Genomic DNA, 115343 nt, shown 5'->3' with positions numbered 1-115343 from the left:
AGGCGTGTCGTCGACGACGATCGTCAGGCGCGGCAGGGCCGACGGCGGGAAGGCGTGCCGGAGCAGGCCGGTGAACTCGGTGACCATCAGGCGGGCCAGCGGGATGAGCTCGCCGGGGTCGGAGGTCACGACGATCAGCGTGACGTCGGCTCCGGCCCGCAGCGCCTCTTCCACGGCGGACAACCGGTGCAGGCCCAGCACCGCGACCACGCCGTCGCGGGTGAGCGTCGAGGGTTCGTCGACGGTCTGCACGTCCGGGGTGGTCTGTGGGGTGAGCCATGCGTCATCGAAGTCGGTGTCCGCGAGCCGCTCGCATGCCGTGACCACGGTGAACGGTTCGCCGAAGCCGGGTGCGGCGGCCGCGAGCTGACTGGCGCCCTGCAGCGTGGTCAGCGCGGTCTGGGCGAGGCGCACCTGGCGGTTGCCGGGCCGGAGGTTCTCCAGCGCGAGGCCGAGTTGGATCGCGCCGAGCCACATCAGCTGGGCGAAGGGCTTGCGGGTGCGTTCGTCGGCGACGATCTCGGGGATCAGGTCGACGGCCAGGCGTGCCTGCCCGTCGGCTCCGTCCGTGGCCAGCGGCAGACGGGTGACCCAGGCGCGGGCGAACCTGCCGAGTGCTTCGCGGGGCGTGGTCGGCGTGCCCGGATGACGCGGGTCGGTCTGGTGGGCGGCGGCCTCGGCCAGGACGGCGAAGTAGAGGGCGCGTTTGCCGGGGAAGTTGGAGTACACCGCGCCGCGGGTCAGCTCCGCCCGGTGGGCGATCTCGTCGATCTTGGCGTCCCGGAAACCGCGTTCGGCGAACTCGTCGCGGGCCGCGGCGAGCACCTTGGCGCGGGTCCGTTCCTGCGCCTCCGCACGCGTCAGCCTCATACGGTCACGATATCGAGTCACGTGAGCTCGGCAGGCGGGTCGTCACCGGTCACGAGGGGCCGCTGGGCCCAGGCGACGTCGTGCCAGGCGCCGTGTTTCCAGCCGATCCGCCGGTACGTGCCGACAGGCTCGAACCCCATCGCGCGGTGCAGGCCGACGCTCGCGTCGTTGGGCAGCGTCATGCCCGCCGCGGCCATCCGGTAGCCGCGTTGCGCGAGCCGCTCGAGCAACGCGGTGTACAACGCGCGTCCGCCGCCGGTGCGCCGCCGGCCTCGTTCGAGATATACGCTGACCTCGCACGAGAACCGGTACGCCTCGCGTGCCTTGAACGGTCCGCCGTAGGCGTAGCCCACGACACGGCCGTCGTCGTCTTCCAAGACGAGCCACGCGTGCGTTCTGTTCGCCGTGGCGATGCGGGTCGCCATGTCCGCGGCGGTCGGCGGCTCGGTTTCGAACGTGATCACGGTGTCGGTGACGTACGGCGCGTAGATCGCCGCGCAGGCGTCGGCGTCCAGTTCGGAGGCGTCCCGGATCTTCATGGATCACATAGTATCTATTCCTGACGCTATAGTGACACCCATGGAGGATCTGGCCGTGTCGCTGGCCGAAACCCTGCGCGCCGCCCGGGAAGCCCAGGAACTGTCCACGAACGCCCTGGCCGGCCGGTCCGGCGTGTCCCGGGCGATGATCGCCAAGATCGAACGCGGGGACGCCCAGCCGACCGCGGTGCTGCTGGGCAAGCTGGCCGCGGCCTTGGGCATGACGTTGTCGTCGCTGATCGCGCGGGCGGAGGCGAACACGCAGCGGGTGCGGAGGTTCGCCGACCAGCCCGTGTGGACCGACCCGGAGACCGGCTATCGCCGCCGCGCGGTCTCTCCCGGCAGCGGCGGCCCGCTCGAACTGGTCGAGGTCGACCTGCCCGCCGGGGCCGTGGTGTCGTATGGCGCGGAGTCGTACACCTTTCTCCATCATCAGATCTGGGTGCTGTCCGGGCATCTGCGGTTCCGCGAGGGCGACGTCGACCACGAACTCGACCCCGGCGACTGTCTGCAGCTGGGGCCGCCGGCGCCGTGCTCGTACATCAACCCGACCACCGAGAACTGCCGCTACCTCGTGGTGATCAGCAAACGCCTCGGCGGCTAGACCTCCCAGGATCAGGTTCAGACCTGGGTCACACCGCCGTCGACGGGCAGCTCGGCCCCGGTGACGAAGCCGGCGTCCTCGGACGCGAGGAACAGCGCCGCCGTCGCGACTTCGACCTCCGCGCCGAGACGGCCCGCCGGCACCAGCGAGACGGTCTCGTCCTTGAACTCCTGCGGCAGGGCGTCGAACGCGGGGGTGTGGATCGCACCCGGGTTGAGCACGTTGACCCTGATGCGCCGGTCCTTGAGGTCGGTGGTCCAGGTGCGGGCGAACGAGCGCAGCGCGGCCTTGCTCGCGGCGTAGACGGTGGTGCCGGGACTGCCCTGCACCGCGGCCGCCGAGCCGTTGAGGATGATCGACGCGCCGTCGCTCATGAGCGGCAGCAACTTCTGCACGGTGAAGAGCGGGCCGCGGACGTTGACACCGAAGACGGCGTCGAAGGACTCTTCGGTCACGCTGCCAACCGGTTCGTTCAGCGTCCACGTGCCGGCACTGGCGAACAGCACGTCGACCCGGCCCTGCTGCGTGCTGACGACATCGACCAGGCGGTCGATGTCGGCCAGGTTGCCCGCGTCGCCCTGCACGCCGGTGACGTTGCGGCCGATGTCGGCGACAGCGTCGTCCAGCTTGTCCTTGCGTCGCCCGGTGATGAAGACGTGCGCTCCCTCGGCGACGAACAGCTTGGCGGTCGCCAGAGCCATCCCTGACGTGCCACCGGTGATGACCGCGACCTTGCCGTCGAGCTTCAACACCCACTCCTTCCGTTCGATGAATATGAGGCATGCCTCATGTACGTCCGGAACGTTAGCAGGAGGACTTGACCGGCGACCTCGGTAACCTGAGGTATATCTCACCTTGGTACGGTGGTGGCATGCCGCCCGACCCATCCCTGCCCAACCGGCGGGACGCCCGCCGCAACCGCGACCTGTTCATCGAGCACGCCAAGGCCACCTTCGCCGAGCATGGTGTGGACGCGTCGCTCGAACGGATCGCACGCGAGGCCGGTCTGGCGATCGGGACCCTTTACCGGCACTTCCCCACTCGCGTCGACCTGCTGCTCGCGGTGTTCGAACCGAAGCTGCGCGATTTCCTCGCCACGGCCGAGGCCGCGCTGAAGATGGCCGATCCGTGGGAGGGGTTCCTCGTCTTCCTCGAGGCACTGTGCGGTGCCCAGGCGTACGACCGCGGCTTCAACGACTTCATCGCACGGCGTTTCCCACGCGACGAACGCACCGAGGTGATGCATGACCGCGTCTGCCAGCTCGCGCGAAGCATCCTCAGCCGGGCCCAGGCGGCGGGCGTCGTGCGTCCGGACATCGCCGAGGCCGACCTCATCGCGCTGCTCTGGGCGAACAGCCGGATCGCCGAAGCCACCCGTCAGGTCGCGCCCGGGGTATGGCGGCGCCACATGCACTTGGTGATCGACGGGTTCCGTGCCGGCGACCGGCACGAACTGCCGGAGCCCTCCCTGAGTCCGGAGCAGCTGTACCGGGTCATGGCCCGCCTGGGCGAATAGCGCGACCGCCTCCGGTTCCTTTTCAGGTCAGGAACTGGCCGCAATCCACGAGAAGGTTCCGGCATGACCACACAGATTCAGCTGGCCCCGTACTTCGGCTACCGCGACGCCCCGGCCGCCATCGACTGGCTGAGCAAGGCCTTCGGGTTCGAGGCGACCATGCAGTTCCCCGACGAGCAGGGCGGTGTCGCCCACGCCGAACTGCGCCTCGGCGACGCGGTGATCATAGTGTTCAGTGATCACGACGGGTACGAACGGGCACCGCGTCAGGGCGACACCTCGGGGCAGGGCGTGTACCTGGCCGTCGACAGCGAGGCGACCGTCGACCGGATTCACCGGCAGGCCACGGCCGAAGGCGCGACCACCATCTGGGAGCCCGCCCACTCGGAATGGAACTACCGCTGCCGGGTAGCCGATCCGGAGGGCTTCGAGTGGTCGTTCGGCATCCACCTTCCCGGCGCGCCCCAGCAGGACTGGAGCTAACCTGGTGGACGCGAAGTCCCGGATGTGAGGAGACCAGTGCCCGAAGGCCTGCGCGCCGACTGTTCCCGCTGCTTCGGGCTGTGCTGTGTGGCGCTGCCGTTCGCGGCCTCGGCCGATTTCGCGATCAGCAAGGACGCCGGCAAGCCCTGCCCCAACCTGCTGGCGGACTACCGGTGCGGCATCCACGCCGGCCTGCGGGAGCGAGGCTTTCCCGGCTGCACGGTGTTCGACTGTTTCGGCGCGGGCCAGCAGGTCTCCCAGGTCACGTTCGCCGGCCGGGACTGGCGCGGCGACCCGGGCCGCGCGAAACGGATGTTCCAGGTCTTCCCGGTGATGCGGCAGCTGCACGAGCTGCTGTGGTACCTGACCGAGGCGATGAGCCTCGACGCCGCGCGCGGGCTGCGTGACCAGCTCGCCGCGGCGCTGGAGGAGACCGAGAAACTCACGCACGCCAGCGCCGAGACGATGATCGAGCTGGACCTGCCCGCCCACCGTTCGAAGATCAACGAGCTGCTGCTGCGGGCCAGTGAGCTGGCCAGGGCGGGCACCGGCGGCCCGAACCGGCGGGGCGCGGACCTGATCGGCGCGAAGCTGCGCGGCGCCGACCTGCGGGGCGCGAGTCTGCGGGGTGCGCTGTTGATCGGTGCCGACCTGCGGGGCGCGGACCTGCGGCTGGCCGATCTGATCGGCGCCGACCTGCGGGACACCGACCTGACAGGTGCGGATCTGACCGGCAGCATCTTCCTGACACAGTCGCAGGTCAACGCCGCGCGGGGGGACGCGACGACCAAGCTGCCGCCGTCGCTGACCCGCCCGGCGCACTGGAAACGGGCCCCCACCGGTAAACGGCGGCCCGCCCGGCGGCGATGACCGTGTTGACCGCTGTTTCACCCCGCAGGCAGGATGTGGTCTAGACAACACACCATCCCTGCACCCTGCACGCAAGGACTACTGGTGATCACACGACTCGCGGCGAGCCTCGCCGCCCTGCTGCTGGTAGCCGGTTGCGGAAGCGACTCGTCATCCACTCCGCCGCCCCCGTCGTCGCCCGAGGCGCGGTCCAACACGGTCCAGATAGCCACCGATCCGTGCTCACTGCTGACCAACGACGAGGCCACCGCGCACGTCGGCGCCCCGGTCACCGGCGCACCCGACGACCTGCCGAACGTCGGCCGTGGGTGCCGGTGGGAGGCGCCGGGTGGCGCGGCGTACCTCAGCGTCATCCTCAACACACCCACGTTCCCCGATATCAGCACCTCGTCACAGCGGACCGTGGACATCGGCGGCAAGCAGGGCGCGGTGCTGGCCGACGACGGCCTGTACTGCCTGGTCTACGTCAACGGCGGCACACCCTGGCTGCAGTTCAGCAGCCAGAGCGCGGACACCGGCAAAGCGGTGGCCAGGACCGCCGAGTGCGACCGGTCCGTGCCGGTGATCCAGAAAGTCGTCGCCAACCTCAAGTGGTAGACCGGCCGGCCGGATCTCAGGCCAGCCGGAACGCCAGTTCAGTCTCCCACTTGCCCATGTCGGGCTCGACGGCCGGGTCGGTCTTGAGGATCTCCAGCCGGCACCCCCACCGCTCGCCCCGGTCGGTGTCCGTCATGTCCCAGGTCAGGCCCTCGTCGGCGGCCCACTCCCGCAACTGGCGGGTGACCTCGAGCAGTTCGTCCGGGTGCCCGACGTGGGTGAGGCTGACGTACCGGCCGGCAGGCAGCACGTCGCCGACGATGTCGCCCTCACCTGGGACAACGGCCGCGACCGGCACGCCAGCCTCAACCTCTAGTTGAGCTTGCATGTCGATCAGGGTGTAGCGGAAGAAGGGCGCGCCGGCCAGCTCCACGCCGCGGTGCGTCAGCGTGCCGATCAACTCGGGCAACCTGTCGGCGATCTCACCGAAGGTCTCAAGGGTCACGGTCCCGCGCACCGCCGCGTACGGCTGCTCGGCGCGCTCAACGATCTCGGGTTTGATGCTCACGAGTCCTAGGACGGATCATCGTCCCGAAACTCATCGCCCGAAACTCACCGCTCTGGGGCGACACCGCGCGCACATGCTTCCGCGCGTTCGGTCAGCAGCGCTCGTTCCCGCTCGTTGCCCGTCAGCGACGCGGCCCGCTCGAACTCCGCGTGCGCCTCCGCGAAGCGGCCCAGTTTGGCCAGCATGTCGCCCCGCACCGTGGGCAGCAGGTGGTAGGACTTCAGGCTCGGTTCGTCGGCGATCATGTCGATCAGTTGCAGGCCGACCTCGGGGCCGAACGCCATGGACAGCGCGACCGCGCGGTTGAGCTCGACGATCGGCGAGCGCATGAGGTCGGACAGTTCCGCGTACAGCGCCGCGATCTGGGCCCAGTTGGTGTCCTCGGCGACGCGGGCACGGGCGTGGCAGGCGGCGATCGCGGCCTGCACCGTGTACGGGCCGCGTTTGTCGCTGAGGCTTTCGGCCTTCTCCAGCGCGGCCAGGCCGCGGCGGATGAGCATCTGGTCCCACCTGGACCGGTTCTGCTCCAGCAGCAGGATCGGTTCGCCGTTGGCGTCGGTGCGGGCCTTGGACCGCGATGCCTGGATCTCCAGCAGCGCGACCAGGCCGTGCACTTCGGCGTCGCCCGGGGTCAGCCCGGCCAGCACCCGGCCGAGCCGCAGTGCCTCGTCGCAGAGGGTGGGCCGCAGCCAGTCGTCGCCCGCGGTGGCCGAGTAACCCTCGTTGAAGATCAGGTAGATCACTTCCAGCACGGACGCGAGCCGCTGCGCCCGTTCGCCCGCCGGTGGGATCTCGAACGGGACCTTGGCGTCGGCCAGTGTCCGTTTCGCGCGCACGATCCGCTGCTGGATGGTCGACTCGCCGACCAGGAACGCGCGGGCGATCTCCTTGGTGGTCAGCCCGCCGAGCATGCGCAGGGTCAGCGCGACCTGTGCCTCGGTGGACAGCACCGGGTGGCACGCGGTGAACACCAGGCGCAGCACGTCGTCGCCGATGTCGTCGTCGAGCGCCGCGTCGATGTCCGGTTCGGGGTTGACCCCGCCGGTCTCGATCTCGTGCCCGAGTTCCTGGACCTTGCGGGCGAACACCTGCTCACGCCGGACGTGGTCGATCGCGCGGTGCTTGGCCGTGGCCATCAGCCAGGCGCCGGGGTTCTTCGGCACACCCTGCTGCGGCCACTGCTCCAACGCGGCGACCAGCGCGTCCTGCGCGAGTTCCTCGGCGCGGCCGACGTCCCGGACGATTCGGGTGAGGCCGGCGATCACCCTGGCCGACTCGATCCGCCAGACCGCGTCAATCGCCCGATGTGTCTCGGTTACCGTCACGAGGACGCATCCCAGCAGCTACCGGGCATGCGCTGCAACCGGTCCGGGGAAATCACGGTTCGGCACCGGGGATCACCTGGCGGGCGGCGCCGTGACGACGCCCGCCAGTGCCCCGTCCGGTCAGCCGAGCACGGCGCCCTGCTTCGGCCAGCCCTGCGGTGAGTCCTCCCATGGTTCCTGACGGCCGTACGGGGTGAAATCGATGAAGTTGTACGGCGTGAACAGGTGGTCCAGCCCGCGGGCGTACGCCGAGTAGGTGTGGTAGACCGTGTCGCCGTCACGCAGGAAGACGCTGTTAGCGGCCCAGTCGCCGGTCAGCATGTCGTCGGTGAACCCGCGGCTGTTGAGCTCCTGCTTGGACAGGTAGTTGTATTCCACGGGCTGACGGGACTCGTCCAGCGACGCGTGCATGTCGTAGTTGAAGTCGCTGCCGTGTGAGGAGTAGAAGGGGAACGTCCACCCGTTCTTCTGCTTGTAGGCCAGCACTTTCTCGGCCGGTGCGCGGCTGATCGCGGCGAAGGTGATGTCGAGGCTGTGCAGGTGCGACAGCATCTGCGGGGTGAAGTTGAGGTGGGCCGCCGCCGTGCAGCTCGGGCAGCCCGAGTCGATCTCGTCGCGCCACATGAAGTGGTGCACGTAGAGCTGGCGGCGGCCCTCGAACAGCTCCGCGAAGCTGAGCTCGCCGTCCGGCCCGGTGAACACGTAGTCCTTCTCGACGCGCACCATCGGCAGCCTGCGCCGCTCGGCGTTGAGCCGGTCCCGGACCTTGGTCGCTTCCTTCTCCTTGGCCAGCAGCGCTTTGCGGGCGGCCAGCCATTCCTGCCGGGACACCACGGGCGGCAAGGCGGTTGTCATCTGCGTCTCCGTTCGGTCAGTGTGGACACCTACCAGGACAGATCCGCCCGCCGTCGCAAACTCATCGGACCGCTCGCGATGAGTTTTCCCGAGCAGATCCGTCAGTACCGGTGACGAGCTGTTTCACGGCGGGAGGGACGGGTGTGACCAGGCGGGACGAGGAGTTCCAGCACGCGGCGGATCCGTACCGGGGCGAGTTGCTCGCGCACTGCTACCGGATGCTGGGGTCGGTGCACGAGGCCGAGGACCTGGTGCAGGAGACGTACCTCAACGCGTGGCGCGGGTATTCGTCGTTCGAGGGCCGCTCGTCGATCCGGACCTGGCTCCACCGGATCGCCACCAACGCGTGCCTGAGCGCGCTGGAAGGCCGGGAGCGCCGCCCGCTGCCGATCGGATTGGGCCCGGCCAACGCCGATCCCGAGATGGCACCGGTCGAGCAGGCCGATGTGCCTTGGCTGGAGCCCATTCCCGACTCGTCGGTCGACCCGGCGTCGATCGTGACGTCCCGGGAGAGCATCCGGTTGGCGTTCATCGCCGCGCTGCAGCACCTGCCCGCCCGGCAGCGAGCGGTGCTCGTGCTGCGGGACGTGCTGAAACTGCGTGCCGCCGAGGTCGCCGACATGCTCGACACGACCACCGCCGCGGTCAACAGCGCCCTGCAGCGCGCGCACGCGCACCTGGCCACCGTCGCGCCGAGTCGTGACACGGTGGCCGAGCCGACCAGCGCACAACAGCGCGAACTGCTGGACCGGTTCGTGGTCGCGTTCGAAGCCAAGGACATCCCGGCGATCGTCGAGGTGTTCGCCGAGGACGCGGTCATGCAGATGCCGCCGTTCGCCGGCTGGTACCGCGGCGCCCGCGACATCGCCCGGCTGGTCGGCAAGTGGTGCCCGGGCGGCCCGGACGATCTGCGGCTGCTGCCGGTCAACGGCAACGGCCAGCCGGGGTTCGCCACCTATATCCGGGCCTCGGTGATCGGCCGGACCGGCTCGTTCGTGCCGTGGAAGCTGGAACTGCTGGAGCTGACCGGGGCGGGTGTCCGGCACTCGACGTCGTTCTTCGACACCCGCCTGTTCAGGGTGTTCGGGCTGCCCTGCTGCGTCAGGTGACCGGGTCGAGCCGGGCGAACGGGAACCGGCGTTCGGTCTGCTCCTCGTACTTGTGCAGGTCCGGCCAGTACTCGGCGAACTTGGTGTAGATGCGCAGCCACTCCGGTCCCTGGCGGAAGATCACCGGCTTGACCGTCAGGGTCTGCTCGCCGACCTCGATGGTGACCTCGTCGGCGGCCTCGATGTTGAGAAACCAGTCGGGGGTCTTCTGTGCGCCGCCCGCGCTGCCCATCAGCACGTAGCTGCCCTCGTAGGGCATGTAGAGCAGCGGCGTGATCATCTCCCGGCCGCTTCTGCGGCCCTTGTGGTGCAGCAGGGTGACGTTCGCGTCCTGGAAGAAGCCGCCGACGACGCCCTTGTTGGCGCGGAACTCCTCGATCACCTGAGCGTTGAAGTCGCTCACTCAATCCCCTAAACAGTGGTTAGTGTTTCCTGTACACCATTAAGGATGTATTCACCGTTGTTAAGCTGTCAAGGGTGAAGCTCACTGCGGACGTCATCGCGCGCACAGCGCTGGAGATGCTGGGCGAGACCGGTTTGGACGGCCTGTCCATGCGGTTGGTCGCCGCGCGCCTGGATGTCCAGCCGGCCGCGCTGTACTGGCACGTGAAGAACAAGGCGGAGTTGCTCGACGCGATGGCGTCGGCGATCTTCAACGACGCCGCCGACGGCCTGGAAGCGCCCCGCGCGGGCGTGACCTGGCAGCAGTGGCTGGCCGACTGGGCGCGCCAGCTGCGCACGGCGATGCTGCGCTACCGCGACGGCGGCCGGATCTTCGCCAGCAGCAGCGTCACCGAACCGGCCCTGTTCCGCGCGACCGAACTGGCGCTACGCACCCTCCAGGACGCGGGCTTCGACGTCCAGCCCGCCGCCCGCAGCCTCGCCGCGCTCGTGCACTACGCCGTCGGGTTCACCATCGAGGAGCAGAACCACACGTACAAGTCGGGAACCGCGCACGGCGTGCTCGACGCGGCCAGGTTCCCGTTGACGGCGCAGGCGTACGTGGACGACGAGCTGTTCGACCCGAACACCGACGAGTGCTTCGAGTACGGCATGAAGATCATCCTCGCCGGCATGCAAGCCACCCGCTAAGGCGTCCTCCCGGTAGGGCTCGGACCCGACCGGGGCCTGCGCAGGTGTTGGTTATGTTGTTTGCAGGCTCTTGCGGCCGGCATCAGGGTCACGGGACCGTTGGCCGGTCACCTTCGGTGAATGGGTTGTGACCGCATGGTGGGCCTTCTCTCGCAGTCCTACTGCCGCGGGCTCGTCGCGACAGCTCGCGATGGTCGCGATCGCTGTCGAGAGGAGGGTCGTTGTGAGGCAACCCGGGAACCGAACGGCTCGGCCGAGGACGCCGGCGGGCAGGACATCCCAGCCCAGGGGTTCAGGTCGGCTGTCAGGTGGCCTCCGCATGAGGGCACCTCATGCCTGGAGGGGGATGCGCGCGGTACTGCTGATTCTGGAGGCCGTCATCGCAGCCCTGAAGGAGGATGAGGCCCTCGCCATGACGGCGAGGGCACTCGTCGCGGTGGGTGACATGATCGTCGACGCTGGCGCGCACAAGCGGTCATGACACCAGGTCCGGCCGTCGCATGGCGGCCGGGCCGTCGCCTACACCAGGGAACAACACACGCCGGGAATCAGACAAGAGCCGCTGGCACCTCGGTACCGTGCGGGCGACACAAAATCGGTTTCGTGTCGAAGTTTCTTACGAGCCGGGAAGGAACCGTTCGGTGGAAGCCGCGACCGGGGGTATCTGCCAGGTGTGTGGCGAGCCGCTTCCGACGACGTCTGACGTGGGACGCCCGCGCAAGTTCTGTTCGGACAGGTGCCGGTCCTACGCGCACCGCGTGCGGGACCGTGCGAACCATCGAGCCGAGGCTCGCCGGTCTCGCCTGTGCCAGAACGAGATAGCCGGACATCAGTGCAACCGTGCGGCCGAGTTCGTGCTCACGGTGAACGGCCAGGACTTGAGAGTCTGCGCCGCCTGCCACGAGCTGACGCTGGCCTTCCTGGTCAATCAGGGCACGTCTGCCGAAATGGTGGACACGCGGAGGATCTCCGACGCGCCTGCGGACGCCGCGGGCGCATCGTCCGTTCCCAGGCTCTCGCAAGGGGGAGGCCGGGTCCTGGTGATCGAGGACGAGCCGGCCTTCCTCGAACCGCTGGTGTTCCTCCTGAAACACGAGGGGTACGACACCGTGGGAGTCACGGACGGGCCAAGCGGGCTGCAAGAGGCATACGCGCACCGGCCGGACGTCGTTCTGCTCGATCTCATGCTGCCCGGGATGAGCGGCCTGGAGGTGTTGCGCCGGCTACGCGAGGTCAGCGACGTCCAGGTGATCGTGGTGACGGCCAGAGACTCCCTCGACGACAGGATCCTCGGATTGAACAGCGGCGCGGACGACTACGTCGTCAAGCCGTACCACACGAAGGAACTCATCGCCCGCGTCCGCCGGGCGATGCAACGACGCCACCCTGGCAGTCCGGCGGGACACATCTATGACGACGGCGTGTTGTACCTGGACACCCGAACGAGAGAGGTGCAGGCGGCTGGTACCGGGCTGAAGGTGACTCCACACGAGTTCCGCCTGCTCGAACTCCTTGCCCGCTCGGCCGGCACAGCTCAGCCGGCCGGCACGATAGTCGCCGCCGTGTGGGGAGCATCCAGACCCGCGACCGTGTCCGACACGGACAGCAAAAGAAACCTTGCGGTCCTCGTCGCACGGCTGCGGCGCAAGCTGGACATGACCGATCTGGGCGGCGGGGTGATCGTCGCCGCGAGAGGCCAAGGCTACTTCTACCGGCCACCGAACAGCACGGCGGTTCCGATGACGCAGACAGCCGCTCCTGCTGATCCGCCCGGCGGTTACGGTCACGCGGGCCGACTCCTCGACACGCTCAACGCCAGGGATTCACAGCCCGGTGCCAGCGAGTGATCGCACGCGCAGCGGCGGCTCGCTGAAATGGCCTGGCCGAACAACTCCACGACCGCACGTCGGTCGCCGACTGCGCCGGCAGCGTGAGCAAGGCCGGATCACGCCGCGTGCGCCAGAACCCGGGGGTGATGCGGGTCAGACCTGCTCGGTCCACGGGCCAGGTGGATGCTCGTTGTGGGGCAGCCACAGTCGTGGTTGCAGATGCTCGTACCGTTCGGTGAACTTCTCGTCCCCGGGATACCGGCCGTTGCGGTCTGGCCAGAGAAGTTGAAGGAACGGCACGGTCGGGGTGGCGCGGTAGAATCCCATGGACGTACCGAAGAAGACCTTGCGCCAACCTTCGTCCACGGACCTGAGCGTGACCCGGTAGTCACCGCTGAGGATCTCGTCGAGCTCGTCGTCGGCGGCCGGCGTGCGGCCCGCGGCGATGTGATCACCGACTGCGTTGAGGCACCGCATCATCACGTCCGGCTCAAGACCGAACGTGGCGATCTCGGGCGAACGGTAGGTGTGCCACAGCCCGACGGTGAACGCCCAGCCCGCGCTGGTGTCGTCTTCCGGTATCGCCAGCACGCCCCAACCGGTTTCACCGATGTCGTCGACCAGTTTGGCGTCGATATCGTCGAGCCTGTCGCGATCGCCGTAGTCCTGGCAGACCAGGCATCGGCAGATCGCGGCTTCTTCGGCGAGCATGGCCCGGAACGGTAGCGCACGCGTGCCGAGGCTGTATCCACGGAACGGACGCCTGGCGCCGACGTTGGACCGGTTTCCGGTTCACCCGCAACCGGGCGCGACGCGGAGCGCCGGTGATCCGTCAAGCGGGCTGGCGCGGTGCCGCCCGGGTGAGGCGTTGTTCCAGCCCGTCGAGGAGGACCTCGATGCCCAGTTCGAACAGCTGCTCGCCGGACATCGCGACGTCGGCGACCTTGTGCAGGCTGGGGTAATCGGCCTCCGGCGGATCGATCGGACGGGCCGGTTGCTGGGCGGTACTCAGCACGTGCGCGGCCAGCAACTGGGCGATACCCGCTGCTTCGTCGTCCGGGAAGCCCGCCTCGAGCAGGATTCGGACGGTGGTATCGACGTGTCCCAGGCGGTGCGGGCCGGTGGGCGGCCGTTCGCGCAGCAGCGTTGCCGCGTCACGGTGGGCGGTCAGTAAAGTCCGGAACTGCCTCAGCCCGCTGGCGAGTTGGTCGCGCCATGACATCGTGGGGTCGATGTCGAACGCGTCCGCGCAGATCGCCTCGGCGACCAGGTCGAGCAGTTCGGCCTTGTTCTTGACGTGCCAGTAGAGCGTCGGTGACTGCACGCCGAGCTTGGCGGCCAGCCGCCGGGTGCTCAGATCGGCCAGTCCCACTTCGTCGAGCAGTTCGACAGCCACCTCGGTGATCTGCCGGATGTCCAAGCGAGCCACACGACAGACTTTATCAGTGGTAGAGTGTCTCTATCGGCGATAGAGACACTGCGTGTCGGGGGTGACTGAACATGTGGACGGGGATTCTGCGGGTCGTGGTGGTGCTGTGCTCGGTCGTGTTCACGATCGGCACGGCGCTGCACGGGTTTGTGATCATCGATGCGGGTGTGCTCGCCCGCACGATGGAGCTGGCCGGGAGCGGGGCCGATCCCGGCGGGTTCTTGACGGGGTTCCGGGTGGTCGGTGCGGTGTTCGTGGTGGCCAACGCGGTGGGGCTGCTGGCTTTACGCGCCGGGAACTGGCTGTTCTGGGTGGTGCTGGCGGTCAATGCCGGCCAGGCGGCGGGTGTGGTGATGGTGCCGCCCGAGATGTTCGACGCGGTGGTCGAGACGTACGGCTGGGCCGGTGTGCTGCCGTCGGTGGTGACTGATGGCGGTGCGCTGATCCTGGTGCTGGTCATGCTGGGCAGGGTGCTGGCCGTGGTGCGGCGACGGTCCGGGAGCGCTCAGCCCACCGCACAGCCGGGCCGATGACCAGGCCGGTGATCATGAAGACGGCGCCGAGCACGAGCCAGCCCGGGATTCCCCAGGTGACGATGAGGGTGGTGAGCATCAGCGGGGCGATCACTCTGGCGACGGCCAGGCCGTTGCCGAACAGGCCCTGGTACTGGCCCTGCTTGTCCGGCGGGGCGAGGGTGAAGCTGATCTCCCATGCGCCGGCGGACTGCGTCATCTCGCCGTAGGTCTGCACGAGTGCGGCCACGAGCAGGATGCCTGCGGCGAGCCAGGCCGAGGTGCCCAGTGCGGAGAGCGCGAACACGACACAGGAGACAAGCAGCATCGCTCCGGCCCGGCGCATGGAGCGGGCGGCGGACTGCAGGGAGGTGACCTGCCGGGCGATACGGACTTGGAACAGCACCACGGAGACGGTGTTGAGCAGCAGGATCGCGGAGACCATCCAGCGTGGCGCGTCGGTGTGCTGCACGATCCACAGGGGCGTGGCCAAGGTGATCAGGGGGACGTGCAGCAGCATGATCGTGTTGAGCAACGCGAGCAGGGCATAGGGCCGGTCGCGCAGGACGGCGAGTTTCGGTCCGGCGCTGGGCGTAGGCGCGACCTCCGGCAGCGGGCGCAGGATCGCCGCGCAGATCAGGAAGCTGACCGCGTCGACGCCGAAGACCGTCATGTAGGCGGCCGGGGTGTCGACGTAGAGGGCGAGGCCGCCGAGGCCTGCGCCGATGGCGATCCCGCCGTTGATGGCGGCCTGGATGACCGCGCGGGTTCTGGTGCGCAGCTCCGGTGGGACAAGGCCGGCCAGCAGAGCCTGCCGGGCGCCGGTCAGCCCGCATTGGCAGCTGGTGTAGAGGCAGACGGCCGCGAGGAACGGCAGGAAGGAGCGTACGAACAGGAACAGGCAGATCGCTGTCGCTGTGGCGATGGCCAGCAGGATCGCGGTGGTCCGCGGACCACGCCGGTCGGCGAGGTGTCCCAACGGCACGCCGGCCACGAACCCGACTGCCCAGCCGATTGTCAGCCCGAGCCCGACCTGCGTGGCCGACAGGCCGACAACGCGCGTGAAGTACAGCGCGGAGGTGACGTAGAAGGCGCCGTCACCGATCGAGTTGGTCAACTGAGCCGCTGCGAGTCTGCGCACGACAACGAACCTACGGAGTAGATTGGTCGGTCGTTATAGCCAATTTCCACACAACTGAATGGACCAATAGGCTACGTGTCCCGCGGTCCTGGGCACGAGGCGTCCGCCTGGAACGACCAGCGTCGTGAGTGCTGGCCGGTCATGCGACAGGCGCGGCGGCGAGCGACCTGCGGCGTGTGGGATAGCCAATTTGGTGCGCTGAGCTTGCCGCGTGGAGAGCCGGCCTGGGCCGTCGTGGCGCTGGGCCTGGGTGGAGGGATCGAGCGTCGTGGTGCGAAAGCAGGAGACCGCGTACACCTGGGATTTCCACGTCAGCCTGGAGGGCCGGGGCGATCTGTCCGCGCGGATCTACCGGGAGCTGCTGGCGGCGGTCGTGGAGGGGCGGTTGCGGCCGGGTGAGCGGTTGCCGCCGACGCGGGAGCTCGCGCAGCGGCTGCAGGTGTCGCGCACGACGGTGACCGACGTGTACGAGCGGCTGACCGCGGAGGGGTTTCTGGTCGGCCGGGTGGGTGCGGGCACGTTCGTCAGTGACCAGCCGGCGAAGCCTGTCCCCCGTGGGCGACGACGTGACCGTGGTGTGGTGCGGCCGCGGCGGGTGTGGGCGTCGGTGGCGGAGCCGCAGGTGGACCTGGTGCTGCCGTACGACTTCCAGCTGGGAGTGCCGGATGGGCGGTTGTTCCCGTTGGAGACGTGGCGGCGGTTGGTCAGCCGGGAGCTGCGGGGCCGGACCGTGCATCCCGCCCGGTATGCCGATCCGGCGGGGCATGGCGGGCTTCGGGCGGCGATCGCGCGGTACATCGCCCTGTCGCGTTCGGTGCTCGCGGATGCCGAGGACGTTCTGGTCACGCAGGGGGCTCAGCAGGCGCTGGATCTGGTCGGTCGGGTCCTGGTCGAGCCGGGCGACGTGGTGGCCGTCGAGGAGCCGGGCTACTCCCCTGCCCGGCGGTTGTTCCAGTCGTTGGGTGCGCGGGTGGCCGGGGTGCCGGTGGACGGCGAAGGTCTTGACGTCACGGCGATTCCGGCGAAGGCGCGGCTGGTGTACACGACGCCGTCGCATCAGTTCCCGTTGGGCACGCCGATGTCGTTGGCGCGGCGTACCGCGTTGCTGGCGTGGGCCGAGCGGCATGACGCGGTGATCGTGGAGGACGACTACGACAGTGAGTTCCGGTTCTCCGAGCGGCCGTTGCAGCCTTTGCAGAGCATCGATCGCAGCGGCCGTGTCGTGTACGTCGGGTCGTTCTCGAAGATCATGCTGCCGATGCTGCGGGTCGGGTTCCTGGTGGCGCCGCCGTCGTTGCGCTCCTCGCTGCGGACGGCCAAGCAGCTCGTGGACATGCAGGGTGATCTGGTCACGCAGGGCGCGCTCGCCCAGTTCATCGAGGAGGGCCTGCTCGCCCGCCATGTCCGTAAGGCGACGCGGGAGTACGCCGCACGGCACGAGTTGATCAGCGCGACGCTGCGGCGGGAGTTCGACTGGCTGACGGTGGTTCCCTCCAGCGCGGGTCTGCATCTGTGTGCGCGGACGGAGTTCGATCCGGTCGGTGTTGTCGCGCGGGCGCGTGAGGCCGGTGTGGGTGTGCAGGCGCTGGCGGACTTCTGTGCCGGGGCGCCGCAGCACGGGATCGTCCTCGGGTACGGCGGGATCCAGGTGCCGCAGATCCCGGACGGGCTGCGGCTGCTCGGTGCGGCCCGGCGCTGAGGACCAATTTCGCCGAATTGGCTATGGGTGTCGCTGGAGTGGCCTTTTAGCGTCGGGGGTATGCGAATCCGGATCATTGACGCGTTCACGGACCAGCCGTTGCGGGGTAACCCGGCCGCGGTGTGCCTGCTGGCGGATGGCTGGCCGGATGAGGACTGGATGCGGCAGGTGGCGGCCGAGATGAACCTGTCCGAGACCGCCTTCGCGCATCCGGTGGACAATGCCGACGCGGATTACGCGTTGCGGTGGTTCACGCCGGAAGTGGAGGTCGACCTGTGCGGGCACGCGACCCTCGCGACGGCACACGCGCTGCGCGCTGACCGGGACGCAGCGGCGACAGTCAGGTTCAGCACCCGCAGCGGAATCCTTGTCGCGCACAGCTTCGACGACGGCAGGATCACGTTGGACTTCCCCGCGGCCACGCTCGAGGAGGTCTCGGTGCCCGACGGGCTGGCCGAGGCGCTCGGTGCCGTGCCGCTGGCGGCGTACCGGACCGGCGCGTTGGGTGATCTGCTGGTGGTGCTGTCCGATGAGGACACTGTGCGGGGGTTGCGCCCGGACATGGCGGCGATCAAACGGTTCGAGGAGCACCACGAGATCCGTGGCGTGATCGTGACGGCTGAGGCGGCCGAGTACGACTTCGTGTCGCGGTTCTTCGCGCCGCGCGACGGCTTCCGGGAAGACCCGGTCACCGGCAGCGCGCACACCGCGTTGGCGCCGTACTGGTCCGCGCGGTTGGGCAGGCCGAGTCTGGTGGGGTTGCAGGCGTCGAAGCGGACGGGTGTGGTGCGCACCGAGGTGCACGGTGACCGGGTGCATTTGACGGGGCACGCGGTCACCGTGCTGGACGGTGTCCTTCAGATCGAGAGCAAGGCGGTGGCCGGGTCGGTCTCGGGTGGCCCGGCCGGGAGCCATTCGCCGTCCTGACGCCGATAGGGGTACCAGCGGCCGTCCTTGCCCAGCCGGAGCTGAGTGGTGCCCGCGGTCCAGTGGTTGCGGGACTGTTCGAGTGCCGGGATGTCCTCTCCGGACAGGGCCGCCGCGGCTTTGGCGAGGTCGGTTCTGCCGGGACGCCAGGTGGTTTCGAGTACCTCCAGGCCGGCTGGGCCGCCGTAGGACCAGGCGCGGATCGCGTGGGTGAGGTCGCGGCCGGTCGCTTCGGCCAGTTGCGTGGCCAGTGCCGGGTAGGTCGTGGCCCACCGCACGATGTCCTGCCATTCGGTGAGGTCCTGGATGTCATCGCCGTCCAGCAGGGCTTGTGCGCGGGCCGCGGCGTCGGTCACGAGGTAACGCAGCATGGACGACGGTGGTCCGCTGCGCAGGTGCAGTTCGTCGAGCAGGTGCTGTTCGCCCCGGCCGCGGATGAGCAGCAGCACGAACGGGTCCTCGTCGAGCAGCCACGCGACCTGGTAGGACAGTGCGGCGGCGTGCCGGCACGGCAGTTCCCAGCCTTCGCAGTCGCACTCCGGTTCCAGGTCGGTCATCTGCGGCAGGATCGGCACCTCGGCCGCGGTGAGGTCGTGTGGCATCTCCTTGTCCAGCAGCGCGGCGATGTAGCCGGACTTGACCGCCACCCAGTCCAGCAGCCGGGCCCACTCCGCGTCGGTGAGCTGTGCGATGTGGACGGTCGTGGTGTGCGGGGTGCGGTCGCTGCCGTAGACGGTCGCGGCGATGCGGCCGGGGCTGACGGTGATCGGCCCGACCTGGCCGCCGTAGGCGTACTTGCGGCCGATCTTCATCTGCGTGGAGTCCAGTGCGGCGTCCTCGATGGCGGTGATCCACGCGTTGCCCCACCAGGATCGGGCGAAGCGGGCGCGGCTGCGGGCACCCGCGGGGAAGGCCGGGAAGCCCCGGACGTCAGCGTTCACCATGTCCCCCGCAGTTCGATCAGGTCGGCCAGTTCGGCGTCGGTCAGTTCGGTCAGTGCCGCCTCGCCGGTTCCCAGCACGGCGTCGGCGAGTTTCCTCTTGTCCCGCAGCATCTGCGCGATCCGGTCCTCCAGGGTGCCTTCGGCGATGAGCCGGTGGACCTGGACCGGGCGGGTCTGGCCGATGCGGTACGCGCGGTCGGTGGCCTGGTCCTCCACGGCCGGGTTCCACCAGCGGTCGTAGTGCACGACGTGGTCGGCTCTGGTGAGGTTCAGCCCGGTGCCCGCGGCTTTGAGCGACAGCAGGAACACGGGTGCCTCCCCGTTCTGGAACCGCCGGACCATCCGCTCCCGGGCCGCTACTTGTGTGCCGCCGTGCAGCAGTTGCGTGGTGACGCCCTGGCTGTGCAGGTGGCGCTCCAGCAGGCGGGCCATGGTGACGTACTGGGTGAACACCAGCACGGACCCGTCTTCGGCGAGGATGGTGCCGATCAGTTCGTCGAGCAGTTCGAGCTTGCCGGACCGGCCCGCCAGGTCGGCTTGGGGTTGTTTGAGGAACTGGGCGGGGTGGTTGCAGATCTGTTTGAGCCCGGTGAGCAGTTTCATGATCAGGCCGCGGCGGGCGATGCCGGTGCTGGTCGTGATCCGGGCCATCACCTCGTCGACGAGTGCCTGGTAGAGCCCGGCTTGTTCGCGGGTGAGCGCGACCGGCCGGTCGGTCTCGGTCTTGGGCGGCAGTTCCGGTGCGATGCCGGGATCGGATTTGCGGCGCCGCAACAGAAACGGCCGGACCAGTGGGGCCAGTCCGGCGGGCCGGCCGTCCCAGCGGGCCCGGAACGCCGCCAGGGGCCCGAGCAGGCCGGGGGTGGTCCAGTCGAGGATCGCCCAGAGCTCGGAGAGGGTGTTCTCCACGGGGGTGCCGGTCAGCGCGACCCGTGCCGCGGACGGGATCGTGCGCAGCGCGGTGGCAGTGCCGGACCTGGGATTCTTGACGTGTTGTGCCTCGTCGGCGACCAGCAGGTCCCAGTCCTGCCGGGCCAGCAGGTCGGCGTCCAGGCGCATGGTGCCGTAGGTGGTGAGCACGAATCCGCCGTGCAGGTCGTCGAGGGATCGGGCGGTGCCGTGGAAGCGGCGGACCGGGGTACCGGGCGCGAACCTGGTGATCTCCCGTTCCCAGTTGCCCAGCAGCGACGCCGGGCACACCACGAGGGTGGGCCGCGAACCGCGCCGCAGGTGCAGCGCGATCAGTGTGATGGTCTTGCCCAGGCCCATGTCGTCGGCCAGGCAGCCGCCCAGTCCGAGCGAGGTCATCCGGTCGAGCCACCGCAGGCCGCGCAGCTGGTAGTCACGCAGCGTCGCGGCCAGGCCGGCGGGTTGCCCCGGGTCGTCCTCGAAGCCGCTGTCGGGGTCGGAGATGCGCTGACGCAACGATTCCAGCCAGCCGGTGGCCATCACGGGCACGTAGTCGCCGTCGATCTCGGTCGAGCCGGTCAGCGCCGCGCCCAGCGCTTCGATGGTGGGCAGCGGTTTCAGCGCGCGGTCACGGGCTTTGCGGGCCAGCACCGGGTCCACCAGCAGCCATTGGTCACGCAGGCGCACCAGCGGCCGGTGGGCGTCGGCGAGGATGTCCAGTTCGGCGTCCGACAAAGCCTGCCCGGCGAGGGTGACCTCCCAGTTCAGGTCGAACTCGCCTCCCGGGCCGCCGCTGATGACCGCGCGGGCGGCCAGCGAGCGGGCGACCTCGTCGGGCCACAGCACGTCGATGCCCGCGTCGGTCAGGCGCTGGATCGCGCCGCCGAGCAACTCGGCCATCTCCTGGTCGCCGAGGGGGATCTCGCCGGGTTCGGTGTCGTCGAGGAACCGTTCCAGCGGCGGCCAGACCGTGGCGGCGCGGCGGACGGCGAGCATCGTCGCGGCGTTCCAGTCGCCGGGGAACTCCAGGTGTGCCCGGAATTCGGTGTGGTCGAAGTCGACGGTCAGGCGCAGCGCGACGCGGACCGTGGCGTCGAGCGCGCCGCGGGGCATGTGCTGTGGTTCCCGTGCGGCGAACGCCTGGCCGCCGAGAACCAGGGGCGCCGCCGGGGTGCGCGGGAGTGTGTCGGCGATGGCGTTGTCGAACTCGTCGGCCTCGCCGTCGATCCGCCACGTGTCGTAGCCGCCGGGTGAGATGGCGGGCACGATCCTGCCGTCTGCGATCAGCCGCAGGGCGCGGCGGGTGCGGGGTCCCCAGTGGGGGTCGTGCAGGAGGGTGGGCAGCGCGGCGCCGACCGGGACCCGGACGGTGTCGTCCGAGTCCCGGAAGACGAACTGGCTCGCCCGTGGCGGGTCGGCCGGTTCGAACTCGATCAACGGCTCAGCCTCCGGTAGCGGCGCACGGCCAGCGGGAAGAAGATCGCGAGCAGGACCAGCGGCCACACCAGGGCCATCAGCACGGCGTTCTGGGTGATCCAGGAGTCCGCGGCGATGCCCGGGTTGCCGAACAGGTCCCGGATGGCGGTCACGGTGGAGGACAACGGGTTCCACTCGGCGATGGTTCCCAGCCAGCTGGGCATGGTGCTGGGCGGGATGAACGCGCTGGAGAGGAACCCGACCGGGAACTCCATGGTCTGCATGGCGGTGACCATGGCCTGGTTGCCCGCCATCAGCCCGCAGAAGATGCCGATCCAGATGAACGCGAACCGCAGCAACAGCAGCAGCGCGATCGCCAGCACGGTGTCGCCGGCGCTGCCGTTGCTCTGCCAGCCCATCGCCAGCCCGCACAGCATGAGCACGGTCAGCAGCATGACCGAGTCGATCATGTCGGCGATGCTGCGGCCGAGCAGCACGGCCGAGGGTGACATGGGGATGGACCGGAACCGGTCGGTCACGCCCTTGCTGATGTCATCGGCGATGGCGGTCATCGTGGAGCCGATGCCGAAGAGCATGTTCATCGCGAACATGCCGGGCATCAGGAACGCCTTGTAGTCCCCGCCGCCCGGCACGTTCATCGCACCACCGAGCAGGTAGCCGAAGATCAGCGCGATCAGGACGGTGAACGCCACCCCGAACAGCACCGACCCGGGTTCGCGGACCCAGTGGATCAGTTCGCGCCGGGTGATCGTCCAGCCGTCGACCAGTGCCCATTTCATGCCGCGGCCTCCTTCTCGGTCAGCGACAGGAAGACCTCGTCGAGGGTCGGCCTGCGCAGTGCGATGTCCTCGACGTCGATCCGGGCGGCCTTGAGCGTCTGCGCCACGTCGACCAGCGCGGTGACGCGGTCGGTGACCTGCACGCTGATCCGGCGGGTGTCCTGGTCGACCTCGGCGATGGCGCCCGCGGCCTTGCCGGTCAGTTCGGCCGCGCGGGGCAGGTCGGCGGTGGCGTGCAGCACGACGTCGATGCGGTCGCCACCGAGCTTGGACTTCAGCTGGTCCGGGGTGCCCTCGGCGATCACGACGCCGTGGTTGATCACCGAGATCCGGTCGGCCAGCTGGTCGGCCTCGTCGAGGTACTGGGTGGTCAGCAGGACCGACGTGCCCGCGGCGACCATGTCGCGCACGGCCTGCCAGACCTCGCTGCGGCTGCGGGGATCCAGGCCGGTGGTGGGTTCGTCGAGGAACAGCACCTGCGGCGCGAGGATCATGCCCGCGGCGATGTCCAGCCGTCTGCGCATCCCGCCGGAGTAGGTCTTGGCGGGCCGGTCCGCCGCGTCGGTCAGCCCGAACTGGTCGAGCAGTTCGTCCGCGCGCCGCCGGGCCTGCCTGGCGCCGAGGTGGAAGAGCCTGCCGAACAGCTCCAGGTTCTGCCGGCCGGACAGGATCTCGTCCACCGCGGCGTGCTGGCCGACCAGGCCGATCTTTCGTTTCACCGCCAGCGGGCGGGTGGCCACGTCCAGGCCGGCGACTTCGGCGCGGCCATCGGTCAGTTGCAGCAGCGTCGCCAGGATGCGCACGGCGGTGGTCTTGCCGGCGCCGTTGGGTCCGAGCAGACCGCAGACCGTGCCCTCCGGCACGGCCAGGTCGAACCCGTTGAGCGCGTAGTGGTCGCCGTACCGCTTGCGCAGCCCCTCAGCGACGACCGCGAGTCTTTCGGCCATTCGAGTACCCCACTCCATACTAAAACTTGAATGCCGGGCCGGGAGTATGCACCACCTCGTCCGAACTATGCAAATTTGAGCCCTCGGCACACAGGCGGGTGAACGTGTCGTATCAGGGCGTAACCCGCAGGTCAGAGCACCCTGAGGCGGCACCGGGAGGGCGCGCTCGAGTCAGAGTTGGTCGAGTTGCGCTTTGAGGTCGTGCCAGCTGCCGGGCTTGCCGGGCGAGCCCGGCTCGCCGGCCATCGCGTAGCTGCCCTGTTCCAGCCGGGTCAGCAGGCCCTGGGTCCAGTCGATGCTCGACTCCGCGGAGTGCCCCCACAGCGTGTAGAGCTCCCAGACGTGCTCCGGGCCTTGGGATTTGCGCAGCTGGACCTGGGCGTCGTCGCGCTGCGCCTCCAGCGCGGCCAGGCGTTCACGCAGCAGGGCGACCGCGTCCTGCCGGGTCAGCGCGGGCAGCAGCGCCAGTCCGGCGCCGAGCATGTCGGGACGATGCTCGGGCCGGCGGATGGCGTTGCGCAGCAGTTTCTGGAACTCCAGTTCACCGCGTTCGGTCAGCTCGTACTCGGTGCGGGTGGCCAGGAAGTCCTCGATCAGCGAGCCGCTCTTGGTCAGCTGCTTGAGCGCGTGGTAGATCGAGCCCCACTTGACGTTGGCCCACTGGTCGGCGCCCCAGGCCAGCAGGTCGTTGCCGATCAGGTACCCGTGGGCGCGCCCGTAGCCCCGCACCACTCCGAGCACCAGCAGCCGTGTCGCCGACATGACACGTCAGCCTAAATCAGAGCGTCAGAACGCTGAGCACGGGCAAGATCCCGATCGGCTGCCGCTCGCCGGGCGCGGTTTCCGACACGCCTATTTTCGAAGTTGACTTATATAAGTGACGCCTGTAGCTTTCGCGCCATGGTCGACGTAAACCACCAGATCAACGCCGTTCGCAGGACGATCGGCTCGCGCACGCTGGAGGCCGGTGAGGCCCGGGTGCTCACGATCAGCCAGGCCTACGACACCGATCTCGAGGACCTGTGGGACGCGTGCACGAGCATCGAGCGCATCCCCCGCTGGCTCATGCCGATCACCGGGGAACTCAGGCTCGGCGGGCGTTATCAGCTCGTGGGCAACGCCGGTGGTGTGGTCGAGCGCTGCGACCCGCCCAAGGGCTTCGCGGTGACGTGGGAGATGAACGGCGAGGTGTCCTGGGTCGAGGTGCGGCTGTCGGCCGATCCGGACGGCAGGTCGCGCATCGAGATCGAGCACGTCGCGCATGTGCAGGACGAGATGTGGGCCCAGTTCGGGCCGGGCGCGGTCGGCATCGGCTGGGACTCGATGCTGCTCGGGCTCTCGCTGTACCTGGCGTCCGACACGTCGGTTCCCCCGGAGAAGGGGCAGGAGTGGTCGGTTTCGCCGGAGGGCAAGCAGTTCATCGACGCGAGCAGCGCGCGGTGGGCCGAGGCGAGCATCGCCGCCGGGACGCCGGAGCAGGAAGCACGGACCGCCGCGGAGACGGTCGCGAAGCTGTACAAGGGCGAATGACGACGTGTGGGTGGGCCCGCGTCGCGGTGCCCACCCACAGTCCTCGCGTGTGTCAGCGACGCAGGCCGCTGTCGAGCGCCTTGATCAGTTCACCGTCGGTGGTGTCACCGTCGAGCGACCAGATCATCGCGCCGCCGAGCCTGCGGTCACGGATGAACCTGGCCTTGCGCTTGATCTCGGTCGGGTCGTCGAAGGTCCAGAACGTGGTGCCGTTGAACAGCCAGGCGTGCCCGGCCTTGTCGTCGCGGTGCAGCTGGTAGCCGTCCTTGCCGACCAGGTTCTTCAGCACGCGGTAGTCGTCGGCGCCCGGCTCGAACGTCGCCGGTGCCGGGCCGGTGGACTGCTGGAACAGTCCGTTGTTCTGGTTGGTCACGCCGGTCCAGCCGCGCCCGTAGAACGGAACGCCGAACACGATCTTGTTCTTCGGCGCGCCGCGCTCGAGGTAGGCGTCGACCACGATCTCACTGCTGTCCGGCGGCGAGGTCGGGTCGCCCTCGGGTGTCCGGATCGCGGACTGCTGGTTGGTGATCTGCTCCCACGTGCCGTGGTAGTCGTAGCCCTGCACGGTGGCGAAGGTCAGCAGCTTGAAGATCGTCTTGACCTCGTAGCCGCGGTCGAGCGCCCCGCGGTTGGCCGGCAGGAACGCGGTGAGGTCGTAGGTCCTGCGGTCGGTGAAGCCCAGCTTCAGCAGCTGGACACGGTATTCGAACAGCAGCTTGGTGAAGTTCCGCTTGTCCTCGGGGCGCACGATGTTGCCGGGCGCGCCGTCGGTGGACGGCCACTCCCAGTCCAGGTCGACGCCGTCGAACACGCCCTTCGCGGCGCCCGCGGGCAGGCCGGGCAGGTTGCCCTTGAGCCACATGTCGACGCAGGACTTCACGTGTGCCGCGCGTGACTCGGCGGTGAGCGCGGCGTTGGAGAAGTACTTCGAGCCGGTCCAGCCGCCGATGGAGATGTAGGCGCGCAGCTTGGGGAACTTCTGCTTGAGCTGCTTGATCTGGTTGAGGTTGCCCATCAGGGCCTGGCCGGCCTCGTCGGCCTTGCCGTTGACGGCCTGCTCGGCCGGGAACGGCCGCTGGTAGTCGGCCCATGCGTCCGAGCTGACGCACTTGCCCTGCTCGTCCAGGAAACTGAAGGCGTAGTTCAGGTGGGTGAGCCTGGCCGCGGTGCCGTTGTCCACCAGGTACTTGAGCGGGATGTTGCGGTCGTAGATGCTCCACTGCGTGTAGTACCCGACGGTGCGGGCACCACCACTGCCGTGATCGTGGGCCTGCGCCGGGGACACGGCGACCGACAACCCGATCGACAAGGCACCGGCCACGATGGCGGCGCCCCATCTCTTCCTCGACATGGTTCTCCTCGCGCTTGCAGCGGCGACGGTTGGTTTAGACCACGGTAGAGTGAGGTCTAGACCACAGCTACGTCCGAACGGCGCAACCGGGGCTTACGCCGCGCAAAGGATGACTCGCGCGATGACGGTATCGATCTGGCGATTCGTCACGGGCGGTTCTGGCGCGATCTCGCCGTGTCACCGCCGGGGTCAGGCGGGTACCTGTGGCCACGCTCCCGCGGTGCCGAAGACGGCGCCGGGTTCGCTCGCCATCCGGTATTTCCCGGATTCCAGGCGGCTGATGATCTGCCGGGTCCAGGCCACGTCGCCGTCGGTCGTCCGCTCCCACAGCCCGAACAGTTCGCGGGCGTGCGGCGGGATTCCGGTGGGGATCTCCTGGCGGGAGCTCTCCAGCGCACGCAGCCGGATGCGTAGCAGGTCGATCGCCTCGGACCGGGACAGGGCGGGCAGCAGCGCCAGGCCGGCGGCGAGCATGTCCGGCCGGGGCGCGGGTTCGCGCAGCGCCAGGCGCAACAGGCGGAAGAACTCCGCTTCGCCGCGTGCGGTGATCTCGTAGTCCACGCGCCCGGGCGGGGTGCCGGCCTCGGTGGCGATCAACAGGTCTTCCTCGGCGAGTTTGCGCAGCGCGTGGTAGAGCGAGCCCCATTTGATGTTGGCCCAGTTCTCCGCGCCCCAGCGGAGCAGTTCCGCGCGGACCAGATAGCCGTGGGCGCGGCCGAATCCGCGGACCACCCCGAGCACCAGCAGCCGGGTCGCGGACATGTCAGTCCCCCGTGGCCCGTGGCCGGGCCACTCGGCAGTGGCGGGAATCCGGGGGTCGTCCGGTGACGTCGCAGCCCTGCACTCGGCTGTTCACGATGCAGGTTCAGAGCGGGCGCGCCGCACTGTCGTGGTCAACAGGCCTTCCCGTTCGTAGAACCGCAACGTGTACACGCTCAGCCCGGTCCGCTCGGTCACCTGCCCGACGCTGAGTGTCTCGGTCATGGCATCAGCCTATTCGCGGGCTTGATCTCGAGATGGCTCCAGTTCGGGGGTTGCCTGCCCTGATGGCTGTCGCGGTGATCACGGTGGCTGCCGCGGATCGTCGTTCGGCACCAGTCACTTAGGCGCGCATCGCGGCGTCGAGTTGCTCGGGTGTCAGCGGTGGTTCGTCGACGGGATGCGCCGCGGTGGCGCGCAGGCCGTCGAGCAGGAACGCGAGGTGGCGGCGCCAGGCGGTGGGCGCGGTGTCCTGGGTCGCGGCGACGATGCGGGCGTTGGCCCAGGTGAGGGTGACCAGGTCGGCGAAGGTGAAGTCGGGTCGCAGCGCGCCGGCCCGCTGGGCGCGGTCGATCACCTGAGTGGCTTTGTCCAGTCCGTTGCCGCAGGCCTCGGCGACCGCGGTGGCGTCGGGGAACCGGCGGGTGATCAGGTCATTGAGGCTGCGGTCCCCCGCCTGCAGTTCGCACAGTCGCGTCACGAACAGCACGAATCCGTCCCACGGGTCCTCGCAGGCCAGTGCCTGGTCGCCGAACATGAGGCTGTTGGCCAGCCGGTCGGGGAACACCGCGTCGAACAGCGCCGCACGGGACGGGAACCGGTTGTAGAGCGTGCCGATGCTCACCCCGGCCTGCCGGGCGATCTCCTCCAGCGGTGCGTCGATGCCGCGTTCGGTGAAGACCGCGGCCGCGGCGGCGATCAGTTTGTCGCGGTTGTGCTGGGCGTCCCGGCGCAGCGGCTTGCTCACGTCTCCCATCCTACGAAGTTGAGGCCAATCTCAGGTTACTGATAAGTTGAGGTCATCCTCAAGTTTGGGAAGGGTTGATGATGACCAAGACGCTCGCGGTGTTCGGCGCAGGCAGCGGTCTGGGCCTGGCCACGGCCAAGCGGTTCGCACGGGAGGGGTTCCAGGTCGTCCTGGTAGGCCGCACACAGTCCAAACTGGACGCGCTGGCAGCTCGGATCGATGGTGGGGCAAGGACTTTCGTCGCCGACGTGACCGATCATGCCCGGCTGGCCGAAGTGGTCGCCGAGATCGGCGAGATCGACGTGGTGCAGTTCGGGGCGACCGGGATGGACGAGGTGATGGCCCGCCCGGCGGAGCTGGACGTCGAGGCGTTGCGGTTCCAGGTGGAGTTACGACTGGTCGCACCGGTCGCGGTGACCCGGTTGGTGTTGCCGTCGATGCTGGCGCGCGGTTCGGGTGCGCTGCTGTACGCGACGGGCACGTCGGCGATCGAGCCGGTGCCGATGATCAGCAACATCGGCGCGGCGGCGGCGGGTCTGCGCAATTACGTACACGCGTTGCACGGCGAGGTCGCCGAGCAGGGCGTGTACGCGGGGTTGCTGATCGTGGGCGGGATCGTGCGCGGTAGTGAGGCGCAGCAGCGGTTCGTGCCGGACGGCGGGTTCCCGATGCTGGAGCCCGACGACCTCGCCCGGCACTGGTGGGACCTGTACACAACCCGCGACCAGGTAGAACGCGTGGTCAGGCCCTAACCGAACCACCTCGTGAGTGTTTATCCGTGTTCTAACCCTGATAAACGCTCACGAGGGCAGGTGGGTGGTAGGACGGAGACATGCACATCGGAATCGGGCAACGGCGGGCCAGGCTCGCCTGGCGTCATCTGCTGGCCGCCAGAGGGACGACGGCCATCGACGCCGCCGAGGCGATGGTGGCCTTGCACGCGACCGATCCCGCGTCCGTGCATCTGGCGATCGTGGCTCGCCAGCGCGTCGCCGACGGCCCGGGCATCGAGCGCGCGCTGTACGAGGATCGCGTGCTGGTGCGGATGCTGGGGATGCGCCGCACGATGTTCGTGGTGCCCGCCGACTTGGTCCCGGTCGTGCAGGAGGCGTGCGGCCGGGATGTGGCCGCGCGGATGCGGCGCGGGTTGGTCCGTGACCTTGAGCAGGCGGGCAAGACCGGTGCCTGGCTGTCCGAGGTGGAGGACGGGGTGGCGGCCGCGCTGAGCGCGCGGGGTTCGGCGGCCGCGGCGCAGCTGGCGCAGGATGAGCCAAAGCTGCGTACTGCGCTGGATTACGCGCTGGACAAGAGTTACGGCGGGACGTCGTTCATCACCTCGCGGGTGCTCAACCTGATGTCGGTGGACGGGCGGATCGTGCGGGGCCGCCCGCGGGGCTCGTGGGTCAGCGGCCAGTACACGTGGTCGATGCTGGACGACTGGTTACCCGGCCGGGCACAGTGGTCGGCCGAGGCCGCGCGGGCGGAGCTGGCGCGGCGGTGGCTGGCGGCGTTCGGTCCGGCGCCGGTGTCGGACTTGAAGTGGTGGACCGGCTGGACGGTGGGGCAGACCAGGAAGGCGCTGGCGGAGGTCGGCCCGGTCGAGGTCGATCTGGACGGTGTCGCGGGGATCGCGTTGCCGCACGACCTGGAGCCGGTGGCGGTGCCGGATCCCTGGGTGGCGTTGCTGCCGGGGCTGGATTCCACGCCGATGGGCTGGCAGTCGCGGGAGTGGTTCCTGGGCGGGCACGGTCCGGCGTTGTTCGACCGGTGGGGCAACGTGGGCCCGACGGTGTGGTCGGACGGCCGGATCGTGGGCGGCTGGGGTCAGCGTCCGGACGGCGAGGTCGTCGTCGAGGTGTTGGAGGACGTGGGCAACGAGGTGATGGCGGCGATCGAGGCGGAGGCGGCGCGGTTGACCGGTTGGCTGGCCGGGGTGCGGGTCACTCCTCGGTTCCGCACGCCGTTGGAACGCAAGCTCGCCGAGTGAATCTGCGCCACCACACACCACCTGGCGGTCACCGCCTGCCGTGCCCGCGAGCGATGGCCGCACCGCGGGCCCCGTTCAACGTGCTGGATGGGGCGGGCTCAGTCGATCCGGACGGTGTCGATGGCGGGCTGCCGGGTGGCGCGGCGGGCGCCGGCCAGGCTGGTGGACAGCGTGAGCAGCGCGGCGATGCCGATGACGGCGAGGTAGATGCCGATCGTGGTGTCCGGCAGGAGCGAGTCGGCTTTCACCACGCTGTAGGGGATCACCGTGGCGGTGGCGGCGAGGGTGCCGAACAGGACACCGGCGCTGGCCAGGACGGCTGCTTCGGTGCCGACCATGCCGAGGACCTGCGGGCGGGTGGATCCGGCGAGGCGCAGCTGGCCGAACTCGCGGCGGCGGTGCAGGGTGGCGGCGACCACGGTGTTGATCAGCATCACGGCGGCGAACAGCGCGATCATGCCGACGACGACGTAGTTGAGGGTTTCGATGGTGCCGCCGATCTCGGCGGGCATCGGGGTGCCGAAGTCGTTCTCGATGCGCTGCATGTACAGCGTTCCGGTGGCGATCGAGGTGAACAGGATGATCGGCGCCAACGCGGTGGCCATGTGCGCGGTGTGGCCGCGCAGGTTCACCGCCGTCAGGTAGGTCGTGGCGCCGCGGTGGCGCAGTGGTGTGAGTGCGGCGGCGGCCGCGGTGATGATCGTGGGGCCCATCAGGGCCAGGCCGATCGCGCAGAGGATCGAGGCTTGTCCGGTGACGGCCATGATGGCCTGTTCGGTGCCGTCGAACACCGTCACGGTCACGATCGCGCAGCTGAGTCCGCCGCCGAGCGCGACAACGCCGCTGACCAGCCGTGCCCGGTGGCGTGGTGCTGACCGGGTGGTCGTGGTGCGGCGGGCGGCGAGCAGAGCCGCCAGGACGGCGGCGGTGAGGGTGACGCCCAGTCCGACGGCGACGGCGATCGGGCCGAAGTCGGCCGGCAGCCCGGCGGGGACACGGTGGGCGTCGCGCAGCAGGTCGACCAGCAGGCGCCCGGTGAACACCGACGGCACCGCCGCCAGCAGCACGGCGATGACCGCGAGGCTGATCGCTTCGGCCAGCAGCAGGCGACGCAGTTGCGCCGGGGTGGCGCCGATGGTCCGCAGCAGTGTCATTTCCGTGCCGCGTTGCCGTACCAGCAGCGCGAGGGTGGACGCGGTGGCGAAGGTGACGATGACCAGGCCCCAGCCACCGACGACACCCGCCATGATCGTCAGGGTTTCCGCGGTCGCCGGGTCGGCGGCGGCCGCGGTGTCCAGCAGCGAGGCGAACGTCATCAGGATCGTCGCGCCGAGTGTGAGCGTGAGCAGGCTGGCGGTGAAACCGCCTGTGCGGTAACGAAGTGAGCGTAATGCGAGCCGGATCATGGCACCCCCGTCAGTCGAGGAGTGACGCTACTGCTCCGCCCGGTCCTGCCGCGATGGGCGCAACTCCCCCATGTTCAGTGGGCCCAGCTCTACCCACAGCAGTCAGAATATGAGGGACACGCGGGTGAGGGGTGCTGGAGATGGTGGACACGATCGGGCCTGTCCGGCCGATGCGGGCCGACGCACGCCGCAACTACGAGCGGCTGCTGGAGGCCGCGATGGCGGCGTTCGCCGAGCACGGCACCGAGGCGCCGCTGGACGACATCGCCAAACGGGCGGGCGTCGGGTCCGGCACGTTGTACCGGCACTTCCCCACTCGCCTTGACCTGGTCGAGGCGGTGTTCCGGCTGCAGATGGAGCAGATGCTCGCCCGCACGACCGACCTGCTCGACGAACCGGACGCGGGCCGGGCGTTGCAGGTGTTCCTGCGGCGGGTGGTCACGCATTCCAACACCTACCGCGGGCTGGCCAGTGCGCTGATGAGCGCGTTGCGGTCCGGCGGGTCGGCGCTGGCGCAGAGTTGTCACACGATGGTGTACGACGCGGCCGGTCAGTTGCTGGCGCGGGCGAAGGCCGAGGGCGCGGTGCGCGCGGACGTCGACGTGCTGGATCTGTTGAAGCTGGTGAACGGGATCGCGTTGGCCAGCGAGCAGGATCCGGACGATCCGGGGTTGCCTGACCGGTTGCTGGTGCTGCTGACCCGGGGGTTGCGTCCCTGATCTTGGCCGGATGACGGCTTAGGATCTTGGTCGTGTCCGGCGAACTGATCCGTCCCGTGCCCAAGCTGGTGGAACCGGCCGCGTCCGCGGGGCCGGGTGCGTTGCGGGCGGTACTGGCCGAGGCGGTGGAGTTGTTGCCGGCGTTGCCGCCGGGTGGTCCGGGCGACCGGTACGGCATCAGGGCGCTGACGGTGTTGTGGTTGGAGGCGGACAAGACCGAGCACACCCGCCGGGCGTACTTCGCGGATCTGGCGGCGTGGCTGCAGTGGTGCGAGCGCACCGGGCTGGATCCGCTGGCCGCGCGCCGCGCCGATGTGGACGCGTGGAAGGCCACGATCACCGTGGCAGGCAAGGACGGGACGCCCAAGAAGGCGTCGTCGTCCACTGTGGCGCGTCGGCTGGCGGCGATTTCCAGCTGGTACCAGTACCTTCAGGACAACGACGTGGCGGACCGCAACCCGGTGGCAGCGGTGAAACGGCCCAAGGTGGAGCGGCAGTCGCCGTTCCCGGCGTTGGCCGAGGCGGAGACCGCGGCGCTGCTGGAGCATGTGACGCGGCGGGCGCAGCGGATCGGCAGTGAGGCCGCGCACCGCGACGCGGCGATGCTGTCGCTGATGTTCCACACCGGGTTGCGGGTCTCGGGCGTGACCACCGCGCGGATCGACGATCTCGCGGTCGACCGGGGGCACCGGATCCTCTGGTACACCAAGAAGGGCCAGACCCGCGACTACGTGCCGCTCGCGCCGCCGGTGCTGGCCGCGTTGGACGCCTACCTGGCCGTGCGGTCGCAGCGGGAAGGCGAGTTGTCGGGGCCGTTGCTGGTGACGACACCGCATCCGCGTGATCCGGGCAAGCCGGGCGGGCGGCCGTTGACGCAGCGGGACGTGTGGCTGGCGTTGCGCCGGTACGCCAAGCAGGCCGGGCTGGCCGCGGCCGACAGCATCACCCCGCACACCTCACGGCGGACCGTGGCCACGACCCTGCTGGCCAACGGCGTGCCGATCGAGAAGGTGCAGGACTTGTTGTCCCACAACGACATCCGCATCACCCGCGGGTACGACGCGGCGCGCCACAAGCTCGACTCGTCGCCGGTGTACACGCTGGCCTCGATGATCAGCCGCCACCAGCGGGAGGACTAGAGCGGCCGCCACACGGTGGTGGTCTTGATCTCGGCGTCCTCCAGGGCCCGGGGCACGGGCACCTCGTACTGCGCGACGCGGGTGAACTGCTCGCGGGGCAGGTGCTTGCGGCCGGGGTCGCCGACGAGCACGGTGACGCCGCGAGCTTGCAGGCGGCGGATGAACGGCATCATCCGGGACGTCACGGCCGTGTCGTAGAAGATGTCCCCGGCCAGCACGACGTCGAAGCCTTCGGCGTCGCCGTCGACCATGTCGCCGAACTGGGTCTGCACGGTCACGTCGTTGGCCTGGGCGTTGAGCACGATGGCGTCGATGGCGAACTGGTCGATCTCGTTGGCCACGACCCGCTGGGCGCCCGCCTTCGCCGCGGCCAGCGCCACGACCCCGCATCCGGCGGCCACGTCGAGCACGCTGCGGCCGGCCACGATCCCGGGGTTGTCCAGCACGTAACGGGCCAGGGCCTGGCCGCCTGCCCACGCGAACGCCCAGAACGGCGGCGCGAGGCCTTTCCGCCCGACTTCGCCCTCCACCCGCTCCCACAGGTCGAACGCGTCCTGGGCCAGGTGCAGCTGGATCTCCGGGACATGCGGGGCGACACCCAGGCGGGTGTGAGCGCGGACGAACGCGGCGGTTGACGGCCTGGTCATCGGCCTATCGTCCCAGGAGCGGGGCCCGCCGGTCGTCGTAGGCCAGGTGGCGCAGCGGCTGTCGAGATTGCGGACAGGTCCCCGGCTAATTCTTGACATCGATGTCAGCGCTGGGTTGTCCTGTGGCGCGGCCCATGGCGGGGCCGTAGTTTCCTCACCTGTCCTCGACGCGGAGGCAAGCTCATGGGGCACCGGCGGACCGGCTGGCCAGGATCACCGATCAGACCGACCAGACCGATCAGACGGCTGGCGGCCGCTGCCCTCGGCGTGGCACTGTCGGTCACCATGCTGGCCGAACCGGCGGCCGCCCAGCCGGGCGGCACCACGGAGTTCTTCTCGTCGTTCGAGTCCGGCGAGCCGCAGCCCACCTGGGACAGCACGGTCGAGACCGACCCGGCGGGCAACCCGAAGGTGTCGGGGGTCAACGAGGACGACCCGACCCGCATCGTCGGTGACATCACCAGCCAGGTCGTGGCGGTCACCGCCAGCGGTGAGAACCCCGGCGCCGGTGAGGTCAAGGAGAAACTCGTCGACGAGGACCCGGGCACCAAGTGGCTGACCCAAGGCCGGACCGCCTGGGTGGGCTTCGAGTTCGCCGGCCCGGTGCACGTGGTCCGCTACGCGCTGACCTCGGCCAACGACTTCCCCGGCCGCGACCCCCGCGACTGGAGGCTGCGGGGCTCGGCCGACGGCAACACCTGGACCACGCTGGACACCCAGGCGGGGCAGACGTTCCTCCAACGGTTCCAGACCAAGGAGTACCAGTTCACCGGCGGCGCCGAGTACCGCTACTACCGGCTGGAGATCACGGCCAACAACGGCGACCCGGCCGTGCAGCTCTCCGAGGTGCAGTTCTCGGCGACCACCCGGCAGGCTGAAGCGCGGATCGTGGTCGCCGAGAACATGGCCACTACCGTGGGCGACGGCCCGGCCAGCGCGTTCACCGCGAAACGCAAAGCCGGGTTCACCGGCCGTAAGGCGCTGCGTTACGTCGGTACCCACACCGCCAAGGGCCGGGCGTACTCGTACAACAAGGTGCTCGACGTCAACGTTGTCGTCACCCCGACGACGCAGCTGTCGTACCTGCTGTTTCCGGAGTTCGTGCTGGAGGACCTGAACTATCCGAGCACGTTCGCCGCGATCGACCTCGCGTTCACCGACGGCACCTACCTCAGTGACCTGGGCGCGACCGACCAGCGCGGCAACCCGCTCACGCCCCACGGGCAGGCCGCGGCTCGCACCCTCTACACCCAGCAGTGGAACAACGTCGTCTCCCGGATCGGCACGGTCGCCGCGGGCAAGACGATCGACCGGATCCTGCTCGCCTACGACAAGCCGGACGGCCCGACCGGGTTCAAGGGCTGGGTCGACGACATCCGCATCACCGGCGCCCCGGCCGAACGCACCTACGCCAAGCTGTCGGACTACGTGCTGACCACGCGCGGCACGAACGCCACGAACGCGTTCTCCCGCGGCAACAACTTCCCCGCCACGGCGGTCCCGCACGGCTTCAACTTCTGGACGCCGATGACCAACGCCGGGTCCACCGACTGGCTCTACGACTACGCCCGGTCCAACAACGCCGACAACCTGCCCACGCTGCAGGCGTTCTCGGCCAGTCACGAACCCAGCCCGTGGATGGGTGACCGGCAGACCTTCCAGGTGATGCCGTCCACGGCGGACGGCACACCGGACGCCTCCCGCACCGGGCGGGCGCTGCCGTTCCGGCACTCCAACGAGATCGCCAAGGCGCACTACTACAGCGTCACGTTCGACAACGGCGTGCGCACCGAGATCGCGCCGACCGACCACGCGGCGATCTTCCGGTTCGGGTTCCCCGGCTCGGCCAACCTGGTGTTCGACAACGTCTCCAACGCCGGTGGCCTGACTCTCGACCCGGCCGGCCGCACGCTCACCGGCTTCTCGGACGTGCGCAGCAACTCCTCCGCGGGCGCGACCCGGTTGTTCGTCCACGCCACGTTCGACGATCCGGTCACCGCGGGCGGGAAACTGCCGGACGTCACCGGTTACCTGAAGTTCGATCCGGGCGCGGACAAGACCGTGACCATGCGCATCGCGACCTCGCTGCTGAGCGTGGAGCAGGCACGCCGCAACCTGGAGCAGGAGATCGCCCCGGCCGACACCCTGGAGACCGTCCGTGACCGCGCCCAGCAGGCGTGGGAGGACAAACTGAAGATCATCACCGTCGAGGGCGCCAGCGAGGACCAGCTGATCACGCTGTACTCCAACCTGTACCGGCTGTTCCTCTACCCCAACTCCGGGTTCGAGAACACCGGCACCCCGCAGGCACCGGTGTACAAGTACGCCAGCCCGTTCGTGCCCCTGGCCGGCGAGAACACCCCGACGAAGACCGGCGCCAAGATCGTCGAAGGCAAGGTCTACGTCAACAACGGGTTCTGGGACACCTACCGCACCACCTGGCCCGCCTACACCCTGCTGACCCCCACCCAGGCCGGCGAGATGGTCGACGGGTTCGTCCAGCAGTACCGCGACGGCGGCTGGATCTCCCGCTGGTCCTCCCCCGGGTACGCCAACCTGATGACCGGCACCAGCTCGGACGTCTCCTTCGCCGACGCCTACCTCAAGGGCGTCACCAACTTCGACGTCCAGGGCGCCTACGACGCGGCGATCCGCAACGCCACCGTGACCCCGCCCAACCAGAGCGTGGGCCGCAAGGGCATCGACAAGTCGATCTTCCTCGGCTACACCCCGACGTCCACCGGCGAAGGCATGTCGTGGGCACTGGAGGGCTACGTCAACGACTTCGGCATCGCCACGATGGCCCAGGCCCTGGCCGACAAGGCGGCGCCGGACGACCCGCGCAGGCAGGAGTACCGGGAGAACGCCGAATACTTCCGCAACCGCGCCCAGAACTACGTCACCATGTTCGACCCGTCGATCGGGTTCTTCCAGGGCAAGACCGAGGACGGCACGTGGCGTACCACCCCGCAGACCTACGACCCGCGCGAATGGGGCCACGACTACACCGAGACCAACGGCTGGAACATGGCCTTCACCGTCCCGCACGACGGCCAGGGCCTGGCCAACCTCTACGGCGGCCGCGACAAACTCGCCGCCAAACTCGACCGGTTCTTCACCGAACCGGAGACCGCCCGGTTCCCCGGCTCCTACGGCGGCACCATCCACGAGATGCTCGAGGCGCGCGACGTGCGCATGGGCCAGTACGGCCACAGCAACCAGCCGTCGCACCACATCCCGTACATGTACAACTACACCGGCCAGCCGTCCAAAACCCAGGAGAAGGTCCGCGACGTCACCAGCCGCCTCTACATCGGCAGCGAGATCGGCCAGGGCTACCCCGGTGACGAGGACAACGGCGAGATGTCCGCGTGGTGGCTGTTCAGCGCGCTCGGGTTCTACCCGCTGCAGATGGGCGCGCCGACGTACGCCATCGGCTCGCCGCTGTTCACCAAGGCCACGGTGAACCTGGAGAACGGCCGCAAGCTGGTGATCAACGCGCCGAAGAACACCAAGCAGAACATCTACGTCCAGGGCCTGAAGGTCAACGGCAAGCCCCACGACAAGACCTTCCTGACCCACGACATGCTCGCCGGCGGCGCGACCCTGGACTTCGACATGGGCCCGAAGCCCTCGGCGTGGGGCACGGGCGCCGACGCGGCGCCGCCGTCGCTGACCACCGGCAACGAAGTGGCCAAGCCCCTGCGCGACACCTCGAACCTGACCGGGGCGTTGTTCGACAACACCTCGCAGACCGAGGCGCCGGTGACCACGGTCGACTTCACACCGCCACGACCGCACGACGTCGTCGAGTACTACACCGTCACCTCAGGCAAGACAGCGGGCGCGGACCCGCGTGACTGGGTGCTCAAAGGCTCCTTCGACGGCCGCCACTGGGCCGTGGTGGACTCCCGCGCCGACCAGAGCTTCACCTGGCGCCAGCAGACCAAGCCGTTCAAACTGGCCAAACCCAGCCGCTACACCCACTACCGGCTGGAGTTCAGCGGCCCGGCCACCGTGGCCGAACTGGAGTTCCTGGCCAAACCCACCCCGTTATGCGCGCAGACGATCACCGGCACGCACAACGGCCCGCTGCGCGTCACCGGTGTCGTCTGCTTGCAGGACGCGACAGTCAACGGACCGGTGCAGATCGACGCGGGCGGCTCGCTCTACGCCTTCGGCGGCACCGTCAACGGCCCACTCACCGCCACCCAGGCAGGCGCCGTCGCCCTGATCGGCACCAAGGTCAGCGGCCCGGCGACGATCACCCAGACCCGGGGCGAGGTCACCCTCGGCGCCGCCGCCGTCGGCGGCCCGGTGTCCCTGGCCGGCAACGCCGGACCGGTCGTCGGCTCCTCCACCGTCGCCGGACCACTGTCCTGCACCGGCAACAACCCGCCACCGGCCGACAACGGACTGGCCAACACCGTCACCGGCCCGCGCACGGGCCACTGCGGACAGATCTGACCAAGCCCCTGTGGGTGGGCCGGAACCCGGCCCACCCACAGGTAGGATCTTTCCGTGGATGTCTACCTGCTGATCCTCGGCGACCACCTGCCGGATCCACGCACCGGGCAGGCACCCTCCGAGCCGGACCGCATCCGCGCCATGGTCGACCAGGCCGTCGTCGCCGAGGAAGCCGGGTTCACCGGCGTGGCCATCGGCGAACACCACTTCACCCGCTACATCATCTCCGCACCGGAACTCCTGCTCGCCACGATCGCGGCCCGCACCAGCACACTGCGCCTGTCCACCGGCGTCACCCTGCTGGCCCACCACGACCCCGTGCGCGTCGCGGAAGAACTCGCCACCCTCGACGTGCTGTCCGACGGCCGGGCCGAACTGATCGTGGCCCGCGGCGTGTCCAAGGAAACCGACGACGCGTTCGGCATCTCCGCCGCCGACCTGCGGCCCCGCTTCCACGAGTACCTGCGGCTGCTGCTGAAACTGCTGCAGGAGCAGAACGTCACCTGGCGCGGCACGTTCCGCAGCCCGCTGGAGAACGTCACCACCACCCCGCGCCCGATCCAGAAACCCCACCCCACCCTGTGGGTCGGCAGCGGCTCGGCGGCGTCCGCGGACTTCGCCGCCGAACTGGAACTGCCCCTCATGCTGCCCAGCACCCTGCGCGACCCCAGCGTCTACGTGGACGTCGTGGCCGACTACCGCCGTGACATCCGCGGCCGCGTCGCCCTGCCCAGCCACGTGTTCGTCGCCGAAACCGGCGCACGGGAACGGTGGCGGCCGTACCTGGAGGCGTACGCGTCGTTCGCCAGCCCGTGGCGCGGAGACGGCAGCACCGTCGACATCGACCGGCTGATGGAAGGCGCCGCGATCTGCGGCGACCCCAGCGAGGTCGCCGACCGGCTCAACGCCCAGCAGAAGCTGCTCGGGCTGGACGCGCACCTGGTGCTGATCGACATCGGCGGGTTGCCCCGCGACGAGGTGCTCGCCGCCATCCGGTTGTTCGGCGAGAAGGTCATCCCCCAGCTCACCGCCTGATCAGCCGAGCAACGCAAATAGGTCGATGGTCATGGCGTTTGACCAGGTAGTCCAGTCGCCTGGTCCCGGTCGACACGATCTCGGCGACGACTCACGTCGGCCGCTGTGACGAGTTCGTCGCCGATCGCCGAGGCGGGCACCACGACCAGATCGGGACAACGACAGAACCCGGGAACCTGATGGCCACGCGCCACCCTGGCATGCCACCGTGAACCACGGTCGAGTGACACCGATCAGCTCATGGGGCGCGCCCGGGTCACGGTGACCAGCAGCGGGGAACGGACACCGAGCTGCGACGCGGAGTCGGCCACGACTTCGGCCAGCCAGCCGATCGCGTCACACGACCACTCGGCCAGCTCGCCGCGCAGCACCACGCCGTGCGCCGGTGGGCCGTTCCAGAAACCGTCGTCGAACGGCGGCGCCAACGCCTCACCGGCGACGCCGAAGGACTCGCACACGAACACGTCCTGCCGCCCAAGCAGGTCCATCAGGTGCTCCGCGACCGCGGGGACCGACGGGTCCTGACCGCTGTTCGCACTCACCTGGACCGGCACCGCGGATTCCGCGTCTCGTTCAGCGAACCACTGGGCCGTTGCCAACGACGGCACCCTCGCGTACGCCGGACGAGACGACGCGTCGAGGCCCTGAACCGGCAGCAGGACCTGCACCGCCGAGAGATTCACCGTGCCGGCACGGGCTGTCGCGTCCACGGCGCACCGCAGGAACGGCTGGACAGGCAGCGGCCGATCAGCGGCCACCGCGTTGGCCTCGACCTGGAACCACGAGACCAGCCCCGAATCCAGGCCCGCGAGGCGATGATGCCATCCGGCGTCGTTCATCCCCCACAACACATCCAGCCAGCCCATGGCCTGCGACCGCCGATGGAACAACGAATACGCGTCGTTCACCGGCTCAGCGCCCAGCCACGCGTGCGGCACCAACTCACCGTACAGCGCAGCGAACATGGTGCCCGCGGTCCGAACGACCCCGGGCACCATGCCTGGCTGTGCTGGCTCGCCGCGCTCCGGCATGTCGGGTCCTCCGTCGCCGCGACGATCCTTCCCGTCAGGACACTACGTTGTGCGGGCGACAGGTTCGGGCCTAAGCGGTCGGCGTGGTGTCGGCGGGTTCGAGCACGACCACAGGGATCGTGCGCTCGGTGTAGGTCGCGTAGCTCGCGTAGGGCTTGTAGATCGCCACCGCCCGCTCCCACAGGCGGGCCCGCTCCGCGCCCTCGGCGACGCGCGGACGGACTCGCCGGCGTTCCCCGCCGGGCAGCTCCACCTCGGTGGTCGCCATCGCCATCAAGTTGTGGAACCACGCCGGGTTCGCGTCCACGCCGCCCTTCGACGCGACGACGGCCAGCCGTGGCGAGTCGTCGAGATAGATCAGTGGGCTGATCCTGCGCTGGCCGGACTTGCGGCCGACATGGTGCAGCAGCAGCACGGGCGCGCCGCCGAAGAACGACCCGCCCACCTTGCCACCGGTTTTGCGGAACAGGAACGTGTTGAGCCGCGCGAGCTGTCGATGCAGCTTCCAGTAACGAGACGACGGCGGGGGTGGCTTCGGCATGCCCTCATTCTGTCATCTCATGACAAGTGTCGTCAACTGACAAAAGCCAGGCGGTGACGTGTTGCCGTACGCTGGCCGGCATGGACAAGCCCGGCCTGCGGGAACGCAAGAAGCAGCGGACACGGGAAGCGCTGATCGACGCGGCCCACGAGTTGTTCTGCACCAACGGCTACGAGGCCACGACCATCGACCAGATCGCCGAAGCCGTGGAAGTCTCGTCGCGAACGTTCTTCCGGTACTTCACCTCGAAGGAGGACGTCGCGCTGTCACTCGCCGACGAACAAGTCACCGCGATACTCGACGCGTTCGCCGCACAACCGGCCGACATGCCGGTGCTGACCGCGATGCGGACAGCCGCGGTTCAAGTCGTGCGATCGTCCGAGACGCAAGCGCGCTTCCACAGCCTGCAGAACCTGATCTCGGCCAGCCCGGCGCTGACGGCCGCGCGTATCGAGCGGGGAACCGCCCGCTTCGACACGTTGGCGCGTCTGGTCGGCGCCCGGATGGGGGTCGACCCAGCCCAGGACCCCCGGCCTTATCTGGTCGCCTCGGTAGCGCTGTGCGCGGTGCCGACGGCGATCGATGCCTGGCGAGCCGCCGGCCACCAAGCACCGGAATCCGAACTGATCAGGCAGGCGTTCGACCTGCTGTCCACCGGCCTTGACTACCCCGCGACGCCGACCGGTAGCCAGTAGAGGACCAACCGGACACGACAGTGGCCCGGGACCGGCCAAAGCCCCGGGCCACCACAGTCACAGTGCCTTACTGCACGACCAGCGCGTAGTCCGCGTCCGTCGCCGCCGTCTCCACGTGCCCGTCGGCGTTGACCTGGCTCGCGATCACGTCGATCTTCCACGTGCCCGGCGCCGCCGAATTCAGGATCACGTTCTCCACCGTGTCCACAGTGTTCGGCGAACCGCCCGAAGTGGACACCGTACCCGCCGACAAACCGTTGTTGCCGTAGTACACCGTGCCGTCCGGCGCCGTCACCCGCAACGTCAGATCATTCACCCGCGCCACCGACGCACTCGGGCTGCCCGCCGGATCGGTATACACCAACGTCGCCTTCAACGGCTTGGCCGCCGACACCGCCAACGAATAACTCCGAGTCTGCCCTTGCGTCACCAGATCCGTCTCATTGACCAGGATCGGGAACTTCCACCCATTGGCACGCGCCACCTCATACGCGTTCCCGGCACTCGCACTGCCCCAACCCTGATGAGTCCGGGTCATGTCGTGCTCAGTACCCGTGAACGGATACTGGTTGGCCGTGTTGACCAACAACGCCTTCGCCGTCGACGCATGCGGCCGGGACGCGAACACGTCACGCCCCTTGCCCGGACCACCGTCGAACACACCATCAGCCCACATCTGGAACAACAAACCCGCGTTGCCACACGTGATCGGCGTCGCGCCACTCGTACCACCGAACGACGTCGTGTACGACGTGTCACTCGACGACGAGGTCGTGTCGATCGCGTCATAGTAGTTCGACAGATCCGGCTTGAGCCTGCCGTCCGCCGCCGGACCGATACTCGCACCACCATTCCACGCGTCATCAGTGCGCGCCAACGTGTTGCGGTGATAGTGCCCACCCACCGACACCACGTTCTTGGCCCACGCCTCCGGCCGCGAACTCCGCGTACCCGCGTTGGACTGCGACTGACAGATCAGAATGTCGTGATCGAACACGATCCTGTCCATCGCCGCCGACACCGTCGTGTACGACGTGGTCCGCGCACCACCCCAACTGTTGCTCTGGAACACCGCACGATAAGTCCCCGTCGACGCCACCAACTCACCAGTGTGCGCGTACCGGTCCGACTTCGGATACGTCGCGAAGATGCCCTGCCCTTCCGGCAACATCCCACGACGCGCCGCACCGCCGGCACCCTGGCTGAAAATCTCACCGTAGGTCGACGTGCCATGCCCGGTGTCAGTGGAGTTCGGCCCGTGCATCACCGGCGGACGCGCCCCGAACTCCTGATGCGTCGTACGCAACCCACCGTCCATCACCTCACCACGCACGCCCTGACCGCGATACCCACCCGCGGCCTCGATCGCGTTGGCACCACTTGCCTCCCGAGCGGTGCTGATATCCGTCTCCGGCGCCGACAACGCACCGACAGCCAACACCTCGGGCAACCGGCTCACCGCGGCCAACTGCTCCGCACCCAGCGTGGCGGACAGGTGCTGGCGGCTCTCAGAGATCATCTCCACCTGTCCACCGGCACGCCTGATCCGCTCGGCGACCACGCGCTGATCGGCCACATCCGGCTCGACCAGAGTGACAAGGTACTGCCCGGACACGGCCGCCCTCGCCGCCGTCATCTCCACCTTGTCAGCGGGCTGATAGTCCCCCAGCCACCGCACGAAATTCAACTCGGACACTGATTTCTTCGCCGACGCACCCATCCGCACGACGTACGCGAAATCAGGAATGTACGCACCGATTCGAGCGCCCAGTGCCCGCAATTGCGCACGCTGGACGTCGGTCAGAACACCACGGAACTGCACCAGATAGGCACCGTTGCCCGACTCACCCGCCCCGGCCAGCACACCGGCCCTGGTCGGGTCGAACGTGCGATTCGCCAGGTAGATGAACTGGGCGTCCTGCGGAGTGTCGGAGCCGACAGCGCTGACGACACCGGTCGTCATCAGCGCCGCGGCGAAAACAGAACCCACGAGTAAGCCGCGTCGAGACCGCAGCATGAACAAACCTCCGGATCGCAGCAGGGAATGCCCGAACAGGAGGAAATGCCCGGGCAGGTCACCGACGGTACCGACCGCATGACTACCGGTCAGCCGCCGAACGGCCTACCCGAATGACTGTAAAAAACGGGAAACAGTCCCGACACGACTAGGCCGTGTTTCAAATGCCCGATCGCGATAGCCGGGCCGGATGCGGCCCCTGACGCCACCGCGGGACCGCCCAAAGACAACCAGTATTCGCGGCGATCCCGCGGCGACGCCAGGAACCGCCCCACCGAGCCGATTCCGGCCTCCGGCCGGGGCAGACTCTCATCGACCGGGACATTCGAAACACGACGTAATCGCGCGTCAAAACCGGGCAAGTCACAACCGAGCGGCCGGCCGGCGCCGGACCACGTAGAGCACGGCCCCGAAAGCCACGACCGCGGCTCCCACGAGCACCGACAACCCGGGCAACGTGAAGGCCAGCACCAGACAACCCAGCAACCCGACCACCGGAACCACCCGAGGCGGCCGGTTCTCCGCACGAGTCAACGTCCACGCCGAAGCATTCGCCACCGCGTAGTACAACAGCACACCGAACGACGAGAACCCGATCGCCGAACGCAGATCAGCCACCGCCGCGGCCACCGCCACCACGACCCCCACCGCCAGCTCCGCCCGATGCGGAACCTGGAAACGCGGATGCACCACCGCCAGCACCGACGGCAAATGCCGGTCACGAGCCATCGCCAACGTCGTGCGCGACACCCCGAGGATCAAAGCCAGCAACGCCCCCAACGCGGCCACCGCCGCCGCACCACGAACAGCCGGCGACAACGCACCGAAACCCGTGGCACCCGCCAAATCCGACAACGGCGCCGCCGACCCGGCCAGCCTCTGCGGCCCCAGCACACTCAACGCGGCCGCAGCCACCGCGGCGTACACGACAAGCGCGATCCCCAACGCCAACGGAATCGCCCGAGGGATCGTCCGCGCCGGATCACGAACCTCCTCACCCAACGTAGCGATACGCGCGTACCCCGCGAACGCGAAGAACAACAACCCACCAGCCTGCAACACACCGGTCACCGTGATGTCAGCACCGAACTCCAAACGCTCCCACCCGGGCGCACCGCCGGCGAACGCCGCGACCACCAGAGCGGCGAGCACCGCCAGCACCACCGCGACGATCACCCGGGTCAACCACGCCGACTTCTGCACACCGCCGTAGTTCACCGCCGTCAGCAACACCACGGCCCCCACCGCGACAGCATGCGCGTGCGCCGGCCACACGTACGCACCCACAGTCAAAGCCATCGCGGCACAGGACGCGGTCTTCCCGACCACGAAACTCCACCCCGCCAGATAACCCCAGAACGGCCCCAGCCGCTCACGGCCATAGACATACGTCCCACCGGACGCCGGATACCGAGCAGCCAACCGAGCCGACGACGTCGCGTTGCAATACGCGACCACCGCGGCCACGGCCAACCCGAGCAACAACCCCGATCCAGCCGAACGCGCGGCAGGCGCGAGGGAAGCGAAGATCCCCGCGCCCACCATCGCGCCCAGCCCGATGACGACCGCGTCAGTGACGCCCAGCCGTCGGCTCAATGCGGACGGACCACTCACCCGACCGGCTCCTTCACAGCTGGTTGCTTGACACCCAGACGGGCGTCGACGATCAGACCGACCACTCCGAGCACCACAAGGACCGCCGTGACGACGACCATCGCGGGATCAACCCGGCCGGTCAACGCGTCACCAAGAGCGACAACGGCGACCGTGCCCGGCACAACACCGACCGCCGTGGCGGCCAAGAACGGCACGAGCCGCACCGACGACACCCCGGCACAGAAGTTGACCAGGGGAAACGGAACCGGCCCGATCAGCCGCAACGACCCGACAGCCAGCCACCCACGACGAGCGAGCCGACGATTGACCGCCGCGACCCCCGGATGAGTCAACCGCGCGGCGACCGCGTCCCGGCCGATCGCCCGCACGAGCAGAAAAGCCAACGCCGCACTCACGGTGGTGGCACAGACCGCCACCACCGTGCCCGTGACCGGCCCGAACAGCAACCCGGCGCTCAACGTGAACGGAATACGCGGAATCGCGATGGTCGCCAGCGCGTGCGCGACGAAGAACAGCAACGGCAACAACGAACCAGCGGACCCCGCCCAGTCCCGGATCTGCCCGGGGTCCCACTGCGGCACGACAAACGCCACCGCGATCAGCGCCACCAGCAGGACCCCGGCGACGATCAGCCTCGGATCACGCATCCCCTGTGCTTTCACTGATTCGCCGGCCGGGCCGCGGCCTCGAACAGCTCGACGAGGTTGCCCGCCGGGTCGGCGATCAGGATCTGCCGTCCACCCGGACCGGACACCAGGTCGCTGCGGAACGTCAGCCCGGCGGCACGCAACCGCTCGATCTCCGCGTCCAGATCCGCCACGATCAGGTGAATCCGGTTGCGTCCGGCGACCGCCGCGTCCGCCGGCGTGGCCCGCGCGCCCGAAGTGGCCGGCCCGGACAGCAACAACCTCAACGCGCCACGCCGGACGTCGGCGAAAACCGGGGCGTCGAAGGCGACGGTGAACCCGAGGTGCTTGGTGTAGAAGTCGGTCGCCGACGGCACATCGTCCACAATGTACCGGACGCTGGCCTGTTCGGTCGGTGCGGTCATGATCGGATCTCCTTCGTGGTTGTTCGGTCACAGCGGCAAGGTCACAGCGGCAAGTACGCGATACGCGTGTCGATCTCCCTGGCGATCCGCTGGAACTCCGGATAGCTCGCCTGGTCGGTGTCCGCGGCGGCGGCCGGGTCGGGCAGGCTCCAATGCGTCGTGACGGCCGGCCCGTGGTCACGAGGAACCTCACGGATCTTGTCGCACAACGTGATCACGTATTCGAAACGCCGCCCGGCGAGGGCGTCCAACGACTGCGGCCGACGGGGTTCGAGGTCGATGCCGTAGTCCTCGCGCAGGATTCGCACCGCGTTCGGATGCAGCCGGGGTTTGGGGTGACTGCCCGCGCTCATCACCTGCACGTCGTCGGCACGGTGACGCAACAGCGCCTCGGCCATCGGTGAGCGGGCACTGTTCCCGGTGCACAGGAACAACACCGAACTGCCCGCCGGCCACTGGCGCCCAGCGGGCGCCAGTGCCGGGTGCAGCGCGGCCGCGGCCTCGGCGAACGCCGTACCGCAACGGCTCAGGTCGAGGTGGTAGTAGCTGTCGCGGGCGTCGAAACTGCTGCGCCGCATGGTGACCAGCCCGGCCGAGCGCAGCAGCCGGAGGTGGTAGGACACCAGGTTCTGCGGCTCGCCGACTGCCGCGACCAGCTCCCGCACCCGGCGATCACTGGCCGCCAGTTCGGTCATCAGTGCCCAGCGCAGCGGGTGGGCCGCCATGCGCATCAGCTCGGGAACCGGCGCTCGATCGGACGTGGTCATGCCGCGACAATACATCAAACCAGTTTGATGCGTCACCGCTCTTCTGTGCGGATGTGACTTGAGGTGGCTGGATCTGAAGGAGTAGGGAGAAAGTGGGTCGTTATTTCGTCACAGGATGATGAAACTAGGTTCGTAGTACCAGAAAAAGTCGCTCACCGGCGGCCTGCCGCGGAGACGATGGCGGCCACCGCCGGGTTCGTGGCGAACGCGTCGTCGGACAGGACGGTGTTCTCGGCGAGCGTGACGGACTCCGGGGCGTGACCGGGGTCGGCGTCCCAGAAGTTGCCGATGAACGCGACATGGTCCAAGGGCGGCGACACCTCGAACACCGCAGGGTTGTCGTTGCGGTGGATCACGTTGCCCTGCACGGTGACCCACGCGGCGCCGTAATCGGTGTAGAGCGCGTAGTTGTACGGGGTGACGGTGTCGCGCACGACGTTGCCGCGGATGAGAGCGCCGTCCGCGTGGGATGTGCCTTGCGTGCCGGCGATGTAGATGCCGCCGCCGTCAGCGAGGACCTGCATGGTGTCGTTCACCAGGTTGTTCAGCACCTGCGCGGAGGAACCGTCGTAGAGCACGATTCCCGCGTGCGGGACGTCGTTGATCTCGTTGTGGGCGATGACCGTGCGCTGGGTCGAGGACACCACGACGGCGGGTGATCCGTGGTAGTCCAGTCCAATGTGGTGGATGTGGGTGTTCTCGATGCGGGAATCCCGCGCGTCGCCGCCGAGCACCACGCCACCGCCGGCAATGACCGAGATCGAGCTGTCGCGCACGGTGTTGCCGGTGCCGCCGTGGATTTCCAGTGCGACACCGCCGAGCCTGGTCAGTTCGCAGTGGTCGAAGGTGACGCGGGAGCAGCCGGTGAACCGCAGCGCGCCGGGCATGGTCGCGGCGTTGGCCGGGACTTCCACTCGTCCGGCGCCGTCGGCGAACGTGACGGTCATGATCTCGCCGCCGTCGTAGTAGCCGTTGCCGTGGTAGTGCAGGAAGCCTTCGGGCGTGCTCGGCCGCAGCCAGGTCGTGTCGGCGAAGGTGATGCCGCGGAACACGATGTCCCGCACGTTGTCGCCCTGTACCAGGGTTTCCAGGACGGGCGCGACGACGTCGCCGAGGGTCTCGCCGGGCTGCGGGAGGTAGTGCAGGATTCCGTCGGCCACAGCGAAGGTGCCTTCGGTGAGGAAGGCGGGGCTGTTCTCGATCGAGGTGGGGTTGTCGGCGCCGTTGGTCTCCCCCGCGCCGGGGCCTTCCCAGCTGATCATCGACTGGTAGAGCTTGGTGGCCCACTCGAACGCGGGCTGAGCCATGGTGATCGTGGCCGCGTCGACGCTCACGACCGGGCAGCGTGCGTGCGACCACGGATAGACGCCTTGGTAGACCAGCTCCATCTGGCCGTGCCACGGCTGGGGTTCGGTCATGTCGTAGCCGGTGGCGGTCCGGGTCATCGGCTCGTCGAGCGCTCGCGACGCCCGGGCGGCTCGACGGCCGGAGACGAACAGTTGCCGGGTCGCCAGGCCAGGCAGGGGAGCGGTCCACACGCCGCCCTCTCCCCTGCTCCACCCGGTGACCACCTGGCCGCCGCTGAGCACGACGCGTTCCCCGTCGTAGGCCTGGAACACCAGGCCGGAATCGGCTTCCGACAGCATCATCGGGCGGGTCAGCCGGTAGGTTCCGGCGCGGAGGTTGATCACGGCACCCGGTTGGGCGGCGGCTCTGGCACGGTCCACTGTCGCGAACGGCTGGTCGATGGTGCCGGGAGCCGAGTCGTCGCCTGCCGGGTCGACGAAGAGCATCATGAAGGGAACCTCCGAAGTATATGGCGTATACTTCATGTATACACCCTAAACAAGGCGGGGAGTCAAGTGCCGGATCCGGAGCGCAGCACCGAGCTGCTGTGGGGCACGCGGGCCAGGCGTGGCCTCGACCTGGACACGATCGTGCGCACCGCGATCGACCTGGCCGACAGGGAAGGCCTCGGCGCGGTGTCGATGCGCCGGGTGGCCGAGGTGCTGGGTTTCACCACGATGTCGCTGTACCGGCACGTGCCCGGCAAGGCCGAGCTGCTCGACCTGATGCGCGACGCCGTGACGACCCCGCCAGGGGACGAGCAGCCTGCCGACTGGCGCAGTGGCCTGGAAGCGTGGGCGCGTGCCGGGTTGGCGCTCTATCAGCGGCATCCGTGGCTGATCGAGTCGTCAGGGCCGCGGGCCGTGCCCGGCCCGAACGCGGTGGCCCAGTTCGAACGGGCGCTGTCGATCGTGGCCGCGACCGGCCTGCCACCCGCGCAGATCGTCGCCGTGGTGACCCTGGTCGGCGGTTTTGTCGAAAGCGCGGCCCGTCAGGTGGTGCACACCATCGCGGCGGAACGGGAATCCGGGCTGACCCACGAGGAGTTCTGGGGCGCCCGTGACTCGTTGTACGAGCACCTGGACCGGTATCCGACGCTGAGCCGGATCTACGAGCAGGGCGGGTACGACGAACCGCTCGACCCGTTCGAGTTCGGTCTTCAGCGCGTGCTGGACGGCGTCGCCACCCTCGTTCGTGACGAAAAGCGTGATGAAAGCTGGTGTGTGGTGTGCGGCGATCCGGTGGCGGTGACCGGCAAGGGCCGGCCGAAGGAGTACTGCTCGCGGGCCTGCCAGCAGAAGGCGTACCGGAAAAGGACGTCAGCCCCCGGGCGAGACCCCGGGTGAGCACTACACTGCATCACTCGTGACTGTCGAGTTCCGGGTCTTGGGCACGGTCGAGGCGATTCGTGACGGCGAACCGGTCAACATCGGGCATGCGCGGCAACGGTCGGTCCTCGCGGTGCTCGTGGCCCACGTGGGACAACCGGTGACCGCGGACCAGCTCGTCGAACGGGTGTGGGCCGACCGTGCACCGCAGCGCCCGAGAGACACCTTGTACAGCTACCTGTCCAAGCTCCGGCAGGTCCTCGCGGATGTCGAAGGCGTTGCCATCGAACGGGATTCCGGCGCCTACCGGCTCGTGGCCGATCCGCTCGCCGTCGACGTGCACCGCTTCGAGGACCTCGTGGCCAGGGCCCGCGCGGAACACGACCCCGAGCGGTCACTGGCACTGTTCGACGAGGCACTCGGCTTGTGGCGCGGCGAGGCGTTCGCCGGGATGGACACCCCGTGGTTCGTCGAACGCCGCGAAGCCTTGCAGGCCTTACGTGACAGTGCGCGGAGCGATCGCGTCGACCGTGCGCTTCAGGTCGGCCGCCACCACGAGGTGATCACCGAGCTGACCGCGCGGTCGACGGAGCAGCCGATGGACGAACGCGTGACCGGGCAGCTGATGCTCGCGTTGCACCGCAGCGGCCGCACAGCGGAAGCGCTGACCCGCTATGACCATCTGCGTCGCACGCTCATCGCCGAGCTGGGCACTGATCCCGGTGTGCGGCTTCAGCAGTTGCACGCCGAACTGCTGGCCTCCGCTCCCCCACCGGCAGTGGGCCCGCCGCCCAGGACCCGTGTCCCGTGGTGGCGGCGCAGAATTCCGGTACTGGCGGCGTGTGCCGCGGTGGCGGTGCCGTTGTTCTTCGTGGTGACCAACAGCGCCAAGTCCAACAACTCCGGTGGTCCCGCCACGACCAGACCCGCGTTCTCCCGCGCCCCTGACTCCGGGTTCGTCAAGATCCGGCCCGCGGTGCCCGGATACGCCGACATCTGTGTCACCGACGGCCGTGAGCGCGACGAACGGCACTCGCGGCCGATCGCCGCGCTCAAGCCGTGCGCCACCGCCACTCCCCCACGCACGTCACTGGAACCGTTGGGCGACGGGCGGTTCCGGATCTGGTGGAACCACCCCGAGCACGGCATCGGCTGCCTGACCGTCATCGATGCGGCGAAAGGGCCGGGCTACCGGCTCGAACCGTGGGACGACTGCCCGGACTTCCGGGAGTTCCAGAAGTTCGTGTTCGAGCCGGTGGACACGCCGGTCTTCGGCGGTTACCGGATCAGGCCGCTGCACAGCGGTCTGTGCGTCGGCGTGGCCGAACCGGTGGAGCACAACGCCGAAGTGGTGCAGGAGGAGTGCACCGGCGGCGCCGACCAGGAGTTCCTGGTCGACCCCGAATGATCAGATCCCGGCGCTGACCGTGACGCCGGTGCCGACCTGACGTGGCGTGGTCACGCCGGTGACCAGGTTGCCGGTGGACGTCAGCTGCAGCTTGGCGGTGCCTTCGGCCTGGTAGTCCAGCCCGACGCCGGTGCCCATGCCGCGGACCACGTTGCCGGTCACCGCGAGCACACCCGTGCCGTAGTTGACCCGGGTCTCCAGGAACGCGCCGCCACCGCCGGGGAAGTCGAAGATCCGGTTGCCGGTGATCGTGGACGCGGCCTCACCCTGGATCGACACACGCAGCCCCGACACGGTGAAGTCCTCGATGTAGTTGTCGCTGATCGTCGTGCCGAACAACCGGTCCGCCCACAACGCCACCCCGTTGACGCCGTAGAGGTGGTTGCCGCGGATCATCCACCCGGCGGCGTTGTCGATCATCACCGCGTCCGCGCCGCTGTCGGCGACCCAGTTGTCGGCCAGCACCCAGTCGGTCACCGAGTTGCCCGGGTCCTCCACGAACACGCCGTGCCCGCCGGACATCGCGAAGTGGTTGCCGACGATGCGGCCGTTCACCTGCGTGTTCTTCAGCGCGGTCCCGTTGGCCGACAAGCTGGTCACCCGCAGGCCGTGCCGGGTGGCGCCGAAGGTCTCGACGTTCTCGATCACCGACTGCCATGCGCGGACCACGAGCACGTCGTGCGCGGCCGGGTTGTTCTGCCGGTTGCCGTCCAACGTCAGCGACCGGACCGTCACGGGCGCGCCGGTGTAGTCCACATTGTCCAGATAGGTGTCGCTGGCCAGCATCGCGTCCAGGTTCGCGCCGTCGGCCTGCCGGATCACCGTGCCGGCGCGGGACTCGCCGCGGTAGCTGCGCTCGCCGGCGAGTCTGATCGTGCCGTTGATCAGGCACTTGCCTGTGATCACGATCTCGTCGCCCGGCACACTCGCGGCTGTCGCGTTGTTGATCGCCTCGTCGTCGTTCGTGGTGTTCGTGCACGCCACCGTGCTGGCCTGGGCCTGCACGACCCGGCCGCTGCTCGGTGCCGACGCCACCACCAAGCCCACCAGGGCGACCACGGGGATCACAACAAACCGTCGCACCACATCTCTCCGAATTCTCCCCCCAGGACTGGTGTTACTTGTACTGCACTTCGACCAGTGGAGCCGAGAACTCTGCAGCTTGCTGATCTTTCCGGGCGGCGAACGCCACCGAGATCCGCAGCCAGCGCTCCGTCGCGGCCCGGCTCATCAGCGCGGTGACGTCCAGTTCGCCGCAGTCGGTCACGCCGATCAGCTCCCGGTACTCCGTGGTCGTCCACGTGGTCGCCGGCCCGAATCCGCCGACGTGCCAGGCCTCCACGTCCTCACACGTCGGGATCCGCAGTGTGGCCGCACGCACCTGTTTGCCGTGCACCGGTTGCGAGGTCACCTCGAAGTAGGCGCGGTAGTCGTACTCGCCGGCCAGCCCGGCCGTCGCCGTGCCCGGCGGCCGCCACTGGGAGACGTAGCCGTCGCCGTGCACGCTCTGCCCGACGACCATCCAGGACAGCTTGTCCGCGCTGAACTCCTGACCGATCTGCACCGGGTAGCGGGTCCACTGCTGGGGTTTCGCCGGCCGGATGGTCAGGCCGCCCGGACGGACCGTGCGCACCGCGGTGGAAGCACGGCCCGCGGCGTCGACTGTCCGGACCGGCCCGCCGGAGACCTCGCCCGCGGTCACCGAGCCGTTCGGCCCGGCTTTCATCCGGCTGGTGTCCAGCCGGATCTCCCGCACGTCCGCGTCCGGCGTCTTCACCACGACCGTCAGCGAGAACCCGGCGGGCCTTGCGGTCAGCACGAGGTCGACACCGGCCATGACCTCGGCGTAGGTCGCGGTGTCCCCGGCGATCACCGGCCGCGGCAGTGGGGCGGGCCACGTCAGGCTCATGTCCGCCAACCGCACCAGCGGCCCGGCCCCGCCTGGCGAGAACATCACGTCCGCAGCGGCCGCCTGTGGTGCGATCAGCCCGTCGGCGCGGATGGTCAGCGTGGTGTCGATGGGCACCCAGCCGTCGCCGCGCCGGGCCTGGAACGGCTTCGCGTACAGCTCCGCTGTCACCGTGCCGTCGCCGTTGACCCACAGGCGCTCGTACTCGGACTGGAGCACGGGCACCTCGGAGACGCCCTGCTGCCGGGACATTCCGAAGACCACCGCCGCCAGCAGCAGCGCCACCACCGCGAAAACCGCGAACCACCGCATGGCGTCACACGATGCCCGGCAGGGCTGTGGCAAACCTGGTATCGACCTGCTATGCGCAGGTCAGGGCTACCTTCCCGGGGTTCCGCCGACGACCGCGTCGGACGCGGCGTCGGACGCCGCCTTCCGGGCCGTCTTCTTCGGCTTCGGCGGCACGATGCTCGCCAGCTCCCCGCCGTTGTCGTTGGTCCGCAGCACGAACGGACGCGTGTCGGTGTACCGCACGACCGACACCGACGCCGGGTCCACCACGATCCGCTGGAACGAATCCAGGTGCTGGCCCAGCGCGTCCGCCAGCACCGCCTTGATCACGTCACCGTGGCTGCAGGCGATCCACACCGCGTGCGCACCGTGCTCCTCGGTGATCCGTGTGTCGTGCGCCCGGATGGCCGCCACGGCCCGCGCCTGCACCGCTGCCAGGCCCTCGCCGCCCGGGAACACCGCGGCCGACGGGTGCTGCTGCACGACCTTCCACAGCGGCTCCTTGCCCAGCACGCTGAGCTTGCGGCCGGTCCATTCGCCGTAGTCGACCTCCGACAGCCGGGCGTCGGTGACCACCCGGATGCCCTGGGCCGCCGCCAACGGCGCGACGGTCTGCTTGCACCGCAGCAACGGCGACGCGACGATCGCCGCGACCGGCACGCCCGCCAGCCGCTCCACCAGGTTGGCGGCCTGCTTGGCCCCCGAATCGTCCAGCGCGACCTTCGGCGTGCGCCCGGCGAGCACACCAGAGCCGTTCGCGGTCGAGCGTGCGTGCCGTAACAGGATCACCGTCGCCATGATCCGAACCTTAACCTCACGTCGCCGGAATGGTGTTCGTCGCCAGCAACACCATCAGCGTGATCCCCAGGACGATGCGGTACCAGACGAAGACCGAGTACGTGTGCTTCGACACGTACCGCAGCAGCCACGCGATCGTCGCGTACCCGACGACGAACGCGATCACCGTCGCCACGATCATCTGCGCGGTCGACGCGTGCGGCCCCGGCCCGGTCTTGTCCATCACGTCCGGGATGCTGAAGATCCCCGCGCCGAACACCGCCGGTAACGCCAGCAGGAACGAGTAGTCCGTCGCCGCCTTGCGCTCCAGCCCGAGGAACAACCCCGCCGTCAGCGTGCCGCCGGACCTCGACACACCCGGCACCAACGCCATGGCCTGCGCGAACCCCATCGTGATGCTGTCGCGCATGGTCAGCTGCGTGCGGGCCTGTCTGCCGATCTCGTCGGCCACCGCCAGGATCACCGCGAACACGATCATCACCGTCGCGGTGATCCACAGGTTGCGGAACGTGGTGCGGATCTCGTCCTTGAAGATCACGCCCAGCACCGCGATCGGGGCCGAGCCGATGATCACGTACCACGCCATCCGGTACTCGTCCGACCGGCGCACCCCGGCGTCGACGAACCCCTTGAACCACGCGCCGACCAGCACGCCGATCTGCTTGGCGTAGAAGATCAGCACCGCCAGCTCGGTACCCAACTGGGTGACGGCGGTGAACGAGGCACCCGCGTCGGTGCCCCAGCCCAGCGTGGACACCACCCGCAGATGCGCCGACGACGAGATCGGCAGGAACTCGGTCAGGCCCTGGACCAGTCCGAGAACTATCGCCTGCAACCAGTCCAAACCGCTACTCCAACCGATGTCCGTGCGCGTGGGGGCCGCGAAGAATCTTGGCCTACGCCCGATCGCGGCCGACCATGGCCCTTGCCCGGCCGGGGTGATCGTCAGCCCTTAGGCTCACGGTTCGTGGAGTACCGACACCTCGGCCGCAGCGGCCTGCGGGTGTCCCGGCTCGCCCTCGGCACGATGACCTGGGGCCGGGACACCGACGCCGACGAGGCGGCCAACCAGCTCGTCGCGTTCACCGAAGCGGGCGGCACCCTCGTGGACACCGCGGACGTCTACGCCGAAGGCGAGTGCGAGCGGATCCTCGGGGCCCTGCTCGACGACGTCGTCCCACGCGACCAGGTGATCATCGCCACCAAAGCCGTGGCCCGCCGCACCGAAGGCCCGTTCGGCGGCGGCGCCTCCCGCGCGGCCCTGCTGCACGCCCTCGACGGCTCGCTGCGCAGGCTGGGCGTCGACCACATCGACCTGTGGCAACTGCACGCCTGGGACGCCGCGGTCCCGCTCGACGAGACCCTCGGCGCGCTCGACGCCGCCGTGCGCAGCGGCAAGGTCCGCTACACCGGCGTGTCCAACTACTCCGGCTGGCAGCTGTCCACCGCCGCCACCATGCAGCTGATGTCCGGCGGCGCCACCCCGATCATCAGCACCCAGGTCGAGTACTCCCTGGCCGAACGCGGCATCGAACGCGAGGTCGTGCCCGCCGCCGAGCACCACGGCATCGGCATCCTGCCCTGGGCGCCCCTGGGCCGCGGCGTGCTCACCGGCAAGTACCGCTCCGGCACACCCGCCGACTCCCGCGGCGCCTCCGCGCACTACGCGCCCTACGTCGAGCACCACCGCACCGAACGCGCCGCCCGCATCGTGCAGGCCGTCTCCACCGCCGCCGACGGACTGGGAACGTCCCCGCTGGCTGTGGCGTTGGCCTGGGTGCGGGACCGTCCCGGCGTCGTGGCCCCCGTGATCGGCGCCCGGGACACCGGGCAGCTCGCCGGATCGCTCGTGACCGAGGAGCTGACCCTGCCCGCCGCCATCCGGGCCGCGCTGGACGACGTCAGCGGGATCGAGCTCGGCTACCCGGAGCAACGACTCGGGTGAAGGTTGCCCGCAACACGTGACCTGGCGTCGTGAATCGGGGATGCTGGGTGAACAAGACGTTACTGATGGAGGTCGCTGTTGCATCGGCTGGTAGCCGTGGTGTCGGGTGTGGCGCTGCTGGCGGGGTGTTCGCAGTCGAGCGAGCCGCACGACGACCTCCAGGTCACCGACAACCTCGTGGCGGCCGTCGCCGCCGTCTCCCCGTCGACCTCGGCACCGTCCGGCACGGTCGTCCCCGTCGCCGCCAAGATCACCGGCATGGTGGCCGTACCGCGCGCACGCACCGTCGCGCTCGCGACCGACAGCCCGCAGCTGCTGCTGCTCAACCTCGACGACCCGGGCGCACCGGCCCGATCCGTGGCCATGCCCGGCCCGGTCACCGCGCTGAGCGCCCTGCCTGACGGCGTGCTGGCGTCCGTCGGCTCGGCCAGACAGGTCCTCACCGTCCCGCTTCCCGCGGCCACCCCGACCACGCTGCAAGTGCAGAACGCGCCAGGCAGCGCCACGGTGCAGGGCGATCTGACGCTCGTGCCGCTGACCGACGGCAAAGCCGTCGACGTCGTGCGCGACGGCGTGGCCGAGAAGAAGATCTCCGGCAGCATGTTCAGCGCCGACCAGGTCCTCACCACCGGCCAGAACGTGGTCGTGCTTGACCGGCTGCGCACCGCGTTGTTCGATATCGACCTCACGGAGGGCAAAGTCGGGGCCGGCCAGCGCGCGGGCTTCGGCGCCACCAACGCGACCACCGACCGGTACGGCCGGGTGCTCGTCACCGACACGCGCGGCGGCGCGCTCCTGGCCTTCACCACCAACCCGGTCATGCTCAAACAGCGCTACCCCGTACCGGGGGCGCCCTACGGCATCACGTACGACCCGGAACGTGACCTGGCGTGGGTCACCCTGACAGAACGGAACGAGGTGGTCGGCTACCACGTCGCCGGTGGCGAACCCCGGGAAACACACCGGTTCGCCACTGTCGTGCAACCGAATTCGGTGACCGTCGACCCGGACAGCGGGCGTGTCCTCGTGGCATCCGCGACCGGTGGAGGAGTTCAGGTGATGCAGCCGTGAACGATGGGGTGGTTGAAGGGGATTGGGAGTACCGGCCGCTGAAGCTGCCACCCGGGGTGTCCCGGGTCAGCGCGGCGGTCCAGCTGTCGATCCAGGCGGAGTTCGCCGGGTGGGAGTTGTCGCGCGTGCGGCTCTACTCCGACGGCACCCGCAAAGTCCTGCTACGCCGCAAGCGCACCCGGGCGGGCGTACCCGGCCTGATGATCTAGACCACCTCGGCCACCAGCACCCCGGCGACGGTGCCGGGGCGCTGCCCGCTGGCGCGATCTGCGAGGCTGGGATCATGAACGACCGCACGCCGCTGCTGACCGACCAGACCCCGTTGCCGGACACCATCGAGGCTCGGCTGCGGCGACAACTGACCTTCCTGATCGAGGTCGACCGGCTCAAGACGATCCTGCGGCAGTCACCACTCGCCGCGGCCGACCGCCGGGAGAACGACGCCGAACACTCGTGGCACCTGGCCATGATGGTGGTCGTCCTGGCCGAGTACGCCGACGAACCCATCGACGTCGGCCACACCATCAAGCTCGTCCTCGTCCACGACCTGGTCGAGATCTACGCGGGCGACACCCCGATCTACCACCCGACCATGGGCGCCGACCAGGCCGAGCGCGAACTCGCCGCGGCGGAGAAGCTCTTCGGCATGCTGCCCGCCGACCAGGCCGCCGAGATCCGGGCACTGTGGGACGAGTTCGAGGCACGCCAGACCCCGGAAGCACGGTTCGCCAAGGCCATGGACCGCCTGGAACCCCAGCTGCTGAACTGGATGGCCCGCGGCGGCACGTGGCTGAGCCCCGGCATCACCGCCGACGACGTCCGGGCCCGCAAAGCCATGATTGGCGACGCCTCCCAGGCACTGTGGGCGGCCAGCAAACAGATCATCGCCGAGGGCGAACGCCGCGGCTGGGCCCGGCCCGGCCAGGCGCGGCGGTAGCGTGTCGATCATGAGCCTGCGATGCGCGATTCTGGACGACTACCAAGGCGTCGCCCTGGGCATGGCCGACTGGTCGGTGCTCGACGGCCAAGTCGACGTGACCGTCCACCGTGAACACATCGCCGACCAGGACGCGCTCGTCGACGCCCTGCGCGACAAGCAAATCGTCGTGATCATGCGTGAGCGCACGCCGTTCCCCGCCGAACTGATCGCCCGGCTGCCCGAGCTGGAACTGCTGATCACCAGCGGCATGCGCAACGCCGCCATCGACCTGGCCGCGGCCGCCGAGCACGGCGTGACCGTCTGCGGAACGGCCAGCACCTCCACACCACCGGCCGAGCTGACGTGGGCCTTGATCCTCGGGCTGGCCCGTCACCTGGTGCCCGAGAGCACCGCCCTGCGCACCAACGGCCCATGGCAGAGCACCGTCGGCACCGGCCTCGCGGGCAGAACCCTCGGCCTGATCGGATTCGGCAAGATCGGCGTCCAGATGGCCCGGATCGGGCGCGCGTTCGGCATGGACGTCGCCGCGTGGAGCGCCAACCTGACCGCCGAACGCACCGCCGCGGAAGGCGTACGGCTGGTCACCAAGGGCGAACTGCTCTCCCGCAGCGACGTCGTGTCGATCCACGTCGTGCTCAGCGACCGCACCAGGGGCCTGATCGGCGCAGGCGAGCTGGCGCTGATGCGCCCGGAGGCCCTGCTGATCAACACCTCCCGCGCCGCGATCGTGGACCAGCAGGCCCTGGTGGAAGCCTTGCGGGACAACCGGATCGGCGGCGCCGGACTGGACGTCTTCGACCAGGAACCGCTGCCCGCCGGCCACCCGCTGCGCAGCCTGCCGAACGTGCTGGCCACCCCGCACCTGGGCTACGTCACCGACGGCAACTACCGGACCTACTTCCGCGAGGCCGTCGAGAACATCCAGGCCTACCTGGCGGGCACGCCCACCCGGGTTTTGTAGCTGCCTTGTATCCCTCCTCGCCAAGCTGCGTCGTACCGACCAGGAGGAGGACGAAGATGCGGAGACAGTGGGCGGCAGCGGTAGTGGCCGTCGCGGGCGCCGTCTCGATCGCCGTGGCGCCGGCGGCACAGGCGCTTCCCGTCGTGGACATGGAGAAGGTTCTGCTCGCGGCGCAGATCGATCCACGCCGCCCGGACAGCGCCCTCACGCCCGGCGCCAGGGACCACGTGCTCGTGGTCGAGCAGGCACTGCAGGCCAAGGGACTCCTCGCCGCGCAGTACGTCGACGGGCACTTCGGCACGTCCACCACCACGGCCTACACCAACCTGCAGAAGTCGTTCGGGTGGAGCGGCATCGACACCAACGGCATCCCCGGCCAGACCTCACTGGAGCGGCTGGGCGAAGGCCGGTTCACGGTGACCAACGTGGTGAGCGCGGGCGCACGGGTCAGCCACCAGGGCAAGACCATCAACACCCGCACCAAGGCCATGCTCGCCGCGGCCGAGGCCCGGCTCGGCCGGACGCTGACGATCACCCAGGGCTCGTACAACCCCGGTGGCGTCGGCGCTTCGGGCGGCACCCACGACGGCGGCGGCGCACTGGACATCTCCGTCAGCGGCATGAGCGACACGGTCAAGGTCGACGTGGTCCGCAAGCTGCGTGAGGTGGGCTTCGCGGCATGGTGGCGCAAGCCCTCACAGGGCCAGTGGGACCACCACATCCACGCGATGGCCGTGTCCGACCCGCACCAGTCCGTCTCCGCGTGGCACCAGTCGGGCGACTACTACCTCGGCCTCAACGGCCTGGCCAACCGCGCACCGGACGACGGCCCTGCCGTGACCAAGCGGACCTGGGAAGAAGTCCAGCGCGGCGAATAACCCCAGCTCACCCCTCGTGAGTGTTTATCAGGGTTAGAACCCCGATAAACACTCACGAGAGAGGGTCGGGGCTACGGTGACGGGACGTGGATCCACGCGGTCGCGTCGGTTTCCTTGATCGCGACGCTGACCTGGCGGTACGTGCTGAGATCGGCGTCCGGATGCGGGCGGATCACGGTGTCGTAGAAGGTCGCCGAGAAGATGACCGCGACCGGGCTCGCGGATTCCTCCAGCGCCTTGCGCAGCGGGATCGCGTCGACCAGCCGGAACGCGAAGTTCACCGACGCGCCGACCGGGCCGAGATCGTCGATGGGCACCTCACCGGAATGCAGCGCCACCCGCAGCTGGAACCGCCGGCTCTCCGGCTGATGACGGTTGTGGTCACCGACCGCGGCCACCAACGCCTGGGGCAGCGCGTCCACGAACACCGCCTTGGCGACCTCGGCCGGAACCAGGATCATCACGCCGTCACCGCGATCCTCGGCACGGCAGGAGTCCCAGTCGATGCCGGCGCGCCGGAACGCCGACTGCAACGCCCGGAACAGGCCACCGCGCGCCGCCTGGAAGTCCGCCAGCTCCCGCGCGGCGAACCGGGCCACGTCGACCACCAGGATCGCCGGCTCGCGCAGGCTGGCGGAGCCCCGCTGTTCCAACGAGGCCAGCTTGGTCAGCACGGTGTCGGCGTCCGGGTCACCGAACTCGTTGAGCAGCTCGAGCGCGTGCTGCCAGGTCGACCGGGCCTGCACGCGGTCACCGAGCGCTTGGTAGGTGTCGCCGAGACGGTTGAGCGTCACGGCCTCGCCGTAGCGGCTGCCGGTCTCCCGGAACAACCGCAGCGCCAGCTCGTAGTGCTCCACAGCTTCGGAGAACTGGTGCAAGCGGTGGTGGACTTGACCGAGGCCGTCCAGCGCAAGGCTTTCCCCGCTGCGGTTGTCCAGATCCCGGTACAGCTCACGGGCCGCGTAGAACTCGTTCAACGCCTGACGCAGCGCCCCGGTCTGGACCGCGCAGTCAGCCAGCGTCACCAACGCGTCGGCCTCGCCGAGACGATCAGCGTTGCGACGGAACAAGTCCAGCGCCACCCGCGCATGGAACACCGCTTCGTCGAACTGGTTACGACGCCCGTAGACCTCGCTCAGCGCGAGTTCCGAATGCGCCTCCCCCACCTCGTCACGCAGCTCACGGCACAAGCCCAGCGACAGTTCGTAATGCTTGACCGCCTCGGCGATCCGGCCGAACTGTCCGTGCACCGCACCGAGACTACGGTGGATCTCCGCCAACGCCTGCCGGTCCCGCGCCTGGTCCGCGGCCGTCAGCGCGGTCAGCTGAACGGTCTCCAGGTCGTGCCAAAGACCTTGCTGGTCAAGAAAAGGCGTGATCATCGACGCCAGCCGCCACGCTCGTTCGTCCAGGCCATGCTGTGCGGCGAAGTCGATCGCCGCGAGCAGGACGGGCCGCTCGCAGGCGAACCAGTGCCGGTCGGCTTCCGCACCGCGGGCGATGTAGTGATCCAGCACGCGCCGGATCGCCTCGTCGCGTTCCCAGCCGGAGTCGTGCGCCATGGCTTGCTCATGCGCGTAGAGCCGCAGCAGATCGTGGCAACGGTAACGCCCCGGCGAATACTGGTGGATCAGATGCGCCACACCGATCTCCCGCAGCACCTGCTGCGCCTGCGGCTCCGACAAGCCGGTCAACGCGGCCGCCGCCGCCAGCCCGATGTCCGGCCCCGGGTGCAGGCCCAGCAGCCGGAAGACCCGCGCCGACTCCGGGCTCAACGCCTGATACGTCCACGAGAACGCGGCACGGATGCTCGCGGACTCGTCATCCCCGGCCAGCACAGCCAACCTGCTGTTCGCGTCGTTCAACTCCCCCGCGAGAACCTGCAACGGGAACTCGGGATGCGCGGCGGCATGCGCCGCCACGATCCGCAACGCGAGCGGCAGACCACCGCAGTACTCGACAAGCGCGGCCGCCGCCTCCGGCTCGGCATCGACCCGTTCGTCACCCAGACAACGCGCCAGCAGCGTCAGACCCGCGTTGCGGTCGAACACGGTCAACGCCACCTGCACAGCGTCGTTCTTGGCCACCAGATCGGCCAACCGGGCCCGGCTGGTCACCAGGACACGGCACTGCGCGGAGCCAGGCAGCAAGGGCAGGACCTGTTCGCTGGACCGGGCGTTGTCCAGCAGCACAAGCATCCGCCGTCCCGCGACGATGCTGCGGTACAACGCCACCCGGGCCTCCAGTTCCACCGGCATGGCCTGCCGGGAGACCCCGAGCGCGTGCAGGAACAACAGCAACGCCTCCGCGGCCTGGACCGGACGGCCGGACGGGCTGAAGCCGTGCAGGTCCACGTACAGCTGACCGTCGGGATAACGATCGGCCACCTGGTGGGCGAAGTTGACCGCCAGCGTCGTCTTGCCGGTGCCCGGCGCGCCGGTGATCAGGAAGACGCCCGCGTCCGCCGAGCTCTCCAGCCACCCCAGTTCGGCCTCACGCCCGACGAACGTCTTCACCCCACGAGGCAGCGTGCGCGGTTTGAGCAGACGCTGGCCGGTCCCCGCGATCGTGACCTCCCCGGGCTCTCCGGGCGGCCGCGGCCAGACCGTGACCGTGATGAACCCCTTCTCCCGCAGCACTGTCGGGATCGGACTGCCACTGCCGCGGCAGTCGCGCAGCGCCGACGGAATCCCGCTGCCTTCACCCTCCACCAGACGCACCCACGACAGGATGTTGGCCAGCCGGTAGTTGCGTTTGATCGACTGCCCGTTGAACTCGGTCAGCTCGTGCGGCTCCCCCAACGGAATGTCGTGGCCGATCCAGTCGCCCGGACTGCTGATCTCCACCCGGTCGTCGAACACCCGGACGTGCACACAGGAGTCGAGCTGCGAATAGTCACGGTGCACCAACGCGTTCGCGATGATCTCGCGTACCGCGATCATCGGATAGGCATACACCGCAACGGCCTGCGCGTGGTCCTCGCTGGGCCGCTCACCCCGGCGCACGTGCTTGGCGACGAACTCACGCGCGTTGACGATCTGGTCGGTCACCGGACCGGAATGAGTCTCACCGTCGCGGTGGTCCGATCGGTCAAGGCCGTAGTACCGGACACACTTCACCATCGCGGCCGAGCACACCGCAGTCGGGTTGCGGCCGAACAGCAACGCGCCCGTGCGCGTCAACCCGCCCTCGTTGGTCCAGACCTCGATCTGCTCGAGGAACTGCCACGGAGTCAGTCCCGCCGGGAACTTGCCGCTCACCTCGGTCCGCAACTGGGAACGGAAGTTCTGCAACGAGTCGACGTCGAACATGGTCAGCTCGGTCGGCTGGTCGAGATACGGCCGCTCGGTGTTCTGCCTGGCCGGCTTCGACGCGGCCGGGAACTGCGCCGCGAGCGCGTCCAGCAGTTCCCGCACACCCGTCACCGGATCGGCGCAATACCGGGCGACTTTCGTTTTCACCGCGAGCTGCTCGACGTACGCCTGGTCCTCCATCTGCACGACGAATACACGGTTGGACGCGGCATACCCGGCATTCACGATCTTGTGCGCCCAGGCACTGCCGACCGATCTCACGGTCGCGCACAAAACGATCGGCACACCCGAAGACATGGCCTGCAAAGCCTTACCGATGCGCGACTCACCCACGAGGATCGTACCGTCGTGAGTCACTTCGTAACCGTCTCCGCGCAGCGGCCCGGCGATTTTCTCGGCAAGGTGTTCCTCGCCTTCGGCGCACACCACGTACACGGGTTGCCGGGTCATGGTCACTTCATTGCGGCGAGCAGGGCCTGGACGCCTTCGGACCAGCCGGCCGTGAGGTCGACGTGCTTGATGTCGGCCAGGATGGCGGGCGACTCACCACCGGTCAGCCGGACCGGCAGAAGCGTCACGCCCTTGCCGCTGACCTGCCTGTGCAACGCCGACATCCATTCCCGATCCTGCCACGGACTGGCCGAGGAATTGGTCGAATAACACAGCACGAGATAGGCGGCGCCGGCCAGACCGTCGTTCATCTTCCGCACCACCGAATCGCCGACATGCAGTTCCCACGTGTCCAGCCAGACATCGTGGCCGTGACCACGCAGCTCGGTCGCGAGTCGTTCCGCTTCGGCATGATCAGTACTGCGATAACTGATGAAGACAGCGGCCAAGAGACCCTCCCATCCGGCAGGTCAAGGATAGCCGCTGAACCGCACACCAGTGTGGACTGGACCACATTGGCGGCACGCCGGAACACGTCGCATTGCTTGCCGGCCGGCGGCGCACGGGTTCGCTACGATGCGGTAATGATCTTCATCACCGCCAAGTTCCTGATCAAACCGGAGTACGCCGACCAATGGCCGTCGCTGACCAAGCAGTTCACCGAGGCGACCCGCGCCGAGCCCGGCTGCCTGTGGTTCGACTGGTCGCGCAGTGTCGACAACCCGAACGAGTACGTCATCGTCGAGGCGTTCCGCGATGACGACGCCGGCGCCGAGCACGTCAACTCCGAGCATTTCCGCACCGCGCGGGCGACCCTGCCGCAGTACCTGGCCGAGACCCCGAGGATCGTCAACATGAAGGTCCCGCAGGACGACTGGTCCGCGCTCGGCGAGTTCACCGTGGCCTGACGGCGGCCGCGGCCGGGGTCGCGCCGACTCGGTGACCAACGGCGACGACCCTGGCCGGTGCGCCCTACGAGGTACTGACGCGGAACTCCAGCGCCGTGCGCCCTTCCGACACCGGACCTGACCCGGCGAGCTCCAGTCCGCAGCCGGCGGCCAGTTCGGCCAGTTCCTCCACGGTCCTTTCCCGGCCACCGAAGCACATCAGCATGAACAGGTCGATCCCGGTGCTGTCGCCCCGCCCGCGCACCGGCTCGATCACCACGACCGTGCCGTTCGGCGTGACGGCCTGACGACACCCGGCGAGGATCTTGCGGCTGTTCTCGTCATCCCAGTCGTGCAGGATGTCGGACAGCAGGCAGGCGTCGGCCCCCTCCGGCAACGGATCGAAGAAACTCCCGGACACGGCACCGGCCCGGTCAGCCAGTCCGGCGGCTTCGAACCGCGAAGCCGCCGCGGCCACCGACGGCGCGTAGTCCAGCACCCGGCCGCGCACCCCGGGATGAGCCCGCAGGATCGCGGCGAGCAGATTCCCGTCACCGCCGCCCACGTCGAGGATCTCGGTGAACCGGCCCCAGTCGAAACGGTCGGCGATCTGCGGCGCGTGCGCCTGGAACCGCCATTCCATCTGGGCGTCGAACGAACTGCGCAGTTTCGGGTCGGCCTCCAGGTCCGCCCAGAAATCGCGGCCGTACCGGCGCACGTAGGCGGGAGAATCGGTGGTGATCGTCTCAAGCAGGTCGACGAACGCGAGTTCGGCGCGCCCGCCCGCGCAGGTGATGTCGAGCAGGGGCTTGACCCCTTGCGGAGCGTCCGCGCTCATCTGGGCACCAAGGCCGGTGGGCCGGTAGCGACCGGAATCCGGGTCGACGTCGAAGACACCGACAGTGACCAGGTGATCGAGCATGCGACGCAGGGCGGGCGCCGAGGTCCCGGTCTCGGCGGCCAGCTGTGCCGCGGTCGCGCCCCCGCTGCCCGCACGCTCCACGAGACCCAGTGTCGCGGCCACTCGGATGGACATCGGAGTGGCCAGATCGGCCATGGCAAGAATCGACGGTGTTGCCGTTGGGTGATCCACCGGCGCAGGCTATCGACCACCGATTCTCTCGGGAATCACATTTCCCCGCCACAACGGCCTGAACTCCGCGGATCGCGGCCGGACGAAAACGGAGCCGGCGTGACCACGGGCTGACACAGCCGCTCAATCCTGATCGAGCCCGCGCAGCACGTGCCGCGACACGCTCACGTCCTCTGTGGACGAAGTGCCGCTCGACGCGACCGGCCCCCGCACCGGGAACACTCAGTCGACCGACAGGGCCGCCTTGACGATGCTCAACGCCTCCTCCGGATCCAGCCCGAGCGCGCGAGCCTGGGAGGCGTAATCGCGAGCGGCCCGCTGGATCACGATCCGGCTCTGCTGGCCCGCCGCGCTGACGAACGTGCCCGCCCGGCCACGGGTCTCGATGAGCCCGGCTTCCTCAAGCTCACGGTAGGCCTTGGCCACGGTGTTGGCCGCCAGGCGCAGTTCGGCGGCCAGCGCACGCACGGTCGGCAGCTTGGCGCCGACCGCCAGGGTCCGGTCGGTGATCTGCTGGGCGAACTGGGACCGGACCTGCTCGTAGGGCGCCACCGACGAGGTCGGGTCGATCGAAATCACGCCTCACGATACCGAGCCGTCCGCCGATCCGCTGTCCTGCACCGCCCGTGCGTCGATCCCCGTGACCACGCGTCGCCATCAGGTCCTGGACAAATCCCCAGCACCTCCAGTCATGTGACGCCCACCACACCCGTCAGCGACCCGGCGGCACGAGGACTTGCGTCCTCGGCCAGCGAACTGCGATCATCGTCACCATGTCGATTCGAAAGGGCGGTAACGCCCAAGCGCGATGAGCGCGGCCAGGCGGCGCAAGTCCCGCCTCGCGGACAAACCCCTTCCCTCAGTGGAATTCTGGTGGCGCGCGGTCGATATCCGCGACGAATGGTCAGCACACGCGTTGTCGTGTGAGCCCGCGGACCGCGAGACCACCCAAACAACCATCACCTCGCTGTACGCCTTGGCCGGCGCACCACCCCCGCAGTTCGTGTGGGTGGATTCGCCCTCGGCCGCCGCGGACCAGGTCCCGCCTTCGGACCCGTTACGCCACAACGGTTCCTGGCCGCTGGAAAGCCGGATCGCGACACGGGTGTCGGCACTGCGTGAACGGCTGGACCGGCGAATCGGCCGGTACCGGCCGGTCGAAGTGCCCAATCCGTCGCGGGCCGTGGCCGGCGACCAGCCAGCCAAGTCCATTTTGGACCCGTGTGTCCGGGGAGCGCTGCGCAGATCCATCCGGGAATCCGTCGCGGACATGATCCGGGCCGCCGACTCCCGGCCGTCCGGGCTGCGCTGGCTCGGCCAGCACGACGTGGACTGGATCGCGCATTACGACATGCACCAACGGGTCCTGGAAACCCGGTTCGCCGACGAGGACCTCGCCGAACTGGAACTCTGGGCCACGCTCGCCCGCTCGTGCGGCTGGTGGTGGCCCCGCGAAGACCGATGTTTCGTCGCCGAACGGCCATTGGTGCTGCGCACGGACCCGGAAACCCGCCTGCACTGCGCCGACGGCCCCGCGGTGATCTACCCGGACGGCTGGAAAGTGCACGCCTGGCACGGAACTCTCGTGCCCGCATGGGTGACCGGCACACCGACCGCGGACATGATCACAGCCGAACGCAACGTCGAGGTACGCCGCTGCGCGATCGAGAAGATCGGCTGGCCCGCGTTCATCGACCAAGCCGGATCGACACTCCTCGGCCAGGCCCCGGATCCCGGCAACCCAGGCTGCGAGCTTCGCCTCTACGCCTTGCCCGCCACCAGAACCCGGCTGCTGCTCGCGACCAACGGATCGCTGGAACGCGACGGAACCCGCCGCCAGTACGGACTGCACGTCCCCGACCGGTTCGACAACCCCGTCGACGCCGCGGGCTGGACGTACGGGCTCACCGGAGCCCAGTACGCCCAGCTGCGGCGCCGCACCTGACTCCCCCACAAGGTGATCCCTCATGTACTTGGCTGAACTACTTGACCGAACCGGGCTCGATGTCCTGGACCACCTCGAACGAGAAGTGACCGTGCCGGTGATCGACGGCCTGCAGGCACAGGGCGACCTCATCGTCATCCCGCTCGACATGGTCCCCACCATCAACCCATGGTGGGGCACCGAGCGCTACGTCCCGCGCGGCGGCGTGGAACTCGTCCGTGGCGAGGCGGGCAACAACCCGCACACGCTCGTCGCCGACCCGTGGACGTGCAAATACACCACGAACGCGCAGGATCCGCTGGTTCTCGGCATCGCGGCCTTCGCCAACACCGCTCCCGTGTACCTGATTCATCCGGAACACGGCGGCACAGGCGTCGCACCGGGAACGTGGCTCGTCCGCCGCCAACAGGAACGCCGTCAGGGCGCTCACCTCGGCAGGCGGCTACGCGGAAACACTGTTCTGGTCGCTGACTAGGCTGGCCACATGCGGAACAGCCGGCCGGCCCTGCTCATCGCTCTGGCGATCGACAACTTCGGCTCCGGCCTGTTCCTGCCCTTGGCACTCGTCTACGCGGTCCAGGTCGTCGGCCTGTCGGTCACTCAGGCAGGCACGACGGTGATGATCGGCACGCTGGCCGGCCTTGCCGTCCTGCCCTTGGCGGGACGGCTGGTCGACCGGACCGGGCCGCGCACTGTCGTTGTGTCGTCCCAAGTCGTGCAGGCGGCAGGCGCGTTCGCGTACCTCGTGGCCGACGGTCCGGCGGCCACGTTGCTCGCGGCGCTTCTGCTCGCTGCCGGTCAACAGCTGTTCTACGGCTCGGTGTTCGCGCTCATCGCTGACGTGACGGGCACCGGGCCCAAGGACAAGGCCTTCGCCGTGGCGGGCATGGTGCGGACCGCGTCTTTCGGCATCGGCAGCTTGGCGGCCGGTGTGCTGATCGCGTCGACAGGTCCGGCCGGCTATCAGATCGCAATCGCCGTGGACGCGGTGAGCTTCCTGTTGTGTGCCGTGCTGCTGCGGCTTTTCGTCCATCCTGTACGGCCGACTGTGCGGCACGCGCAGGAGTCCACGGCAGGCACTCCCCTGCGTGACCGGCCTTATCTCGCCCTGATCGGCGTGACGTTCCTGGTAGGCCTGGCTGTCGACTTCTTCCTGATCGGTCTGCCGGTCTACCTCATCGAGCAACTGCACACGCCGCCCTGGCTGACCGGCGTCGTTCTGGCCGTGTTCAACGCGATCGGCTCGACCTGCGGCACGCTGGCGGTACACGCGACCCGCAACATCAAGCGCACCACGGCGATCTCGCTCAGCGCCGGTCTCTTCGCGCTGTGGTGCGTGGCCTGCGGCGCGGCCGTCGTGGTGCCGGAGTCTTGGCGTATCCCCTACCTGCTGGCGACAACCCTGGTTGTCACCGCCGCGGGCCTGATCTTCAACTCCCGCGTGAACGCCTTGGCCGAGGCCGCCGCACCGCCGGCGACGAGGGGCCGCTACCTGGCGGCCTTCCAGTACGCGTTCGCCATCGCGGGCGTCGCCGCCCCGGGCGTGGTCGCGTTGTTCTCCGTCGCGACCTGGCTGCCGTGGCTGGTCGTGTTCGCCTGCGCGCTCCTTTCCGCGGCCGGGATGACGGCGATCGGACCTCACCTGCCGAAGCACGCCGTGATCGCCACACCCGCCCAGGTCTGAGCCCTCAAGAGTGGTACCTGTCCCCAACGGGAGGTCGACTCTACTGTGGGTTGTTGTTCGCTCAGCGGAGAACTTCCGCCAGCCGCCTGGCGTGGTCCAAATGAGACAGGCCGATGATGTGGACACTAGTCCGTTCAGGCGAAATCTGTGGTGTCCGCCGCTCTTCCTCCGGCGGGTAAACGCTCGATGAGCTCGGAGTTCTTGGCATCCATGGCAAACGTCACTCACTGAACCGGCGTAGTAACCGGATCACGCGGTGCCCGATGTTCTCCTGGGCAAGTGACCTCATCGAGGGGAAGTGGGTACGTGAGAACAAGACCTTTACTGGGTGCCGGTGCGTTGGCGCTCGCTGTCACAGCCATGGCTGGGCAGGTGGCGTACGCGGTCGACGGCAACCTGCCTGGCGGGACAAGTATCGCCGTCACGATTACCAGCCCGGCGAACAACACGGTCGTTCCGCAAGGCCCGGTGACCGTCACCGGCACAGCGGCGATCGGAACCGGAGTCGCGGTCAAGGACACGGCACTGACCTACGTGCTCGACGTGTCCGGTAGCACGGCCGGTCCCTGTAGCAACACGAACATCCTGGCGTGCGAGATCGCAGCCGGGAAGGCGTTGAACAACAAGGCGGCTGCCCCGAACACCGTCATCGGTACCGTCGGCGCGGCCGTGTTCGCCACCGGCGGCGCCGCGGCGGACGTTCGTCCCGCCGCCGGTGAGCAGCTGTCGACCACCCCGACCACCGACGACAACGGCAACAATGCCCGCGACATCGACGAGGTGCTCGACTCCGCTGTCATCGGCGGGCTCAACCAGTTCACCCCGCGCGGTGTGGGCACCGGCACGAACTTCGTCGCCGGGATCACCGCGGCAAGCGCGGTGACCAATGCGCAGACCGAGGCACGCAAGATCGTGATGTTCCTGTCGGACGGCGCACAAAGCAACAACGTCATCCCCGCTGCGAGCGCGGTGCCTGATGACACCACGTACTTCACCTTCGCGGTCGGCGGTGGCGCCAGCTGCAACTTCGGCAATTACGACGCGAGCCTGCAGGCGATCGCCGACCTCACCGGCGGCACTTGCACAGCCGTCCCTGACCCGGCCAACCTGCCGGACGTCGTGCCGGGGATCATCGCGTCCAAGTTGGTCAACCTGACCTTGTCGGTCGACGGCGGTCCCGCGACGCCGATCACCAACGTGACACCGGGTCTGCCGCAGAACGGTCCCGCCCAGGTGAACTACACGGTGAACACAGGCAACCTGACCTCTGGTTTGCACCAGCTGTGCGTCACGGCGCATGGCACCGACGGCGGCGGCGCGGGCAGCGTCACCGACTGCACGACCGTCCGGGTGAACGACCCGCCTGTGGTCACGATCGGCGGTCCGTATGCGGGTCAGGAAGGAACAGCGATCGCACTGGCCGGTCAGGTGTCCGATCCGGACGGTCCCAGCCTGACCACGAGCTGGAGCGCGACACCACTGTCCAACGTGGATCCAGGAGCGACATGTGTGTTCGGCGACGCGGCCGCGTTGGACACCACAGTGACGTGTAACGACGACGGCGTCTGGACATTGCGCCTGACCGCCAACGACTCGCTGCACCCCGACGTCTCCCAGACCACGACGCTCACTGTGAGCAACGTAGCCCCGAACGTGAGCATCTCCGCGCCCGCCAACGGGACCCAGTTCGTGCGCGGTGCCCCGGTCGGGATCACCGCACCCTTCACCGACATCGCCACGCACGACACACACACCTGTACGGTCGATTTCGCTGACGGCACACCGATCGTCAACGGAACGGTCGAGCAGGGAGCAGGATCAGGCACCTGCACCGCGTCACACACCTACACCGGTGTCGGGGCGTTCACCGTGCTGGTGACGATCACCGATGACGACGGCGGCAAGGCCACGGCGGTCGTCAAGATCGTCTCGTACGTGCGGGCCGAAGCCTGGTCGCTCAGCGCGAAGGGTCTGGTCAACGTGGCCAAGACCCCGCACGCGGAGTGCCCGCCGAACTCCGACAAGACCACAGCGTCGGTGAACGTACCTGGTATCGCCTCGGTGCAGGCGCTGCACGCCGAATGCACGATGGACGCCGACACCGGCCGCACCGACGCATCGGCGAACATCTCCAGCGCCAGCCTGCTGGGTGGCGTGATCACGCTGGCGGACCTGGAGACCAGGTGTGTCGCCAATGAGCAAGGCCTGTCCGGCTCGTCGCGGGTCGGCACGCTCAACGGCCAGCCGATCGGCACCCAGCCTGCCACCATCGGCATCCCCGGCGTCGCAACGGTGTACGTCAACCAGTCTGTGAGCGGCCCGAACGGGCAGTACGCCCAGTACGCCGTGCGGGTGGTCACTTTGCTGGGACAGGAGATCATTGTGGCGGGCTGTCGAATGGGCTACTAGCCCGGCAGTGAGCCGGTAAACCTCGATCCACCGTGGGAATGTCCCGGTGCCGGCAGCGGCACCGGGACACCGACGTCACGTCCCGGCGACCACTCCACACGATCGACTCGGTGCCGTCCGGGCAGGTTGACCTATTTCGTCACTATGTTTTTGACAGTGATCGTAGTACTGGACGAAGTCGAATAGTCGGCGGGTGCATACAGAGTGGCGGTATTCGCGCAGGCCTCTAGGCTCCGCGCGTGCGCGTACCTCCGAAGACTGTTGCCCTTCTTGGGATCGGAACGGTCCTCGCCTGCTTTGCCGCGGTGGGACTGCTGTCCGTCACAGGGAACGACTTCACCGTCGCGGGGTTACGCGGCACGGACCTCTACGCCAGCTACGGCCTGCCTGTCGTGCGGGTACTGGCCGAGGTGAGCGCCGTCGTCTGTATCGGCGGGCTGTTGTTCTCCGCGTTCCTGCTGCCGTCACCGCACCGCGCCTCGATCCGGACGGCAGGCTGGGCGGCCGTCTTGTGGGGCGTGGCCGCGCTTCTGTCCGTTCCGTTCACCTTGGCCGACGCTTACGCCAGGCCGCTGGGTTACGTGCTGGAGTTCGATCGCCTGCTGGCACTGGCTTTCGCGGTCGAGCCAACGCGAGCGTGGATGCTGACCGCGCTCGTCGCGGCGGTCATCGCCATTGCCGCGACGAGGGTGGAGACCCGGCGTTCTTCCCGGCTGCTTCTGGGTTTGGCGTTGTTCGGGTTGGTTCCGGTCGCGTCGAGCGGACACTCGTCGAGCGGTGGTGATCACGACTGGGCCACCTCAAGTCTGCTGGTCCACCTGGTCGCCGCGGCGCTGTGGGTCGGCGGACTCGTCGCGATTCTGGCCTACCGGAAGGGCGAACACCTCACCGCCGCCGTCACCAGGTACTCCACAGTGGCCTTGTGGTGCTGGATCGCACTGGCCGCGTCGGGCGTGATCAACGCACTGGTGCGGGTCAGACCGCCGAACCTCGTCACGACCTCGTACGGCTGGCTTGTCATCGCGAAACTCGGGGCGTTGCTGGTACTCGGTGTGTTCGGGTATTTCCAACGGCGCCATGGCGTGCGCGAGGTCGTACAAACCGGCACCGGCCGGGCATTGCTCAAACTCGGCGCCGTCGAAGTCCTGATGATGCTGATGACCATCGGCCTCGCGGCCGCGCTCGCGCGCACGCCACCGCCCGACCACAACGAGCTCGTCCCGACGGTGGAGCTCAAGCTGGGCTATGTCCTCAGTGGACCGCCGGATCTGGCCCGGCTGGTCACCGACTGGCGGTTCGATCTCCTGCTCGGCACGGCCGCGATCGTGCTCGCCGTGCTGCGGTTCCGGTCGCTCACGTGGATCGCGGGCTGCGCCGGGGTCGTGATCGCCACGTCGTCAGGCATCGGGCGGTACGCACCGGCCGTCTTCAGTCTTGACGTGCTGAGCACGATGATCCTGGCGGTCCTCTCCCCCATGTTGCTGGCCATCGGCGCTCCCCGGTCATGGCGTGTACTCATGCACCCCATCGCCGCCACCGCGCTGTTCGGCAGTTCCGTCTACCTGGTGTACCTCACCGGCGTGTTCGAGTGGTCGTCGGACCAGCCGGTCGTGCGTGCCGGGATTCACCTGTGGCTCCTGCTCACCGGCTTCGTCTTCTTCTGCTCCGCGTTCGCGCCCGAGATCGCGTTGCGGGACCGGCGGACGATGACGGTCGCGGCGCTGGTGACACAGTCCGTGTTCGGCGTCGCACTGCTGCTCAAGGACAACGCGATCGGCGAGGCGTTCTACCGGTCACTGAAGTTGCCCTGGACGGCGGATCTGCTCGCGTCCCAGCAACTCGGTGGCGCGATCGCGTTCGGCTTCGGTGTCGTGCCGTTGCTGGCCGTGTCGCTGATGCTGTTCGTCACGCCTCAGCGGGCAGCGGAACGCGAACTGACTGCGAGCCCCTGAGGTCCAGCCAGATCTCGGTGTCGGTCCGGACCATCCGCGCGGTGATCTCGCCACAGTGCGAGCACCGCACCACGATGCCGGGACCGGCGTCGTAGACGTGGTGCTCGGCGAACGGGCCGAGCTGACCACACGAGGCGCAGGTCAGCTTGAGCACCGAGACGTCGAAGCCGAGAGCTCCCGCGACCGCGTTGCCGTCGACGTGCATTGTCATCCTCCGGAGGGGCCGAATCGTTCGGTTCGGATCGTGCCGGGATCGTGCCCCTGGTCCACCAGTGCTTGCGCCGCCGCCTCGACGAACCCGGTCGGGCCGCACACGTACGTGCGAGCGCCCGCGTCCGCGGGCCACAGCACCGACAGGTCCTCCGGCCGGATACGGCCCGGCGGCCTGCCTGAGGGTGACTCCGAACGGGTGTAGATCGTGGTGACCTCGATGCCGTGCTTGCCGAGTTCTTCGGCGTAGTACTCGTCGGCTGGGCCCCGGACCGAGTAGAGCAGCTTGAACCCGGCGTCGCTGCCTGCCTGGGTCCGGGCGCGGATCATCGCCATCAGCGGCACGATCCCCGACCCGCCCGCGACCAGCGAGACCGGCTTGCCCAGCGACGGCTCCCAGGTGAACCAGCCGCCGATCGGGCCGCGCAGTTCGATCACGTCGTCCGGCAGCAGGTCGTCGACCAGGAACGGGGAAACCTCACCGTCGGTGACCTTCTGGACCAGGATCTCGATGCGGTCCTCGTCGGCGGGCGCGGCCAGCGAGTAGCTGCGCTGCACGCTGTAGCCGTCCTCGGCGGTCAGCCGGACGTCGATGTGCTGGCCGGCGAGGTGACCGGCCCAGTCGGGGACGTCGAACACGATCGTGCGGGAGGTGGGCGTCTCGACCCGGATGTCCGCGACCTTTCCGGGTAGCCAGCGCAGGACCATCAGTCGCCCGAATACCGCTGCTCGCGCCACGGGTCACCGTAGTTGTGGTAGCCGAGCGTCTCCCAGAACCCCGGCTGCTCGTCGTCGCTCAGCTCGAGTCCTTTCACCCACTTCGCGGACTTCCAGAAGTACAGGTGCGGCACGAGCAGCCTGACCGGGCCGCCGTGCTCGGGGTGCAGGTCGTCGCCTTCGTAGCGGTAGACCAGCCAGGCCTTACCGTCGACCAGGTCCTCCACCGGAAGATTTGTGGTGTAGCCGCCGTACGAGCGGACAACCGCGTAGTCCGCCCCGGTGTCGACGGCCTCGAAGAAGGTGTCGAGCGAAACGCCCTGCCAGCTGGTCTGCAGCTTGGACCACTTCGTCACGCAGTGAATGTCCACAGTCGGCTGCTCGCTGGGCAGGGCGAGCAGGTCACGCCAGGTCCAGGTGTGCTTGTCGCCCGCCTCGTTGGTGATCGTGAACTGCCAGTCGTCCTGCTTGATCCGGGGCGTCGGACCGGCCGACAGGACCGGGAAGTCACGCGTCAGGTACTGGCCAGGGGGCAGGTCGGGCGCGGAGTCCCGTCTGCCCCGGAAGCCCCGGGTCACGATGCTCATGCGTGCATTGTGGTCAGCGCATGGATCGTCCGCCAGAGCGGGGCGGCTCAGTACTCCCGCGGGTCGACGAGGTGCACCGCGGCCTCCTCGGCGGACGCCGCGCCGCCGTCGATGCCCACGTCCGAGGCGTAGAGCTCGTCGTCACTGTCCGTTCCGAACCCTTCGTCCTGCGCGACCAGACGGCCCGCGCGGAAGTGACCGACCTCGTCGTCGATCAGCTCGCCGTCGGTGTCGCGCGCGTCGCCGAGGCCGTCGCCGTCGTCATCGGCCAGGTCGGGCTCTTCCCTGGCGAGCCGGTCTGCCAGGCTCACACCTTCGTCGAGGACCGGCGCCTTCTCGGGCGGCGAGTACCCCTCGTCGTAGGCGTTGCGGTCGTCCAATGTGTCCTCTGGATCGAGGATTCCGGTGTCCGCGTTGTCATCGATGTCGTTGTCCACGGCGACACTGTACGCCGGACACCTTGTTCGCATGGATGAACCGACGTCAGGTCGTTGAACAAACCGAAAGGAAACGCGGGTCGGCAGCCCGGGCCGCACGCACCCATCGCGGACGGGCTCCCGCCGGCGATGTTTGGATGGCGCGGTGAAAGGCGAGCGTGAGTTCTTCCGGGTCGACGACATCCCGTGGCAGCAGAGCGTGCGGGACGGTGTCGCCGAGCGGGTGCTGGCACGGGACGAGGACGACCCGAAGATCTTGACCAGGCTGGCCCGCTGGGCACCGGGCCTGGACACGTCGCCCGCGGGCGTGATCACGCACGACTACGCCGAAGAGGTGTACATCCTCGACGGTTCGCTGCACGACCTGACGCTGGACCGGACCTTCCGGGCCGGTGACTTCGCCGCCCGGCCGCCGGGCATGCCGCACGGTCCCTATCGGACGGACGAGGGCTGCGTGATGCTCGAGACCCGCTACCGGGCGAGCTGACGATCCTCTTCGGAGTCCGGCACTGGTTTAGACCGGTATAGACCTACCCGGAAGTAAGTTCAGCTCGCGAACGAATCATGGTGCTTTTGTTGCCGTGACTTGATTTGAGTCATGCAGTACCTTGGGGACACGCCGCCATGAGTGAAGGGACGTGTCGATGATGACACTGAGCAGACACAGCCATCCGCGGCGTACCCCGAGAGCACCCGCCGGGCGATAGCCGTTCCGCTGTCCCCCTTCGCCGAAACCCCACCCCTGCGAGTAGTCATCGGGTTTCGTCTCCTTGCGTCGATGCCGGCGATCCCTGCCTCTTCCCGGCACCGGCTCGCGCGACGCAACGGGCCCGTGTGTGGAAGGGAACCGTTCATGCGATTGACAGGAATGGGCAAACGCCTTGGCGCCGTGGGCATCGCCCTTGCCGCCGCCGCGACCGGCGTGACGGTCGCGCTGTCCGCGGCGGCGACAGCGGCACCCGTCGCGGCCGCGGCTCTGCCGCCCGGCTTCAAGAGCGTCGGCTACATGCCGTCGTGGTCAGGCGACGTCAACAGCATCCAGTACAGCAAGCTCACCCACATCAACTACGCCTTCGTGCTGCCTAACTCCAACGGCACACTGCAGGCGATCCCCGACCCGAACAAACTGCGGTCGCTGGTCTCCCTGGGCCACAACGCCGGTGTCAAGGTCTCGCTGGCGGTAGGCGGCTGGAACGACGGCAACGACTCGGCCTTCGAGGCGTTGGCCGCCAACGCGACCAGCCGGACCACCTTCGTCAACGCGTTGATCAGCGTGGTCAACCAGTACGGCCTCGACGGCATCGACATGGACTGGGAGTACCCGGACCCGGGGACGTCAGGCAGCAACTTCACCGCGCTGATGCGGCAGCTGGGCACCGAACTGCACAACCGGGGCAAGCTGCTGACCGCGGCCGTGGTCTCCGGCGGCAACACCGCCAACGGTGTCGAACCGGCCGTGTTCGGAATCGTCGACTGGCTCAACATCATGGCGTACGACGGCGGCAGCCCGCACGCCAACTACGACTGGTCGATCCAGTCGGCGAACTTCTGGAAGGGACGCGGCCTGCCTGCCGCCAAGACCGTGCTCGGTGTGCCGTTCTACAGCCGTCCGGTCTACGTGCCGTACTCGCAGATCGTCGCCGCCGACCCGGCCAACGCCAACCGCGACTGCGCGAACATCAGCGGCGGGCAGCAGTGCTACAACGGCATTCCCACGATCAAGCGCAAGACCCAGTGGGCGGTGGCGAACGCGGGCGGCATCATGAACTGGGAGCTGTCGCAGGACACGACCGGCTCGACCTCGTTGGTCAGCGCGATCTTCGACGCGGCGGGCGCCCCGCCCGGCGGTGGCACACGGGTCGGCGCGATCACCGGCATCGCGGGCAAGTGCGTCGACGCGGCCGGGGCGAGCTCCGCCAACGGGACCGCCGTGCAGGTATACACCTGCAACGGCACCAATGCGCAGACGTGGACCGTCGGGTCCGACGGCACCCTGCGCGCACTCGGCAAGTGCATGGACGTCGCCAGCGCGGGCACCGCGAACGGCACGCAGATCCAGCTGTGGGACTGCAACGGAACCGGCGCGCAGACGTGGCAGGCCGAGTCCAACGGCACCCTGCGCAACCCGGCGTCGGGCCGGTGCCTCGACGCGACCGGTAACAGCTCGGCGGACGGCACCCGTCTGCAGATCTGGGACTGCTTCGGCAGTGCGAACCAGGTGTGGCGCCTGCCCGCTTGATCAACACTGCTTGTCGCCACCCAGTGTGACGGCCTGTCCGTGTTTCGCCACGGACAGGCCGTCTCTGTGGTTACGATCCCCGCAACGGCATGAAGGGGGGATTCGTGGCGATCGACGATGCCGCGTTCCAGCAAAGGATGCGTCAGTTCGAGGAACAGGCGGCCAGGGCGAGCCAGCTCAGAGACCGGCTCGGTGAGCTGAAAGGCAGCGCCCGCAATGCGGACGGTTCGGTCACCGTGACCGTGGCGCCGTCGGGGGCGGTTCTGGGCCTGCAGTTGTCGCCTGCGGCGATGAACCGTACGCACACCCAGTTGACGCAGGAGATCCTGAGCACGATCCGGCAGGCCACCCAGCAGGCGGCGGCCCTGACCGAGGAGATCGTCCGGCCCGTCGTCGGCGACGAGCAGTACGAACGGTTCCAGGAAGCCTTCCGGGCGCACGCTCCGACCGTGCAGCCGTTAGGTCGGGCTGAGCCACCGCCGGCGTCCAGTCTCCCGATGCCCGGCGCGCCACCCGCGCGTGAGCCGCGCCCCCGGGATGACGACGACTACTTCGGCGAAGGCTTCAGTGGGGTGAAGCGATGACCGGGTTCATCGTCGACGGGCCCCAGTTGCTGGCCCACGGTGAAGGATCGGTGAAGCAGTCGGAGAACTTCACCGGCCTGGAGAAACTGCTGGAGCAGGCACGCGTGAGCGACGACTGCTTCGGCCCGTTGTTCTTCTACTTCAAGGACAAGTACTACGAGTCCTTGATGGAATGCCAGGCGATGGCCAACCAGGCCGCCTCGTACCTCACCGAGATCTCCGGCACCGTCAAGCAGACCGCTGAGGCCTACGGCGCCGCTGAGGCCGACAACGCGACCGGCCTGGCGAATGTGGAGAAGGGCGTCGGGGACCTCGCCGGTCTGAACAGTGCGGGCGACAGCACCCGGAAGAACGCCTACGAGCAGGCCAGCGCGTACGGCAGCTCCTGGTCCAAGGCGTCCCAGGACGTCACGGCGCAGTTGAAGGACCCCGGCAGCCCGCCGGAGGCGGCCTTCGCCGCGTTCAACGCGCGGATGGAGCAGCTCAAGACCGTCGCGAGCCCTGGCCAGGCGTTCATCGACAACGGGCTGGGCTGGCTGATCTCGATCGTGATCAGCCCCTTGGTGGAGTTCGTCCTCGAACCGGCCGTCGGCGATCCGGAGCAGATCCGCAGCACGGCCAAGGGCTGGGAGAACGTCGCCGGTTGGCTCCAGGACGTGGCCGACAGCGAGGACAAGCGCTCCCAGGCCACCGCCGCGATCTGGCAAGGCGAGGCCGGCGAGAGGTTCCGGGCCCAGATGACGGAGTTCGGCGACGGCGCCAGGGCGATGGCCGGGGATGTCAGGGACATCAAAGGTGTCCTGGAGACCGCCGCCGACATCTTCGACACGTTTGTCATGGTCTGCGTCGACATCATCCAGGAACTGGTGCTCGGCCTGATCATCGAATGGCTGGCGGCGCTGGCCGCCTCCTGGGTCACGTTCGGCTCGTCGGTGGCCGCGGCGACCGGACTGACGACCGCGCAGGTCGCCATCACCGGCACGCGGCTCGGCACGAAGGTCGCCGACCTCTTCCACAAGCTCAAGCCCCTCATCACCGCGCTGGAGAAGCTCCTTGTCACCCTGCGCAAGAGCAAGCTCGGCAAGGGTCTGGAGAAACTGAGCGAGCACCGCGGCACGTTCGGCGTCGGCAAGCGGATCAGGAGCAACCCGCTGACCAACGTCTCGTCGGCGTACCAGAACACCAAGGACGCCGACAAGGCCATGGACAACGCGCGGGACATGCTCGACGCCGCCCGCAAATCCGGCGACCAGGACCGGATCGACGACGCCTACAAGGCGGTGGACAACGCCCGGCAGAAGGTGCGCAACGCGGACTCCAAGACGACGACGTCCACCAACTCCAAGTTCGGCAAGGACGCCACCGGCGAGCAGGCCCTCGCGCAGAACGTCTTCAAGGCGACTCTTGGCTACCTCGGGCCGACGGGAACGACCGACAAGGGCAAGGCGATCTACACCGGCGTCCTGGAGAACGTCCCCGGCGCCGCGGTGGAACGGAGTGCGGAACAGGCCTACGACCACGCCGAGGACCCGTCCACTGACGAAGAACGGAAAGCCGCTCAACAGCGCGGCTTCGCCACCGACGACACCAACCCGCCGAGGACACAGTGATCCGTACGTCGTTGCCGACTGAGACAGCCGGACCGGCCGCGCACGCGCGGACGTTGCTCAACCCGGGAGAACCGCTGCTCTGGGCCACGTTCGCCCAGCACATCCTGCACGAGAAGCGGGGCGTCGGCGCGGCGGGCGGCAAGCTGGCCAAAGCCGGGCTCAGCACACTGGACAGCTTCATCGCCGCGCTCGACGACGCGCCGGACGACCGTGACCCGGCGCCCACACCGGACGTCATCGCGTTCTTCCGGACTGATCAGGACCTGGCCGCCCAGTACGGGCGCCGGTTGAAGGGCAGTCCGCGCAGCCTGTTCATGCTGACCCCGGCGAGGTTGCACGTCGCCATGCTCGGCATCCACCCGGATGACGCGCAGCCCGTACCCGAGCCCGAACCGGAACTGGAGTCCACCGGTAAGAAGAACGTGTTCGCGGCCTTCGTGGACAACGTCAGGGAAGTCGCCGCCGCCGTGACCGACACGAAACCGCGGCGCAGGAAGGTGTCCTTGCACCCGTTACACCCCCTTGTGGACATCCCGCGCGCACAGATCGCCGACTTCGCGGTCGAGAGCGACGGTGTCGCCCGGAAAGCGCACTACCTGCGGATGGAACTGGCCGACCGCTCGGGATTCGAGTTCTTCTGCGGTGTGGTCAAGGAACGTGACCAGTACGAACGGCTGCTCGCCCTCACCCTCGGCGCACCGGAGTAGACCGTGCGGATGACGCAGATCATCAGAAAAGACCTGGAACGCGACTGGGTGAGCCGGGGTGAGCGAGTCCGTGTCGCCCTGGGTTCCCGCCTCCGCGTCGTCGGCTCCCGGATCGCAGGGCGCGTGCAGGTGCCTCATCCCGTCGCGGACGACGCGCCACAGTCCGTCGACCTGGAGTTCGAGCCGCCGCTGACCAGTGACTTCGCCGCGGAGGGCCGGTTCACCGGTTTCGAGTGGACCGACGACGACTCGATCGGCTGGTGGGCCGAAGCCCAGGACCCGGGGCAGGACGCGGTGCTGGCCGCCGACGCGATGGCCGGGTGCAAGGCGGAGTCGGGCTTCGCGCTCACCGACCGCAGGGTGGCGGTGATCTTCCCCGAGCGGCTGCTCGTCTCGCACCGGGAGTCGCGCAAGAAGGGCTTGGTCGGTCAGGCCCTCGCGGCTGCGAACGACTGGGCGTTCTCCTCGAACCACTGGAGCATGCGGGACAAAGTGGTGTCCCTGTGGGAGACCGACGCACGGCGAGTCCGCGGCTGGACCCGGCTTCTGGCCGGCCGCAGCTTCCCGTTCGCCGAACTCGTCCGGATCGACTTCGTCGACGGCTCGGCCTTGTTCACGCTCCGGCACAAACTGGACTACGTCGAAGGACTCGACTAACGGACGTATCGCCGTATGCGAATGTATACAAGGCTGTGGGGATGCGAAGACAACCTCTTCGGCGAGCAGGTGCGCTCGCCGCCGCCGGGGCGTTATCGGCGAGTCTGTTATGGACAGAGACGGCGGTGGCGGCCCCGCAGCGACCGCCGGAGTCCCAGGTTCAGGGTGACACGGCCGACCACGGCGACGTGGACAACCGGCCTGGGGCGGCGCAGCCGGACGTGCGGCGGAAACAGCTCGCGGAACAGGGCAGCACGACTGTCCGCTGGAACAAGTACGGCACACCGGCGACACTGACGCCGAAACCGGAGGCGCAGCGCCGGTCGGCCGCGTTGGCCGATCCGGTCGCGATCGCCAAGGCCTACCTCGCCGGCAACCAGGTCGCCTTCGGTCTGTCCGACCAGAGCATCGGTGCCATGGACGTGCTGGTCAACCGGCCCATGGGGCAGGGGTCGTACGTCATGCTCCGGCAGCGGTTCGGCGAGTTGCCGTCAATGCTCGACGGGCTCGCCGTGTTCGGTATCCGGGACGGCGCCGTCGTCTACCTCAGCTCGACGTTGAGCCCGAACAGGGCCGCGCCGGAGGCCGCCACGATCTCGCCCGAGCAGGCGCTCGCCGCGGCGAGCGCGGACGCGCAGTTGACGGCCGAGGCACTGGGGACGACACGGGTGCAGCTCGGTGCGGTTCCGATGCCGGAAGGCGCACCGCGTGCGGCGTACCAGGTCGTTCTGATCAGCAACGACCAGGACCACCCGTCGGGGTTCACCACCTATGTCGACGCACGAACCGGGCAGGTGCTCGTGCGTGAGGACATCGTCGACCACCACTCGGACAACCCCGAGTGGGACGCCTTCCCCGCCAACCCACCGGCCGACTACTCGTCGCGGGACAACCGCGTGCGCTGGTGCCTCGTGCCCGGACCGGGTTGTGAGCGCACGGTCAGCACAGCAGACCGTGGCATCGCGTGGGACATCGACCCGGCAACAGATGCCCCCAGCCTGACGACGTCGGGCAACTCCGCCAAGGGCTGGGAGAAGTGGGACAACCTCGCCAACGGTACGATCGGCACCCGCACTGCCACACCGAGCCCGACGCGGGACTACACCTACCCGTGGACCAACCAGTGGCACACGGAGAAATGCAACCCGTCGGTGTTCAGCAGCCCCCAGCAGAACGACATCGACGCCGCGCTGGCCAACCTGTTCGCGTCGCACAACCGCATGCACGACTGGCCATACCACCTCGGTTTCACCGAGGAGACCTGGAACATGCAGGCGACCAACGGTGACCGCGGTGGTCTCGGTGGCGACGCCGAGCGCGGTAACGCACAGGCGGGTGGTCGTGCGGGTGGTGCGCCTCCTGGCTTCCCGTCACGGAACAACGCCAACCAGGCGACGCCACCTGACGGCGTGCCACCGACGACGAACATGTACCTGTGGCAGCCGACGCCGGGCGGGTTCTACGCGCCTTGCGTCGACGGCGATTACGACATGTCGGTCATCGGGCACGAGTACAGCCACGCCATCAGCGGCCGTCTGATCGCGGGCCCGAACAGCGGATGGTCCGGCGCGCAGGGCGGTGCGATGAATGAGTCGCACTCGGACCTGTTCGCGATGGAGTACCTGTACGAGTACGGCTTCAAGCCGCGTGGCGACACGCCGTACGTCACCGGCGGGTACGCCACGGGCGACCGGCGCACGGGCATCCGGAACTACGACATGAGCAAGAGCGAGCTCAACTACAGCAACATCGCCTACGACCTCGTCGGCCAGCAGGTGCACGCGGACGGCGAGATCTGGAGCTCGACGAGCTTCGACGTCCGGCAGGCCATGATTGACAAGTACGGCCTCGGCACACCCGAACTGCAACGGGACTGCGCGGACGGCAAGGTGCCGGTCGAGAAGTGCCCCGGCAACCGGCGCTGGGTACAGCAGGCGTTCGACGCCTTGCTGCTCAACGCTTCCGGCGCGGTGAGTTACATCGACATGCGCGACGCGACACTGGCCGCCAACCAGATCCGCTTCGGCGGAGCGGACCTGCCGATCCTATGGAACGCCTTCGCACAGCACGGTTTGGGCCGTGACGCGGCGAGCAACGGCGGCAGCGACGCTGACCCGACGCCGAGCTTCGCCTCACCGCACAGCCGAAACGGCACACTGCGGCTCGCGGTGAACAAGCCCGCACGGCTGTACGTCGGTGATTACGAGGCGCGGTCCGTGCCGGTGGCCGACACCGACCCGGCCACTCCTCTGCCGGACAGTGTGGAGATCACACCAGGCACGTACAACTTCATCGTGGCCGCGGACGGCTACGGCAGCACCAAGGTCCGTCGCACGGTCCACGCGGGCGAACGCGGCGCGCTCCACGCGTTGCTGCTGCCCAACGTCGCCTCCCGCAGCCAGGGGGCGACGGCCATCGGTGACGGCGTGAACGCGGACAAGCTCATCGACGAGACCGAGGCGTCGAACTGGGCGTCCGTCGGATCGCCCGTGGCGGGCAAGGGCGTTCGGGTCGACCTGGCGGGTGACCGGCCGCGGTTCGTCAGCCGCGTCCAGGTCAGTGCCCAGCTGCGGCCGCAGAACATCCAGGACGCGGACCCGGACCCGCAGAACAGGTTCACCGCACTGCGGCAGTTCGAGATCCTGGCGTGCAACTCGGTGTCCGGAAAGGACTGTGCCGATCCGGCGAACTACCGGAAGGTGTACACCAGTCCGGCCAACGCGTTCCCGGCTGACGCGCCCCGGCCGACCGCACCGGATCTCGCCGCGCGGGAGTTCCGGATCCAGCCGACCGTGGCCACCCACTTGATGGTCCGTGTGGTGACCAATCAGTGCACGGGCGCGAAGGAATACGCCGGGTCACAGCACAACGACCCGAGGTCCACAAGCGACTGCACCACCGGCAACCCGGCAGTCGCCCAGACCGTCCGGATCGCCGAGTTGCAGGCGTTCGCCTTCTAGGAACAAGCTGATCGCCGGGTTCCGTTCCGGGGCCCGGCGATCACTTTTCCCAGTGACACGGTGTTCTCACGTGTCTCCCCGTCGCGGGACACGTCGGCCGACCTTGCGGGGGCCGAGCCGGACCGGGGTGCGGGCGACCGTGACGGACTTGGCGGCATTGGGCGCCAGCGCCAGCAAGTCCGCTGTGCGCGTGCCGCATCGTTCGGGCTGGGGAAGGTTACGGCGGTGCATCACCTGCCGGAGCCGGTGGTACACGTGGCCGAGGGTCAGCAGGTCGTCGCCTTCAGCGTCACCGTTGGCCAGCAAGGTGATCAGTTCGCCCGTGAACGCCGTGTGCGCGGCGCCGGGCGGTGCCAGGGCCGGCTGGTTTCGTGCTGTCGCAGTCAGGGTGTACGTGCCGTCCACGTCCAGTTGCCCAGCCAAGGCCGGACCGGTCATGTGGCCGATGGCACGACCCGAGTAGCAGCAATCCAAAATGACCACCCGGGTGCGTGCTTTGGCGCCGGACAACGACTCCCGGATCGTGTCGAAGGGCAACGCGGTCCACAGCACACTGGCCAGACGGGTCGACGGCAGTGCCAGGTGCAGCCTGCCTTGGCTGTCGATCAGGCCGTGCCCCGCGTAGTACAACAGCAACAGGTCGTCGGCTTCGGCGACGGCCTGTTCCACCCGGTCCCCCAGGGATTCGAAGTCCGCCTCGATCACCGTGCAGTGCTCGGCGGGCAGACCAGTGCCGCGGTCGGAGGTCAGGATCGCCGCGAGATCGGCGACGTTGTTGCGGACGGACGGCAGATCGTCCAGCTCTGGGTCGATGTACGTGGCCGCCCCGATCAGGATGGCCCGTGATCGCAGCGGATCGGGCAGCCTCGTCATCAGCTTTGGGCGAGCCGGTAGGTTCCGGCGAACTGGACGTTGCCGCTGACCGAGACGTGCTCGTTGTCGACCAGTTCGACACGCAGCCGGAACTGCTGCGGCCGTGCTGTGCCCGGCAGGCAGTTCACCGGGATCTCGGTCTTCGTGCCCGCGCCCGCCGGCCTGCCTGTGCAGATCGGCTCACCTGCCCGCATGATTCCGGCGGCGGACTCCTGACTGTTGATCAGCAGCGAGACATTTCCCTTCTCCCACCGTCCGGTCAGGTTCGTGCGGGCAGGCGGTGCGGAGGTCGTGGGCATCTCGGCCGGGGGCACCGCGGCCGTGATCCTCAGGTCGAGGTCAAGCCGGTCGATCCGCAGGCTGCGCAGATCCCCGGCCGTCTCCTCGATCGTCGCCTCGAACCGGGCCTGCTCGAACTGGCCGGTGAAGGTGCAGCCGTCCCGCTGGACCTGCTCGGTCCTGCCGAGCAGCTCCGGAACGGTCTCGGGAACCGCGAGCACGGTCCTGGCGACCACGTTCGAGCTCGCCTTCTGGTGCTTCCACTGCCCTGGCGGGGTTTTCGCGACCGGTCCGGTCATCGCCAGGTCGTCGCCGTCCAGCCGGATCTCGCCGACGTACTCGCCCGGCGGTTTCAACACCACCGAAGCCCGGCGCGCGGCGGAGTCGAACGCGCCTTCGGCGTCCACTTCCTTGCCATAGCGCAAGGTGAACCCGTAGCTGCCCGTGCTCAGGAACTTGGCCGAGTCGACGAGAACGGTGTTGTTCGAGCGGTCGCCGACAACGGAGTCACACGGCGCGCCGTCCAGGAACTGCGGAATCGCGATACCCGCTCCCCCGCCGACAACGACGGTCAACGCGGTGATCACGACGACCTTCGTGATCGACGTCGTGGCAGCGGCCGTGGCCACCGTGGCAGCTGTGGCAGCCGGAATGGCTGGACCAACGGCAGGCAGCGCAGCGATGACAGGCAGTGCTGTCGGCGTTGACGCGGTGGTCGCCGATCGTCCCAAGAACGCAGTGGTGGTCGCGCTGAGCCCGCCTCCCGCCAAGGCAACCAGCGCCGCCGTGCGGCGGCCCACCTTGCGAACACCGCGTCCGGCCAGCAGTTCCGGCGGGATCACGCGATTCCGCGACTCACCCTCCACCTGAAGCGCGGCCAAGTGATCACGGAACTGCTCCGCAGTCGGCCGCAACACCGGATCGGGCGCTGTCGCGGCACGCAACAACTCGACCAACCCGCCCTCGACACCAGGCACGTCCGCCAGCGGCGTAGTTCGTGTCCCGAGGTCCAACGGCGAAGCCTCCCACGGCACAACGCCTCCTAATGCGACATATGTGGTGAGCGCCAACTGATAGACGTCACCAGCCGCGGTGGCGACCGCGCGTTGCACGAACGCGTCAGGAAGATGCTCCGGCGGTGTGTACGCGTCCGCGGCCGTCGCGACGGTCAACCCGGGAGCGACTGCGCCGAATCCCGCGAGTGCCGCGGATTCGTCCAGCACCAGCACTGTCGCCGGTTGCACGGTTCCATGGAACACGTCGGCCGCATGTGCCCGCGCGAGGCCGTCAGCCAACGTCAACGCGTGCTGGCATACCGTCGCCAACGGCAATGGTCCCTGTTCCTGCAACAGGTCCCCCAGCACATCGCCGGTCGCGACGACCAGATACGGCTTCCCGTCGGCGGTGATGTCCGCGGCGTGCACACGCGCGATGCCCGGGCCGTCGGCGATGCCCAGCAAGGCGTTCGCCCACTGCCGGAACGCCGTCCGGCCGTCCGGCGGGACCGCCTGCCTGGCCACCGTCAGCACGGCTTCACCGCCGTCACTGACCAGGTACGTCGTCGCGACCGGGTCTTCGTCGAGCTGTTCGATCACCGAGTATCCGGGAATCACCTTGACCTCCCCTGGCAGGTTCGCCAGCACACCTTGCTCCGAACGCCGCAGCGGCGCGTCATGGGAAACCAGGAGATTCGCCCGCCGAAGATTCATCCGGCGGCCGCGCGAGGCACGATGGACGGGTGCGCATCCTCATCGTCGACGACCACGCCGGGTTCCGGCGGGTGGCCCGTCGGCTGCTGGAGGCCTGTGGGATGGACGTCGTCGGGGAGGCCGGTAACGGCCGGGAGGCCCTGGCGATGACTGAACAGTTGTGTCCGCAAGTCGTGGTGCTCGACGTCCTGCTGCCTGATATGGATGGTTTTGTGGTCGCACACGAGCTGGCCGGGTTGCCGTCGCCGCCCCGGGTCGTGCTGATCTCCAGTCTCACCCGTGCCGAGCTGGGCACCAGGGTGGACACCGCCCCGGTCGCCGGGTTCCTGGCCAAGGAGGACCTGTCCGGCCAACGCCTGGCCGACCTCGCCGGCCTGCCCCCGTGGCCCGGCTGATCCTGGCCGCCGGGCTGGCGTTGACGATCTTCGACGGCTGGCTGGCGCACCGGTTCGGCAGCTACGGAACGCTGTTCGACCTCAAGGAGATCGCCCAGATCGCGGCCTGGCTGGCCGCCGGGTACTTCGCCGGCCGGATCAGGCCGGGCACGCCGATGCGCGTGCTCATGATGACTTTGGGCCTGCTGTTGGCGTCGACCGCGCCTGCCGCGTTCGCCCTGGAAACGGGTTCGGCCGGGCTCCAGGTCGTGGTCACCGTCGCCTACGTGCTCACCGCCTTGCAGCTTCCCCTGGGCGCACACGTCTTTCTGGCATATCCGTCCGGGCACGTGCGTGATCGGTCGGGGCGCACCGTGATGGTCGGCGGTTACGCGTTCGGCGCGGTGATGGTCGTGCTCCAGGCCCTGGCGGGGCCGGTCCGCCCCAGCGGGGACTGCCGGGACGTCTGCACTCCGCTGCCGCTCGTCGACAGCCCGGCGCTCGCCGGCTTGACCAGCCAGCTGGCTGGTCTGGGTTCAGCGGTGCTCACGCTCGTCGGCGCGTCCGTGATCGTGCGGAGGATGATCACAGCCAGTCGGCGGCAGCGGCGCGTACTGGCGTTTCCCGCTGTCGCAATGGTTCTGACCGCATTGTTGTTCGCGTTGGTCGGCGTGTTCGCCGCCACCGGGACCAACGACCTCAACCCGACGCTGGCGCTGGCCCAGTTCGCCTCGCTCGTGGCCGTTCCGGCGGCGTTCTTCCTCGGCCTGGTGCGGGAACGGCTGGACGAGGCCAGGGTGTCCGACCTGATCCGGCGAATCCAGTACATGCCGGCGGGCCGGCTCTCCGACGCGGTGTCCCAGGCGCTCGGCGACCCGAGCGTCCGTATCCGCGCGGAGGTTCCGGACGACATTCCGGCTGACCACCTGACCGTCGTCGGCGATCGCGGCGATCCGCTCGGCGTCATCGTGCACGACCCGAGCCTGCGCGCCGAGCCGCAGCTGCTGGAAGCGGTCAGCGCGGCCGTGGGTCTCGCCCTGGAGAACGCCCGGTTGCAGGCCGCTGTCCGGGCGCAGCTCGCCCAGGTCCGCGCCTCCCGGGCCCGGCTGGTCACCGCGGGCGACGAAGCCCGCCGGAAGCTCGAACGCGACCTGCACGACGGCGCCCAGCAACGGATGCTCTCGGTCGGGCTGATCCTCAGTTTGCTGCGGCATTCGTTGACCGACGCGGGCACGGAGACGAAGGAACTGCTCGACGAGGCCGAGGCGGAGCTGCGACTGGCCACCCAGGAGCTGCGCGAGCTGGCTCGGGGCATCCATCCCGCGGTGCTGACCATCCAGGGACTGAAGGCCGCCGTCGAACAACTGGTGGTCCGTGTCCCGGTGCGGGCTCGCGTCCGGATCGACGAGCTGCCCGAGCTGAGCGACGCCACGAAGGCGACCGCGTACTTCGTGGTGAGCGAAGCACTGGCGAACACAGTGCGGCACGCCAAGGCGAGCGAGATCGACATACGGATCACATACGCGGACGGTCAGATACGGGTGCGCGTCGAGGACGACGGCAAGGGCGGCGCGGACTTCGCCGCCGGTTCAGGGCTGACCGGACTGGCGGACCGGGTCGCGGCGATCGACGGCGTCCTGCGGCTCGACAGTCCGCTCGGGGTGGGAACGGTCGTGGAGGTGGAGCTGCCGTGCGGGTGATCATCGCCGAGGACTCGTTGTTCGTCCGGGAAGGCCTGGTCCGGCTGCTGACCACGCTCGGGCACGAGGTGGCCGGGACGGCGGAGCAGGCGGAGCAGGTGCTGCCACTGGTCGGCAGGCACCAGCCCGACGTGGCCATTCTGGACGTGAAGCTGCCGCCGACGTTCCGTGACGAAGGTCTCCGGCTGGCCGCGAAGATCCGCACCCGTCACTCGAATGTCGCTGCATTGGTGCTGTCGCAGTATGTCGAGCACTCGTACGCCACGACGCTGCTGGACGGCACCACGGCCAAGGTGGGGTACCTGCTCAAGCAGAACGTGCCGAACGCCAGGATGCTCAACGACATCCTGCACCGGCTGGCCGCCGGCGGCACCGCCGTCGATCCCGACGTGGTGTCCGCGCTGCTGCACCGGCCCGGCGGTGAACCGCTCGGGCAGCTGACCGACCGCGAGCGGGACGTGCTGGCGCTGATGGCCGAGGGATTGTCCGATCAGGGTATCGCGGACCGGCTGACGGTCGCGGTCAGCACGGTCGTCACCCACACCGGGAAGATCTTTCGTAAGCTCGGCATCGAAAGTCCGGCCAGCAACCGGAGAGTCAGCGCCGTGCTGAGGTATCTTGCCCGTTCGGAGGCATGAGCCACTGTCCACCCCGGCCGATAAGGACAACGAGCACGGCGCCGGGAGGAACAGATGAGCTCCATCGACGATTACGAACGCCCGGATCGTTACCACATCGCCGTCGACAGGGGCCTGCTCCGGATGTCGCCGGCCGCGGCGGACGAACTGGCGAAGCACGATCCCGAGGCCTACCTGGAATACGTCGGCAGATCCTGCGACCTGACCATGCGAGGCGGCACGACCAGTGGCGTGATCTACCCGCTCGCCGTGTGCGCGTTGGCCGAGCATTATGTGTTCCGCAACGTCGGTGGCGCGTCCGCGGGCGCGATCGGCGCCGCAGCCACAGCCGCGGCCGAGTACGGCCGGCATGCCGAACCGGCCGAGCCGGTCACCGGCGACGCCGTGCGACCGGGCTTCGCGGGCCTGGCCGGGATGATCCAGTGGCTGGTCTCCGGCACCGGCGCCGACCGCTGGCGCCTGCCTGCCCTGTTCCAGCCGAAACCGGCACTGCACAAGGCTTACCGGCTGTTCACCGCGTTGCTGCAAAGCCCGGCGACGACGGGACGGCGGCGGTTCACCGCGGTGTTCACGGCATTGTTGTTCGCTGTCAAGCCGTTGGCCACCTTCGCGTTGCTCGCGATGTTCGCGTTATGGCTCGTTGGGCCGTATTCGCTGCGTTGGGTGGTGCCGCCGTCCAGCTGGAACGGTTCACTGTGGATCGTCGCGATTCCGCTGGCCGTGCTGGTCGTCGCCGCGGCGGCGTGGGCGTACCAGGTCACCGCGGCCAGATTCGGGAAGATGACGTTGTTCTTCCTGGTACCGCTGGCCCTCGGGTTCGGCGGGATACCGCTGTACGACATGGACGCATCCGGCTGGTTCGTCGCGGGCGCGGTGCTGATCCTGTTCTGGCTGGTGTTGACGTTCGGGATGGTGGCCGCGTTCGCCGTGATCTACGGCGTCGCGTCGTGGCCCCTGGTGATGCAGTACCGCAAGCACCGGTTCGGCGTGGTCCCCGGCGCGATGGAGTATTCACCCGGCACGCTCGACCGGATGAGTGGCATGCCGTCGGCGAAGGTGCCGCCGCTGGTCACGTGGCTGGCCGACCGGATCGACGACCTCGCGGGCATCGACCACAGGCGTGCGCTGACGTTTGGCGATCTCTGGCGTGGCCCGGGGAAACCGCGTGTCCCCGACGACCCGGAGTACTGCCCGGACGTCCCCCACCGAGTGATCAACCTCGCCTTGATGACCACGGACCTCAACGCCGGCCGCCCGCACCAGTTGCCGTTCCCGGCAGCGGAACGCTGGCAGTTCTGCCCGGAGTGCCTGCGCGGACTGGTGCCCGACCGGATCATCACGCAGATGTCCACGGTGGCGGTGGACGGAACACCATGCCCCGAACACAAGTCCGTGACGTTGCAGTGGCTGCCCCAGCCGTGCGACATGCCGGTTGTGCTCGCCGCCCGGATGAGCCTGCCACTGCCCGGGCTGATCAGCCCGATTCCGTTGTACCGTAACGGAACGCCGCACTGGTTCTCCGACGGCGGGATCACGAGCAACTTCCCCATCCACTTCTTCGACTCGCTGTTGCCCCGCTGGCCGACGTTCGGACTCAACCTGACGTCCGCCGACCATACGGTCAAACCCGGCCAGATCCACCTGCCCGATCAGGACGCGTCACAGCCACGTGAGCCGTACAACGAGATCGGCGACACGGCACTGAGCTTCGCCGGCCGAATCCTGAACACCTTCCTGGACTGGCGAGACACGATGCAGTCCGCGTTGCCCGGCTTCCGTGGCCGGATCGCGACCATCCCGCAAGGCCCCGGCGAGGGCGGCACCAACCTGTTCATGTCACCCGAAGTGATCGAGCGACTGGCGTTGCGCGGCCGGGATGCTGGAAACGCGTTGCGGCAACGGTTCACCGCCCAGTACCCGGACGAGGAGGACGGGTTCACGCGGACGGACCGGTACCGGTGGATCCGGTTGCGGCTCGCGTTACGGGAGTGGCGTGAGGTCGCGCTCCAGGCGGATGCCCGATCGCCTCTGTACAAGGAACGTACGGCGCACTACCCGATTCCGGCGGCGATGCGGGACTGGTTTGTGGGGCCCGTGTTCCCGCCGGTGGTCGAGCCGCACGCCGAGGACATCGTGTGCGCTTACGATCACTTCATCGAGATGGCCGGCACGTGCCTGGCTGACGAGTTCGACGGGGCGGCTCCTGTTGATCCCGTGATGCGGTTGACTCCTCAGGAGTGACCGTTGTGGCTCCGCCGGGCGAACTTCTCGATCGCCGCCGGGGTGACGGGCGTGAAGAAGTTGACCAGGTTGCCGTCGGGGTCGCGGACCAGGAGCGCACGATTGCCCCAGGGCATCGTGGTGGGTTCGGTGACGAAGTCGTCCACGAAGCCGGTCAGGTCGCGGTGCACGCTGTCCACGTCGTCGACCAGGAACTCGGTGATGACGCTGCGGTTGTCGGCCGGCCGGGCGGAGCCGGGCGCGAACAGGGGCACCGTGCGGGTGCCGGCGATCGCGAGGGTGGCCGAGGCGGTCCTGAGCTCAGCGAAGTCCTCGTTGGCCCAGCTCGCTCGTACTCCGGTGGCGCGCTCGTAGAACTCGACGAGGCGGGCGACGTCGGCGGTGATGATCCGGATCGAGACGAAGTCCATGGGGTTCTCTCCTGGTCTGCCAGTGCTTGTCACCCGCACGCTACGACTTATACCGGGCAGAACCCGCCCGGTATAAGTGCGAGAATTCCGGGCATGCCCCGCCCTACCGCTCGCGTGCTCACCTTGCTGGAGCTTCTCCAGTCGGGCGGTATCCGGACCGTGGGCGAACTCGCCGACCGGCTCCAGGTGGACGAGCGCACGGTCCGGCGATACGTCGACCACCTCATCGAGCTTGACGTGCCTGTCGAATCGGTCCGCGGCCGCCACGGCGGTTACCGGCTCGCTTCTGGTTACCGCATACCGCCTCTCATGTTGAGCGACGACGAAGCACTCGCCGTGCTGCTCGGCCTGGTCGCAGGGCGCCGAACGGGGTTGACGACGGCGACGGGCACGGCGAGCGAGACGGCAGCGGCGAAGATCCGGCGGGTCCTGCCCGAGCGGCTCGGCCGCAGGCTTGACGCCGTGCTCGGTTCTCTCGCCTTCACAGCTCCAGCCGGTGAACCGACCGCTCCGGAGGCCGCGATCCTGCTCTCGATCGCCGACGCGGTGCGCCACCACCGGCCGGTCTCGATCCGGTACACCGCCGCAGACGGCCGGCACAGCGAACGAACGCTGCACCCGTACGGGCTCGTCGCCCACTCGGGCAGGTGGTACGTGACGGGTACCGATCCCGCGATCGGCGAAGACCGGACGTTCCGGCTGGATCGCATCGCCAGTACACGGACCCTGCCCGGATCTTTCGATCCGCCCGAGGGATTCGACCCGGCGCAGCGCGTCCTGACAGGACTCGCCACGGCTCCGTACCGGCACGAGGTGACTCTGCGGATTCAGGGAACTGCCGAGCAGATCCGCACCCGGCTTCCCGCCAGCATCGCGATCGTGACGGAGCCGCCGTCGGCGAGCAGCGCGGATGCGGGCACCACGCACTGGTCCCGCGTCGAACTGCGGGCGGAACGGCTCGACTGGCTGCCCGCCGTTCTCGCGTCGCTCGACCTGCCGTTCGTCATCGAGCGACCGGACGAGCTGCGTGACCTCGTCGTCGCATTTGCCGGCCGGCTCATGGATTCGGCCCGGCGGAGCTCACCCGCGTAGGCGGGGAGCCCCACACGTCCACCCCACGGGCCATGTAAAGAAGCTTTGACACCGTGTCGGCCGTGCTTTACATTGACTCGTGTCAAAGTTGTTTTACATCAGGAGTCACCGTGGCGTTCGAAGAGAAGCGCGCGTGGGTCATGGGGTTGGTCACGATCGTGGCGTACTCGATCTACGTGATCCTCGTCCTCACTCGCGGCGGAGACGCCCCCCTCACTGAAACCCCTTACGTGGCAACGCTGATCTGGACGATCGTGGCGGCGATCCTCGCGTCCATCGTGCTGGACATGCTCGTCTCCGGCACGACCCCCGAGGAGGAGCGCCGAAAAGACCAGCGCGACGTCGAGATCGGCCACTTCGGTGACCGGATCGGCCAGTCGTTCCTGGCCATCGGCGCGGTCGCCACGATGGTCCTGGCGATGACCGAGGCCGACCACTTCTGGATCGCCAACACGATCTACCTCGCGTTCGCGCTCACCAGCGTCCTCACGTCGGTCGCCAAGATCGCCGCCTACCGGTGGGGTTTCCAGTGAAGCCGACCAAGGTCACCAACCAGATCCGCGCGTTGCGCTTCGCCAACGGCGAGATGACACAGGCCGAGCTGGCCAAGCGGATCGGCGTCACCCGGCAGACGATCATCGCGATCGAACAGGGCCGCTACTCCCCCTCGCTGGAGATGGCGTTCCAGATCGCCCGCGTGTTCCAGGCATCACTCGACGAAGTGTTCCAGTACCCAGGAGACGAAGAATGAAGGCGATAGTCCAGTACGAGTACGGCAACTCCGACGTCATGCGGCTCAAGGACGTCGACGCCCCCACGCCCAGGCCGGACGAGGTGTTGATCGAGGTCCGGGCCGCCGGCGTCGACGCGGGCGTCTGGCACCTGATGACCGGGCTGCCGTACATGATCAGGTTGGGCACCGGCTTACGCAGACCCAGAAATCCCGTCAAGGGCATGGACGTCGCCGGTCGCGTGGCGGCCGTCGGTGCGAAGGTCACCGAGTTCAAGCCGGGTGACGAGGTGTTCGGCACGTGTGGCGGCGCGTTCGCCGAGTACACCACCGCCCGGTACAACAAGATCACCAAGAAGCCGCCGAACCTGACGTTCGACCAGGCCGCCGCCATCCCCGGCTCGGCGACCGCCGCGCTGGGCGCGGTGCGGGACAAGGGCGAAGTCAAAGCGGGCCAACGGGTTCTGGTCATCGGCGCGGGCGGCGGAGTCGGCAGTTACGCCGTCCAGCTCGCCAAGCTGGCCGGTGCCGACGTCACCGGCCTGTGCAGTACGTCCAAACTGGACTTCGTGCGCGGCATCGGCGCCGACGAGGTCATCGACTACACCAAGGACGACTTCACCCGCGACGAGTTCGACGTGATCATCGACATCGCGGGCAACCGGCCGCTGAAGCACACCCGCAAAGCCCTGTCCGCCAGGGGAACACTCGTCGTGGTCGGCGGCGACGACGGCGGGAAGATCACCGGCGGCACCGGCTGGATGGTCAAGGCACCCCTGTTGTCCCTGTTCACCAAGCACACTGTGCGTGGCCTGATCTCCCTGGCCAACCTCAAGGACCTCGAAGTGCTCAGGGACCTCGCCGAGGCGGGCAAGATCACCCCGGCGATCGACCGCACGTACCCGCTCAGCGAGGTCCCCCAGGCCGTCGCCTACGCCCAGGCAGGCCACGCCAAGGGCAAAGTCGTCATCACCCTCTCGTGAGTGTTTGTCCGTGTTAGAACACGGACAAACACTCACGAGGGTGGCTGGGGACTGCTACCGGCCTGACGCGTACAACTGGGCCACCTCGGCGGCAGGCAGGGCCCGGTCGTACAGGTGGACCTGGTCGATCGCACCACGCCAGAAGTCCACCGGGCCGCCGTTGAACTTCGCCCGGCCGATCACGGTGTTGCCCGCGCCCGGCCCGCCGTCACACGAGTACGCCGTGGCGGCCGGCTGTCCGTCCACGTACAGGGTCAACGACCCCGCCTTGACGTCCCGCACGCCGGCGATGTGGTACCAACGTCCCGGCTCCGGAGCGACCGGCGCGAGCGCACGGACACCGGCGAAGCTGAACGCGAACCTGTTGTCGGCGCCCGAGTACTGCAGGAAGAACGCGCTGTTCGACGGCCCGTCCTGGCTCACCGCGGTGGCGAACCCGCCGAGGCTGTCGAGCTTCACCCACGCCGCCGCGCTGTAGTTGCCCGCGGTGTCGAGGATGCTCGCGCCCGTGTCCACCACGGAGGTGGAGCCGTTGAACTGCACGGCCGAACCGGGGTGTCCTTCGGTCCAGGTGGCGTTCTGCAGAGTCGCGTCCCTGGTGCCGACCTCGTCCGCGGTGACCGTGCCCGTTCCTTCGCTGAACGGGTAGTACGTGATCCCGTCCGCGCCCGGCGTTCCGGGACCGGGCTGCGGGCCGCTGCCGGTTCCGTCGGCCTTCTCGATGATTTCCTCGTTGATCGCCTTCACCTGGCCGAAGTCCATCTTGCGGACCTGCCTGTCGTAGGTGAAGAACCCGTTGACCTCGTGCTCGACGTCGGTGATCTGGGTGTAGATCGCGGCACTGATCCCGCACTTCTGCGCGGCGTTCAGCACGTCGCGCTGGTTCTCCACATACCTGCGGGTCAGCGTGGCCGTGTCCGGCGTCATCTCGTAGGCGTGGCCCTCGCCGAACCACATGTGGTTCTCGACCTCAAGGCCGAAGCCTCCGTGCTCGCCGTCCGCGGCGGCGCGGGTGGCGGTCGGCGACGGAGCGGCCGGTCCGACATAGGCGTGGTAGTCGAGGATGTCGCCGCGACCGGAGTCACCCTTGGACGCGCAGCAGTTCACGCCACTGTGGGCGTTCACCAGCCTGCTCGGGTCCTGCTTCTTGACGTCGTCGGCGATCCGGCCGGTCGCGGTGCGGTCCCATTCGCCCCAGCCTTCGTTGAACGGCACCCACACGACCACCGAGGTGAAGCTCTTGTGCTTGTCCACCATCGTGTGCAGCTCGCGTTCGAACTGCTGCTGGGCGTCCACCGGCGGCAGCTCGCCGGACGTCTTCATCGCGGGCATGTCCTGCCACACCAGCAGTCCGAGCTTGTCGGCGTGGTAGTACCACCGGTCGGGTTCCACCTTGATGTGCTTGCGGACCGTGTTGAACCCGAGCACCTTGTGCTGTTCGAGGTCGAACCGCAGCGCCGCGTCGGTCGGCGCGGTGTGGATGCCGTCCGGCCAGAAGCCCTGGTCCAGAGTGGACATCTGGAACACGATCTTGCCGTTGAGCGTCATCCTGAGTTTGCCGTCGGCACCGGGTGCCATGCCGATCTCGCGCATCCCGAAGTACGAGCCGACCTCGTCGACGGTACGGTGCCGCTTGACGAGCTTGACCTTCAGGTCGTAGAGGTGCGGCGAATCCGGTGACCACAGCTTCGGGTTGGGCACGGGCAGCTTCAGCTCGGTGTTGGGCGCACCGGTCACCCGGCCCACCGGCCTGTGGCGGTCGTAGGCGACAGCTTCGACCATCAGCCCGGACGTGTCACCTTCGACCCGCGCGGTCAGCCGCAGGGTCGAGTCCTTGAGGTTCGGTGTCTGGTCCAGCTGCGTGATGTTGCTGCTGCTGACCGGTTCCAGCCAGACGGTCTGCCAGATGCCGGAACTGGACGTGTAGAAGATGCCACGGTCGGGCACGTTGCGCTGCTTGCCGACCGGCTGCCAGGTCGCGTCGGTCAGGTCCGTCACGCCGACGATCACTTCCTGCGGGCCGCGCCTGGTCAGCGCGTCGGTGATGTCCAGGCTGAACGCGTCGAACCCGCCGCGGTGGGTGCCGACCTGGCGGCCGTTCACCCAGATCACGGAGTCGTAGTCGACCGCGCCGAAGTGCAGCTTCACCCGGTCGCCGCGCCAGTTGTCCGGCACCGTGAACGTGCGCCGGTACCACATCCGGTCCTCACGGCGCTGGATTCCGGACAGCGCGGATTCGATCGGGTACGGCACCAGGACCCGTTCGGCCAAGGACTTGCCGATCGGCGGGGCCTCTCCTTGCGTGGCGGCCGCGAACTCCCACACGCCGTTGAGGTTGCGCCACTTGTCCCTGGTCAGCTGGGGACGCGGGTATTCGGGCAGAGCGTTGTCCGGACCGACCTGGTTGGTCCATGGGGTGGTCAGCGGTGGTTTTCCGGGCTTCCACGTCGGTTCCGCCGAAGCGGGGACCGCGACGAGGCTCCATAACAGAGCGGTGAGCAGGATCGAGGTTCTCAACACAGGCGGCAACCTCCGGTTTATCTCACGTACCGCGCTCCCTGCCAAGATGAGCACGGCTCAGGTAGGCCTGGATGGCCACTACGGCGGCCAGGAACGCACCACTGACCACCGACTGGTAATGCGACGACAACGTGCCGATCTGGTTGATCACGTTCTGGATCACCATCAGCAGCAACACGCCGGCCAGCGTCCCGCCGACAGTGCCGGCGCCACCGGTGAGCAGGGTTCCGCCGATCACCACGGCGGCGATGGCGTCGAGTTCGAACCCGACACCCACGATCGTGACGCCCGAAGCGGAGTACGCCGCGGCCAACGCGCCGGCCAGGCCGGCCAGCAGACCGCTGCCGGTGTACAGCCACATCGTGCGCCTGGCGACCGGCAGCCCCATCAGCCGCGCGGCTTCGACGCTGCCTCCGATCGCGAGGACCGAATGGCCGAACCTGGTGCGCTGCAACATGACCGCGCCCACAGCGAACAGGACGACGGCGATCCACACCGGATAACCGACACCCAGCAGCGTGCCTTGCCCGAGCTGGGTCAGCAACGCGTCCCGCGGCATCACCCGGGTGTTCGAGCCTTCGTCGGTGATCGCGAGCAGGAGCCCGCGGGCACCGAGCAAAGTGGCCAGTGTGACGATGAACGGCGCCAACCGTCCATATGCGACCAGCGCGCCGTTCAGCATGCCGATCCCGCCGCAGACGACCAGCGGCAGCAGGATGCCGGTCAGGCTGCCCCACTGGATTCCCAACGCCGCGAGCACACCGCCGAGCGCGTACACCGACCCGACCGACAGGTCGATCCCGCCCGAGATGATCACGAACGTCATGCCCAGTGCGACGATCGCCAGGAACGAGCTCTGCATGGCGATGTTCCGGGCGTTGTCCACGGTCGCGAACGAGTCGAACGCGACCGTGGACACGATCACGATCAACGCCAGCACGACCAGCGAACCCCGCCGTTGCACGAGACCGGCGATCCACTCCCGCTTGGTCATGCCTTTGTCCGCGGCCACCACCGCCGTTTTCTCCGTCACGGCAGTCATCCCCCACCTCCCAGGCGAGGCCGCTGCAACAGCACCGCGACCACGATGATCGCCGCCTGCACGACGAGCGCTGCCGAACTCGGCAGGTTGTGTTTGATCAACGTCGCCGAGATCAGCTGCATCAGCAGCGCACCCGCGACCGTGCCGAGAATCCTGACCCGGCCGCCGTTCAGCGGTGTCCCGCCGACCACCACGGCCGTGATCGCGGACAACTCGGCCAGCTGCCCGATCGCGGACGGATCGGACGCGGTGAGCCGTGCGGTCGCCACGATCCCGGCGACCGCCGCGAGCACACCGCTGATGACGTACGTGACGATCAGGGTCCGCCGGACCGGCAGACCGGCGAGCACACTGGCCGACCGGTTGCCGCCGACGGCGACCAACTGCCGCCCGAACGTGGTGTACCGCACCAGGAAACCGACCACCAGCGTCAGGCACGCGGCGATCAGCACCACGATCGGAATCCCGAGCACACTGCCCGAACCGAGCTCCAGCAACATCGGGTTGCGGATGTCCTTCAACCGTCCGTCCGCGAGCACCAGCGCCAGCCCCCGGCCGCCGACCAACAGCGCCAGCGTGGCCACGATCGGCTGGATGCCGACCACAGCGACGAGCGTGCCACTGAAGATCCCGCACAACGCGCCGCCCAGGAGGGCGACGAGGATGGCGGGCATCAGGCCGTAACCGAGGTAGAGCGGCAGCAACGCCGCCGACAGCGCCATCACCGAGCCGACCGACAGGTCGACACCCTCGGTGCCGATGACCAGTGCCATGCCGAGTGCGGCGATCAGGATCGGCGTGACCTGGACGAGCTGGGTGTTGAGGTTGGCCAGGGTGGCGAAGTTCTCGGTGAAGGCGAGGTTGTAGAGGACAAGGATGCCAAGGGCGGCGTAGACGCCGTAGTCGCGGAGTCTTCGGGTGGCTGGTGGCTGGGTGACGGTTGTCTCAGCCATGGCCGCCGCCGTCCGCCAGCGCCGCGATCAGCTTCTGCTCGGTCACGTCCGCACCTCGCAACTCGGCCACCACACGGCCTTCCCTGAGCACCACGATCGAGTCCGAGCCTTCGACGACCTCCTCGAACTCCGAGGAGATCAGCACGACGCCCAGCCCTTCCGCGGCCAGCTCCCCCACCAGCGCCTGCACCTCCGCCTTCGCGCCGACGTCGATGCCCCGCGTCGGTTCGTCGAGCAGCAGCACCTTCGGCTCCCGGCACAGCAACCGGGCCAGCAACACCTTCTGCTGGTTGCCGCCGGACAGCTCGCCCACCTTCTGGTCGGGGCTGGATGCCTTGATCCGCAGGCGTTTCATGAACGTGTCCACAATGGCGTCCTGGCGCCTGCGGGACACCAGGCCCCCGGCCGACAGCCGGGGCAACGCCGCCAGCACGATGTTCTCCCGTACCGACAGGTCCGGCAGTACGCCGTCCGACTTGCGGTCCTCGGGCAACATGACCACGCCCGCCCGCATCGCCGCGGCGACCGAGCCGGATCGCACCGGCTTGCCTGCGACGGTGACCGCCCCGGAATCGACGGGCAGGGAGCCCGCGATCGCCCGGACGGTCTCGCTCCGCCCGGCACCGAGCAGGCCGCCCAGCCCGACGATCTCGCCGGGCCGGACGGTCACATCGACTCCGTGCAGGCGATGCTGGCTGGTCAGGCCCCGAGCCGCCAGGACCGGCGTCTCCAGTGCCTCGGCCGGCGCCGAGTCGAACTTGGTCGTGCCCTCGCGCTGGATCTGTTCGAGGTCACGGCCGAGCATCAGCGCGACCAGCTGCAACCTCGACAGCTCCTTCAGCGGACCATTGTGGACTTTGCGCCCGTCCCGCAGGACCGTCACCGTGTCGCAGATGCGGTAGAGCTCGTCGAGCCGATGGCTGACGTACAGCACCGCGGCACCCTCGGCACGCACCCGGTTGATGATCTCGAACAGGGTGTCCACTTCCCGGGGTTCCAGCGACGAAGTGGGTTCGTCCAGGATCACCACGCGGGCGTGGCTGGCCGCCGCACGCGCGACGGCCACCATCTGACGCACTCCCGCGCCCAACGTCCGCAGTGGTCTGGTGACGTCGACGTGCACGCCGTACGACTCCAGGAGCTTGGCCGCGGCCGTGTTCATCGCCCTGAAGTCCAGCAGCCCGAACCGGTTGCGTGGTTCCCGGCCGAGGAACAGGTTGCTGGCCACCGACATCAGCGGCACCAGGTTGATCTCCTGGTACACCGTGCTGATCCCGGCCTCCTGCGCGTCCAGCGGCCGGCTGAACCGGACAGGCGAACCGCGGTAGGACAACTCCCCGCTGTCCGGCGCGTACACGCCGGTCAACACCTTGATCAAGGTCGACTTGCCCGCGCCGTTCTCACCGACCAGCGCGTGCACCTCACCTGGCGGCAACGTGAGGTCCACTTCGGACAGCGCGACCACACCGGGGAACCGCTTGCCGATCCCGCGTGCGTCGAGCACGGCCTCGGCTGTCATCAGTAGGAGTTGCCCAGTTCGGCAGTGGCGTTGTCCTTGGTGTACAGCTTGTCGCTGATCACCACGTTCTGCTGGACCGGCTGTCCACTCAGGAACGACTGGAGCGTCTGGAACGCCAGCGGGCCGAAGCGCGGGTTGGACTCGACGACCGCGTACAGCTCGCCTTCGGTCACCTTCTGGACCGCGTTGCGGGTGCCGTCGATGGACACGACATGGATGTCGGTGCCGGGTTTCTTGTTCGCGCTGCGCAGCGCGACCAGCGCGCCGAGCGCCATTTCGTCGTTCTCCGCGTAGACACCGTTGATGTCCGGCTGGGCCTGGATGATCTGCTCCATCACCTGCTGGCCCTTGTCCCTGGCGAAGTCACCGGTCTGCTGGGCGACCACCTGGATCTCCGGCGCGGACGCCTTGAGCTCGTCGACGAACCCGTTGGTCCGGTCGGTGGTCACGTTGTTGCCCGACGCGCCGAGCAGGATCGCGACCTTGCCCTTGTTGTTCAGGGCCTTGGCCATCTGCTGGGCGGCCCGCTTGCCCTGCTCGACGAAGTTCGAGCCGAGGAAGGAGACGTAGTCCTTGCAGGCCGCGGCGTTGACCTTGCGGTCGATGGTGAGCACCGGGATGTTCTTGGCACGCGCGGCCGACAGCGCCGGTTCGAGGCCGTCGGAGTTCAGCGGCGCCACGATCAACGCCTGCGCACCCTTGTTGATCATGTCCTGGATGTCCGAGATCTGCTTGCTCAGCTGCGAGTTCGCGTTCGTGGTCAGCAGCTGCTTGACGCCGGCCTTCGCGGCCTCGTCCTTGATCGACTGGGTCTCGGCGATCCGGAACGGGTTGGCTTCCTTCTCGGACTGGGAAAAACCGACGATGGCGGACTTCAGGTCGAGCTGGGTGCCGCCGTACTGGGTGATCGTGCAGGTCGGGCCGTCGGCGGTGGACGCGACCGGGGCCTGCGCGCCCCCGGTGCCCTGGGCGGGCGGTGCGGCCGTCTCCTCGGACTTGGCGCATCCGGCCAGGATCAGGGCGAAGCCGCACAGGCTGGCACCGACGATCCGGCCTAAGTGGACTGGACGGGATGGACTCGCGGCGGTCATGTGCTGACTCCTCGTCGAGACAGGGCGAACACGCTCGGCGAGCACGTTACATCGTTGGTACAACGTTGTAAATACGCCGGATCTTGATACTCTCAACCCCGTGGCAACACTGAAGGACGTGGCCGAACTGGCCGGTGTGTCAGTCAAAACGGTGTCCAACGTGGTGAACGGCTACTCCTTTGTGAAGCCGGAGAACGAGCGGAAAGTCCGCGAGGCACTGGCCGCGACCGGCTACAAGCCCAACGTCGGCGCCCGCAACCTGCGCCGCGGCCGGACCGGTTTCATCGCGCTGATGGTCCCCGAGCTGAGCATCCCGTACTTCGGCGAACTCGCGGGCGGCGTGATCACCGCGGCGCACACGCACGACTGGAGCGTGCTGATCGAGCAGACCCAGGGCATGCGCGACCCCGAGGTGGCCACGCTCGCGTCACTGGGGCCGCACATGGTCGACGGCGCCATCATCAGCCCGGAGGCACTGCTCACCGACGACCTCACCCACAACCCCACCGGCGTGCCGATGGTGTTGCTCGGCGAACACGCGCTGGACGTCCCGATCGACCACGTCGGGATCGACAACGTACAGGCCGCACGGATCGCCGTGCGGCACCTGATCTCGATGGGCCGCAACCGGATCGCGGTGATCGGCCAGAACCCCGACCGTGGCACGGCCACCCAGCGTCTCGCCGGATATCACGACGCGCTGAACGAGGTCGGCCTGACCTGCCCACCCGAGTACGTCGCCCCTGCCGTGCGCTACCACCACCGCGACGGCGCCGAGGCGATGGCCCGCCTGCTGGCTCTGCCCGAAGCGCCGGACGCGGTGTTCTGCTTCAACGACATGCTGGCCCACGGTGCCGTCCGAGCCGCGGCCGAACGCGGATACCATGTGCCACAGGACATCGCGGTGGTCGGCTTCGACAACACCGAGCACAGCAAGTACAGCCTGCCGTCCCTGACGACCATCGCCCCGGACAAGGCGGCACTGGCCAAGGCAGCGGTGAACCTCATACACGAACGGTCCAACGGCGACTCGAGTCCTGTCCAGGACGTGCAGATCCCGTTCACCCTCGAGGTGCGCGAGAGCACCACCGGTTAGCTCCCCGTCACCCCTCCGACTGAACAAGATCGGGCGCTGCCCGGGGGCGCCGGCCGCTTTGGTAAAGTGGGCTTTACGGAGGGGAGTACCCACCCGGTCGAGATTCGTCAGTACGGCGTCCCCTGTGGCGACCCGGTCTCGGCGCCACACGTCGCTGTGGTTGGGGAGACCTTCGGTTCGTCGAAGAACCGGAAGGGATTCGCATGCGTTCTACCAAGCGGTTGCTGGCAGGCATCTTCGGGGGCGGTGCGCTGGTCGTCGCCCTGACCGCCTGCGACACGCTGCAGGAGGCGCAGCAGACCGCCGAGGGCGTGAGCAATGCCGCTTCCACCGCCCAGGTCTGTCTCGAGGCGCTCAAGATCGCCTCGTTCAACCCGGACACCGCCAATCCCGAGGCCGCGGTCCAGGGCGCGCAGGACGCCGGCAAGAAGCTGGAGGACCTCGCGGCCAAGGCCACCGACACCAACGTCGACAAGGCGCTGACCGACCTGGCCACCACGATGAAGGAGACCACGGTCACCGACCTGGTCAACGGCCCGGCCGACTGGCTGAAGACCAAGGCCGACCAGGCCGCCGCGCTGACCAAGGCGTGCACCCCGGCCGGCTGATCCAGACGCGCGAGCGGGCGGCCTCACGATGAGGCCGCCCGCTTGGTGTTTCACCCAGGTCACGACCGCGTCGCCGGGTCGGGGTTCGCCCCGGATCTCAGAGCAGCGTCGGTGACAGCACTTCCAGCTCGGCCGGGCCGACCCGCAGTTCTCCGTCGTCAAGCGGAACGCACCGCACTCCCCCGTGACCGCGCAGGCCACGGCACGCGCCCTGCCCGAGCACGACGTCCATCCATACGCACGGACTGGCCGGGCGGTGCGCCTGGAACCGGATCGGGCCCGCGCCCGAGTCCAGGCTGAACAGCGAACCTGGTGTGCCGCGCCGGGCTGCCAGGGTGTCGATCGGGAAGCCGCGCAGCGCGATGTTGCGGCGGGTCAGCAGCGGGGACGCCGTGACGCCGATGGCGTCGAGGGACTCGGCGGCGATGACCGTCACCAACCCCTTCCGGTGGGCGGGGTGGTTGAAAAACCTGTCCCCCACGATGCCCTTCCCGGCGCGGACCTCCACCACCGAGCGGCCCACCGGCTCGGGATCAGGCCGCGGCCCGTCAGAGGGGCGTCCTTCGAACGCGTGCACGCGCGAAGCGTGCAACGCGACGATCTCCACGGCTGTCATCTGACCGGCGACAACGTCCAGTCAGGCCGGACGTAGTGGCAGGTGTAACCGTTCGGGAACCGCTCGAGGTAGTCCTGGTGCTCCGGCTCGGCCTCCCAGAAGTCACCCAGCTGGCTGACCTCGGTGACCACCTTGCCCGGCCACCGGCCGGACGCCTCCACGTCGGCGATGGTCTGCTCGGCGATCTGCTTCTGCTCCTCGGTGGCGTAGAAGATCGCCGACCGGTAGCTGGTACCGACGTCGTTGCCCTGGCGGTTCTTCGTCGTCGGGTCGTGGATCTGGAAGAAGAACTCCAGGACGTCCCGGTACGACGTCACCGCCGGGTCGTACACGATCTCGATCGCCTCGGCGTGGCCATGGTGGTTCATGTACGTCGCGTTGGGAACGTCGCCACCCGTGTAGCCCACTCGCGTGCTCACCACGCCTGGCTGACGCCGGATCAGATCCTGCATCCCCCAGAAGCAACCACCGGCCAGCACAGCAACCTCGGTCACGTCACGCTCCTCTCGTCCGCTCTCACTCAGTCCAGCGAATCCACTGCCGGATTTGTTCCTGCCCGTACCGGTGCCGGCTTGGGCATCACGTAGGCGAAGACCGCGGCGAGCGCGCACAGCACGACCGGCAGCGCGAAGGCGACGTTCAGCGGCATCCAGTGTGTCAGCCCGCCGACCAGCGCGGGTCCGGCGAGCATGCCGACGTAGCCCAGGCCGACCACGCGGGCCATCAGCGTGCCCGCCGACCTGGTGTCGAGATTGCCCGCCGCGGTGAACAGCTGCGGGACGCCGCCGGACAGGCCGAGGCCGAACAGCGTCCAGCCGACGAGCGCGAGCGGAACCGTCGGTGACACCGAGGCGATGGTCAGTCCCACCGCGGCCAAGGCGGCGCCGTACCGGACGATCGCGACCGGGCCGATGATCGCGGCGACCCGGTCCGTGGCGAACCGGCCGACCGTCATCGCCACGGAGAACGAGCCGAACGCGAACGCGGCCGTGCTCGCCGAGGTGTCGAGGATGTCCTTGAAGTGCAGCGCGGCCCAGTCCGCCGCGACGCCCTCGGCCAGCATCAACGCGAAGGCCAAGCCGCCGAGGAACCACACCAGCCTGCGTGGTGCCGCACTCCGCGGGGTCCGCTCGGCCGACGACGACTCGCTGTGGTGGTGGTCGGGTTCGAGCAGGAAACGGGCGGTGGCCAGCGAGACGACCACGGCGGCCGCGCCGCAGGTCCCCAGCGACACCGCCGTCGGTACGCCCGCCCCCAGCAACGCGGCTCCGGCCAGCGCCGCGGCCGCGCCACCGATCGACCACATCGCGTGGAAGGCAGCCATGATCGGCCGGGGATACGTCCGCTCGACCACCACGGCCTGGGCGTTCATCCCCACGTCGATGGTGCCGTTGGCGAAGCCGAACGCGATCAGCGACAGCCCCAGCGTCCACCACGAGTCGGCCAGACCGGGCCCGACCAGCGCGCATCCCATCAGCACGCCCGCGGCCGGCACGAGTTTGCGCTGGCCAAGGCGGTCGGCCAGGGCACCACCGACCTGCATGCCGACGAACGCCGAACCGCCGAGCAGCAGCAACAGCAGGCCCAACGTGCTGTGGGCGATCCCGGTCGCGCGTTCGACGTTGGGGATGTGCACGACCCACAGGCCGACGCAGAACCCGTTCAGGGTGAAGTAGATCCACGTGGCCACGCGGGCGGCCCGGGCACGCGGCGGGGCGAGTTGTGTCATCAGCGGGCACTCCTCATGGGCATGATCCTCGCAGCTTGCGGCATGATGGTCATCGTGCCCGCCGCCCTACCGCTCGCCGCGACACCGTGACCGGGGGTTATCTGAAAGGCCGGATGCGCCGTGAGGACATCATCACGGCCGCGATCGAGGTCTACCGCGAGGCCGGGTACAACGGCTCCTCCCTGCGTGAAGTGGCCAAACGCGCCGGGATCACGCATGCCGGTCTCCTTTACTACTTCCCCACCAAGGAGGCGTTGCTCGCCGCTGTCCTCGAACGCCGCGACGCCGAGGACACCGAGCGGGAGAAGCTCGACATCGCGCCGGGCATCGACCTGTTGCGGCACCTGATCGCGCTGGCCGAGTACAACGTCGCCCACCGCGGCATCGTCGAGGTCTACGCCCGGCTGGCGGCCGAGGCCGTCGCCCCCGGCCACCCGGCGCACGAGTACTTCATCCGGCACTACCGGATCGCCCGCGAGTCGGCACTGGCGACCTTCAGGACCCTGGCCGCGAACGGCGAACTGCGTCCCGGCGTGGACCCCGAGGCCGCCGCGGTGGCGTTCATCGCGATGGAGGACGGCCTGCAGGTGCAGTGGCTGACCACACCCGACGAGATCGATCTCGTCGGGTCGCTGCGGTTCTATCTGCAAAGCCTGCTGACCGTCCCCCTCGGCTAGAACGTCTTCTCGTACGGGTCCCAGTCCGCGGGCAGCGCGGGCGGGACGTCGGTCGTGCTCCGTACCTCGACCGACCGGCCCGCCTCGATCGACTCCTCGATCGACAGCATCACGTCGAGCACGTGGTACGCCAGCTCGCCCGACGCGCGCTCGGGCACGCCCGCCTTGATCGCCCGCGCGAGTTCGAGCGCGCCGGTCCCTCGTGAGGCCGCGTGCCCCTGCGCGACAAGCTCTTCCGGCTCGTCCTTGCCGGGCAGGTAGAGCTGGGTCGGCCCGTCGAAGTAGTTCGGGTCCGGCAGCACGGCGGCACCGCCGGTCCCGGTCAGCTCGAGGAAACCCGCCCGGTGCAGCGCCGAGTCGAAACTCAGCACGATCTGGGCCGATCCTCCCCCGGCGAACTCCACCAACGCGGAGACCGTGGTCGGCACGGTCACCGCGAACTCGGTCCCGGCCCGTGGGCCGCTGCCGATGACCCTGGTCGCCCGCGCCTGCCCGCCCGTGCCGGTGACCTTGCTGATCGGGCCGAGCAGCGAGACGAGCGACGTCAGGTAGTACGGGCCCATGTCGAGCAAGGGCCCGCCACCCGCCTGGAAGAAGAACTCGGGCGCGGGATGCCAGCTCTCCGGGCCGGAAACCTGGAACAACGCCAGCGCCGTCATCGGTTTGCCGATCCGGCCTTCGTCGATGGCTCGGCGTGCGGTCTGCAGCCCCGCACCCAGCACGGTGTCGGGTGCGCAGGCGACGCGTAAGCCCTTCTCCTGGGCCCGGTCGAGCAGCTTGCGGCCGGTCTGCCGGTCCAGTGCCAGCGGTTTCTCCGTCCAGACGTGCTTGCCCGCGTCGAGCGCGGCCAGGCCGACCTCCGCGTGCGCGGCCGGGATCGTCAGGTTGACGACGAGGTCCACGTCCGGGTCGGCGAGCAGATCGGCCACGTTGCCCGCCTTCGGCACGCCGTGTTTGCCGGCCTGCGCCTGAGCTCGTGCCGTGTCGATGTCCGCGACATGCAGGACCTTCACGTCCGGGAAACTGGTGAGGTTGGTGAGGTAGGTGTCGCTGATGACACCCGCACCGATGATGCCGACGCCGATGCTCATCCTTCGTGATCCTTCAGGTAGGTGAAGCTGGCCGCGATGCCTTCGAAGATGTCGCCGTCGTAGCGGTCGAACTCGACCACCCGCAGCGCCTGGGGTGCCGCCTTCAGCACGTCCGTGACCGGGACACTGCCCTGACCCGCCGGGACCTGCCCGGACGCGTCGGTCGCCAGGCCGCCGTCCTTCACGTGGATCGCGTGCACCCGGTCGCCCAGCCGCCGGAGCAGTTCGGCCGCGTCCTCGCCGCCCGCCGTCGCCCAGTAGGTGTCGACCTCCAGCACGAGCTCGGGGTCGAGCTGGCCGGCGAAGACCTCGAACGCGCTGCGCCCGTCGATCCGGGACTCCAGCTCCCACCAGTGGTTGTGGTACCCGACCCGGACGCCGAACTCCCGCGCGATCCCGGCGGCGTGGTTGAGCGCCTTGGCGGTGGCGGTGATGTCGTCCTTGGTCTGCCACTTCTCGGGCGGGACGTAGGGGTCGATCACGACACCGACCCCGCATTCGGCCGCGACCTGGAACACGGGCCGCGGATCCTCCTCGATCAGCCGGGCGTGCGCGGTCGGCGCGGTGAGGCCGTGTTCGGTCAAGCCGGTCCGCAGCACAGCCGCGTGCTCGACAAGGCCGTACGGCTCGACCTGGGTGAACCCGATTCCCGCGAGGCGGCGGAGGACCTCGGCGGGCTGCTCGGCGAACTCGTCACGGACGGAGTACAGCTGCACGGAAACATTCATCACTCCGACTCCCCTGGCATCGTTGACTGTGGAAGCGCTCTCACAATTTCTACCACGTGGTAAGTATTCGCACCAGAGGCTAGTCAGAGTCACCACGAAGCACCACCACGTTTTCCCGCCCCAGCACCCCGAGTTCGCACTGGAACGCGGAAGGCAAGAGCCGCCACACGCCCTTGCGTAGGCGGTTTCAGCTGTGGCTGAAGCACTTTCCGGTTTTCGCCACAGGTCGTGAATCTTTGCCACGATCGATCCCGGGCCGGGGTGACCCGGCCATCACGGAGAGGATCGAGCATGCGGGGATTCAAGCGAGTGCTGGCGGCGTCCGGGGTCGCGTTGGCGGCGTTCAGCCTCACCGGCGCGGGCAACGCGACGGCTGGAGTGGCCAAGGCCGAGGTGTTGTGTGCCACGGACTCCGACGGGCACACATGGGCAGAGGCCATCTGTGAGTACGGCGAGTACCGGGTCGTCGTCGACTACTGCCGAGTCACCTGCTCAACAGAGAGGGGCCCATGGACACGACAGCCGTACGTCTCCCGTATTGACGGCTTCCCGTCTGGCGGCAGCATCGTCGTGAAGCAGCCCGAAGTCAGGTGAGCGAAACGAGTGCCACGGCGTCCCCTGTACGCCGTGGCACTCGTTGTTCTTCGGATCACTCAGCCGAGTTCCCCGGATGTGCTGAAGTAACGGGGATTTGTCGCATGCCACTCGAAACCGCCGCCCATCCAGGCGCGAAGCCCGCGCAGGAACCGCTGTAGCTCCAACGAGGGCACGGCCCGCAGGTTACGGTGGCCTGCCTCGAAGTCCCGGACGATGGTGTTGTGCAACTCGACGGTCGCCTCGGTCGCCTCCTGGATCGAGCAGTCCCGGTCCGCGGCGATCTGCAGAACCATGTTGCAGACGGGTTTTTCGTCAGCCGCATCCTTCGCCACCGAGTGCAGGTCGTTGACCAGTACTGTCGCGGTGCCTGCCTGCGTGGCCGCGCGGCGCACGCGGGGGTCGTAGAAGATCGGCGCGGGTAGTTCGTAGCCGCCGACAATGTCGATCAGGGTCATCGACGTGTAGAAGCTGTCGTGTTGGCGCGCCGCCAGGTACTCCCAAGCCGGCGGGTACGACCCGGTGTATCGCCAAGCGGCGTAGGCGTTCCAGCTGACGAACATCGCGAACGTCGAGTAGCACACCCGTTGGATCTGCGCCGCCGAACCGTGCCGGGCGATGTGTTCCACGCCTGAGCGCAGTGCCACCAGGATCGGGTCCGACCGGAGTGCCTCCTCCAGCGAGGCCGTGAATTCCCCTGCCGGTGCGACGGGGTCCATGGCCGCCATCACCAACGCGAGCCGAGGGGGTAGTTCCGTTGGTACGGCGCCCATTTCGCTGTCGTCGGCGTAGAGGTCGTCCGCGGCCCACCATGCGGCGTTCATCTGGGCCGCCACCAGCAGGTGGTCCGGGTCGTCGGAATCCGGGTGGGCCAGCATGGCCAGTTTGCCGAAACCGGCCCTGCCGAGCAGTTCGAGGTTCTCCCCGTCGAACCCGCACTCCCCCGCCCAGGTCACCAGCCGCCGGTTCACCTCCTCGGCGAGGGGTTCGTTCACGCGTTCCACGACCGGCGTGTACAACGGCGGGGCGGTTCCGTCACCCCATTGCCGTTCCGCGTAGGCCGGATCTCGCCGGGACGCCATGCGCGCGGCCGACGTGCCCAGGCCGGACGGTCCGAAAAGGATATCCGTCATCTGGTGTCCCCGGTGGTCAGGTTCGGTCGGCCGCGATCAACAGGTAGTGGAAGCTGCCTTCCTTGTACGCGGTGAGAAACGTGTCCTCGATGCCCGTCGCGACCGAGGACCGCGCCCGCAGTTCCCAGTACGGGATCGTCGCCGGGGTCAGGTCGACCACGGTGATCGGCACGAACCCGTTGTCCGACAGGGCTTTGAAGTATTCGCTGCGCGGGTGGATGTTGCAGATGTAGTGCTGGTCGATCTGGCTCACCGCGCGGGAACGCCCGCCGGTCACGTCGTTGTAGCACCCGGTGATGCACACGTACCGGCCGCCGTACTCCAGCAGCCGTGCGAACTCGCGGAACAGTACGTGCAGGTCGACGTACATCGTCGTCTCGTTGGTCCAGACGCCCCGCATCGAACCGGTGCCGAACCCGGTGTCCAGCATGTTGCGGAAGTGGAACCGCACGCGGTCGTCCACCTTGCGTTGCCGTGCTTGGTCGTTGGCGAACGTGACCTGCTGCTCGGCGATGCTCACGCCGTCGACCTGGCAGCCAAATCGTTGGTTGGCCATGAAACTGGTGCCGCCACGGCCGGACCCCGCGTCCATCAACCGGTCCGCCGGCTGGATGTCACCCAGGTGGTCGAGCAGCACGTTCGCCTGCGCGGTCTCCAGGCGGTGCATCTCCGCGATGATGGCCTGGTCGCCGGCCCGCAGCACGGACGGGTCGTAGTCGCCGATGCCGTAGTGGTGGTGGTACAGACCGTCGATCTCGCCCAGCCTGATGTTGACCGGATCGTTCTCCTTGTTCCAGTACGCGGCGATGGAGCGCTGGTAGTCGCTGCGTAGCACCGGTCCCTCGGTGGACTGGACAGTGGTCATCCGGGTGGCTCCTCTGCGAGGCTCGGTTCGTCCGACCTGATCGAGCCTGGCAGCCGGTGCCCGCGACGGGCATCGACCAGCCGGGGATGGCCGCCGCACCATCGGGTGGTTCACAGTGGACCGACAGTGAACCCCTCGTGAGTGTTTGTCAGGGTTAGAACACTGACAAACACTCACGAGGGGGCAACCTTTCCGCACGCCTTCGCGTCTAGCCTGGGCACTACCGACCACACAGAGGGGGAACGACATGCCACACCCACCCGGCAACAACAGACGGGTTCCGGTCGACCTCAAGGCTCCGTCGTGGGCCAAGGACGTCACCCGGCCGCGCGACCGCAACCGGGCGCTGGCGGCGCCGAGCACCGGCAGCTACGTCACGATCCTCGCGCACTCCGACGACGAGTTGCTGTTCATCAACCCCGATCTGCAACCGGCGATCACGGCGGGCCTGCCGGTCCGGACGATCTACCTGACCGCGGACCAGAACAACGGATGGCCCGAAGGCGGGCTCACCCGTGAGCAGCTCTCCGCGCGGCTGCACCAGGGAACCAGGAACGCCTACGCCTCGCTGGCCGGTGTGCCCAGCGACTGGGCCATCGACACCATGACGGTGGCCGGCCGGATCATCGAGCGCAACACCCTCAACGGCGCCCAGCACATCCAACTGCTGTGGATCAACCTGCCGGACGGTGGCGACGCCCTGCACCCCGACGCGTTGCTCAACCTGTGGAACGACCCGGGCTTCAGCTCGCCGACGATCGTGCCGGAGCCCGGCCCGGTCACCCAGGTCCAGCACTACACCGGCCAGGAACTGCACAACGTCCTGGTCGAGTTGCTGACGATGTACCAGCCGACGACCATCCGGATTCAGGACCCGGCACCGGACGGCCGGTACTGGGCCGACCACATCGACCACATCGCCGCGACCTACCACGCCCAGCTCGCGGTCCGCGCCTACGAAGGTCCGGACGCGACTGGCCAGTGCCTGTTGTTCCGTTACCGGTGCTACAACACCAGCGTCTCCCCGGTGAACGTCTTCAACCCGCTGTACGAGCCCAAGCGGGCCGCCTACTTCGAGTACAAGGCGCTCGATCCGCTGACCGGTGACGGGTTCGACGTCAACCTGGCACGCAACTACCAGCGTTTCCCGGTGACCGAGCCGTTCGTGATCAAGGACGGGACAGGCGCGCTGTACGCCGTCGTCGTCGGCGGGGACAACGTCATCGCGTGGCGGCAGAACGCGGGCGGCGCGACATGGTCGGCTCCGGCCACCCTGATCTCCGGTCTCTTCGCGCCCGGCGTCGCCATGGAACTCAACGCCGACGGCACCGTCCAACTGGCCGTGCTCGACCTGCTCGCCGGGGACATCAAGACCACCAGGCAGACCGCGCCGGGTGCCGGATTCGGCGCGTGGACCTCGATCGGCGCTCCCGACGGGGCGCTCGGTGTGCCGTGTTTCGGCCGCAACACCGACAACTGCCTTGAGCTGTACGTGCTCAACGCGTCCGGGGGGATCAGCAACGCCTTCCAGACGACGCCCAACGGCAGCGTGTTCGACGGCTGGTACGACGTGGGCGGCGGACCGGACGTGATCGGCCAGCCGACGGTGATCAACAGCAGCACCGGGCTGCTGAACCTCTTCGCCGACAGCAACGGCTGGATCAAGCACTGGACCCAGCCGCCGGGCGGCGGCACGAGCGTGAACCCGAACTTCCCCGCGGTGGAGACGGTCGGCACGCCCAGTCCGGTGCTGCAGAACAACGACACCGCGATACTGATCATCCGTGAGCACGGCGACGGAACGATCGGCACGAGCCGGGAGCAGACACCCGGGGGGACATGGTCCGGGCTGGCCCACATCGGCGGCCACGGCGGCGTCGGCCCGGCGTTCGGCGTACGGACCGGCGGTACCAGCCCGCGCGTGCTGGCGTTCGCGCGCAACGACAACTACGGCATCAGCATGAGCAGGCAGGGACCGACCGGGCAGTTCGGCACCTGGGAGGACCTCGGCGGTTACTGCGAGATCGGGCCCGCGGCCGTGCTGGACAACGCGGGGCTGGTGCGCCTGTTGATCGTCGGCGGCGATTGCCGGCTGTACGAGCGACGCCAGACCACCGCCGGCCCCAGCGGGGCGTTCACCGGCTGGCAACTCGCCGGAGCCTGACAGTCCACAGCGGACCCGCGGTCCCGGATTCCTGATCCGTGCGACCGCGGGTCGTCCCGTGCCGCGGCCTGGCCGACCTCGAGGGTGTCCGTGTGGAGCGCACGGATCTCGTCGTGCGGGACGCTGACCTCAGCCGCGGCCGGTCCGGAACTTGTCCAGGACACGACGGTCCCGCTTGGTCGGGCGGCCCGTGCCACGGTCGCGGACGGCCACCGGGGCCAGTGCCTCAGGCGGCGGCTTCGGCGTGCGGTCGATGTAGCAGGTCACGGCGTCGGGCGCGCCCACTCGTTTCTGGATCACCCGCACGACCTCGACGACCCTCGTGGTGGTGCCGACGCGGGCACGGACCTCGTCACCGGGCGTCACGCTCGTGGCGGCCTTCGCGGGGCGTCCGTTGACGCGCACGTGGCCGCCTCGGCATGCCGCAGCGGCATCCGAGCGGGTCTTCGTCAGCCGGACCGCCCACAACCAGCGATCCACACGGGTGGACTCCACAGCCGTACATGATGGCTGACGATCAGGGACGCGTCACGCGGATTGCCGCCGTCGTGCTTTCAGACCGCGCCATCCGATGACGCCGATGACGGTACCGAGCACGAACGACACCACGGTCAGCACCGCGTGCACGATGAAATACCCGGTCGGCGATCCGTCGGCCGCCCACGCCCGGTCGGAGTCCCACAGGTTCTTGGCGAAGGTGATCCAGATGACCCACGACCAGACGCCGAAGGCGGTCAGGAAAATCGACGTGCGACGAGACATGGCCGCATTCTGCCTCGCCCGCCGGCCGGCGCCGGATCTGGCCCGCACGGGGGTCAGGAACCGCGGACATCCACGATCGCGTCGGTCCCGGTCAGGCTGACGAGCTTGACCGTGATCTTCGTGGTCCCGCTCCCGAACGACCCTTCACCGCCTGGCGCCAGGGTCAGCGCGCCGGTGGCGTCCGCGACCGTGACACCCGAGCTCGTCACCGCGATCTTGAACGTCGAGCCGGCGGCGGTCACGTCGGCCGATCCGGTGATCAGCACCTGGCACTGGCCGTCCTGGCAGGCGGCGAGGTCCGTTCCGTCGGCGGCGGTCGTCGGGGTCTGTTGTGGACGTTCACAGGCCGGGGCGAGCGCGTGCGCCTCGGCGAGGTTCTTGTCCTTGGCCACGATGGCGTCCAGGCCGGGTTCCTTCGGTTTGGCGGTGGACACGATGTCGGCGACCTCGGTGGCCTTCGCCTTCAGCTGGTCGAAGGGGAGCTGGAAGTACTCGCTGCTGCCGGCGGTGGGCGGCGGGAGCTTGGCGAGCGCGGCGGTCACCGCGGAGAGCGTCTGGTCCCGGTAGGCGTCGGCTTCCGCGATGCCCGTCGGTTTCAGGTTGTTGAGCTGCGAGTTCACGTCGGTCAACGGCTGTCCGGCCGAGGTGATGTACGTACCCAACGCCGCCCACGCGGCCTGCTGGAACCGTGGATCGCTCACCGCGGGATCCGCCAAAGGATCGACGCGCAACTCCGACAGCGTCCGCACGCTCGCGCACATCACGTTCGACCATGCCACCAGGTCCCGGAGCGGCCCGGCCTGACCGACCGGCGTGCAGTTCGGTGCCACGTCGTAGGACGCCCGCAACTCCGGTGTGCGTTCGGCCAGCTCGGCGTCCTTGGGCTCGAACTCGGTCAGCGTCGACACCACCGCCGGTGCCTGCCTGGCGTTCACCTGCTCCTTGAGCTTGCCGAGCCAGTCCTTCATGGTCGAGGCGTACGCGTCGGCCGGTGGGAGGCCCGTGGTGCCGAGGTCCGCCAGTTTCTTCTCGGCGTCCCCGACCCACGTCGAGGCCTGGCCGAGGAACTCTGTCGCGGTGCCGGAGGACGTGTCGGCCTGGGGCGCCGCGGACCGTACGCCTTTGATCGCGGTGCCCAGCGTGCAGATGCCGTCCGCCCAGCGGACCAGCTCACGCTTCGCCGGTGGCGGTGGCGGTGGCGGTGGCGGCGCCGGCGAGCTCT

General features: G+C 68.6%; 113 protein-coding genes (2 of these 113 running past the window's edge). 54 read left to right on the top strand and 59 right to left on the bottom strand.

Annotation, left to right across the window (positions count from 1 at the left end; translation table 11 throughout):
• Positions 1-870, bottom strand: partial view of a TetR/AcrR family transcriptional regulator gene (locus GC106_RS13545; protein ID WP_173129257.1) — the 5' portion only. 129 nt of this gene lie to the left of the window's left edge; the window shows 870 of its 999 coding nt (coding positions 1-870); the start codon lies at positions 868-870; its stop codon lies off the left edge, out of view.
• Positions 871-887: 17 nt separating this feature from the next.
• Entirely contained in the window at positions 888-1409 is a 522-nt protein-coding gene (locus GC106_RS13540; RefSeq protein WP_173129254.1) for a GNAT family N-acetyltransferase, read from the bottom strand.
• 40 nt (positions 1410-1449) lie between these two features.
• On the opposite strand from GC106_RS13540, the gene GC106_RS13535 reads away from it, so the two are divergent.
• Positions 1450-2013 carry a helix-turn-helix domain-containing protein gene (locus GC106_RS13535; protein WP_173129251.1) on the top strand — a complete coding sequence of 188 codons (564 nt, stop codon included), beginning with the start codon at positions 1450-1452 and terminating at the stop codon, positions 2011-2013.
• A gap of 17 nt (positions 2014-2030) precedes the next feature.
• Here GC106_RS13535 and GC106_RS13530 read toward each other — a convergent pair whose 3' ends face one another.
• Positions 2031-2765 carry an SDR family oxidoreductase gene (locus GC106_RS13530; protein ID WP_173129248.1) on the bottom strand — a complete coding sequence of 245 codons (735 nt, stop codon included), beginning with the start codon at positions 2763-2765 and terminating at the stop codon, positions 2031-2033.
• 119 nt (positions 2766-2884) lie between these two features.
• Here GC106_RS13530 and GC106_RS13525 point away from each other — a divergent pair, with 119 nt between their 5' ends.
• The 4 genes from GC106_RS13525 (at position 2885) to GC106_RS13510 (ending at position 5479) form a co-directional block, all read left to right on the top strand.
• Positions 2885-3529: a TetR/AcrR family transcriptional regulator gene (locus tag GC106_RS13525; protein WP_173129245.1), complete on the top strand. Its 645-nt coding sequence runs from the start codon at positions 2885-2887 to the stop codon at positions 3527-3529.
• 63 nt (positions 3530-3592) lie between these two features.
• Entirely contained in the window at positions 3593-4012 is a 420-nt protein-coding gene (locus GC106_RS13520; protein WP_173129242.1) for a VOC family protein, read from the top strand.
• A gap of 36 nt (positions 4013-4048) precedes the next feature.
• Positions 4049-4882 carry a pentapeptide repeat-containing protein gene (locus tag GC106_RS13515; RefSeq protein WP_312872631.1) on the top strand — a complete coding sequence of 278 codons (834 nt, stop codon included), beginning with the start codon at positions 4049-4051 and terminating at the stop codon, positions 4880-4882.
• A gap of 84 nt (positions 4883-4966) precedes the next feature.
• Positions 4967-5479, top strand: a complete 513-nt coding sequence (locus GC106_RS13510) for a DUF3558 family protein (protein ID WP_173129238.1) — start codon at positions 4967-4969, stop codon at positions 5477-5479.
• A gap of 16 nt (positions 5480-5495) precedes the next feature.
• Here GC106_RS13510 and GC106_RS13505 read toward each other — a convergent pair whose 3' ends face one another.
• The 3 genes from GC106_RS13505 to GC106_RS13495 form a co-directional block, all read right to left on the bottom strand.
• Positions 5496-5987: a GyrI-like domain-containing protein gene (locus tag GC106_RS13505; RefSeq protein ID WP_173129235.1), complete on the bottom strand. Its 492-nt coding sequence runs from the start codon at positions 5985-5987 to the stop codon at positions 5496-5498.
• Positions 5988-6031: 44 nt separating this feature from the next.
• Positions 6032-7312, bottom strand: coding sequence for an RNA polymerase sigma factor (locus GC106_RS13500; protein WP_173129232.1), 1281 nt, complete (start codon positions 7310-7312; stop codon positions 6032-6034).
• 120 nt (positions 7313-7432) lie between these two features.
• Entirely contained in the window at positions 7433-8167 is a 735-nt protein-coding gene (locus GC106_RS13495; protein ID WP_173129229.1) for a DUF899 domain-containing protein, read from the bottom strand.
• 143 nt (positions 8168-8310) lie between these two features.
• Here GC106_RS13495 and GC106_RS13490 point away from each other — a divergent pair, with 143 nt between their 5' ends.
• Complete coding sequence (locus GC106_RS13490; RefSeq protein ID WP_173129226.1) at positions 8311-9276, top strand: sigma-70 family RNA polymerase sigma factor; 966 nt, start codon at positions 8311-8313, stop codon at positions 9274-9276.
• Here GC106_RS13490 and GC106_RS13485 read toward each other — a convergent pair.
• Positions 9269-9679, bottom strand: a complete 411-nt coding sequence (locus GC106_RS13485) for a nitroreductase/quinone reductase family protein (RefSeq protein ID WP_173129223.1) — start codon at positions 9677-9679, stop codon at positions 9269-9271. The two genes, GC106_RS13490 and GC106_RS13485, sit on opposite strands and share 8 nt — an antisense overlap.
• 74 nt (positions 9680-9753) lie before the next feature.
• On the opposite strand from GC106_RS13485, the gene GC106_RS13480 reads away from it, so the two are divergent.
• From GC106_RS13480 to GC106_RS13475, 3 genes are all read left to right on the top strand, one after another.
• The gene (locus GC106_RS13480; RefSeq protein ID WP_173129220.1) at positions 9754-10368 is read left to right on the top strand and encodes a TetR/AcrR family transcriptional regulator C-terminal domain-containing protein; all 615 of its coding nucleotides are present in this window, start codon (positions 9754-9756) and stop codon (positions 10366-10368) included.
• A 346-nt stretch (positions 10369-10714) separates the two neighbouring features.
• A complete protein-coding gene (locus GC106_RS48775) occupies positions 10715-10849 on the top strand; it encodes a hypothetical protein (protein ID WP_281368471.1) in 135 nt (44 codons plus the stop codon).
• 277 nt (positions 10850-11126) lie between these two features.
• A complete protein-coding gene (locus GC106_RS13475; protein ID WP_173129217.1) occupies positions 11127-12215 on the top strand; it encodes a response regulator transcription factor in 1089 nt (362 codons plus the stop codon).
• A 135-nt stretch (positions 12216-12350) separates the two neighbouring features.
• On the opposite strand, the gene GC106_RS13470 is transcribed toward GC106_RS13475, so the two are convergent.
• A complete protein-coding gene (locus GC106_RS13470) occupies positions 12351-12908 on the bottom strand; it encodes a DUF4262 domain-containing protein (protein ID WP_173129214.1) in 558 nt (185 codons plus the stop codon).
• Positions 12909-13029: 121 nt separating this feature from the next.
• Complete coding sequence (locus GC106_RS13465) at positions 13030-13626, bottom strand: TetR/AcrR family transcriptional regulator C-terminal domain-containing protein (protein ID WP_173129211.1); 597 nt, start codon at positions 13624-13626, stop codon at positions 13030-13032.
• A 71-nt stretch (positions 13627-13697) separates the two neighbouring features.
• Here GC106_RS13465 and GC106_RS13460 point away from each other — a divergent pair, with 71 nt between their 5' ends.
• Positions 13698-14159 (top strand): hypothetical protein, encoded by a 462-nt coding sequence (locus tag GC106_RS13460; protein ID WP_173129208.1) that lies wholly within the window; start codon positions 13698-13700, stop codon positions 14157-14159.
• Here GC106_RS13460 and GC106_RS13455 read toward each other — a convergent pair.
• Entirely contained in the window at positions 14083-15279 is a 1197-nt protein-coding gene (locus tag GC106_RS13455) for an MFS transporter (protein ID WP_173129205.1), read from the bottom strand. The genes GC106_RS13460 and GC106_RS13455 overlap by 77 nt on opposite strands.
• Before the next feature lie 268 nt (positions 15280-15547).
• Between GC106_RS13455 and pdxR the strand changes: the two genes are divergently transcribed.
• Positions 15548-16978, top strand: coding sequence for a MocR-like pyridoxine biosynthesis transcription factor PdxR (gene pdxR / locus GC106_RS13450; RefSeq protein WP_312872630.1), 1431 nt, complete (start codon positions 15548-15550; stop codon positions 16976-16978).
• 60 nt (positions 16979-17038) lie between these two features.
• A complete protein-coding gene (locus tag GC106_RS13445) occupies positions 17039-17905 on the top strand; it encodes a PhzF family protein (protein ID WP_173129203.1) in 867 nt (288 codons plus the stop codon).
• Here GC106_RS13445 and GC106_RS13440 read toward each other — a convergent pair.
• From GC106_RS13440 to GC106_RS13420, 5 genes are all read right to left on the bottom strand, one after another.
• Positions 17836-18849: an SWIM zinc finger family protein gene (locus GC106_RS13440; RefSeq protein ID WP_173129202.1), complete on the bottom strand. Its 1014-nt coding sequence runs from the start codon at positions 18847-18849 to the stop codon at positions 17836-17838. The genes GC106_RS13445 and GC106_RS13440 overlap by 70 nt on opposite strands.
• Entirely contained in the window at positions 18843-21194 is a 2352-nt protein-coding gene (locus tag GC106_RS13435) for a DEAD/DEAH box helicase (protein ID WP_217280464.1), read from the bottom strand. The genes GC106_RS13440 and GC106_RS13435 overlap by 7 nt, the downstream gene beginning before the upstream one ends.
• Positions 21191-21973: an ABC transporter permease gene (locus GC106_RS13430; protein WP_173129200.1), complete on the bottom strand. Its 783-nt coding sequence runs from the start codon at positions 21971-21973 to the stop codon at positions 21191-21193. The genes GC106_RS13435 and GC106_RS13430 overlap by 4 nt, the downstream gene beginning before the upstream one ends.
• Positions 21970-22920 carry an ATP-binding cassette domain-containing protein gene (locus GC106_RS13425; protein WP_173129198.1) on the bottom strand — a complete coding sequence of 317 codons (951 nt, stop codon included), beginning with the start codon at positions 22918-22920 and terminating at the stop codon, positions 21970-21972. The genes GC106_RS13430 and GC106_RS13425 overlap by 4 nt, the downstream gene beginning before the upstream one ends.
• Positions 22921-23091: 171 nt before the next feature.
• Positions 23092-23682 carry a PadR family transcriptional regulator gene (locus GC106_RS13420; RefSeq protein ID WP_173129197.1) on the bottom strand — a complete coding sequence of 197 codons (591 nt, stop codon included), beginning with the start codon at positions 23680-23682 and terminating at the stop codon, positions 23092-23094.
• Positions 23683-23820: 138 nt separating this feature from the next.
• Here GC106_RS13420 and GC106_RS13415 point away from each other — a divergent pair, with 138 nt between their 5' ends.
• Complete coding sequence (locus tag GC106_RS13415) at positions 23821-24450, top strand: SRPBCC family protein (protein WP_173129195.1); 630 nt, start codon at positions 23821-23823, stop codon at positions 24448-24450.
• 52 nt (positions 24451-24502) lie between these two features.
• Here GC106_RS13415 and GC106_RS13410 read toward each other — a convergent pair whose 3' ends face one another.
• The 4 genes from GC106_RS13410 to GC106_RS13395 form a co-directional block, all read right to left on the bottom strand.
• Entirely contained in the window at positions 24503-25801 is a 1299-nt protein-coding gene (locus tag GC106_RS13410; RefSeq protein ID WP_173129193.1) for a glycoside hydrolase family 18 protein, read from the bottom strand.
• 189 nt (positions 25802-25990) lie between these two features.
• Positions 25991-26563, bottom strand: coding sequence for a PadR family transcriptional regulator (locus GC106_RS13405; RefSeq protein ID WP_173129191.1), 573 nt, complete (start codon positions 26561-26563; stop codon positions 25991-25993).
• Positions 26564-26653: 90 nt separating this feature from the next.
• Positions 26654-26785 carry a MerR family DNA-binding transcriptional regulator gene (locus GC106_RS13400; RefSeq protein ID WP_173129188.1) on the bottom strand — a complete coding sequence of 44 codons (132 nt, stop codon included), beginning with the start codon at positions 26783-26785 and terminating at the stop codon, positions 26654-26656.
• A 118-nt stretch (positions 26786-26903) separates the two neighbouring features.
• Positions 26904-27527, bottom strand: coding sequence for a TetR/AcrR family transcriptional regulator (locus GC106_RS13395; RefSeq protein ID WP_312872629.1), 624 nt, complete (start codon positions 27525-27527; stop codon positions 26904-26906).
• Between the two features lie 80 nt (positions 27528-27607).
• Here GC106_RS13395 and GC106_RS13390 point away from each other — a divergent pair, with 80 nt between their 5' ends.
• Entirely contained in the window at positions 27608-28279 is a 672-nt protein-coding gene (locus tag GC106_RS13390; RefSeq protein ID WP_173129182.1) for an SDR family oxidoreductase, read from the top strand.
• An 80-nt stretch (positions 28280-28359) separates the two neighbouring features.
• Complete coding sequence (locus GC106_RS13385; RefSeq protein ID WP_173129179.1) at positions 28360-29514, top strand: winged helix DNA-binding domain-containing protein; 1155 nt, start codon at positions 28360-28362, stop codon at positions 29512-29514.
• 98 nt (positions 29515-29612) lie between these two features.
• On the opposite strand, the gene GC106_RS13380 is transcribed toward GC106_RS13385, so the two are convergent.
• A complete protein-coding gene (locus GC106_RS13380; protein ID WP_173129176.1) occupies positions 29613-30920 on the bottom strand; it encodes an FtsX-like permease family protein in 1308 nt (435 codons plus the stop codon).
• A 140-nt stretch (positions 30921-31060) separates the two neighbouring features.
• Here GC106_RS13380 and GC106_RS13375 point away from each other — a divergent pair, with 140 nt between their 5' ends.
• Positions 31061-31639, top strand: coding sequence for a TetR/AcrR family transcriptional regulator (locus GC106_RS13375; protein WP_217280463.1), 579 nt, complete (start codon positions 31061-31063; stop codon positions 31637-31639).
• A 32-nt stretch (positions 31640-31671) separates the two neighbouring features.
• Entirely contained in the window at positions 31672-32778 is a 1107-nt protein-coding gene (locus GC106_RS13370; protein WP_173129173.1) for a tyrosine-type recombinase/integrase, read from the top strand.
• Here GC106_RS13370 and GC106_RS13365 read toward each other — a convergent pair.
• Positions 32775-33425, bottom strand: a complete 651-nt coding sequence (locus GC106_RS13365; protein WP_173129169.1) for a class I SAM-dependent methyltransferase — start codon at positions 33423-33425, stop codon at positions 32775-32777. The two genes, GC106_RS13370 and GC106_RS13365, sit on opposite strands and share 4 nt — an antisense overlap.
• A 183-nt stretch (positions 33426-33608) precedes the next feature.
• On the opposite strand from GC106_RS13365, the gene GC106_RS13360 reads away from it, so the two are divergent.
• Positions 33609-37892 carry a GH92 family glycosyl hydrolase gene (locus GC106_RS13360; RefSeq protein ID WP_376777731.1) on the top strand — a complete coding sequence of 1428 codons (4284 nt, stop codon included), beginning with the start codon at positions 33609-33611 and terminating at the stop codon, positions 37890-37892.
• Positions 37893-37946: 54 nt separating this feature from the next.
• The gene (locus GC106_RS13355; protein ID WP_173129166.1) at positions 37947-38927 is read left to right on the top strand and encodes an LLM class flavin-dependent oxidoreductase; all 981 of its coding nucleotides are present in this window, start codon (positions 37947-37949) and stop codon (positions 38925-38927) included.
• 233 nt (positions 38928-39160) lie between these two features.
• Here GC106_RS13355 and GC106_RS13350 read toward each other — a convergent pair whose 3' ends face one another.
• Entirely contained in the window at positions 39161-39958 is a 798-nt protein-coding gene (locus GC106_RS13350) for a hypothetical protein (RefSeq protein ID WP_173129163.1), read from the bottom strand.
• Positions 39959-40028: 70 nt separating this feature from the next.
• Complete coding sequence (locus GC106_RS13345) at positions 40029-40499, bottom strand: nitroreductase family deazaflavin-dependent oxidoreductase (RefSeq protein WP_173129160.1); 471 nt, start codon at positions 40497-40499, stop codon at positions 40029-40031.
• An 80-nt stretch (positions 40500-40579) separates the two neighbouring features.
• On the opposite strand from GC106_RS13345, the gene GC106_RS13340 reads away from it, so the two are divergent.
• On the top strand, positions 40580-41194 hold the full coding sequence (locus GC106_RS13340) for a TetR family transcriptional regulator (protein WP_173129157.1): 615 nt from the start codon (positions 40580-40582) through the stop codon (positions 41192-41194).
• A gap of 67 nt (positions 41195-41261) precedes the next feature.
• On the opposite strand, the gene GC106_RS13335 is transcribed toward GC106_RS13340, so the two are convergent.
• The 6 genes from GC106_RS13335 to GC106_RS13310 form a co-directional block, all read right to left on the bottom strand.
• Positions 41262-43211: a DUF8729 domain-containing protein gene (locus GC106_RS13335; protein ID WP_173129154.1), complete on the bottom strand. Its 1950-nt coding sequence runs from the start codon at positions 43209-43211 to the stop codon at positions 41262-41264.
• 363 nt (positions 43212-43574) lie between these two features.
• Positions 43575-44825, bottom strand: coding sequence for an APC family permease (locus GC106_RS13330; RefSeq protein WP_312872628.1), 1251 nt, complete (start codon positions 44823-44825; stop codon positions 43575-43577).
• Complete coding sequence (locus tag GC106_RS13325; protein WP_173129151.1) at positions 44822-45475, bottom strand: TVP38/TMEM64 family protein; 654 nt, start codon at positions 45473-45475, stop codon at positions 44822-44824. The genes GC106_RS13330 and GC106_RS13325 overlap by 4 nt, the downstream gene beginning before the upstream one ends.
• Positions 45476-45486: 11 nt before the next feature.
• Complete coding sequence (locus GC106_RS13320; protein WP_173129148.1) at positions 45487-45879, bottom strand: VOC family protein; 393 nt, start codon at positions 45877-45879, stop codon at positions 45487-45489.
• 41 nt (positions 45880-45920) lie between these two features.
• Positions 45921-46646, bottom strand: a complete 726-nt coding sequence (locus GC106_RS13315) for an arsenate reductase/protein-tyrosine-phosphatase family protein (RefSeq protein WP_173129145.1) — start codon at positions 46644-46646, stop codon at positions 45921-45923.
• A gap of 152 nt (positions 46647-46798) precedes the next feature.
• Positions 46799-48442, bottom strand: coding sequence for a right-handed parallel beta-helix repeat-containing protein (locus GC106_RS13310; RefSeq protein ID WP_246365628.1), 1644 nt, complete (start codon positions 48440-48442; stop codon positions 46799-46801).
• Between the two features lie 66 nt (positions 48443-48508).
• Between GC106_RS13310 and GC106_RS13305 the strand changes: the two genes are divergently transcribed.
• Together GC106_RS13305 and GC106_RS13300 are read left to right on the top strand one after the other, a co-directional pair.
• The gene (locus GC106_RS13305; RefSeq protein WP_173129139.1) at positions 48509-49339 is read left to right on the top strand and encodes a TetR/AcrR family transcriptional regulator; all 831 of its coding nucleotides are present in this window, start codon (positions 48509-48511) and stop codon (positions 49337-49339) included.
• 19 nt (positions 49340-49358) lie between these two features.
• On the top strand, positions 49359-50729 hold the full coding sequence (locus GC106_RS13300; protein ID WP_173129136.1) for an AfsR/SARP family transcriptional regulator: 1371 nt from the start codon (positions 49359-49361) through the stop codon (positions 50727-50729).
• On the opposite strand, the gene GC106_RS13295 is transcribed toward GC106_RS13300, so the two are convergent.
• The 4 genes from GC106_RS13295 to GC106_RS13280 all read right to left on the bottom strand — a co-directional run bounded on the left by GC106_RS13295 (position 50730) and on the right by GC106_RS13280 (position 54571).
• Positions 50730-51812 (bottom strand): right-handed parallel beta-helix repeat-containing protein, encoded by a 1083-nt coding sequence (locus tag GC106_RS13295; RefSeq protein ID WP_312872627.1) that lies wholly within the window; start codon positions 51810-51812, stop codon positions 50730-50732.
• Positions 51813-51846: 34 nt separating this feature from the next.
• On the bottom strand, positions 51847-52950 hold the full coding sequence (locus GC106_RS13290) for a hypothetical protein (RefSeq protein WP_173129133.1): 1104 nt from the start codon (positions 52948-52950) through the stop codon (positions 51847-51849).
• A gap of 66 nt (positions 52951-53016) precedes the next feature.
• A complete protein-coding gene (locus GC106_RS13285; RefSeq protein WP_173129130.1) occupies positions 53017-53727 on the bottom strand; it encodes a histidine phosphatase family protein in 711 nt (236 codons plus the stop codon).
• Positions 53728-53743: 16 nt separating this feature from the next.
• Entirely contained in the window at positions 53744-54571 is an 828-nt protein-coding gene (locus tag GC106_RS13280; RefSeq protein WP_173129127.1) for an undecaprenyl-diphosphate phosphatase, read from the bottom strand.
• Between the two features lie 123 nt (positions 54572-54694).
• Here GC106_RS13280 and GC106_RS13275 point away from each other — a divergent pair, with 123 nt between their 5' ends.
• The 6 genes from GC106_RS13275 (at position 54695) to GC106_RS13250 (ending at position 59522) form a co-directional block, all read left to right on the top strand.
• Positions 54695-55672 (top strand): aldo/keto reductase, encoded by a 978-nt coding sequence (locus GC106_RS13275; protein ID WP_173129124.1) that lies wholly within the window; start codon positions 54695-54697, stop codon positions 55670-55672.
• Between the two features lie 78 nt (positions 55673-55750).
• Entirely contained in the window at positions 55751-56743 is a 993-nt protein-coding gene (locus tag GC106_RS13270) for a YncE family protein (protein WP_246365626.1), read from the top strand.
• The gene (locus GC106_RS13265; RefSeq protein ID WP_173129121.1) at positions 56740-56952 is read left to right on the top strand and encodes a DUF5703 family protein; all 213 of its coding nucleotides are present in this window, start codon (positions 56740-56742) and stop codon (positions 56950-56952) included. Before GC106_RS13270 ends, GC106_RS13265 begins: the two co-directional genes overlap by 4 nt.
• A 74-nt stretch (positions 56953-57026) precedes the next feature.
• Positions 57027-57680: an HD domain-containing protein gene (locus tag GC106_RS13260; RefSeq protein ID WP_173129118.1), complete on the top strand. Its 654-nt coding sequence runs from the start codon at positions 57027-57029 to the stop codon at positions 57678-57680.
• A 16-nt stretch (positions 57681-57696) separates the two neighbouring features.
• On the top strand, positions 57697-58644 hold the full coding sequence (locus GC106_RS13255) for a D-2-hydroxyacid dehydrogenase family protein (RefSeq protein ID WP_217280498.1): 948 nt from the start codon (positions 57697-57699) through the stop codon (positions 58642-58644).
• Between the two features lie 56 nt (positions 58645-58700).
• Positions 58701-59522: a peptidoglycan-binding domain-containing protein gene (locus GC106_RS13250; protein ID WP_173129113.1), complete on the top strand. Its 822-nt coding sequence runs from the start codon at positions 58701-58703 to the stop codon at positions 59520-59522.
• Between the two features lie 71 nt (positions 59523-59593).
• Here the strand turns inward: GC106_RS13250 and GC106_RS13245 are convergent, their stop codons facing one another.
• Positions 59594-63286 carry an ATP-binding protein gene (locus tag GC106_RS13245; protein ID WP_173129110.1) on the bottom strand — a complete coding sequence of 1231 codons (3693 nt, stop codon included), beginning with the start codon at positions 63284-63286 and terminating at the stop codon, positions 59594-59596.
• Between the two features lie 2 nt (positions 63287-63288).
• On the bottom strand, positions 63289-63675 hold the full coding sequence (locus tag GC106_RS13240; RefSeq protein WP_173129107.1) for a toll/interleukin-1 receptor domain-containing protein: 387 nt from the start codon (positions 63673-63675) through the stop codon (positions 63289-63291).
• Between the two features lie 135 nt (positions 63676-63810).
• Here GC106_RS13240 and GC106_RS13235 point away from each other — a divergent pair, with 135 nt between their 5' ends.
• A complete protein-coding gene (locus GC106_RS13235) occupies positions 63811-64134 on the top strand; it encodes a putative quinol monooxygenase (RefSeq protein WP_173129104.1) in 324 nt (107 codons plus the stop codon).
• Positions 64135-64198: 64 nt separating this feature from the next.
• Here the strand turns inward: GC106_RS13235 and GC106_RS13230 are convergent, their stop codons facing one another.
• Entirely contained in the window at positions 64199-65206 is a 1008-nt protein-coding gene (locus GC106_RS13230) for a methyltransferase (RefSeq protein WP_312872626.1), read from the bottom strand.
• 222 nt (positions 65207-65428) lie between these two features.
• Complete coding sequence (locus GC106_RS13225; protein ID WP_173129102.1) at positions 65429-65785, bottom strand: GntR family transcriptional regulator; 357 nt, start codon at positions 65783-65785, stop codon at positions 65429-65431.
• Positions 65786-66014: 229 nt separating this feature from the next.
• Here GC106_RS13225 and GC106_RS13220 point away from each other — a divergent pair, with 229 nt between their 5' ends.
• From GC106_RS13220 to GC106_RS13200, 5 genes are all read left to right on the top strand, one after another.
• Entirely contained in the window at positions 66015-67151 is a 1137-nt protein-coding gene (locus GC106_RS13220; protein WP_217280462.1) for a DUF6745 domain-containing protein, read from the top strand.
• A 22-nt stretch (positions 67152-67173) separates the two neighbouring features.
• A complete protein-coding gene (locus GC106_RS13215) occupies positions 67174-67626 on the top strand; it encodes a DUF8820 family protein (protein ID WP_173129099.1) in 453 nt (150 codons plus the stop codon).
• A gap of 9 nt (positions 67627-67635) precedes the next feature.
• Entirely contained in the window at positions 67636-68835 is a 1200-nt protein-coding gene (locus tag GC106_RS13210) for an MFS transporter (protein ID WP_173129096.1), read from the top strand.
• 306 nt (positions 68836-69141) lie between these two features.
• Positions 69142-71244: a choice-of-anchor P domain-containing protein gene (locus tag GC106_RS13205; protein ID WP_173129094.1), complete on the top strand. Its 2103-nt coding sequence runs from the start codon at positions 69142-69144 to the stop codon at positions 71242-71244.
• A gap of 305 nt (positions 71245-71549) precedes the next feature.
• Positions 71550-73196 (top strand): bifunctional copper resistance protein CopD/cytochrome c oxidase assembly protein, encoded by a 1647-nt coding sequence (locus GC106_RS13200; protein WP_173129091.1) that lies wholly within the window; start codon positions 71550-71552, stop codon positions 73194-73196.
• Here the strand turns inward: GC106_RS13200 and GC106_RS13195 are convergent.
• Genes GC106_RS13195 through GC106_RS13180 form a run of 4 tightly spaced genes read right to left on the bottom strand, consistent with a single transcriptional unit; the run spans position 73150 to position 75147 of the window.
• Positions 73150-73407, bottom strand: a complete 258-nt coding sequence (locus tag GC106_RS13195) for a DUF6510 family protein (protein ID WP_173129088.1) — start codon at positions 73405-73407, stop codon at positions 73150-73152. The genes GC106_RS13200 and GC106_RS13195 overlap by 47 nt on opposite strands.
• On the bottom strand, positions 73404-74144 hold the full coding sequence (locus tag GC106_RS13190; RefSeq protein WP_173129085.1) for a ferredoxin reductase: 741 nt from the start codon (positions 74142-74144) through the stop codon (positions 73404-73406). Before GC106_RS13190 ends, GC106_RS13195 begins: the two co-directional genes overlap by 4 nt.
• Positions 74114-74710, bottom strand: a complete 597-nt coding sequence (locus GC106_RS13185; protein ID WP_173129083.1) for a sulfite oxidase-like oxidoreductase — start codon at positions 74708-74710, stop codon at positions 74114-74116. The genes GC106_RS13190 and GC106_RS13185 overlap by 31 nt, the downstream gene beginning before the upstream one ends.
• 47 nt (positions 74711-74757) lie before the next feature.
• The gene (locus GC106_RS13180; protein WP_173129080.1) at positions 74758-75147 is read right to left on the bottom strand and encodes a DUF5709 domain-containing protein; all 390 of its coding nucleotides are present in this window, start codon (positions 75145-75147) and stop codon (positions 74758-74760) included.
• A gap of 145 nt (positions 75148-75292) precedes the next feature.
• On the opposite strand from GC106_RS13180, the gene GC106_RS13175 reads away from it, so the two are divergent.
• The 7 genes from GC106_RS13175 to GC106_RS13145 all read left to right on the top strand — a co-directional run bounded on the left by GC106_RS13175 (position 75293) and on the right by GC106_RS13145 (position 83904).
• Positions 75293-75634 (top strand): cupin domain-containing protein, encoded by a 342-nt coding sequence (locus GC106_RS13175; protein ID WP_173129077.1) that lies wholly within the window; start codon positions 75293-75295, stop codon positions 75632-75634.
• Between the two features lie 366 nt (positions 75635-76000).
• On the top strand, positions 76001-77386 hold the full coding sequence (locus tag GC106_RS13170; RefSeq protein WP_217280459.1) for a glycosyl hydrolase family 18 protein: 1386 nt from the start codon (positions 76001-76003) through the stop codon (positions 77384-77386).
• A gap of 104 nt (positions 77387-77490) precedes the next feature.
• Positions 77491-77970, top strand: coding sequence for a YbaB/EbfC family nucleoid-associated protein (locus GC106_RS13165; protein ID WP_312872625.1), 480 nt, complete (start codon positions 77491-77493; stop codon positions 77968-77970).
• Complete coding sequence (locus GC106_RS13160; protein ID WP_173129071.1) at positions 77967-79580, top strand: WXG100 family type VII secretion target; 1614 nt, start codon at positions 77967-77969, stop codon at positions 79578-79580. Before GC106_RS13165 ends, GC106_RS13160 begins: the two co-directional genes overlap by 4 nt.
• Positions 79581-79591: 11 nt before the next feature.
• A complete protein-coding gene (locus tag GC106_RS13155; protein ID WP_173129069.1) occupies positions 79592-80287 on the top strand; it encodes a hypothetical protein in 696 nt (231 codons plus the stop codon).
• Between the two features lie 9 nt (positions 80288-80296).
• Positions 80297-80944 carry a hypothetical protein gene (locus GC106_RS13150; RefSeq protein WP_173129066.1) on the top strand — a complete coding sequence of 216 codons (648 nt, stop codon included), beginning with the start codon at positions 80297-80299 and terminating at the stop codon, positions 80942-80944.
• A 125-nt stretch (positions 80945-81069) separates the two neighbouring features.
• Positions 81070-83904, top strand: coding sequence for a M36 family metallopeptidase (locus GC106_RS13145; RefSeq protein ID WP_312872624.1), 2835 nt, complete (start codon positions 81070-81072; stop codon positions 83902-83904).
• Between the two features lie 66 nt (positions 83905-83970).
• Here the strand turns inward: GC106_RS13145 and GC106_RS13140 are convergent, their stop codons facing one another.
• Together GC106_RS13140 and GC106_RS13135 are read right to left on the bottom strand one after the other, a co-directional pair.
• Positions 83971-84777 carry a caspase family protein gene (locus GC106_RS13140; protein ID WP_173129060.1) on the bottom strand — a complete coding sequence of 269 codons (807 nt, stop codon included), beginning with the start codon at positions 84775-84777 and terminating at the stop codon, positions 83971-83973.
• A complete protein-coding gene (locus GC106_RS13135; RefSeq protein ID WP_173129058.1) occupies positions 84777-86765 on the bottom strand; it encodes a serine/threonine protein kinase in 1989 nt (662 codons plus the stop codon). The genes GC106_RS13140 and GC106_RS13135 overlap by 1 nt, the downstream gene beginning before the upstream one ends.
• 29 nt (positions 86766-86794) lie before the next feature.
• Between GC106_RS13135 and GC106_RS13130 the strand changes: the two genes are divergently transcribed.
• The 4 genes from GC106_RS13130 to GC106_RS48770 are packed head-to-tail and all read left to right on the top strand — an operon-like array spanning position 86795 to position 91718.
• A complete protein-coding gene (locus GC106_RS13130; RefSeq protein ID WP_312872623.1) occupies positions 86795-87160 on the top strand; it encodes a response regulator in 366 nt (121 codons plus the stop codon).
• Positions 87148-88839 carry a sensor histidine kinase gene (locus GC106_RS13125; RefSeq protein WP_173129055.1) on the top strand — a complete coding sequence of 564 codons (1692 nt, stop codon included), beginning with the start codon at positions 87148-87150 and terminating at the stop codon, positions 88837-88839. The genes GC106_RS13130 and GC106_RS13125 overlap by 13 nt, the downstream gene beginning before the upstream one ends.
• The gene (locus GC106_RS13120) at positions 88830-89477 is read left to right on the top strand and encodes a response regulator transcription factor (RefSeq protein WP_173129052.1); all 648 of its coding nucleotides are present in this window, start codon (positions 88830-88832) and stop codon (positions 89475-89477) included. The genes GC106_RS13125 and GC106_RS13120 overlap by 10 nt, the downstream gene beginning before the upstream one ends.
• A 54-nt stretch (positions 89478-89531) precedes the next feature.
• Positions 89532-91718: a patatin-like phospholipase domain-containing protein gene (locus tag GC106_RS48770; RefSeq protein ID WP_281368469.1), complete on the top strand. Its 2187-nt coding sequence runs from the start codon at positions 89532-89534 to the stop codon at positions 91716-91718.
• On the opposite strand, the gene GC106_RS13110 is transcribed toward GC106_RS48770, so the two are convergent.
• A complete protein-coding gene (locus tag GC106_RS13110) occupies positions 91709-92128 on the bottom strand; it encodes a VOC family protein (RefSeq protein WP_173129049.1) in 420 nt (139 codons plus the stop codon). The genes GC106_RS48770 and GC106_RS13110 overlap by 10 nt on opposite strands.
• Before the next feature lie 93 nt (positions 92129-92221).
• Between GC106_RS13110 and GC106_RS13105 the strand changes: the two genes are divergently transcribed.
• From GC106_RS13105 to GC106_RS13090, 4 genes are all read left to right on the top strand, one after another.
• On the top strand, positions 92222-93220 hold the full coding sequence (locus GC106_RS13105) for a helix-turn-helix transcriptional regulator (protein WP_173129046.1): 999 nt from the start codon (positions 92222-92224) through the stop codon (positions 93218-93220).
• Between the two features lie 110 nt (positions 93221-93330).
• Positions 93331-93753 (top strand): hypothetical protein, encoded by a 423-nt coding sequence (locus tag GC106_RS13100; RefSeq protein WP_173129044.1) that lies wholly within the window; start codon positions 93331-93333, stop codon positions 93751-93753.
• Positions 93750-93971: a helix-turn-helix transcriptional regulator gene (locus GC106_RS13095; RefSeq protein ID WP_376777730.1), complete on the top strand. Its 222-nt coding sequence runs from the start codon at positions 93750-93752 to the stop codon at positions 93969-93971. Before GC106_RS13100 ends, GC106_RS13095 begins: the two co-directional genes overlap by 4 nt.
• Positions 93968-94933 (top strand): NAD(P)-dependent alcohol dehydrogenase, encoded by a 966-nt coding sequence (locus GC106_RS13090; protein WP_173129041.1) that lies wholly within the window; start codon positions 93968-93970, stop codon positions 94931-94933. The genes GC106_RS13095 and GC106_RS13090 overlap by 4 nt, the downstream gene beginning before the upstream one ends.
• Before the next feature lie 54 nt (positions 94934-94987).
• On the opposite strand, the gene GC106_RS13085 is transcribed toward GC106_RS13090, so the two are convergent.
• From GC106_RS13085 to GC106_RS13065, 5 genes are read right to left on the bottom strand one after another with little or no spacing between them, the layout of a single operon-like run.
• On the bottom strand, positions 94988-97453 hold the full coding sequence (locus GC106_RS13085; RefSeq protein ID WP_312872622.1) for a LamG-like jellyroll fold domain-containing protein: 2466 nt from the start codon (positions 97451-97453) through the stop codon (positions 94988-94990).
• A 22-nt stretch (positions 97454-97475) separates the two neighbouring features.
• Positions 97476-98447: an ABC transporter permease gene (locus GC106_RS13080; protein WP_217280493.1), complete on the bottom strand. Its 972-nt coding sequence runs from the start codon at positions 98445-98447 to the stop codon at positions 97476-97478.
• A 44-nt stretch (positions 98448-98491) separates the two neighbouring features.
• Positions 98492-99448, bottom strand: coding sequence for an ABC transporter permease (locus GC106_RS13075; protein WP_173129035.1), 957 nt, complete (start codon positions 99446-99448; stop codon positions 98492-98494).
• Positions 99441-100967 (bottom strand): sugar ABC transporter ATP-binding protein, encoded by a 1527-nt coding sequence (locus tag GC106_RS13070; protein WP_173129032.1) that lies wholly within the window; start codon positions 100965-100967, stop codon positions 99441-99443. Before GC106_RS13070 ends, GC106_RS13075 begins: the two co-directional genes overlap by 8 nt.
• On the bottom strand, positions 100967-102058 hold the full coding sequence (locus GC106_RS13065) for an ABC transporter substrate-binding protein (protein ID WP_173129029.1): 1092 nt from the start codon (positions 102056-102058) through the stop codon (positions 100967-100969). Before GC106_RS13065 ends, GC106_RS13070 begins: the two co-directional genes overlap by 1 nt.
• A 100-nt stretch (positions 102059-102158) precedes the next feature.
• Between GC106_RS13065 and GC106_RS13060 the strand changes: the two genes are divergently transcribed.
• Both GC106_RS13060 and GC106_RS13055 read left to right on the top strand, forming a co-directional pair.
• Complete coding sequence (locus GC106_RS13060) at positions 102159-103154, top strand: LacI family DNA-binding transcriptional regulator (RefSeq protein WP_173129026.1); 996 nt, start codon at positions 102159-102161, stop codon at positions 103152-103154.
• Positions 103155-103357: 203 nt separating this feature from the next.
• Entirely contained in the window at positions 103358-103762 is a 405-nt protein-coding gene (locus GC106_RS13055) for a bacteriophage spanin2 family protein (protein WP_173129024.1), read from the top strand.
• Positions 103763-103859: 97 nt separating this feature from the next.
• On the opposite strand, the gene GC106_RS13050 is transcribed toward GC106_RS13055, so the two are convergent.
• The 3 genes from GC106_RS13050 to GC106_RS13040 are packed head-to-tail and all read right to left on the bottom strand — an operon-like array spanning position 103860 to position 106107.
• A complete protein-coding gene (locus GC106_RS13050; protein ID WP_173129021.1) occupies positions 103860-104378 on the bottom strand; it encodes a molybdenum cofactor biosysynthesis protein in 519 nt (172 codons plus the stop codon).
• Entirely contained in the window at positions 104375-104872 is a 498-nt protein-coding gene (gene msrA, locus GC106_RS13045; protein WP_173129018.1) for a peptide-methionine (S)-S-oxide reductase MsrA, read from the bottom strand. Before msrA ends, GC106_RS13050 begins: the two co-directional genes overlap by 4 nt.
• A 26-nt stretch (positions 104873-104898) precedes the next feature.
• Complete coding sequence (locus GC106_RS13040) at positions 104899-106107, bottom strand: MFS transporter (RefSeq protein ID WP_173129015.1); 1209 nt, start codon at positions 106105-106107, stop codon at positions 104899-104901.
• A gap of 113 nt (positions 106108-106220) precedes the next feature.
• On the opposite strand from GC106_RS13040, the gene GC106_RS13035 reads away from it, so the two are divergent.
• Entirely contained in the window at positions 106221-106784 is a 564-nt protein-coding gene (locus GC106_RS13035; protein ID WP_217280458.1) for a TetR/AcrR family transcriptional regulator, read from the top strand.
• On the opposite strand, the gene GC106_RS13030 is transcribed toward GC106_RS13035, so the two are convergent.
• Positions 106781-107875, bottom strand: a complete 1095-nt coding sequence (locus GC106_RS13030) for a Gfo/Idh/MocA family protein (protein ID WP_173129012.1) — start codon at positions 107873-107875, stop codon at positions 106781-106783. The genes GC106_RS13035 and GC106_RS13030 overlap by 4 nt on opposite strands.
• Positions 107872-108603, bottom strand: a complete 732-nt coding sequence (locus GC106_RS13025; RefSeq protein ID WP_173129010.1) for a sugar phosphate isomerase/epimerase family protein — start codon at positions 108601-108603, stop codon at positions 107872-107874. The genes GC106_RS13030 and GC106_RS13025 overlap by 4 nt, the downstream gene beginning before the upstream one ends.
• 291 nt (positions 108604-108894) lie before the next feature.
• On the opposite strand from GC106_RS13025, the gene GC106_RS13020 reads away from it, so the two are divergent.
• Positions 108895-109197, top strand: coding sequence for a hypothetical protein (locus tag GC106_RS13020; protein ID WP_173129007.1), 303 nt, complete (start codon positions 108895-108897; stop codon positions 109195-109197).
• 59 nt (positions 109198-109256) lie between these two features.
• Here GC106_RS13020 and GC106_RS13015 read toward each other — a convergent pair whose 3' ends face one another.
• Together GC106_RS13015 and GC106_RS13010 are read right to left on the bottom strand one after the other, a co-directional pair.
• Entirely contained in the window at positions 109257-110330 is a 1074-nt protein-coding gene (locus tag GC106_RS13015) for a family 2 encapsulin nanocompartment cargo protein terpene cyclase (RefSeq protein ID WP_173129004.1), read from the bottom strand.
• A 16-nt stretch (positions 110331-110346) separates the two neighbouring features.
• Positions 110347-111195: a geranyl diphosphate 2-C-methyltransferase gene (locus tag GC106_RS13010; protein ID WP_173129000.1), complete on the bottom strand. Its 849-nt coding sequence runs from the start codon at positions 111193-111195 to the stop codon at positions 110347-110349.
• A gap of 247 nt (positions 111196-111442) precedes the next feature.
• Between GC106_RS13010 and GC106_RS13005 the strand changes: the two genes are divergently transcribed.
• Complete coding sequence (locus tag GC106_RS13005) at positions 111443-113359, top strand: DUF8189 domain-containing protein (RefSeq protein WP_173128997.1); 1917 nt, start codon at positions 111443-111445, stop codon at positions 113357-113359.
• Between the two features lie 129 nt (positions 113360-113488).
• On the opposite strand, the gene GC106_RS13000 is transcribed toward GC106_RS13005, so the two are convergent.
• The 3 genes in view from GC106_RS13000 to GC106_RS12990 are tightly spaced (at most 53 nt apart) and all read right to left on the bottom strand, a layout consistent with a single transcriptional unit that may run on beyond the window.
• On the bottom strand, positions 113489-113854 hold the full coding sequence (locus GC106_RS13000; protein ID WP_173128994.1) for an Hsp15 family ribosome-associated heat shock protein: 366 nt from the start codon (positions 113852-113854) through the stop codon (positions 113489-113491).
• Between the two features lie 33 nt (positions 113855-113887).
• Positions 113888-114121 (bottom strand): SCO4848 family membrane protein, encoded by a 234-nt coding sequence (locus GC106_RS12995; protein WP_173128990.1) that lies wholly within the window; start codon positions 114119-114121, stop codon positions 113888-113890.
• 53 nt (positions 114122-114174) lie between these two features.
• On the bottom strand, positions 114175-115343 hold the 3' portion of the coding sequence (locus GC106_RS12990) for a hypothetical protein (RefSeq protein ID WP_173128987.1). The gene runs 70 nt beyond the window's last position; only the last 1169 of its 1239 coding nucleotides appear in the window; its start codon lies beyond the right edge, outside the window; the stop codon is at positions 114175-114177.

The sequence above is a fragment of the Kibdelosporangium persicum genome, from assembly GCF_013280595.1.
Classification (GTDB): Bacteria; Actinomycetota; Actinomycetes; order Mycobacteriales; family Pseudonocardiaceae; genus Kibdelosporangium; species Kibdelosporangium persicum.
This window is presented reverse-complemented; position numbering and strand designations above follow the sequence as displayed.

Excerpts from the sequence above, each read along its gene's own strand:
- GC106_RS13410 (WP_173129193.1), bottom strand. The coding sequence starts at position 25,801 with ATGTCGAGGAAGAGATGGGGCGCCGCCATCGTGGCCGGTGCCTTGTCG.
- GC106_RS13315 (WP_173129145.1), bottom strand. The coding sequence starts at position 46,646 with ATGACCACGTCCGATCGAGCGCCGGTTCCCGAGCTGATGCGCATGGCG.
- GC106_RS13015 (WP_173129004.1), bottom strand. The coding sequence starts at position 110,330 with ATGACGGATATCCTTTTCGGACCGTCCGGCCTGGGCACGTCGGCCGCG.
- GC106_RS13445 (WP_173129203.1), top strand. The coding sequence starts at position 17,039 with ATGCGAATCCGGATCATTGACGCGTTCACGGACCAGCCGTTGCGGGGT.
- GC106_RS13325 (WP_173129151.1), bottom strand. The coding sequence starts at position 45,475 with ATGCGTGATCCGAGGCTGATCGTCGCCGGGGTCCTGCTGGTGGCGCTG.
- GC106_RS13250 (WP_173129113.1), top strand. The coding sequence starts at position 58,701 with ATGCGGAGACAGTGGGCGGCAGCGGTAGTGGCCGTCGCGGGCGCCGTC.
- GC106_RS13360 (WP_376777731.1), top strand. The coding sequence starts at position 33,609 with ATGGGGCACCGGCGGACCGGCTGGCCAGGATCACCGATCAGACCGACC.
- GC106_RS13290 (WP_173129133.1), bottom strand. The coding sequence starts at position 52,950 with ATGCGGTGGTTCGCGGTTTTCGCGGTGGTGGCGCTGCTGCTGGCGGCG.
- GC106_RS13050 (WP_173129021.1), bottom strand. The coding sequence starts at position 104,378 with ATGACAGCCGTGGAGATCGTCGCGTTGCACGCTTCGCGCGTGCACGCG.
- GC106_RS13400 (WP_173129188.1), bottom strand. The coding sequence starts at position 26,785 with ATGACCGAGACACTCAGCGTCGGGCAGGTGACCGAGCGGACCGGGCTG.
- GC106_RS13010 (WP_173129000.1), bottom strand. The coding sequence starts at position 111,195 with ATGACCACTGTCCAGTCCACCGAGGGACCGGTGCTACGCAGCGACTAC.
- GC106_RS13140 (WP_173129060.1), bottom strand. The coding sequence starts at position 84,777 with ATGACGAGGCTGCCCGATCCGCTGCGATCACGGGCCATCCTGATCGGG.
- GC106_RS13460 (WP_173129208.1), top strand. The coding sequence starts at position 13,698 with ATGTGGACGGGGATTCTGCGGGTCGTGGTGGTGCTGTGCTCGGTCGTG.
- GC106_RS13340 (WP_173129157.1), top strand. The coding sequence starts at position 40,580 with ATGGACAAGCCCGGCCTGCGGGAACGCAAGAAGCAGCGGACACGGGAA.
- GC106_RS13495 (WP_173129229.1), bottom strand. The coding sequence starts at position 8,167 with ATGACAACCGCCTTGCCGCCCGTGGTGTCCCGGCAGGAATGGCTGGCC.
- GC106_RS13235 (WP_173129104.1), top strand. The coding sequence starts at position 63,811 with ATGATCTTCATCACCGCCAAGTTCCTGATCAAACCGGAGTACGCCGAC.
- GC106_RS13075 (WP_173129035.1), bottom strand. The coding sequence starts at position 99,448 with ATGGCTGAGACAACCGTCACCCAGCCACCAGCCACCCGAAGACTCCGC.
- GC106_RS13285 (WP_173129130.1), bottom strand. The coding sequence starts at position 53,727 with ATGGCGACGGTGATCCTGTTACGGCACGCACGCTCGACCGCGAACGGC.
- GC106_RS13380 (WP_173129176.1), bottom strand. The coding sequence starts at position 30,920 with ATGATCCGGCTCGCATTACGCTCACTTCGTTACCGCACAGGCGGTTTC.
- GC106_RS13440 (WP_173129202.1), bottom strand. The coding sequence starts at position 18,849 with ATGGTGAACGCTGACGTCCGGGGCTTCCCGGCCTTCCCCGCGGGTGCC.
- GC106_RS13420 (WP_173129197.1), bottom strand. The coding sequence starts at position 23,682 with ATGTCGGCGACACGGCTGCTGGTGCTCGGAGTGGTGCGGGGCTACGGG.
- GC106_RS48775 (WP_281368471.1), top strand. The coding sequence starts at position 10,715 with ATGCGCGCGGTACTGCTGATTCTGGAGGCCGTCATCGCAGCCCTGAAG.
- GC106_RS13525 (WP_173129245.1), top strand. The coding sequence starts at position 2,885 with ATGCCGCCCGACCCATCCCTGCCCAACCGGCGGGACGCCCGCCGCAAC.
- GC106_RS48770 (WP_281368469.1), top strand. The coding sequence starts at position 89,532 with ATGAGCTCCATCGACGATTACGAACGCCCGGATCGTTACCACATCGCC.
- GC106_RS13385 (WP_173129179.1), top strand. The coding sequence starts at position 28,360 with ATGCACATCGGAATCGGGCAACGGCGGGCCAGGCTCGCCTGGCGTCAT.
- GC106_RS13025 (WP_173129010.1), bottom strand. The coding sequence starts at position 108,603 with ATGAATGTTTCCGTGCAGCTGTACTCCGTCCGTGACGAGTTCGCCGAG.
- GC106_RS13260 (WP_173129118.1), top strand. The coding sequence starts at position 57,027 with ATGAACGACCGCACGCCGCTGCTGACCGACCAGACCCCGTTGCCGGAC.
- GC106_RS13365 (WP_173129169.1), bottom strand. The coding sequence starts at position 33,425 with ATGACCAGGCCGTCAACCGCCGCGTTCGTCCGCGCTCACACCCGCCTG.
- GC106_RS13070 (WP_173129032.1), bottom strand. The coding sequence starts at position 100,967 with ATGACAGCCGAGGCCGTGCTCGACGCACGCGGGATCGGCAAGCGGTTC.
- GC106_RS13080 (WP_217280493.1), bottom strand. The coding sequence starts at position 98,447 with ATGACCAAGCGGGAGTGGATCGCCGGTCTCGTGCAACGGCGGGGTTCG.
- GC106_RS13520 (WP_173129242.1), top strand. The coding sequence starts at position 3,593 with ATGACCACACAGATTCAGCTGGCCCCGTACTTCGGCTACCGCGACGCC.
- GC106_RS13245 (WP_173129110.1), bottom strand. The coding sequence starts at position 63,286 with ATGACCCGGCAACCCGTGTACGTGGTGTGCGCCGAAGGCGAGGAACAC.
- GC106_RS13215 (WP_173129099.1), top strand. The coding sequence starts at position 67,174 with ATGTACTTGGCTGAACTACTTGACCGAACCGGGCTCGATGTCCTGGAC.
- GC106_RS13020 (WP_173129007.1), top strand. The coding sequence starts at position 108,895 with ATGCGGGGATTCAAGCGAGTGCTGGCGGCGTCCGGGGTCGCGTTGGCG.
- GC106_RS13110 (WP_173129049.1), bottom strand. The coding sequence starts at position 92,128 with ATGGACTTCGTCTCGATCCGGATCATCACCGCCGACGTCGCCCGCCTC.
- GC106_RS13150 (WP_173129066.1), top strand. The coding sequence starts at position 80,297 with ATGACGCAGATCATCAGAAAAGACCTGGAACGCGACTGGGTGAGCCGG.
- GC106_RS13320 (WP_173129148.1), bottom strand. The coding sequence starts at position 45,879 with ATGACCGCACCGACCGAACAGGCCAGCGTCCGGTACATTGTGGACGAT.
- GC106_RS13030 (WP_173129012.1), bottom strand. The coding sequence starts at position 107,875 with ATGAGCATCGGCGTCGGCATCATCGGTGCGGGTGTCATCAGCGACACC.
- GC106_RS13170 (WP_217280459.1), top strand. The coding sequence starts at position 76,001 with ATGCGATTGACAGGAATGGGCAAACGCCTTGGCGCCGTGGGCATCGCC.
- GC106_RS13090 (WP_173129041.1), top strand. The coding sequence starts at position 93,968 with ATGAAGGCGATAGTCCAGTACGAGTACGGCAACTCCGACGTCATGCGG.
- GC106_RS13035 (WP_217280458.1), top strand. The coding sequence starts at position 106,221 with ATGCGCCGTGAGGACATCATCACGGCCGCGATCGAGGTCTACCGCGAG.
- GC106_RS13415 (WP_173129195.1), top strand. The coding sequence starts at position 23,821 with ATGGTCGACGTAAACCACCAGATCAACGCCGTTCGCAGGACGATCGGC.
- GC106_RS13350 (WP_173129163.1), bottom strand. The coding sequence starts at position 39,958 with ATGCCGGAGCGCGGCGAGCCAGCACAGCCAGGCATGGTGCCCGGGGTC.
- GC106_RS13335 (WP_173129154.1), bottom strand. The coding sequence starts at position 43,211 with ATGCTGCGGTCTCGACGCGGCTTACTCGTGGGTTCTGTTTTCGCCGCG.
- GC106_RS13185 (WP_173129083.1), bottom strand. The coding sequence starts at position 74,710 with ATGAGCATCGTGACCCGGGGCTTCCGGGGCAGACGGGACTCCGCGCCC.
- GC106_RS13005 (WP_173128997.1), top strand. The coding sequence starts at position 111,443 with ATGCCACACCCACCCGGCAACAACAGACGGGTTCCGGTCGACCTCAAG.
- GC106_RS13210 (WP_173129096.1), top strand. The coding sequence starts at position 67,636 with ATGCGGAACAGCCGGCCGGCCCTGCTCATCGCTCTGGCGATCGACAAC.
- GC106_RS13105 (WP_173129046.1), top strand. The coding sequence starts at position 92,222 with ATGCCCCGCCCTACCGCTCGCGTGCTCACCTTGCTGGAGCTTCTCCAG.
- GC106_RS13540 (WP_173129254.1), bottom strand. The coding sequence starts at position 1,409 with ATGAAGATCCGGGACGCCTCCGAACTGGACGCCGACGCCTGCGCGGCG.
- GC106_RS13195 (WP_173129088.1), bottom strand. The coding sequence starts at position 73,407 with ATGACAATGCACGTCGACGGCAACGCGGTCGCGGGAGCTCTCGGCTTC.
- GC106_RS13220 (WP_217280462.1), top strand. The coding sequence starts at position 66,015 with ATGAGCGCGGCCAGGCGGCGCAAGTCCCGCCTCGCGGACAAACCCCTT.
- GC106_RS13160 (WP_173129071.1), top strand. The coding sequence starts at position 77,967 with ATGACCGGGTTCATCGTCGACGGGCCCCAGTTGCTGGCCCACGGTGAA.
- GC106_RS13405 (WP_173129191.1), bottom strand. The coding sequence starts at position 26,563 with ATGTCCGCGACCCGGCTGCTGGTGCTCGGGGTGGTCCGCGGATTCGGC.
- GC106_RS13040 (WP_173129015.1), bottom strand. The coding sequence starts at position 106,107 with ATGACACAACTCGCCCCGCCGCGTGCCCGGGCCGCCCGCGTGGCCACG.
- GC106_RS13345 (WP_173129160.1), bottom strand. The coding sequence starts at position 40,499 with ATGCCGAAGCCACCCCCGCCGTCGTCTCGTTACTGGAAGCTGCATCGA.
- GC106_RS13425 (WP_173129198.1), bottom strand. The coding sequence starts at position 22,920 with ATGGCCGAAAGACTCGCGGTCGTCGCTGAGGGGCTGCGCAAGCGGTAC.
- GC106_RS13535 (WP_173129251.1), top strand. The coding sequence starts at position 1,450 with ATGGAGGATCTGGCCGTGTCGCTGGCCGAAACCCTGCGCGCCGCCCGG.
- GC106_RS13470 (WP_173129214.1), bottom strand. The coding sequence starts at position 12,908 with ATGCTCGCCGAAGAAGCCGCGATCTGCCGATGCCTGGTCTGCCAGGAC.
- GC106_RS12995 (WP_173128990.1), bottom strand. The coding sequence starts at position 114,121 with ATGTCTCGTCGCACGTCGATTTTCCTGACCGCCTTCGGCGTCTGGTCG.
- GC106_RS13055 (WP_173129024.1), top strand. The coding sequence starts at position 103,358 with ATGCGTTCTACCAAGCGGTTGCTGGCAGGCATCTTCGGGGGCGGTGCG.
- GC106_RS13375 (WP_217280463.1), top strand. The coding sequence starts at position 31,061 with ATGGTGGACACGATCGGGCCTGTCCGGCCGATGCGGGCCGACGCACGC.
- GC106_RS13065 (WP_173129029.1), bottom strand. The coding sequence starts at position 102,058 with ATGACCGCCGCGAGTCCATCCCGTCCAGTCCACTTAGGCCGGATCGTC.
- GC106_RS13390 (WP_173129182.1), top strand. The coding sequence starts at position 27,608 with ATGACCAAGACGCTCGCGGTGTTCGGCGCAGGCAGCGGTCTGGGCCTG.
- GC106_RS13430 (WP_173129200.1), bottom strand. The coding sequence starts at position 21,973 with ATGAAATGGGCACTGGTCGACGGCTGGACGATCACCCGGCGCGAACTG.
- GC106_RS13310 (WP_246365628.1), bottom strand. The coding sequence starts at position 48,442 with ATGATGCTCTTCGTCGACCCGGCAGGCGACGACTCGGCTCCCGGCACC.
- GC106_RS13135 (WP_173129058.1), bottom strand. The coding sequence starts at position 86,765 with ATGAATCTTCGGCGGGCGAATCTCCTGGTTTCCCATGACGCGCCGCTG.